The following is a 113,923-nucleotide window of genomic DNA, read 5'->3' as shown; positions in this document are numbered from 1 at the left end:
CGCAACTTAAGCTCAGTTTGCCCTCCCTCGGCGGCCTGACCAGCCGCTTCTCCCTGCCGTTCATGGCCCGGGGCGAGGCCCTGGCCCTGGGCCTGGACATCGGATCCCACGCCGTGAAGGCCTGCGAGTTGCAACGCAGCGGCTCCGGCTACCTGCTGAAAAGTTTGGGCAGCGCCCTGATGCCCCCCGACACCATCGAAGATGGCGCCCTGGTGGAGCCGGCGGCGGTGGCCAAGGTGATCGGCAACCTGCTGAGCAACCTGGGCAGCCGGAACAAAAAGGTGGCCATCTCCGTCTCCGGCTACTCGGTGATCGTTAAAAAGATCAACCTGCGGGTGATGAGCAGCCAAGAACTGGAGAAACATCTCCACGAAGAGGCGGAACAGTATATTCCCTTCGACATCGACGACGTTTACCTGGACTGCCAGGATCTCCACACCAACATCGGCGAAGAAGATCACACCGATATCATGCTGGTGGCGGCCAAGAAGGAGCTGGTGGACGGCTACCTGGGCATGCTGGAAGAGCTGGGGCTGGAGACGGTGGTGGTGGACGTGGACGCCTTTGCCCTGGAAAACGCCTTCGAGGCCGCCGGCGGCCCCAACGAAAGCGCGGCCCTGGTCGATATCGGCGCTTCCAAGATGAATATCAATATAATATCCGGCGGCACCTCGGCCCTGGCCCGTGACGTGATCCTGGGGGGCCGGCAGCTCACCGAACAGATCCAGCGGGCTTTGGATATCTCTTTTGAGGAGGCCGAGGAGATCAAGCTGGGCCTGACCCCGGCGCCGGAAAATGCCCGGCAGCGGGTGGAAAAGATAGTCCTGGAAGCCAGCCGCCAGTGGAGCGCCGAGATCAAGCGGGCCCTGGACTTTCACCAGACCACCAGCCCCGAGCAAACGGTGGAGCGGATCGTTCTTAGCGGCGGCGGAGCCAATATTGCCGGGCTGGCCGAGCTTTTCAGCCAGGAAAACAACATCCCCACCACCATTTTCAATCCCTTCGCCCGCGCCCTGGTGGACCAGAAGCGCATCGACCCGGCCTATCTCCAGGCCGTGGCTCCGTCAATGGCCCAGGCCGCCGGCCTGGCCACCAGACTGGTGGAGTTTTAGGGAGCCGCCATGATCAAAATCAACCTGCTACCCATCAAAGAGCTTAAGCAACGGCGGCGGCGGCGCCAGGAGCTTTTTTTCCTGGTCGGCTCCCTGGCGGTTTTGCTGCTGCTGCTGGCCATGGCCGCCCTGACGCTCAACGCCCAGATCAACGGGCTCAAGGCTGAGATCGTCGAGCTGGACCGCCAGAAGGCCTCCCTCCAGTCGATCCAACGCCAGATCACAGCCCTGCAGCGGCAACAGGAAGCCCTGGAGACCAAAATCAGCGCCATCAGAACCCTGCGCACCCACTCGCAACTTCCCGTGCGAGTGCTGGATGAGATCAGCAACCGCACCCCATCCCAGCGGATGTGGCTCAACTCCCTGCGCCTGGCCGGCAACACGCTCACCATCGCCGGAGTGGGGCTGGATAACCCCACCATCGCCCAGTATATGCAAACTCTGGAACGCTCTCCCTATTTCGCCGGGGTCGATCTGGCCAGCACCGCCCAAACCGATATCGGGGGCCAGAAGCTCAAAACCTTCTCCCTGACCATCAGGGTCACCCCGCCGGCCCAGGAAGCACCGGAGGGGGAGGGAGCGCAATGATGAAACTTAATCCCCAAATGTTGCTGAAAAAGCTGGACGGGCTGCTGGAAACCTGGACCGCCAGGCTGACCAAGGTCCATAAACTGCTGATCTTGGCGGCGGTCTGGGCGGTGCCGGCGGCCGCCTTCATCCTGCTGGTTTTCATGCCCAAAACCGAAGAGATGGGCCAACTGCGGGACCGGATCAGCCGCTTGAACAATGAGATAAGCGGGCTGCGGACCGTGGCCGCCCAGCTCGACCAGCACAAGGCGAAAATGGCCGAGGTGGAGGAGCATCTCCGGATCGCTTCCCTGCTGCTCCCCGAAGAGAGGGAGATTCCCCATCTGCTGACCAACATCTCCAACCTGGGCACCGATGCCGGCCTGGACTTCATTCTGTTCCGGCCGCAAGCCGAGGTGCGCAAGGAGTTCTACGCGGAAATCCCGGTTGATATTTCAGTTCGCGGCCCCTACCACCAGGTCGGGAATTTCCTGGACCAGATCAGCAAACTGCCGCGGGTAGTCACGGTCAGCAACCTCAACATGGGTTCCCCCAGCCCGGCCGGGGGAATCATGAACCTCAGCACCACCTTTACCCTGCTGACCTACCGCTTTATCGAGCCGGAACCGGAACCGCCGCCCCAGGCCCGGCAACCGACCAGAAGACGATGAGACGGCATATGGCGCTTAACAGAGAAAGAAGCGGCGGGATCACCGCCCTGATCGTAGCCCTGCTGCTCCTTTGGCCCGGGGCCGGCCTGACCCAAAGCCTGGAGGCGGCCCCGGGGGAAGAACCGTCCCGGCACCCCCCCCTCTCTTTGCTGGAGGAGTTGCAGCTTGGCCCCGACCCCTTTTTCTATCGCCAGACCGGCCGGCCCGACCCCTTCATGCCTTTTGTCACCATCCGTCCCCCCGCCTCCCCGGCCCCCGGCGACCCGGACAAACCCGAGGCGGAGGTTTTAACCGGCCTGCGCCGCTTCGAGCCCGAACAACTTACCCTCACCGCCATCGTCATGAGTGACAAAGCGCCCCTGGCCATGGTCGAGGACAGCACCGGTTACGGCCATATCATCCGGCGGGGCAGCGCCATCGGTCGCAGCGGCCGGGTGGAAAGGATCGCCGCCGATCGGGTTATCATTCGTCAGGAGCTCGTCACCCTGACGGGAGAGCAGGAATATCGCACCATCGAACTGGTGCTAACGAGAGAGGGAGAGGATAAATAATGAAGCGTTTCCCCTTTTGGCTGCCGGCGTTGCTCATCGCCGTCCTGGCCGGGGCTTTGCTGGGCGGCGTCTCCGCCCAAGCCACGACCAACGGCGAAACCTACACCATCAGCTCCTTGACCCTGGAAGGGGATCAGGACGAGCTGCGCCTTAAAATCTCCGGGGACGCCCCCCCCACCTACACGGCCTACCGCCTTTTCGATCCCCCCCGACTGGTGATCGACATTGCCGACGCCCGCCTGCCCGAGGAGACCATCTTCCCCGCCGGCCTGCCGCAGGGACCGGTGCGCCAGGTAGTGGGGCGGAGCTTTGGCGATCAGCAGCTCACCATCGTTCGGCTGGAGATCATGCTGGCTGAGGACCCGGAGTATAACACCACCCGCCGGGATCACGATATCGTGGTCACCTTTTCCGGTCACCAGCCCAGCGAAGCGGGGAAAAAGGCGGAAACCTCCGCCCCCAAAAAGATCCTGCCCGCCGCCGACGACGCGGCCGCCCAGGCGGAAGCGGAAATTGAAGCGGAAACCGAACCCGAGGCGGTGGCCGCCATCATCGCCGACCTGCGGGGGAAACGTCACGCGGGGGTGGTGGAGGCCGTCCGGCCCCGTATCCCCTCCCTGGAATTCCACGCCGGAGCCCGGTCCTTGCCCCCCGTAGCCAAGCCGGAGCCCAAGGCCGAAGCCCCGGTCAAGCGTATCCCCACCCCAGCGGCAGCGGTGGCACCGATTCTCGGTGAAAAGGTCGCCCACAAGGTGAACGTCGAATTTTTCAAAAGCGATCTCCACAACGTTTTCCGCTTTTTCGGCGAGATCAGCGGCCAGAACATCGTGGTGGACGAGGCGGTGAGCGGCCAACTCACCTTGACCCTGCGGGATGTCCCCTGGGACTTCGCCCTGGATATCGTGCTGAACCTGAAGGATCTGCGCAAGGAAGAGCGCCACAACACCATCGTCATCTCTCCCCGGGCCAAGGCCTTTGTCTGGCCGGAAAGGGCCGCCGATCAGCTGACCATCCGGGCCGACGGCACCCTGGCCGCCCCGGAAGCCCTGACCGTGCGCCAGCGCCTGGAAGTGCCCAAAGAGCGCCTGGAAGCCCGGGATCTGCTGCGGGAGGGCTCGGCCCTGGAGCAGCGGGGCGAACATGAACGGGCCCTGATCGCCTACGAACGGGCCCTGCAACTGTGGCCGGAAAACTCGGAACTGGCAACCAGGGCGGCCAAGATCAGTCTGCTGCACCTGAGCAATAATGCCCGGGCCCTCAATCTGGCCACCATCGCCCTGCGTCATGACGCGAAAAACGACCGGGCCGCCCTGCTGGCCGCCGTGGCCGCGGCCAATATGCAACGGGCGGTGGAAGCCAAAAAATACTTTGACCAGTCCATCAGCCAGCCGCAACCGGCCGCCGAAGCCCTGATCAGCTACGCCGCCTTTGCCGAGGAGTATGACAGCCCCCATGGCGCCCTGGCCCTGCTGGAGCGCCACCGCCAACTGTTCGGCGACAACCTGGACACCATGATCACCCGGGCCCGGCTGCACCAGAAGATCGGGGATGGGGACGCGGCCCGCCAGGAGTACCATGCCATCCTGTTTTCCGGTTACGAACTGCCAGATGATCTGCGCCGGTATATCCAGGCGACCATCGCCGCCGAAGGAGAGTAGAGGAGAATATTATGCAATTGAAAAGCACCTTCACCACGGGCATTCTGCTTATGAGTACCCTGGCGCTGGGCTTGAGCGCCTGCGCCTCCAAGGCTCCCGAGCAGCCGGTGGAGCGGGCCGCGCCGGCGGCGGTGGAAGCCCCGACCCCGGTGGACAGCAGCCAGCTGCCGGCCCGCTTCCAGCGGCCGACTTATCAGATCCAGGCCACCGGCCCGGCCACCGCCCTGACCGCCGAAGAAACCCCCAGCTTTCCGGTGGGGGCCGATATCTCCTCCACCACCGGCCCGGTGCCCCTGCGCGACATCCTGCGGCGTTTGGCGGCCATGAAAAAGATGAATGTCAGCTGGGCCAGCGATGTTGACCGGGAACGTATGGTCGATGTCGACATCCAGGCCGAAGATGATTTTTTTGAGGCCATCGACAACCTCCTGCGCCAGGTCGATTACTTCCACGAGCTGCAACGCAACACCATCGTGGTCAAGTACCGGGAGACCAAGCGATTCCAAATCCCCATGCCCGCCACCGCCTCCACCTACAGCTCGGCGGTGGGCGGCGATGTGCTGGGGGCCGGCGGCGGCTCCGGCTCCCTGGAAGGCAATATCAAGCTGACCAGCAACGACAACCGCTTCGATATCTGGGAAAATATCCGCCAGAGCCTGGACCAGCTCCTGGGGATCTGGGAAGAGACCGTGCCCCTGCCGGCGGCCGACGGTGAAGGCACTCCGGGATCCACCACCCGCCGCAACGTCCAGGGCGGCAAGGGCTACTACAACATCGACCGCCATATCGGCCAGATCACGGTCACCGCCCCCCGACCCCTGGTGCAGCAGATCGAGGCCTACCTTGACAGCCTGCAAACCCAGCTTTTCCGCCAGGTTACCATCGAGGCCAAGATTATCGAAGTCGCCCTGGGGGACGAGCATAAAACAGGGATCGACTGGAGCGGGGTGCTGAGTGGCAAATTTCTCAACTTCGAGATCTTCGGACCCAACGGAATCATCTACCCCTGGGATGCCGCCGGCAGCGGGGTGACCCAGACCACCATCGGCCCCAACCCCTTTCAACTGCTGATGGACGCCATCGAGGAGCAGGGGCAGAGCAACGTGCTGGCCAACCCCCGGATCAGCGTCTTGAACGGCCAGCCGGCCATGATCACGGTGGGGGAGACCTTCAGTTACATCGCCGAGGTAACCACCACCGTCACCGACGGGGTGGCCACCCAGTCGGTGACCACCGAGACGGTGATGTCCGGGCTGGGCCTGGCGGTGCTGCCGGTGTTGACCGGGGACAACGAGATCGTGCTCAACCTGACCCCCATCACCTCCAATATTTCCAATATCGATGAACGCTCCTTTGCCGGCCTCACCGTGCAACTGCCCACCATCAGCATCCGGGAACTCAACACCATCGTCCGGATCAAAAGCGGCGACACCCTGATGATCGGCGGCCTGATCGACAACCAGGACCGGGTGGACAGCACCAGAGTGCCGGTTTTGGGCAGCATTCCCTTCCTGGGACGGCTCTTCCGCCACGACGCCAAGGGGGTGCAGAAAAAGGAGCTGGTGATTCTTTTGCAACCCCGGATCATTTGATGACCGCCAATTCTGAGACCATAAGGCCCTTTCATCCCATGCCCAAATCGGAGCATAAAATATGACCCGTACAGCCACCCGTCTGCTGCTCTCGCTGCTGCTCGCCCTCACCTTCGCCTGCGCCAAGACCGACGACGATCTGCCGCCGCCCCCGCCAGAAGATACCCCCGAAGTCGCCGGGATCATCCTGCAAAGTTCCAGCCCCAACCTGCCGTCGGCCGACTCGGTCAACATCACCGCCTTCGTCTATGACCAGAACGGCCAGGTGATGGAGGGGGTCTCCGTCACCTTTGCCGCCAGCAACAGCGGAACCCTGACCGTCGGCAACTACACCACCGATGCCGGCGGGGTTGCCCGGGCGCAACTGTCAACGCCCTACAACAAGGCCAACCGGACCATTACTGTTTCCGCCACCGCCGGCCTGGTCGCCGAGACCATCGATATCCCGGTAATTGGAACCACCCTGGCGATCACCGGTCCCACTTCGGCAATGCTGGACAGTGACGCAACCCTGGAGATCACCGTCCGCGACTCCGCCGGGACCGGCATCTCCGGATTGAACCTGGTCGATATTCCCATCGACCTGACGGTAGTTTCGCTCGCCGGCAACCCGCTCAACTACTTATCCTCAAAAACCGGCGACAACGGCCGGGCGACCATCGAGGTTTCCGTTGACGGCTGGGCCACGGTGGGCGGGGTCGATCTCGATACCATCACGGTGAGCGGGATGGGGGCAACCCCCGTCAGCCACTCCTTCAATATCACCACCGAGTATTTTGTCTTTATCGAACCCAATCCCGCGTCCGAGTCCCGGCCCGAGCTCAATAAAGGCACCCCTTACGACGTTACCGTGATCTGGACCGATGGCGGCGCCCCGGTAGATGGTCAAACCGTAACCTTTTCCACCACCCGCGGCACCTTTGTCGCCAGCGCCACTTTTGTGGCTAGCGCCAACACCGACGCCAGCGGCGAGGCCACGGTGCAGATCACCTCCAACAGCGCCGGATCGGCCACCATCACCGCCAAAAGCTCCACCGGCCTGGTGGCCAAGATCGAGATCCTCTTTGTCGCCACCGTGGCCAATTCCTTGACCCTGCAAGCCAATCCGGCCACAATCGGGATCAATGAGTCCAGCGAGATCCTGGCCGTGGTCCGCGACCCCGACAACAACCTGGTAAAAAACATAGACGTTCATTTTGCAGCCCATGATGCAATTGGAGGTAAGGTAGAACCCTCCCCGGTCACCACCGATGAGTTCGGCCAGGCTAGCACCTACTACATCGCCGGCAATCAAACCAGCGGTCACGAGGAGGTCACCATTGAAGCCAGCGCAGGGAGCTTATTGGCAACGGTTCCCATTACGGTGGCCGGCAAACAGCTCTTTGTCACCCTGGGATTTTCCGACCTTATCGAAGAAGATGCGGGCCTGCGTTACAGGAAAAAGGCCAGCGTCATGGTGGTCGATTCCGCTGCCCACCCCGTGGCCGATACCAACGTGACCCTCTCCCTCTGGCCGACCTATTATCACAAGGGCTTTTTCTACTGGGGGGGCTCGGAGCAGAGCTGGGTGCAGTATGTAACCGCCAGCAACTGTCCCAACGAGGATACCAACCGCAACGGCATCCTTGATGTCGATCTCGGCGAGGATTTCAACAACAACGGCCGGCTCGACCCAGGCGGGGTGGCAACCATTAACGACACGAGCGCGCCTTTTACCGTAACCACCAACGACACCGGCTTTGCCGACTTTTATATCGTTTACTACAAGCAATTTGCCTGGTGGGCCGCCCTGGAGGTGACCGCCACTGTTTCGGTGGAGGGGACCGAGGCGACCGACAAGGCTCAATTCGTGCTGCCGATCGCCCTGCCCGACGTCAAGAGCGAGACATCCCTGGCCGGCCACTACAGCCCCTTTGGGACCTCTAACCAGTGCGACAACAACTATCAGATGACCGCCACGCCGGCCAATCTGGCCGGCAGCGGACCCGTCACCCTCACACTGACAGATATCGTGGCAGCCCACAAGGTGCCGGTCGCAGACGAACCTATTACCGCAACCGTTTATCTGACCCCCGTTGACCCCGCTGCTGTTCCCGCCTTTGATGTGACTCCGGGTACAGGCAACACCAACGAGGATGGCCAATTCACCTCTAATGTCGTTGTCGCAAACGGCCAATCCGGAGATTCCGCCCTGATCTACTACGAGGCCGGAGGCGCGGCAGCCATTGTGGTGGTCGAAATCCCATAGGGTACGGTGTAGCCACCGCCTGGATCGGCATATGCGCAGTGCTGATAACGAAAGAGGCCGAGCAGTTTACTGCCCGGCCTCTTTCGTTATTTATGGATCGGGATGCCGCCCTACTGGGTGGGGGCAGCGGCCTGTTGCTGCTGTTGCTGGCGGCGGGTGTTCTCGTAAAGGCCCAGGAAGTTGACCGGGTCCATCAGGAAGGGGACGAAGCCGCCGTCCACGGTGGCCTGGCTGATGATCTGGCGGGTGAAGGGGAAGAGCAGGGTCGGGCACTCCACGGCCAGCACCGCCGGCATATGCTCGGCCGGGATATGCTGCAGCAGGAAGATGCCGGCATGCTCCAGCTCGATGATGAACATGGTCTTGCCGTTCTGCTGGTTGATCACCTTGGCGGTGATCACCAATGAGACCTCGTAGTTGTCGGCGGCGGCCAACTGCCGGTGGTTAAGCTTCAACTGCACATCCACCTTGGGGTCGGTCCCCTTCTCCATGAAGACTTCGGGGGCCGCCGGATTCTCAAAGGAGAGATCCTTGATGTACATCTTCTGCAGCCGGAATACCGGGGCGTTTGCCTGGGCCTGGCCCTGGGCCGCCCCCTCCTTCTTCTCCTCACTCATCTTGCCGTTCTCCTTGCTGGTGAATTAATCTGCGTTGTCGTCCATCGCGGTGCGGGGATGAATATAACGAAAAACCGGCCAAAAGCCAAGGGCGGCCTTCAGGGGGCCAGCAGGGGGGCCAGATAGCGGCCGGTATGGGAGCCGGGAGTGGCCGCCACCTCTTCCGGGGTCCCGGCCGCCACCACCCGACCGCCGCCGTCCCCCCCCTCCGGACCCATATCGATCACATAATCGGCGGTCTTGATCACATCCAGGTTGTGCTCGATCACCACCACGGTGTTGCCTCCCTCCACCAGACGGTCGAGCACATGGAGCAGGTGTTTGATGTCGGCGGGATGGAGGCCGGTGGTGGGTTCATCGAGGATATAGAGGGTGCGGCCGGTCTGGCGACGGCTCAGCTCCCGGGAGAGCTTGATCCGTTGGGCCTCCCCCCCGGAAAGGGTCACCGAGGACTGGCCCAGGGAGAGATAGCTCAACCCCACCTCGAAAAGGGTAGCAAGCTTGTTGCGGATGGCCGGCACCGCCGCGAAGAAATCCAGCCCCTCCTCCACGGTCATGGCCAGCACCTCGGCGACGCTTTTGCCCTTGTAGCGGATATCCAGGGTCTCCTCGTTGTAGCGCCGGCCCCGGCAGGCATCACAGGTCACATAGATATCGGGGAGAAAATGCATGGCGATCCTGATCACCCCATCGCCCTCGCAGGTCTCGCAGCGGCCGCCCTTGAGGTTGAAGCTGAAACGCCCCGGCTTGTAGCCCCTAGCCCGGGCTTCCGGCAGCCGGGAGAACAGTTCCCGCACCGGGGTCAACACCCCGGTATAGGTGGCGGGGTTGGAGCGGGGGGTGCGGCCGATGGGGCTCTGGTCGATATCGATCACCTTGTCGATCCGCTCCAGGCCGCTGAACTGGTCATGCTCCCCCGGGGTTTCCCGGGCCCGGTTGAGGTGGCGGGCCGCCGCCTTGTAGAGGGTTTCGATCACCAGGGTACTCTTGCCGGAGCCGGAAACCCCGGTGACGCAGGTGAACAGCCCCAGGGGGATTCCCACCGTCAGTTTTTGCAGATTGTTGGCCCGGGCCCCTTTGATCCGCAACCACTCCTCCTTTTTGCCGGCCGACCGCCGCCGGGCCGGGACCTCGATGGCCAGCCGGCCGGAGAGATAGCCTCCGGTCTGCGATCTTTCCTCCCGCAACAGCCCGGGCAGATCGCCGTTATAGACCACCTCCCCGCCGTGGACCCCGGCCCCGGGCCCCATGTCCAGAATGTGGTCGGCGGCCCGGATCGTCTCCTCGTCATGTTCCACCACGATCACCGTGTTGCCCAGGTCCCGCAACTTATGGAGGGTGTTGATCAGCCGCCGATTGTCCCGCTGGTGGAGACCGATGCTGGGTTCATCGAGAATATAGAGAACCCCGGCCAGCCGGGCCCCGATCTGGGAGGCCAGGCGAATCCGCTGGGCCTCGCCGCCGGAGAGGGTGGCGGCCCGCCGCTCCAGGCTGATATAGCTGAGCCCCACATCATGAAGAAAGCTGAGCCGATCATTGATCTCCCGCAGAATCCGGGAGGCGATCTGCTCATCCCGGGCTGAAAAAGTGATCCGGGGTAGTTCGGCCAGCAGCCCCGCGATACTCAAGCTACAGAGCTGGGCTATGGACCAGGAGCCCACCCGCACCGCCAAGGCCTCGGGACGGAGCCGGGCCCCGCCGCAGGCCGGACAGGGCTGTTCATTCATATACTGCTCCAGCTCCTCCCGTACCGCCGCCGACTCGGTCTCCAGATAGCGCCGGGCCAGTTGCGGCAAAATTCCCTCAAAGGGCTTGCGGTGACTGCGTCGCCGCCGGAAACGGCTGTAGCTGAAGGAGATGGTTTCCGCGCCGCTGCCGTTAAAGATCACCGCCTTGACCCGTTCCGGCAGCTTGGCGAAGGGCTGGTCGAGATCAAAACCGTAGTGCTCGGCCAACGCGGTGATCAGGGAGTTGACATAGGTGGAGGAACCTTTGCCGCCCAAGGGGGCCAGGGCGCCCTGGCGCAGGCCCAGGGAGGGGTCGGGCACCACCCGCTGGGGATCGAAAACCTGTTTGATCCCCAGGCCGCCGCAGGCGGTACAGGCCCCCTTGGGGTTGTTGAAGGAGAAGAGCTGGGGGGAGAGTTCCGGCAGACTGCGGCCGCAGGTGATACAGGCCGCCCGTTCGCTGAAGAGCCGCTCCCCTTCCCCGCCGGTCTGGTCGGGGAAATTGACCAGCAGCCGCCCTTCGGCCAGATTGACCGCAGTGGCCACCGACTCGGCCAGACGCCGCTCGCTCCCCTCCTTGAGTACCAGCCGATCAACCACCGCCTCGATCCGGTGTTTTTTGGTCTTGGCCAGGCTGATCTCCTGGTCCAGGGTGATGATCTCGCCATCGATCCGGGCCCGGACAAAGCCGTCCCGGCGCAACCGATTGAGAACCGCCTGGTGCTCCCCCTTCTTGTCGTCGATCAGCGGCGCCAGCAGAATCATTTTGGTCCCGGTGGGATAGGCCAGCAGGGAGGCCACCATCTCCTGGATGGTCTGGGGCTGGATCGATTCGCCGCAGTGGGGGCAATGGGGACGGCCCACCCGGGCAAAGAGCAGGCGCAGGTGGTCGTAGATCTCGGTGATGGTCCCCACCGTCGAGCGAGGGTTGCGGCTGGTGGTGCGCTGCTCGATGGAAACCGCCGGCGACAATCCCTCCAGGAGGTCCACATCGGGCTTGTCCATCTGGCCGAGGAATTGGCGGGCGTAGGTGGAGAGCGATTCCACGTAACGCCGCTGCCCTTCGGCGTAGAGGGTGTCAAAGGCCAGCGACGACTTGCCGGAACCGGAAAGGCCGGCAAAGACCACCAGGCGGTTACGGGGCAGGTCGAGGTCGATATTTTTCAGATTGTGGGTGCGGGCACCCCGGATTCTCAGGAGTTGCGGTTCCATATTCTCCTTAATTCTTGCTCAGCCGGGCGGCAAAGAAGCCATCCAGCCCGGCGCTGGGCAGCGAGCGGAAAAAATGATCCTCCCCCACCAGGGAGCGGGCCGCCGCCGGCAGCCGGGGACGGGGATCATCCAAGGTGAGGTGGGGGCACGCCGCCAGCAGGCGGGCAATCACCCCCTCGTTCTCCTCGGGCTCGTGGCTGCAGACGGCGTAAACCAGCACCCCGCCGGGGATCAGCAGCTCGGCGGCAAGACCCAGCAAGGCCACCTGCCGCTCCTGTTGGCCGGCCAGGTCCGCCGCCTGCCGATTCCAGCGAATATCGGGATGGCGGCGGATCACCCCCAGGCCTGAACAAGGCGCGTCCACCAGGATCCCCTGAAATACGCCACCGCCATGGCCATCCCGCGACCGATCAGCGACAAACTCCTCCAGACTCTGCTGGCGGGTCAGGGCGGCCACCCCCAGCCGGGTCAGATTTTCCTGGAGCAGGGTAAACCGTTCCAGTTGGGGCTCCAGGGCCAGCAGTTGAGAGGCGGGCGGCAACAGTTGGGCCAGGTGGGCGGTTTTTCCTCCCAGCCCGGCACAGGCGTCCAGGTAGCGGCCGGTGGGGCCACCCGCCAGCAGCAGGCTCACCAGTTGGGCCGCCTGGTCCTGGACGGCAAACCAGCCCAGGCCATAGCCGGGCAGCTCTTCAATCCGCCCTTGGTAGGAGGGGAGCAGCAAGGCCTCGGGGACGAAAGCTCCCGGTTCGACTTCGATACCTGCCTGGCCCAGCTGGGTCGCCAATTGCGCCACCGTGGTCCGCAGCAGATTAACCCGCAAGACCAAGGGGGGCAACAGGTTGTTGATCCGGCAGAGCTCCCTGGTGCTCTCCTGCCCGTAACGGGCCAGCCAGCGTTGGCGTAGCCACTCCGGGTGGCTGTGCAGTTCATCGGGCATCTTGATCTGGCCACGATCACGAGCCACCGCCCGCAGCAGGGCGTTAACAAAGCCGGTGAGCCAGCGGGGCTGGCGGACCACCTGCAACGCCTTGATGGTTTCGTCGATGGCGGCCGCCGCCGGCACCCGATCGAAAAAGAGCAGTTGCAAAATCCCCAGGCGCAGGGCGGCCAGGGTCAGGGGCTTCATCTTGGCCAAAGGGTGACGGGAGTAACGGGCCGCCACCTCATCCAGCACCCCCCGCCAGCGCAGGACCCCATAGACCATGGCCATCAGCAGTTGCCGATCCCGGGGATCGGCCAGGGGGTGACGGACCAGGTGTTGGGCCAGCACCCGATCCAGCGGCTTCCCCTCCTCGGCCTGGGCCAGCAGCACCATGAGGGCCTGGTGGCGGATATTCTTGGGTCGGCTCATGGGCTGGAGGTCCGGGGGGCGATCACCGAACCGTTGCGGCCGCAACGGCCATCCCGGCGATGGGAAAAGTAGTTGGTATTACAGCGGGTGCAGATCCCCGCCGTTGCAATATGCTGGTCCGGAACTCCTTCCTGCCGCAACTGCTCCCGGCTGATGGCCCAGAAATCAAAGTGGTCTGCTCCCAGCCGGTAAGGATGGAACTCCGGCGGCAACTCCCGGCGGTAGTTGATGAATTCAGCGCAGCAGGGCCCCAGCGACGGGCTGATGGCGGCCACCAGCTCCCGGGGACGGCAGCCGAACTCCGCCACCATCAGGGCCAGGACCCGGGCGATGATCTTGGCCACGCTGCCCCGCCAGCCCACATGAATATTGGCCGCCACCCCCAGCCGGGGGTCGTGGAGCATCACCGCCTGGCAGTCGGCCTGCTGGATCAGCAGGCCGATCTGGGGCCAGGGGGAGATCAGGGCGTCATAACCCGCCACCTCCAGATCCGCCGTCAGCGGCTCCCGCAGCACGTAGATTCCGGTGCCGTGGATCTGGCGACAGGAGACCAGGGCCCGCAAGCCCAAAGCCTCCCTTATCCGGCGGCGGTTTTCCCCCACCCTATCGGGGTCGTCCCCCACCCCGTAACTGAGGTTCAGCGAGTCGTAGGGGCCGACACTAACCCCACCGCCCCGGGCGAAGGAGCCATGGGGTAACGGGGGGTCCATGGTGGCAAACTGCTGGTAGCTAAGAATTTCCAGACCCATAAATTTTCCAATCCCAGATGCAGTCGGCCTGATCTGAGACAAAAAAGGAAGCAGGCTCGCCATGGGCGAACCTGCTTCCTTGAACTAGGTAACGGCAATGTAACCCGCTAATCAGGGTCCCGCTTATGATGGTTGCTTCAACTCCTGCTCCAGCTTAACGCTGATCGCCACCTTGTAAAGGATGGTCAGGATCAGAAAACCGGTGGCCCATACGGCGGCGGTGATCCCCAACTCCTGGACGGTGGGGTAGTACTCGGTGACCCCGCCCAGCGGATTGGGGACAAAGCCGCCCAGCACCATCCCCAGACCCTTGTCGATCCAGAGGGAAAGGAAGATCAAGAGGCAGGAGAGGCCCAGCATGATATCGGATTTGCGGGAGCGGGCCATCAGGATCAGAATGATGCCGATGATCCCGATCAGTACCGACAGGCGCATGTAGATCGCCAGGTTGTTATAAACCGTGTCACCCTGCTGCAGGCCCCAGAAGAGGTAGGCCTTGGTGTAGATCTTACTGGGATACTGGCTGTAGAAGGCGGAGAAGAATTCACAACCCAGGAAGAAAAAGTTGATCACCGCCGCGTAAGTGATGATGGTTACCAGCTTGTCCTTGGCCACCCGGCCCACCCGGAACAGGGTGTTGCGCTCCAGGATCAGGGCCACCAGCAGCAGCAGGGCCGGGCCGGCGGCAAAGGCCGAGGCCAGGAAGCGGGGGGCCAGAATGGCGGTGAGCCAGTAGTCACGACCCGGCAAACCGGCATAGAGAAAAGCGGTTACGGTGTGGATACTGACAGCCCAGGGGATGGAAAGATAGATAAAGGGCTTGACCCAGTTGGCGTACTTGACCCCCTTGTACTCGGCGCTGAGAATCGCCCAGCCGCAGACCAGGTTCAAGGCCAGATAACCGTTAAGGACGATCATATCCCAGAAGAGCATGGACTGGGGGGTGGGATGGAGCAGCACGTTCAGGGCCCGCATCGGCTGGCCCAGGTCGGCGATGATAAACATCAGACACATGATGACGGCGGCAATGGCCATGAACTCGCCCAGGATGGTAATCCGGCCGAAATCCTTATAGTTATGCAGATAATAGGGCAAAACCAGCATCAAACCGCCGGCGGCGACCCCGACCAGGAAGGTAAACTGGGAGATATAAAGCCCCCAGCTCACATCCCGGCTCATCCCGGTGATCCCCAGGCCATAGTTCCACTGCTGGGCGTAGAAGGCACCACCCATGGCCATCACGGCCAGCAGAAAGGCGACCCAGGTCCAGTATCCCTTACTCCCCTGTAGTGCTTTTTCAATCATGACGGCTCACCTTAAATGATATAGAAAACGGATGGATAGGTTCCCAGGGACGGGCGTCGCTGGATCGTGAACTTCTCCCGCAGCACCCGGCTGATTTCCGAATTGGGATCGTTGAGATCACCAAAGAACATGGCGCCATGGGGGGCGGCCAGCTCCACACAGGCCGGCAGTTCCCCCACCGCCAGACGCTCGGTGCAGAAGTTGCACTTCTCCACCACTCCCCGGGTCCGGGCCGGATATTTCTGGTTCAACTCGCGGATAAAGGGGCGGTCCTTATCGTCGGTACCCCGGGGGTCGCGCCAGTTGAAGCTCCGGGCCCCGTAGGGACAGGCCGCCATGCAGAACCGGCAGCCGATGCAGCGATGGTAATCCATCCCGACAATCCCATCCTCCTTCTTGAAGGTGGCCTTGGTGGGGCAGGCCCGCACGCAGGGGGGCTTGTCGCAGTGGTTGCACAGGGTCAGAACCGGTAAGCCCTGCAGTGCGGGGCTCTGGCGGTGGTGGGTATCTTTAACGAAAACATTTTCAAATTTTTCGTTCCAGAGCCACTTGATCTCATCCTTGGCGTTGCGGAAATCGGGCACGTTATGAATGGAGTGGCAGGCCTCGATACAGCGTTGGGCCAACCCCCGGTTTTCGGCAAACTTGCGAATATCGATCGCCATCCCCAAACGGGTGCCGTCGGTACTCTTCTTGGCGGCACCGAAGCGGGCCAAGCCGGCGGCCTCGGCCTCTCCGCCGAGCAACGATTGAAAGGCGGAGGTGGAGCCGATCCCGGCGGCTGCCGCAACTCCGGCCAGTTTAAGAAAATCTCGCCTGTCCTTCTTCATCTTTATCTGGCCTCCTTGGTCGGTTCGAGATGGCATCCCCAGCAGTCCGGCGTAACCGCCGCGTAATTGTGGCACTCATCGCAGAATTTCTTCTTGTCGTCATGACAGTTCATGCAACCTTTCTGCAAGCTGCGATCATAGCGCAGGCCGCTGGCGGTAACCCCGGTGCGCTGGCCACTCTTACGCAGGATATCGTCGCGCCACTCGTGGAGCAGGACCATGTGGGATTCCCGCATAAACTGGGTATCGCGCACACACTCCTCATACTCGGCGGGTTTCTCAAGATCTGGTGGCTGCTGGGCCTTGCCGGCGTTGTACCAGATAGCAAAGGTCATCAGACCGACAAAAACTATCAGAGATGGGATGATTCGTCCGCTGCCGTACATGTTTTAACCCTCCATTCCTGCCAGGGGCTCGGCCCGCAGGTCAGTTTCCCGCTCTTTTTCCCCCTCCATAATGAGGGCGTTGCCGACCAGTTCCGATACCCCGCAAACCGCGACCTCGGGGTTCCAGTATGTATTAAGGGCCAGCAGGGTGGCCCGGTCGATGGCGCAGACGCAGGAGAGCATGTTGACCCCATGGCGCTCGGCCACATATTTGACCGCGTTGGCTCGGGGCAGGCCGGCCCGCATCCGCAGATCCATGATCTCGCCGGTATTGAGGCCGGTGCCGCTGCCGCAGCAGAAGGTTTTTTCCCGGATGGTGTTTTCCGGCATATCGTAGTAGTTGTTGCAAACGCTGTTCAGGATGTGGCGCGGTTCCTCCAGCAGCCCCATGCCCCGGGAGGTGTTGCAGGAGTCGTGGAAGGTCACCACCCGGTGATCGTTGCGGCTCTTGTCGATCTTGAGCCGGTTGTTCTTGATCAGGTCGGCGGTGAACTCGCTGATATGAACCATCTTGGTGGAGGCGGCGTTCTCGAACACGGTGCCGGTGATGGGCGAACGCGGGGTCTCCAGGAAGTCGGGCGGACCGTTCATGGTCCCCATGTACTGATGAATCACCCGCCACATGTGGCCGCATTCGCCGCCCAGAATCCACTTGACCCCCAGGCGCTTGGCCTCGGCGTACATCTTGCCGTTGAGCTTTTTCATCAACTGGTTGTTGGTGAACAACCCGAAGTTACCGCCCTCGGAGGAGTAGGTACTGATCGTGTAATCCAGGCCGATATGCTCGAAGAGCAGGATATAGCCCATGAAGGTGAAGATCCCGGGGTCGGCGAAGACGTCCGCCGAGGGGATGACGAAGAGGATTTCCGCCCCCTTGCGGTTGAAGTTGAGATTTTGCAACCGCACCCCGGTGGCCTCTTCGATATCATCGAGGAGGAACTCGGCGTTCTCCTTGAAGGTGTGGGGCTGGAGACCGAGATGGTTGCCGGTGCGGTTGGAGTTGGCGGCCGGCTCCAGGATCCAGTTGGTGTTGACCCCCACCAGATGGAGCAGTTCGCGCCCCATCATGGTCACCTCGGCGGTATCAATGCCGTAGGGGCAGAAGACCGAGCAGCGCCGGCACTCGGTGCACTGATAGAAGTACATGAACCACTCTTTCAGGACCTTGAAGGTCATGGGCCGGGCCCCGGCGATCTCGCCCAGGATCTTGCCGGCCAGGGTGAAGTCGTTGCGATAAACCGAGCGAAACAGCTCGGCCCGCAGCACCGGCATGTTTTTGGGGTCGCCGGTGCCGAGGAAGAAGTGGCATTTATCGGCGCAGGCGCCGCAACGCACGCAGCAATCCATGAAGATCTTCAGGGAACGGAATTTATCCAACCGCTCCTTGATCCCGTCGATGATGATCTCCTTCCAGTTTTCCGGAAGCTTCCAGTCGTCGCTCTCCACGTCCCATTCCCGAGGCTCGCCGAAGAGTCCGGGCAGGTTTTTGCCGTGGTATTCGGCGATGCTCTTCTTGGCCGGATAGCAGTAGTTACCGGGCTTGAAGACCGCCTCCACGTCCCACCAGTTGCGGGTGGGCACGGCGCCGGTCATCAGGGACGGCTCCTTGACCACCTTCACTTTCATTTCCGCTGCTTTGGTATCTGCCATTGTCGTCGTTCCTTATCTGAAGTTTTTAGCAAACAAGGCTTTCTCTCGGAGCAGCCGTCTGCCTGGCACCCCTACTTATCCGTGTTTTCCTCGGCGGCCGGAGCTTCTTCCTCCGGAGCGGCGGCCGGCAACTCCTTCTCCACGGGGAGTCCCGCGTCAACCATGAACTCGCGGAACTCGTCCTCGTAAGAGGCGTAGGAGTGGGGCTTGATCTTGGGGTCGTTCCAGGGGTTGACGTGATGCACCATCCGGCTGTTGTTGGCCATGTTGCGGGTGGGACTCATGAAGATCCCGCCCAGGTGCATCAGCTTGCTGAAGGGGAAGTAGGCCATCAGCACGGAGACCAGAAAGACGTGAACGAAAAAGATAACCCCGATCTCACCATTGATGCTGGGCGAAAAGGTGGCCAGGCCCACGGCCAGTTCCTTGACCGTGACCACGTCGGTCCGGAAAACATGGCGCATCAGGATGCCGCTCAGGCCGATGGCAAAGATCAGCAGCAGGGGGAAGTAGTCGGCGGGCAAGGAGATGTAGCGCAGGTAGGGCCGCACCAGCCGCCGCAGGAAGAGGAAGGAGACCGCCGCCAGCAGAATGAAGCTGCTCTGGTAGATGGTGGTGGCCCCCACCTCGAGGAAGCCGTCAATAAACTCCAGCGGCAGGATAAAGGAGGCAACGGGATCGGTGAAGAGCCGCATATGGCGCAGGACAATCACCAGGAAGCTGTAATGGAAGAGCAGGGCGAAGAGCCAGAGCCATTTATTGGAGCCGTAGGCCAGCTTGGGACCGTCATGGATCGAGGCCCTGGTGTTACGGAACAATGAGCGGAAGAGCAGGATCTCCAGGGCCATCCGGCCAACCACCCCGGCTTTGGTGGACGGGCAATCAAGCTTGTTCTGCTTGATCCAGGGCAGGGAGTTTGCCTGCCCGCAGGTGGTGGGGATGCGGAAGGGCACCGGCGACTTGGCCCACTCCACAATCTTGTAGATAAAGCCTCCCAGGAAGATGGCAAATGCCAGGTAGGGAAGCACTATCCCAAGCAGGCTTTGCCCACCGGGAACCTGAGCCACCACCAGGGCGACCAGGATCAATGCCACGACCGCGATCAGGGCTTTCAGGACTCTCATTGACCGTTACCTCGCTTCGTTGCTGTGAATATTAAGAGGATGAACATCCGCCATTAACTTCGTGGTATCATCGGCCAGACCAGCCGCGGGGCAGCCGTGCTGGGTCAGCATATGATTCATGCTTTTGTATTCATTGAGTTGGGTCTTGTAGAGCCGCTCCCGACAAGCCATATAGAGGTCGAAAACCTGAAGGGCCACGGTGTCCAGGGTGTCGTGGAGCTGCTCCCAGTCAACGGAGCCCGCTTCCACGGCGCGGTCGCGGCTGACCGCCTTGCGGATCACCCCCTTGAGGTCATAGACAAAAGCCACCGCCGAGGCGGGAGTGAAGGTCTGAACCGCCCGAATCTTGATAAAGTCTTCCAGGGCCGGGCGCAACTGATCGAACTGGGGGGTGTCGTGATCGAAAAGGAGAGAGTAGAGAGTGGTGAGGGTGTGGCGGGTGCTGTAACCCACCGGATTGGCGAAGCGATCCTGTTCTCGTTTGAAGATGGCGGCGGCATCCTCGGAATAACTGTCCAGCACCAGATTGACCCAGCGCTCCTGAATATCCCCCTTGTTGTCCCGCAGGAACTCAAACAACCGCATCCCCTTCTCCCTCCTCCCTTATGGCCGCCTCCCACCTCTATCCAGCGGCCATTCTGAATTGTCATTCAGAATTTAAGGGGCATTGGTAGCATGTTTGCCAGGGGATTTCAAGACAAAAAAAACGGATTTCAGGTAATGGTGTCAATCAGCAGTCCCGCCTCCTCTTCCAGGTTGCGAAGCAGGGCCGGCAGCTCTTCGAAGGTAACCTGGAGGTCGCTGGCCACCCGGCACTCCGTGTCACCGGTGCAGTCGTAAACATCCAGCTGATAGCCTTCATCGGTTCGCGTGAGGAGCAACCGCAACAAAATTCCATGGTTTTCAAAGTTGCGATTGGCCTGTTCCACCTGCCGCCGCACCTCATGTTCCTCTTCCGGCCGCAGGCGATGCCGCCGGGGAGGCGGCCGCTCCTCTTGCCGGTTGCGGTTCCAGCCCTGTTTGAAGGCCCCGATCCTGGCGATGGCCGGGATGGCAAAAACCGCTTCCACCTTGCGTTCCTTGCGGAACGGGTCCACCGGCACAACCCGGGGAAATTTGAATTCATCCGAGATAACCATGCAAGCAGCCTCAAAAAGGTTGGCGACCCAGATCCCGGCCGCGGGCAGCAAGCCTCCTCCTGCTTAATCTTTCGGCATAATCACCTGCCTGGTTAACTGTTTTCCCGCTGCAACGACTTCCTACAGGGTAAGCTCCATCCCCTCCCGGGCGCAGAACACCTCCAGTCCGTCGCGCTGCCCCCCGTAGCGCAGGGCCAGCTGGTCCAGCTGATCATCGCTGCGGTCGGGATCGTGGTGGAAAAGCGCCAGCCGTTTGACCCCGGCCCGGGAGGCCGCCGCCAAGGCGTACTCAAAGGAGGAGTGGCCCCACCCCACCTTGGCCGGAAAAAACTCCTCTTCGGTGTATTGGGTGTCGTGAATCAACAGATCGGCGCCGGTGAAAAAATCGGTCACCAGCCGGTTCTGCTCCGCCGCCACCTCCTCCCCTTCCCGAGCCATCTCCTCATCATAGGAAGGATCGGCGGGATCGGTGATAAACAGGTTGCGGTAGGGTTCGGTGTCGTAGGCGGTGCAGAATACCTTGCCGCCATACTCGATCCGGTAGCCCAGGCAGAGAACCGGATGGTTGAGGTAGCGGGTCACCAGGGTAATGCCATCACCCAGGTCCAGCCGCCCCTCCTTGAGCTCGACATAATCGACCTCGGCCGCCAGTTCTACCTCCCGAACCGGGAAATAGCGATAGGTCAACTGGCCGCCGACAATCCCCCGCAGGGTATCCTGCTCGTAGCTGACCGGGCCGTGGACGGTGAGGCGGTTGCCCGGCACATAGATGGGGACAAAGAAGGGGAAGCCCATGATATGGTCCCAATGGGTATGGGTCAGAAAGATGGCGAGATCCAGAGCCCCCCGTTTGAAATCGTGGGCCATTATGTGGTTGCCCAACCCCCTTAAGCCCGAGCCGGCATCGATGATCAGCAGGCGGTTGTCAAGTTCGGGAAAACGGACTTCGATACAGGCGGTATTACCCCCATAGCGGACCGTCTCCGGCCCCGGGCAGGGCACCGAACCCCGCACCCCCCAAAATTTCACCTTGATGCTCATTTCTGCCCCCTCCTTTTTTGCAACCTGGCTCCGCCTCAAACTAGGCGGCGGCGGCCACCGCCAGGAATATCTTAGCCTTTTCGATCTCCTGGCGCACCTCGGAATCCAATTCCGTCAGGGTTTGCCGGTTGACCCCCCAGGTACGGGCCAGAATCTTCAGGGCCTCCCGATCGGGATAGCGGTTGCCGGCCGACCCCAGGCCCAGCAGATTAACATAGGCGTCGGCCAGGGAGACCAGGCCGGTCAGGGCGGCCTTCTCCCCTTCGGGGCTCTCCCGCTCGGCCTCGACAATGCGATGATGACCGGCCAGCAGCTCCACCAGGCCGGGACTCAGTTGCCACTTTTCGCCGATCATCCGCCCCACCCGGCAGTGATCCAGGCCCAAAACCGCCACCTCGACCCGATCCAGGGGCACCCGCTTGGTGGCGGCCAGCTCCAGGATCCGGCCATACTCTTCCGGGAAGCAGGCGTTTAAAGGAATTTTGCCCAGATCGTGCAGCAGGCCGGCGACAAAAAACTCCTCCCGCTGCTGCCGGACGATGCCCCGCCGGGCCGCCAGGGACTTGGCGGTGACCCCCACTCCCAGGGAGTGGGTCCAGAACTGGTCCATATCCAGGGCGTGAAATGAATCGGTCCGGCCCAAACTGCCCAGAACGGCCGTACTCAGAGCCAGATTTTTAACGGTGTTGATGCCCAGCATGATGATGGCCCGGGTCAGGGAGCCGATCTGATTGGGCAGGGAGTAGTAGGCGGAATTGATCAGCCTGAGAACCTGGCCGGTGAGTACCGGATCCAGATAGATAACCCGATTGAGGTCATTGGGCGAAGTATCGGGCTGGTTGCAGATCTCCAACACCTTGGTGACGGTGGTGGGGAGACTCGGCATCCGATCGATAAATTCACGAATCAGCTTTTCCTGCCGCTCGCCGGCCACACACCCCCCTCGTCAGTGAACAGGGAGCAGGGCGGCAGAAACCGCAAAGCCCACCGCCGCGCCGCGGCTTATTCCACCGCCTGGCCCCCGTTAAAGGCAACCGCCTCCCGGTACTTTACCCCACTGCCGCCGAAAATGTCCAGGGCGCTGCCGATGGTGGCATCCAACCGGTCGCGTCCCAACTCACGGATACGATACATGTCGGCCATGGTTGCCACCCCGCCGGCATAGGTGGTGGGCAAGGGGGAATGCTGACCCAGCAGGTCCAGCAGATCCTCGGCCACCCCGGCGCACTTGCCCTCCACATCCACCGCGTGGATCAGGAACTCAGCGCAGTAGCGGGAGAAATAGTCCAGGGCGGCGGCATCCACCACCATCTCGGTAAACTTTTGCCAACGATCGGTGACCACCAGGTAGCGCCCGTCCCGCTTGCGGCAACTGAGATCAAGGACCAGCCGTTCCCGGCCCACGGAGCGCGCCAGGCGCTCCAGCCGTTCCTCCAGCACCCGGCCGTCACGAAAAACATAAGAGGTGACGATCACCGCCGCCGCCCCCCGCTCCAGCCATTCGGCAGCGTTGTCGGCGGTGATTCCGCCCCCGACCTGCAGCCCTCCGGGCCAGGCGGCCAGGGCCGAAGTCGCCGCCGCCCCATTACCCGGCCCCAGCATGATCACATGGCCACCCGTCAACCCGTCCCGCCGGTACATTTCGGCGTAATAGGCGGCGGGATGCTCGGAGGTAAAATTGGTGGTCAGGGCGTCCCGAGCGCTGTCGGACAGGGTGGAACCGACAATCTGCTTAACCCGACCGTCATGCAGATCGATACAGGGCCTAAACTTCATGGCCAGCCGGCTCAGCAGCCCTCTTTGACCATGAAGGTGATGGGGTCAAGCTGGAGGGCCCGACCGCCGCTCGCCCCACTGGTGGTGTCCTTGATGATATTGAGATCGATACATTCCGTGCCGGAGCCGGGCTGCAGCAGCACCACCGTGTCGAAAAGGTCATCCAGTTCGTGACAGGGGGCGGGCACCCCGGCGGGGCTGGTCCGCTCGTCGGTCCGATGACTCACCGCCGAAAACCAGAGTTGCAGGTCCATGGCCTGGGCCATCTCCTTGAGGTCGGCCAGCACCTGGTAGTCCACGGCGTTGAAGTCATAACCATCCACCACCACGCAGCCCGGCCGGATGATGTTCTGGTAGACCAGATCATTGAGCCGCTCTTCCAGCCGCGCCCGGTTGAAGGTGGACTCCTTGAAGGTCATGATCATCCGGTTGCGCATGATCTCGTCGTAGATTTCGTAAGGATTGTCCAGCTGGCAGCCGGCCACGATATCCTTGAAGATGTCATCATACCAGATCCGGGTCTTTTCCAGACTCTGGCCCACACTGACGTGCACCACCTGTTTACCGTGGAGCAGCGAATCAAGAGCGATCTGCACCAGCATGGCGGTTTTGCCCAACCCGGCCCGGGACATCACCAACCCCATACGCGAGTCAACTTTGCCCTCCACGGTGTTCAGATAGCGAATCGGATTTTTTTCTATCAAGTCCTGCTTAAGCATGGCGGCGGTCTCCTACTTTTTTTCCTTCTCTTTTTTGGCCTCGGCGATCAGCTGCTCGGAGACACCTTTGGGCACCGGACGATAGGCGGCAAACTCCATGGTAAACTCCGCCTTGCCCTGGGTCAAGGAGCGCAGGTCGGTGGAATAGCCAAACATCTCGGAAAGCGGCACCTCGGCCTCGATCACGGTGTAATCTTCCTCCTCGGTGGTGCCGATGATCATCCCCCGCCGCTGGTTGAGGCTACCCATGATCGAACCCTGGAACTCGGTGGGGCCTTCCGCCGCCACCTTCATGATCGGCTCCAGAATAACCGGCTTGGCCTTGAGGTAACCTTCGCGGAAGGCGCCGATGGAGGCCAGCTGGAAGGCGACATCGGAGGAATCCACCGAATGGGCCGCGCCGTCGTTGATCACGCAGCGCACCCCGGTGATCGGAGCGCCGATCAGCACCCCCTTCTCAATGGCCTTGTGGAAGCCCTTGTCGCAGGAGGAGATAAATTCCCGGGGAATTACCCCGCCGACCACCTTGTCGACGAACTCGTAATCGCCCTCCTCCAAGGGTTCCATGTAACCGCCAACCCTGGCGAACTGGCCGCTGCCGCCGGTCTGTTTCTTGTGGGTGTAGTTGAATTCGGCCCGCTGGGTGATCGCCTCCCGGTATGCCACCTGGGGCGCGCCGACCTCGACCAGGGCGCTGTACTCCCGCTTCATCCGCTCAATATAGACCTCCAGATGCAGCTCGCCCATGCCGGAGATGATGGTTTCGTTGGTTTCGGCATCGACAAAGGTCTTGAAGGTGGGATCTTCCTTGGTGAACCGGTTGAGGGCCTTGGACATGTTGACCTGGGCCTTGTTGTCGACGGGCTTGATCGCCAGCGAGATAACCGGATTGGGCACATGCATCGAACTCATCGAGTAGTTGACGGTCCCATCGGTGAAGGTGTCGCCAGAGGCGCAATCCACCCCGAAGAGGGCCACGATATCGCCGGCACCCGACTCCTCGATCTCCTCCATCTGGTCGGCGTGCATCCGGACCAGGCGGCCGATCTTGATCTTCTTGCCGGTGCGGACATTGACGATGGAATCACCCTTTTTCAGGGTGCCCTGGTAGGTCCGCAGATAGGTGAGCTGGCCGTAGCGGCCATCCTCCAGCTTGAAGGCCAGGGCCACGGTGGGATCCTTGGGGTCGTTACTCACCCGCATCTCGGCCTCGTCTTTGTCCAGATCGAGGGCGAAGTTATCGACTTCGGTGGGATTGGGCAGGTAGTAACCGACCCCGTCCAGCAAGGCCTGAACCCCCCGGTTTTTGTAGGCCGAACCCATCATTACCGGGGTCAACTCCAGGCGCAGAGTGCCCTTGCGAATGGCTTTGCGGATCATCTCCTCGGTGGGAGTGCCCTCCAGAACCGCTTCCATCAGCTCATCGGAGAACATCGAGGCGGCATCGAGCAGGGCCTCACGCTTCTCTTCCGCTTCATCTTTCAGGTTGTCGGGAATATCGGCCTCACGAATGATCTCACCGTTATCCCCCTCAAAGTAGAGGGCCTTCATGCTGACCAGGTCCACCACCCCGGCCAGATCGGCCTCCAGACCGATGGGCACCTGGATGGCCACGGCGTTGAGGTTGAGCTTGTCCCGCAACTGCTGGATAACCCGGTCGGGGTTGGCTCCGGTGCGATCACACTTGTTGATGAAGGCGATCCGGGGCACCCGGTAGCGGGTCATCTGGCGATTAACCGTAATACTCTGGGATTGGACCCCGCCCACCGAGCAAAGCACCAGGACGGCGCCATCCAGCACCCGGAGGGCCCGCTCCACCTCGATGGTGAAGTCGACGTGGCCGGGGGTGTCAATGATATTGATCGAGTATCCCTTCCAGTCGCAGTAAGTGGCGGCCGAAGCGATGGTGATCCCCCGTTCCCGCTCCAGCTCCATGGAGTCCATGGTGGCGCCGACGCCGTCCTTGCCTCGCACTTCATGGATGGCATGGATCCTCTGGGTGTAGAAGAGAATCCGTTCGGTCAGGGTGGTTTTGCCCGAGTCAATATGGGCGCTGATCCCGATATTCCGGGCTTTGGCCAGGTCTCTCATGGTGCTTTCCTCGTTTGATTCCGTTATCCGTTGTTCATGCGGTTTATGCTTGTCAGCCGGAAAAAAAGCGGCCCCGCAATTCGGAGCCGCCAGGCACAGCATTGTTGACGAAACAGGGACTTTTACCGTCGACCGGCGGAGTTGTCAAGAGTAAAAGGTAAAAAGGGAGGAAAGCCGACTCGTTAGCGGTCGCAGAGAAAAAAGGTCCGTCCCGCCGCAAGAGGGCGAAACGGACCTCGCATTACTGGTGCCGGGACCAGGATTCGAACCAGGGACACTCGGATTTTCAGTCCGATGCTCTACCGACTGAGCTATCCCGGCAAGTTGCTGAAAGTGAATGCGCTATTTATTGAAAAGAGGCCGCAATGTCAAGAAGTTTTACGAGTCCCCGCCAAACCCCTTCCGCGCCCCTGGCCCTAACCGGGGGGAGTGGGGACTATTTAAGCTCCTCGTCGTCCTCCAAACTAAGTCCCAAGTCGAGTTCCTCGTCATCGCTCTCCAGCCGGAGGCCCGAGTCGGAAATCTCCGGGGCCGGAGGAGGCTGCGGGGGCGCTGCCCCGGCAGCGGGCTGATCAAACAGTCCGGCAATATCCTCGATCTCACCGCCGCCGGACTGCTCCTGCCGCTCGCCATAAACCAGATCCATCAGGTCGGTGAGGCCATCGGCATCATCTTCCCGGCCCGACTCCTCGGCCGCCAGATCCGGTTCATCGCCCCCGGACTCCAGGCCCAGTTCCAGCTCGTCACCGCCGGGCTCCCAAGAGAGTTCCAGCTCATCGGCCCCAGGGGTTTCCAGGGTCAGCTCCAGTTCATCAGCCCCAGGGGGTTCGGCGGGGGCGGCGACCGCGTCCAGATCCAGTTCCTCAGCCGGGGGAGCCACAGACTCAGGGGAACGCTCGGCCCCCTCGGCGGCGGGAAGATTTCCCAAGTCAAACTCATCGCCGGATAGCTCTTCACCCAACTCCAGCTGGTCGCCAACGGCTGGCTCCTCCTCCAGGCCCAATTCAATGCCGGATGCCTCCAGGGAGAACTGATCTTCAGCGGCGGGCAGTTCCCCTAAGTCGAGCTCATCTCCGACGGACGCCTCCGTCTCCAAAGTCAATTCATCGGCGGCGGAGCCGGCGGCCGGAGCCGGCTCAAGTTCAGCGGGCTCGGCCCCCAACTCATCCAGGTCGAATTCATCGCTGGCCAGCTCCGCCGCCAGCCCCAAACCGCCGCCGGCATCTTCAGGGCTCAACTCAAGCCCCTCAGCACTGACCTCGCCTCCCAAATCAAACTCATCGGGTTCGCCAACTCCCAGAGGGGCAAATTGCCCCCCGGCATCATCCTCGATCACCGCGGCCGGCCGCAGAACCGCCACCAGAAAAGCCGGGGAGACCGCGCGGGAAACAGGACCTCCCAGGGCGGCGGCGACTTCAGCCAGGGAGCGGCCACATTTATCGCAGCTTTCTTCCCTGTCAAAGGAGATGTAACCACACTTGGGACAACGCATCGAATAACCCCCTCAATGCTTTTTTTATGCCACGCGGGGCGGGACCGACAAAAAAATGGAACCATGACAGCTTAGCCCAAAACCCGACGCTCGGTCAAGAAAATCGCTAACCGAAGGCTCCTCTTCGGCGGCGGGGTGACGGCCTCCTCTTTCCACGGTTGCAAAAGGTGGGCGCTCCGGCTATTTTGCCAGCGTTAGTCCCGGCCTGCACCAAAAACAAGGCCAGACCCAAGGAGCAACCATGCAAAAAATAATCTGTCGATCCCTGGCCGCGGCCCTGATTCTCCTGCTGCTGGGCCCGTTATCGGCCTGCGCGTCCCGGCAACACCAGGTCAGGCACCTGGCGTTCGACGTGGGCATCCTGAGCCCGGGGAACAGCGAACTGGAGGTCATGGCGATCATGGGTCCCCCGGATATTCGCCGTCCGGCCCCGGAAGGCGGGGAAGAATGGCTATACCTGGAAAGCCACCGGAGCCGGCTGGGCCGAGAAGAGTTTCACCTGGCCCGGGCCAACTTCCGCCAAGGCCGACTGGTCGAAGCCGTCTACCGGGCCCTGACCCGGGAAGAGTTCGGGGCCTACAACGAGCAACCGTGGCCAGGGCAATGAGAAACGGCTACGAAAAACTCCGGGCTCGCCTGGTTGAGGAGCAGCTTCTGCCCCGCGGGATCCATGACCCCGCCGTGCTGGCGGCCATGGCCGCCGTCCCTCGCCATCTCTTTGTGGAAGAGGCGCTGCGCCCCCAGGCCTATGGAGATTTCCCACTGCCCATCGGCGAGGGGCAGACCATCTCCCAGCCCTATATCGTGGCCCTGATGACCCAGTTGCTGGAGTTGACCAAGGAGGACCGGGTGCTGGAGATCGGCACCGGCTGCGGCTATCAGGCGGCGGTCCTGGCCGCCATCTGCCGTCAGGTTTATACGGTGGAGCGGATCAAACCCCTGCTGGCCCGGGCCCGGCGGACCTTCGACCGGCTGCAGCTTTTCAATATTCTCAGCAAGGCCGATGACGGCACGGAGGGTTGGGCGGAACACGCCCCCTTCGACAAGATCATCGTTACCGCCGGCGGACCCAGCATCCCCGCGCCCCTGACTGAGCAATTGGCCGACCCCGGGGTGCTGGTTATGCCGGTGGGCGACCGCGACCTCCAGGCCTTGACTGTCCTGCGTAAACAGGCTGGCGAGATCACCAGCCGGATCGAGGAGCGGGTCCGTTTCGTCAAGCTGCTGGGCGCCCACGGCTGGAAGACGGAATGAGCACTCCCGATAACGGCAAGGCTCCGGGCCTGCTGCGCCGGGCCTACGACCGCTGCCTGAGCTGGATGGCCCGGCCCGGCGGGGTTTGGGTGCTGTTCGGGGTGGCGGTGGCGGAATCCTCCTTTTTCCCGATCCCCCCCGATCTGTTTTTGATGGCCCTGGCCATGGCCATCCCGGCCAGGGCCTTCCGTTTTGCCCTGATCTGCACGGCGGGTTCGGTCCTGGGGGGGATCCTGGGCTACGGAATGGGCTACTTCTTCATGGACCTGATCGGCCACCAGATCCTGGCCTGGTACGGGCTGGTCGACCAATACACGGCGGTGCAGAGCCTCTACCGGCAGTACGACGGCTGGGCGGTGGGGGCCGCCGGCTTCACCCCCCTGCCCTACAAGCTCTTCACCCTGACCGCCGGGGCCTTCGAAATCAATTTCGCCACCTTCTGCCTGGCTTCCTTGCTCTCCCGCGGAGCGCGGTTCTTCCTGGTGGCGGCCTTTATCTACTACTTCGGCCCCCCCATTCGCACCTTCATCGAACGCTACTTCAACCTGCTGACCATCGTCTTCCTGCTGCTGCTGATCGGGGGCTTCATCGCCTTCAAGGCCCTGTAGCCCAGGGTCAACCCACCGCCGATTTACCCGGTACTCTGCATGGCGGCGGCGATGCCGTTGACGCTGAGGAAGAGGGCATCGCGCAGGGCCTCCCGCTCCTCGCCGCCCGAGGCGTGGAACCGGCCCAACAGTTCCACCTGTAACAGGTTGAGTACGTCGGCATAGGGGTTACGCAGTTCGATGGAGCGCTGCAGAACCGGATCGGCGTCCAAAAGTTCCCGTTCGCCGATCAACTGCAGCAGGGCGGTCCGGGCCGCCGCGAAATCATCACCGATCTGGCGGTGAAACTTGTCGCCGACCCCGGGGGCCAGCTCGGCATAGTGTTTAGCGATCTCCAGCCGGGCCCGGGCCAACTCCTGACGGGCGTTGTCCACCACCATCCGGAAAAAGGGCCACTCCTCGTACATCCGCCGCAGTCGCTCCCCGCCCCCCTCTTCCTGAAGCTGCAAAGCCAGGGCCGCCCCGGTACCGTACCAGCCCGGCACAATATAGCGGGTCTGGGTCCAGGCAAAGACCCAGGGAATGGCCCGCAGGCCATCCAGGTCCACCTCGCCGGCCGCTTTCCGGGAAACCGGCCGGGAAGCGATGGGCAGACGGCTGATCTGTTCAATGGGGGTGATTCTGGTGTACCAAGCCCAGAAGTCGGGAGCGCGGACCAGGTTGCGGTAGGCCTCCATCCCGGCGGTGGCCAGCCGCTCCATCACCACCGCGCCCCAGGCGGCCACCTCCCCCCCCTGGGTACCGCTTGCCGCTTTTCGATCAACGGCGACAGCACCGGCCCGCAGCATGGCGTTGACGATCTGCTCCAGATGGCGGCGGGCAATTTCGGGGAAGGCGTAACGGAAGGTGATCACCTCCCCCTGCTCGGTGAAGCGGATGCGCCCATTATGGACCACCGGCGGTAGAGCCATGATCGCCTGATTGGCCCGGCCGCCCCCCCGGCCCACCGAGCCGCCCCGACCATGGAACAGCCGCAATTCGATGCCGTACTCCCGACAGACCGAACCCAGCCGCTCCTGGGCCCGGTGCAGGGCCCAGTTGGCCATCCAGTAGCCGCCATCCTTGTTGCTGTCGGAATAACCCAGCATCACCTCCTGGAAATCCCCACGGGCCGCCAGGTGGGCGCGGTAAACCGGGTTGGCAAACATGCCGCGCAGTAACTGTTCGGCCAGCCCCAGATCCTCGATGGTTTCAAAGAGGGGCACCAGATCCAGGCTGCTGACCACCATCCCCGCCCGCCGCGACCAGATCCCCGCCTCCTTGGCCAGCAGCATCACCTCCAGCAGATCACTGACCGCGTGGGTCATGCTGATGATATAGCTGCCCATGGCCGCCGGATCATGGCCTTGCAACTCCCCGATCAGCAAAAAGCTCTCCAGCAGTTCCCGGATCTCGGCCGGCAGTTCGCAGCCCCGGGGCAACAGGGGGCGCGGATTGGCCAGCTCGGCCGCCAGCAATTCCAGGCGACTTTTTTCATCCAGGGCACTGTAGTCGCCGGTTACCCCAGCCAGCCGCAACAGGGTGGCCACCCCCTCCTCGTGTACCCTGCTGTGCTGACGAAAATCCAAGGCCACCAGATGAAATCCGAAGGTCCGCACCTGGATCAGCAAACGCCCCAGGCGACCATGGCTTACCAGTCGCCCGAAACCGCTCTCCTTAAGGCTCTCGGCCAGCAGATGCAGATCCGCCAACAGGGCCGGGCTGTCATAAGCGTCGGCCCCGGAAGCGGGCAAATGATGCTCCTCGGCCTGCCGCTGAAGTTGCTGCAGACGAACCATCATATAGCTGATTTTCAGGCGATAGGGCTCATAGCGGTAGTGGCGGCTGCGGTTTTCATCCAGGGACAAGCGGGCGGCATCCTCCTCGATTGAGCGCAGCAGAGCCACCGGCGGATGCTGGCGGCCGGAAAGACTCAACTCCCGGCGCAACTCCCGCAGCTCCTCCTGGTAGAGCCGCAACACCACCCGTCGCTGATAAAACCAGGTTCGGCGGGTAACCTGGGCGGTAACAAAGGGGTTGCCATCCCGATCGCTGCCGATCCAGGAGCGGAAACGCAGGATGGCGGGCAGGACTGCGGGGGCCTCTCCGTAGTGCCGCTGGAGGGCGGCGCGCAGGTCCTGGTAAATTCTGGGGATGGTGTTCCAGATGGCGTTGCGCACAAAATAGAGGCCGCTCTCCACCTCATCATCCACCGTGGGACGGACCATCCGGATATCATCGGTGGCAAGCAGCAGGCTGATCTGGTTGGCAATCTCGGTGAGAATCTCTTCCCGCTCCTCGGCCGGGGCCTCTTCCGCTCCCAAACGGTCCAGCAGAGCGGCGATCCTCTTCTGCTTATAGAGGATGCTGCGGCGGCGGGCCTCGGTGGGGTGGGCGGTGAGGGTGGGTTGGATATCGAGCCGGGAGACCAGCTCCAGCACCTGGGGCAGGGTCAAACCCTGTTCCTTGAGGACGGCCACCGCCTCCTCGATCGATTCACGGGGAGGGCCGCCCTGCTCGCCCAAAGCGCCGGCCCGGCGGCGCGATCGGGTGATCTCCATCTGCTCCACCTTGTTAACCAGGTGAAAGAAGACGGTATAGGCCTGCAGCACCTGCACAATCTCGCGGCAATCGAGATCGGCAAGCAGCCGGGCCACCCGCAGGCGCAGCTCCGGTCGATTTTCCCGGATGGCCCGGCGGCAGAGCAGACGCAACTCTTCCACCCGAGCCAGGATCTCCTCCCCCCGTAACTCCCGGATAATCCGGCCCAGGACACTACCCAGCAGCCTGACCTGGCTGGAAAGTGAACCCAAAGCGCCCGACTCCGGAACCCCAAGCTCGTCTAGAAGAAAACCGGTGGAGGGGGTCATGGCTCGGCAACTTCCGTTGCAAGGCACTGGCGGGCGCACATCTTGATCGCCTCGGCCAGGGCGGGGCTGAGGGGGGCCCGCAGCACCAGCAATTCGGCCTTTTCACCGGCCTCATCCATCCGAAAAAGCTCCGGGCACAACTCGACGCACCCCCCGCAACCATTACACCCGTGGGTATCAAGAACAATAGTAAACAGCGGATCAGTCATAAACAATCCTAACAAGATTTAGAAAGTTGCCGACGGAAGAACCCGCCGACTAATGGCAGCGAATACAGGTGGCGCCGCCGGAGGCCTTGCGCAACCTGTCGGCCTGGGTGGCACTCCAACTGGAACCATGGGGGTTGACCCCGGCCGGGCCGCTTTTGGCGCTGTGGCACTGGATGCAGGTGTCGCCGCTGGGGTGACAGGCCTGGCAGGTTTGCAGGTTGCGCCGGGCCTCCCGGGCATGCTCCCGTCCCCAGGCATGCATGCTGGGGGCCACGGTACCGGAACGGTGGCAATCATCGCAACGCTCCAGTGAACCCGACCCGCGATAATCCTGGTGGATGGCGGCAATATCGGCACTGTCGAGGCCAAGCCCGAAGACCCGGCGGTGGGAGGGGCTGGCGGCCCGGCCAAGATGGCTGGTACGACTTCTGAAATCACTGTGGCAGGCATTACAGGAGGCCGGCTCGTGGCAGCTGGCACAGAGCCGGGGATTGGTCCGGGCCGCCACCGGATGGGTAACCCGAAAATCTCCGCGATGGACATTGAGCAGACTGCCGCCGAACTTGCCCATCTCCTGGGCCGGCCCCTGCACGTGACACTCCAGGCAGTAGTTTTGCTGGTGGCAGCCGGCGCAATCAAGTTGACGATTTTTGGCGAAGGGCCCGTGATTGAAGCCCCAGAGGGGACCGTGGGTGTTGACCATTCCGGGAAATTTAACCTGCTCGGTAAACTCAGGATCGTGACACTGGTTGCAGGAGCGCGGCTCGGGGGTGACGGTGGGGCTGTCCGGCAGGTGACAGGTGGTACAGGGCGAACCGGCGAAAACCAGGTAACGATGTTGATCGTGGTCAAAGGTGAACTGGTAGTCCTCGGTCTGGGCAAAAGCGGTCAACGGCAGCAGCCACAGCAGGGCAAAGAAGAGACTCGGCATGGACAACTTTATCACGATCACAGCTGCGATCCTCTTAAAAAGTGGCGTTCAGGCGCAAGGTCGCGCGGTTTTGGTAACCCCAGTAGCCACTGCTTTCACTCCGTTCCAGCCGGGTCAGCAGATCCAGATTTTGCCGCAAGCGGGCGGTAAGGTCCACCCAGAAACGGGTACTGTAGGTATTGTCCTCGAACTCATCCAACCGCCGCTCCAGGACGTCGATCTCCGCGCCCATGCCCCCCTGCAGCCTGGGGTTAAAGAGCCAGGCGACCCGAACCCGGGTGCCCTGCAGATCCTGCCCTTCGCCGGCATGCCGCCAGACGCCGCTCAGATAGCCGGAAAAGCGGGCGGTGCGAATCTTTTCGATCCCGGCTTCAACGACATCGGCATCATCAAACTCCTCGTAGATCTCCCGGGCATAACGGACAAAGCCGCGCAGGCCGGAACCGAGATAGTAATTAAGTTCGGCCATCGCCTCCTGGTATTTGCTGACCGCAAACACCGAATAGATCGAACTGGCCGAAAAGACCGGCAGGGAATAAAGATATTCGGCCCGGAGCCCCCAGCGATCGCTGCGGTGGTAATTGCCCCCCAACAGGCCGTAGCTGACCCGATCGGAGAGGCGGTCGTACTGGAGATCACCATAGAGATTGAGCATCCGCCGGAAGCCGTAGTCGAAATCGGCCCCCAGCAGCTCGGTGGCAAGGTCGCCATCCTCCTGGCGCCGGGCGTAGGAGATGCCGGCCACCAGCGCCTCATCGTTGAAACGGCCCCGGATCTCGCCGCCCATGATGGTGTCCTTGGCGGAATAGCCGGTATAGAAGGCGACATCCCCACCCCCGAACAGGCTGAAGGTGAAAGGGCCACCCGGGGCATAATCCACGGTCAGGCCATCGAGCAGGGAGGCTCCGGCGGTGACGGCGATAAACTGGCGACCCAGGCGAAAATCGATCCGGTCGAACACCCCCTGCTGCTGATAATAGGCATAGTAGAGGCGGGAATCGACATAGTCATCCTCGTTTTTCAGATCGGTGCCCAGCCGGCCATAAGCGTGAAAGCTGTACTGCTCCTCCAGCTCCTGGTCAAAGTGGCGGAGATTGAGCAACAGGTACTGATAAACCGGGACCACATCTTCCCGCTGGCTCTCATGGCGCCACTGGATTTCACTGGAGGAGCGCCCGGAAAGATTCCACCCCGGCGTCGCTTCCTGGATATAGATCAGGGCATCATCAGCCTGGGCCGGCAGGGCAAAGAACAGGAGGAGACAGGCGGTTAAAAGCGGTCGGTTGCGCATGGAGATGGTCAAGGCCTTATGGAGATGGAATCAGCACCTGCCCGCGCAACTCCCCGGGCACATTACGGCGGGTATGGATATCGGCGAAGATCCGGCCGGCCCGGATGGCGGTCAGCAGATCGGTCAGCTCTTTGTGGGCCAGGGCCCCGGTAAGATTTTCCGCCCGGATCACCCCCTCTTGCAAAATTCCGGAAAAGCGGCCTTCCAACACCTCCCGCCGGCGGCCGTCATCGGGCCAGAGCCAGACCACCAGCGAACCGTAACGATCCTCCGCCGTACCCAGATGGAGATGGGACATGAAGGCGTCTTCCAGGTCGCTTACCTCGATTCTGTAGGCCAAGCCCCCCCCTCCTTCCACCAGCGTGAATTCCACCCGGCCCCGGGCCTCGGTTTCCACCGGCCGCACCCCAAGGGTGTCGGCAACCAGTTCGGCCACAAAATCCACTTGGGCGGCGGAGCCGGCAGCGGCGGGAGCGGTGGGCCTATCCTTGCCGGCCAGGGCCACCAGGCCACCTCCGGCCAGCAGCGCCGCCAAAAAAGCGACCAGGGACAAAAAACGGTAGAAACTCATCACTCACCTCCACATAGTTGGCGGGCAGCCAGGGCTTTCGCCTCCCGGGGATCGCCAGTCAGGGCTCGTTCGATATGGACCGCGGCCGCCTGACACTGCTGCCGATGGGCCAGAGCCAGCGCGGCCAGACCATGGGCGGCGGCCAGATCGGGCGCCAATTCCAGGCTGCGCCGGGCGGTGGCCAGGGCCTGCTCATAATCGCCGATCTGCAGGAAGCGCTGGCCCAACCGCAGGTTGCGCTGAGCCACTGCGGTCTCCGCCCGGGGGTCCACCGCCTGGGGATTCAGGCGCCGCTCCAGTTCAGCCGCGTCGATCTCCCCCAGGGTGTGCAAAATCCTGGCCTTGACCCGGGCGCAGAAGTTGATCTGGCGGAAAGGCTGGTAGGCGGTGAGCAGCCCGGCGCCATCGGTCACCCCCACCACCGGAAAAAGACGAACCCCAAACTTGCCGTAGAGGGCGTTGCCCTGATCGATCAGGACCGGCCCGGCGAAGGAGGTCTCCGCCACCATCGCCCGCACCTCGGCCAAGGGATAGCGATCGGAGACCAGGCCCACCCAGTGGACCGAATAGTCGGCCAACTCTTCGGCGCACCGACCCATATCATCAAGGCCCCGGTGGGAAGACCCATTGGCCGGACTGAAAAAGATGAAAACATTGGCCCCCTGTTTGTCGTCCAACAGAGGAGCCTCTCCGCCGGCGATGGTGGGCAGGACCACGTTTTCGATCACATCCACCCCCACCTCGAGATTGTAAAAGGCGGCACCCTCATCGGGCCAGGCCAACTGCGGCAGCAGCAAAAGCATCCCGATGACCAGCCCACCGATCGCCGACCGGCCCAAATCGTTGCACCGGGGCCGCACCGTGGGCATCTCCCCGCTACTTCTTGGTGTAGTCATAGCTCAGGGTCTGGTGGCAGGTGCGGGCGCAGGAACCGCCGGTGTCGGTCTTGGTGTAGTTGATGGGGAGCATCCAGTTGCGGGGGCCAAAGGGGACGGCGTCGCGGATCTGGTGCGGGTTTTCCGAGGCGTGCACTTCATGGCAGGCTCGGCAGGTCCGGCCACGATCGGGCTTATTGACGTGGAGATAGTGCAGGTTGCGGGAACCGTCCCGGAAGCGGGTGGTGGTGGTGGTTTCCGGATCGGTCATATTGGCGTCGTTGTGGCAGCGGAAGCAGAGGGCGTAATTATCCGGGTCGTAGGGGGCGTAAAAGCGGGCCGGGTAATCGGCCACCAGCAGGGCGTAGTGTTCTCCCCCATGGGTCAGGTGGCAGGCGCTGCAATCCTTGCCCTCAATCGGCCCATGATGATAGGGGTTCTGGGCCAACAGAGAGGAGAAGTTGGTCAGCAGGCGGCCATCAGAGGCAACCTTTTTGTCCTCGCTGTGACAGGAGACACAGAGATCGAAAGGGAGAGCGGTGAGCAGATGCTGGACATCGGAGGCATGGGGGGTGTGGCAGTTCAGACAGTTGGTCTCGTCGATCACCGCGTCATGCTGCACCCTGGCCCCGGCGATGACCTGCTGAATATTGTCATGGCAACTCAGGCAGAGGTTTTTGGGCTGATCGATCAACAGGCTAACGTTGGTTGAATTGTGGGGGTTATGGCAGCCGGAGCAACCCATCATCACCGGCGCGTGTACCACCTGACTATGCTGGACCGCTTCCTCCAGATCATAATGGCAGGAGGCGCAGAGGGCTCCCTCCTCTTCCGTGATTTTGCCGGGGCTGCCGGCAACAGGGACGCTGGGATCATGGCAGATCGCGCATTGCCCGCTGTTATAGGGAGCATGAAAAGAGACCGCCTGGGAATCGGCCACCGGCCCCAGGGCGCCATTGGCGGCACTGCCGTTAACCGTGGCCAGCAACACACAACCGCCAGTCAGAACCAGCACCAAAGAAAAAATGGCGGCAAAGGAGCGAATATTGGGCATGGGAATCCTCCAAATGGTATTAGGGGCCAGATTTGGTGGCGGGCTTGGCGGCCGGGGCCGAAAACCACTAACTATGGTTGCATGTTTTATCTGCTACTGACACCAAGTATCAGACGCAACTTATGGTGTCAACAGCAAAAAAACTTGCAACAACCATTTCGAACCGCGGAAATGTTCCAACCGGCGCCCTGTACAATCTGAACCTGGCCGGCCACCGCAACAAAGCTGCTTCCCCGCTATGCCAAAAATAGTTGTCAAGATAATGAAAATCTCCAGGTAAGGATAATACTACAACCCAGAAGGGGCAAGTCAACCCACTGATTTATCAAACTATTTTTTTATATTTCTCCTTGACACGTTAACGATGAGGTATTACTCTGTAGTCAAAGCTCGAGTGTTGGGATTGGAGCTTGACACCAGACTAAAAAACCGGGAGGAATGGCCATGACGACTGCAACTATGACAAAAAACCAGGTTGGTACCCAAGTTGGCACCGAGAGCACCTATGACGTGATCGGCAAAGCCACCCTTGCCACCATGCTCGGCGCCGGCGCCCTCGTTGGCGTGTGGGGGGTTGTAAGCTTTGTTGGCGCCTTGGTGGCTGCCGGCTCCCCTCTCTCCCTGATCCAGGGCTTCTTCACCGCCGTCATCGGCGGCTGATTCCAGAGAGTGGCTGACAACTACGGGCCCGGTGGCTATAGCCACCGGGCCCGTAGTTGTTCGAGCAGCGGGCCGCAGACTACCCACCCCAGCCGGTACCAAAGAGAAACAGCTCCTTTGTTATTTTACCGCTTCTTAGCTCTTTCTATCTGTGGTATTCTCGCTTCGTTAACGTCAGAGATACCGCGATCTGCCGCGGGCCAGTGGTCATCTAAACCAGTGTAGAGGTCTCGGCCTTGTCCGCATTCACCCGCACAGCCTACGTTATTTTCCTTTTAACCGTTTTTGGCGGTATCGGATACCTCTTCTGGAGCGTGGAGAACCGGCTTTCGACTTTGAGCTACAACGAATTCGTTCTCCTCCTGGAGAAGGACGAGATCCGCGAAGTTCATCTCGCCGGCAATAACGTCACCCTCCACGATATCTATGACCGCCAGTTCAAAACCTACACCCCCGACCCCGACGGGCTGGCTGATCGCTTGCTGGCCAAGAGTGTCAAAGTTTATGGCGCCAGCGACCATTCCGACCGAATCTGGAATTTGCTGACCATCGCCATCCCGGTCCTGCTCATTATGATCGTCTGGTTCATGATGAACCGAAGAAACACCCAAACCGAAAGTTCGGCGGATTTCGCCAAAAGCCGGGCGGTGATGAGCGGCCAGGCCGACCGGATCATCACCTTCCGGGATGTGGCCGGCATTCCGGAAGCCAGGGATGAACTCCTGGAGATCGTCGACTTTCTGCAAAAACCCAAAAAATACAGTCGCCTTGGAGCGATAATTCCCAAGGGGGTCCTTTTTCTCGGCCCCCCGGGAACCGGCAAAACTTTGCTGGCCAAAGCCATCGCCGGCGAGGCCGGGGTGCCTTTTTTCAGCATCAACGGTTCCGATTTTGTTGAAAAATTTGTGGGCGTCGGGGCCTCCCGGGTACGCGACCTCTTTCGGGAAGCGAAAAAAAATTCCCCCTGTATCGTCTTCATCGATGAGATCGACGCGGTAGGAGGACACCGGGCCGGGGCCGGCTCCGCCGGAGGCCAGGAGGAACGCGGCCAGACCCTCAACGCCTTGCTGGTGGAGATGGACGGTTTCGGTTCCCACGAAAAGGTAATTGTGATCGCGGCCACCAACCGCCCCGACATTCTGGATCCCGCCCTCCTCCGTCCCGGCCGTTTTGACCGCATTATCACCATCCTGCCTCCGGACGTCAAAGGTCGCCGGGCCATCCTCGATGTCCACACCCGCAACATCAAGCTGGCCCCCGATGTCAACCTGGACGATCTGGCCCGGGTCACCCCGGGCTTCACCGGCGCCGAACTGGCCAGCCTGGTCAACGAAGCAGCCCTGATTGCCGGCCGCACTGAAAAGGATGTCATCGACCAGGATGATCTGGATATGGCCAAAGACCGGATCCTGATGGGGATCGAGCGCAAGGGGCTGGTCATTGACGAGCAGGACAAAAGATCCATGGCCTGCCATGAAGCCGGCCACGCCATCGTGGCCTGGATATTGCCGGATACCGATCCCCTCCACAAAATATCCATTATCCCCCGGGGCAAGGCCATGGGCAGCACCCAACAACAGCCCATCCAGGATCGCTACGCCTACACCGACCACTATCTCCGCCATCGCCTGGCCATCATCATGGGCGGCAGAGCGGCCGAGGAGGTACTCCTGGGCCAGATCTCCACCGGGGCGGAAGGGGATCTGGCCCAGGCGGTGGAGCTGGCCACCAACATGGTCTGCAAGTGGGGAATGAGCGAGAAGGTCGGCCCCCTGGCCTACTTCAAGGCAAACCAAGGTTTTTTAGGCGGGCCCACGGCGCAAAACAATTTCAGTGAAGAGACCGCCCGGCTGATCGACAGCGAAGTCCGCTCTCTGGTCGAGGAGGGATACCGCTGCGCCCGGGCCATTCTGGATAAAGAGCGACGCTTTCTGGACCAGTTAACCGAATCACTGCTGGAGGCGGAAACCATCGACCGGCAAGAGATGCAGATCATCCACGATTGCACCCAAAGAGAGCAGCACGAGTCCCAAGGGGCCTGCGAAAACCGGCCCCACCACCAGCCGACAGGAGTAGAACCTTAACCATGAGCCGCGATACCCTGAGTATAGTTCTTAAGAGCGTAAGCAAAAGCCGAGTGGCGATCATCGGCTGCATTCTGGTGGCCATCCTTTTGCCAGTCCTGTCGGCCTCGCTGATCCTTGATCTGCTGGGGCTGGTGAAGAACCCCTATTTCGGCTTCCTCACCTACATGATCATCGGACCGCTCTTCGCGGTGGGTCTGATCATGATTATCCTGGGAATCTTTTTTCTGCCCAGCAATGACGAAGAGATCGGGCTGTACGCCTTTGAGTACATCAAGGAACAGCTTACCCTGCCCGGGCGGCTCTCCCGGGTCAGAAGACTGCTGGGTACGGTTTACTTTCTGAGTTTTTTTATCGTGCTGGTGGTGGTGGTGGTCTCCTACACCGGGTTCCGTTACACCGAAACGGTGAGCTTCTGCACCCAGTTCTGCCACCAGGCCATGGAACCCGAACTGGTCTCCTACCGCAACTCTCCCCACTCCCAGATCCCCTGCGTCCACTGCCATATCGGCGAGAGCGCCGGCCTGAAGGCCAAAAGCAAGATTTCCGGGATCAACCAGATATTTGCCGTGACCTTCGACACATACTCCCGCCCCATCAAAACTCCCACGGAAGGGCTGCGCCCCACCCAGGCAACCTGCGTCCAGTGTCACCGGCCCGAAACTTTTCACGGCGACAAGCTGCACATCAAGCATCGCTACCAGGCCGATGAGCAAAACAGCGACCTGCAGACCATCCTCCTGGTGCAGATCGGCTCGGGCGGCTACCGCGGCGAACAGGCCAACGGCATCCACTGGCACATCTCCCCCCAGCAGAAGATCTACTACACCCACACCGATCGGGAACGGAAAGATATCATCGAAGTTAAGGTGGTGAAAAACGATGGCAGCGAAAGGGTCTTCACCCGCCGGGAGAAAACCGCCGCCACCGAAGCCACCGCCATCACCAGACTCATGGACTGCATCGATTGCCACAATCGCCCGACCCATATCTTTCTTTCCCCCGACGAGGCCCTGGATCGCCGTATCGCCTCCGGCGAGATCTCGCAGCAGATCCCCTATATCAAGCGGCAGGCCAAGGCCGCCATCACCCAGCAGTACGCCAACTCCCAAGAGGCCCAGATCGCCATCACCCGCCAGCTGCACGGCTGGTACGGCCAGAACTATCCTGAATACGCCGGGGAAAAGAAGCCGCTGCTGGACCGGGCGATACAGGGGATCTACCAGGCCTACGCGGAAAATGTCTTTCCGGAGATGAATGTCACCTGGAACACCTACGAAAACTTCGCCGGCCACCAGGACAGCCCCGGTTGCTTCCGCTGCCACAACCCCCAGTTCGCCGACGAGACCGGCAACAGCATCTCCCACGATTGCCGGACTTGCCACGTTGTTCTCGCCCACGAGGAGTCGGATCCCGAGATCCTGCGAACCCTCAGGGGGAAATAGTCACGGGCAGTTCCGGGATTATCCCCGGCCGCTTCCCCAGAAAAAAGATCGATTGATAAAAATATTATTGAAACTCCGCCACGATTGAGCTACCCTTGCCGGTCTCACAGCGTGAGACTATTATTGGCATCATTTAATGTTTATTTTTGAAACAGCAGGAGAGAGAGATGGGCAACGACAAAGAAAACCAAACCGGGACCCCGACCCCGGCCCACGAGAGTACCTGGAAACAGCTGCTGGGGGCCATGTGGCGCTCACCCCTGGGCCTGCTGGGCTTTACCCTGGCGACCATCAGCGCCACCATGATGGTGATCGTGGTCATCATCGATCTGCTGGGGCTGGTCTTAAGCCCCTATACCACCGTGTTCGCGTTCCTGGTTCTGCCCGGGATCATGATCATCGGCCTGCTGCTCATGCCCCTGGCCGCCTATTTGCGCCGGCAGCAGATGCACCGGGACGGCACCTCCGGCGAGTATCTCCACATCAACCTCAGCGACCACCGGCACCGCAAGATTCTGGTCGCCTTCATCATCATCACGGTGGTCAACTTCGGGATCCTGGGAGTGGCCGGTTACGGCGGTTTCCATTTTACCGAATCACCCTACTTCTGCGGCATGGTCTGCCACCAGGTGATGGAACCGGAGTATGTCGCCTATCAGCGCTCGCCCCATGCCAGGGTCCGCTGCGTGGACTGCCACATCGGCCCGGGAGCGGACTGGTTCGTCAAGTCCAAGATCTCCGGGCTGCGCCAGGTGGTGGCCATGGGGACCGGCAACTTCAGCCGCCCCGTTCCGGTCCCGGTGGAGCATTTGCGACCGGCCACCGATACCTGTGAAAATTGCCACTGGCCGGAAAAATTCCACGGCAAACGAATCAAAGAGTTTGTTAGCTTCACCAACAATAACCAGAAGGAGCCCCGGCGGACGGAGGTCGCCCTGCATATCGGGGGGCGCAACCCCGAAACCGACGCCTTTGAGGGGATTCACTGGCATGTCAGCCACGCCGTTGAGGTCCGCTACCTGCCCGTGGACAAAGAGCGCCTGCAGATTGCCCGCATCCAGGTGACCCGGCCCGACGGCAGCTACGAGGAGTTTGTCAACGAAGCGATCGAGGTTCCGGCCGGGGCCGAAAACAACTGGCGCTTGATGGACTGTATCGATTGCCATAACCGGCCGACCCACGTTTTCCATGATCCGGTGGAACGGGTGGACTTCGGCCTGCTTTCCAAGGCCATTAATGGCGACATCCCCGGCATTCGCCAGGACAGCTTGAGCGCCATCAAGTACGACTACGCCTCCCGTCAGGAGGCCCAGGAACAACTGATTCCCCGGCTGCTGGAGCTGCAAAGGCAGCGGAACCCGGAACTGGCCCGCCAGTATGAATCAGATATCCGCAAGGCGGGCGAGTATTTGCTGGATAGCTATCTCGGCAACGTCTGGCCCGATATGAAGATCGAGTGGGGAACCTACCAGAGCCATCTGGGGCACAGCTTTGAAGAGAACGCCTATGGCTGCTTCCGCTGCCACGACTCCAAGCACGTATCGGAGAAGGGGCGGACCATCTCCCAGGATTGCAGCCTCTGCCACGATTTCCCCTATTGATTGATCCGTCGGGGTGCGGTACAAGGGATGGGTGCCGCACCCCCCTAAAAATTGCCCTTTTCAAAGGACAGCCAAACAGCAGAGTGCTAGCCATGGCCATTGGCAACCAAGAAGCGATTTACCCGATCAGCGTAGCCGCCAAGCTCCTGTCCGTCCACCCGCGAACCCTGCGGATCTACGAGGAAGAGGGCCTGGTAAAACCATCCCGCAAGGGCAACAAGCGCTACTACTCCAACGACGACATCGCCTGGATCACCTGTCTGCGTGACCTCATCCATCAAAAGGGGATCAGCATCCCGGGGATCAAGATGCTGCTGGAACTCACCCCCTGCTGGAAGATCAAAAAATGCCCGCCGGAAGTGAGGGATCAGTGTTCGGCCTTTATCGATCAGAGCACGCCCTGCTGGCAAGCGGCAAGCAGCTTATGCTCCCAGGAGTTTCGCCAGTGTCGGCAATGCCCGGTTTACATCAAGGCCATGGGCGAGGTCATGAAGGGTTAAGACTGATCTCCCCCTGGAGATTACCCCGCAGCACCAGCCCCCCCCCGAGTGATTCCACCGCCAGCCGTAACTCGAAGGGCGTCACCTCCCCCCCGGACAAAAAATAGACCCGGGGCAGCAAGCGCCCCTCCTCATCGTCATTGAGGTAGGGCAGCTGTACCAGCCCATCATCCTCCTCGGGAAAGCGCAGTTCCAATTTAAAATCGGAGTCCAGGTGCCGGGGACGCAGCGCCCCTTCGGTCAGCAGCAGCCACTGCTCTTCGTGGCGCCGGTAGAAATGGTAACCCTCGGCATGAAAGCCGACCGCGGTCTCGGCGGCGGTGAGCAGGGTCTCCTGGCGGGCCAGTTTCAGCAGGGCGGCAAGCCGTTCGGCCTCGGTTTCCAGTTGCCGCTCCCGGGTTCCCATGGAGAAACCGACGGCTCCCAGCATGATGCCGATAATCAGCAACACCACCAGCAGTTCCAGCAGGGTAAAGCCCCTGGCCGTCATTATTCGATATTCCAGTTGCCGATCTCGGCGTTGACCCCCTCGCCACCGGGTCGGCCATCGGCTCCGTAGGAGAAGATGTCGATCTCGCCATGCTGGCCGGGATTGAGATACTGGTATTCATTGCCCCAGGGGTCGCGGGGCAGGCGATCGACATAGCCCCCCTCTTTCCAGCGCCGGGGTTCCGGCGGGGTGGTGGGCCGCGCCACCAGGGCCTCCAAACCCTGCTCCGTCGAGGGATAGAAGAAGTTATCCAGGCGATAAAGCCGCAGGGCGTTTTCCAGGATGCGGATATCCTGGGCCGCCTTGGTTATCCGGGCCTGGTCGGGCCGATCCATGATCCGGGGCACCACCACCGCCGCCAGGATCCCCAGAATCACCACCACCACCATGATCTCAATCAGGGTAAATCCGGCCTCTCTGCCTCTCTTGCTCATCATAATTAGCACCTTACCTGTTATTGCCGTCGTTAAATTAAAGCTGTCCCGCCAGGTTGAGCTTGGTCACCCCATCACGATCGGGACGGCCGAGAAAGCCCAGAACCGTGACCAGCTCCCGGTTCTGGGGATCACGGGGAGACAGGTCGGCCGCCAGGGTGTAGCGCCTGGTCGAGTCCAGAGCCACCAGACCCTCGAGCAGCAGGGGCCCTCCCTGATCCCGCAACACCACCCGCAGGCCGTCGCCGTCGGAACCGATCTCGCCGCGAAAATCCCCCAGCCCCATGGCCATGGGCTGCAAAGCCCGAAAACCGCGCAACCAGATCTCCCCTTCGCCCCGCAGGGGGGTGGCGCCGGCCAGTTCCAGTCGCCCCAAACTGGCAGTCACCAGACCATCCACCGCCAATCCCTGCCGGGCCAGCTGGCCACTAAAAATGGAGAGGGGAATGGCGGCCTCGACGGCGGTCAGTTTAACCGGGCCGGCCGGCCCCCGCCAGCCGGTCTGGAGCCAGCCCTCAAACCGGCCCTCATTGCCAACCGCTCCTTGCAGCCACCCCCGCAGAGGGGCCCAAGGCAGCGGTCGCAGCCGCCAGGAGAGATCGCGCACCGGGGTGCCCCAGAGCTGGCCGGAAACAGCCGAGCCGGTGTGCCAGGGCCCGTTGATGCCGTGGAGATCAACCAGGCCGACGCCCTGCTTTTGCAAAAAATGCCAGGCCAGCTGGGCCGGCAGATAATAGACCAGAAAAAAGGCGAACAGAAGTCCGGCCGTCAGCCAATATCTCTTCATGCTCAATCTCTCATCAGGGTAAGCCGGGCGTTGACCAGGCCCGAGGCAGTCCGACCCGGCTCCACCACAATCTCCGCCACCTGGATACCATGGCCGGCCTCCAGTTGCACCAGCCAGCGCAGCAGGTCATCAAAGACGGCGTTTTCCAGCCAGACCCGGACCTCGCGGCCACCCACCGGCTCCACCCGCTGCATCGCCTGGCCCAGCCCCAGCTGGCGGGCGCTGGTATCGATAACCGCCAGGGGCGAGCCGCCGCCCCCCCCACCCACACCAGCGGTGGCCGACTGGAATTGCCGCACCTCGGCCGCCGCCGCCCGCATCCAGAGCAGCTCCTGCTCCTTGGCGGCAATTTCCCGGGCCAGAGTGGCCCGGGAGGCATTGAGGGGAGAAAGCAGCAGCAGCCAGATAAGCAGCAGGCCCAAGAGGCCCAGGCCGACCATGAGCAACGGCCGCTGGCGGGGGGGAATATCGGCCAGCAAGGCTTCCAGCTGACTGGCAAAACGCAGACGCAGATCACTGATCATGGGTTTTCCCTGAGTTGCAAGCGGGCCTGGACCTGTTCACCCCGGGTGGTGGCGGTACGAATTTCAACCGCCAGCCCCTGGGCGACCAACTGCTCTTTAAGGCGATCGAGAGCCTGGAGATCGCTGATCTCCAGCTCGAGATCAAGTTCGCCGGCCCGATAGCGCAGTCCCCGGAGCTGGGCGTTGTTGCCGGCCACCAGAGCCGGCGCCCCCAGATCCAGCAACCGCAAAAAGTTGCGCTCCGTCGTCGCTGGCCCCTCCCCCCGCAGAGCCCGGAGCTGCTGCTCCATCTGCACCCGGGGATTGACCACCCGCTGGGTGGCGGGGAAACTGCGGCGAAAGACCTCTTCGACGGCCACGCCCAACTCCCGCTCGTAATGGGCCAAGCGGCTGTTTTCCCGCAGACCGATCCCGGCCTGGATGACCAGCAACAGCAGCAGCAGGGCGGCGGGCAGCCGCCAGCGCCGCCATTGGCGCTCCCACAGGGCCTGGGGACTGTATTCCCCCTGCAGCAGATTGATCGCCTCTTTTTCCACCAATCCTTCGGCCAGCAGCAGGAGAGGGTCGACGGTCCGCTGTTCACCGACCAGCTCGGCAATCTCGGCCGGCACCACGCTCCCGTCATCAACCTGATAAAGCAGAAGCTCACCCGCCTTCGCGAAACCGGGCATGGCCGGCAGCAGATCAAGACTGTCGGCCTCCAAGGAAAAACCGGCTTGCAGCCCGGTGCGCACCAGGGCCAAGCCGTCGGCCAGCAGCAGACTCACTCCCCCATCGGTCCGGGGCAGAGCCAGGGTTTCGGGGTAGATCGCCGCCGGCTCCAGGCCGTGGTCGCGACAGAGCCGCAACCAATGTTCCAGACGTTCCCGAGAGATCACCCCCACCGCCAGGGCTCCTTCACCATCGGCCCCGCCGACGGCAAAATGTTGCTCCTCGATCTCGGCGGCCAACGACTCTTCCAGGGCGTAGGGGATGGCGGCAAGCAACTGTTTCCGGTTGCCCGGGGGCAAACTCACCCGGGTGAGCAGCACCTCGGGGCCGGGAACCAGAACCAGGAGCCGATAACCGTTGGGGCCGGCGGCGGCCAGCTCCGCCAGCGAGCCCCGCCCGGGGGTAGCGGTGCCGTCGACCTCGATCCGGACCCAGGCGCACTGTTCCGGGGCCGTCGCTCCCACTCTGATAACGATTCGCTTCATAAGCCTCCTACCTGTTCCGCCGCAGGATCCTGACCTCTTCTCCTTGCCGCCTGAGCAGGGAGAAGAGGACGATCCGGCTCTGGCCGATCACGACCTCGGATTGTACCATAAAGTAACGGCTTTGCACATCGAGGAACCCGGCGGCAACCTCGGCGCTCAGCCCACTGCCGGCCATGGCCGGCAGCTCGATAAATTCCGCCAGGGACTGGTAGCCCCGCGGGGGCCGTTCGGCCACCAGCCGTTCGGCGTCGACCGGATCAAGTTGGTCGGAGAGGGAGGCCAGCAGAGGGGCCGACGCGGTGCCCACATTAAGCGGGGTATGCTCGGGCAAGGCGCTGAGCAGGGGAAGCAGACACTGCTGAAAGTCCTGGTTATCCAGGCCGTAAACCAACGACAGTTCCCGGGGGTCGCCGACGGGCCGATCCGCCGTCCGGTAAGGGGGGTTGCGGCGCAGGTATTCGCCATCCTCGGCGCCGCCGGGAAAACGGGGCTCCTGGTCAGCATCCAGCCAGTCGGAAACCGCCTGCTCCAGCTCCGGGTCCAAACCGCAGCCCGTCAACAGGCGCCGGAATTGGAGCCGGACCTGCTCCCGGGGCTCCTCGGGGGCCAACACCAGGTTATTGACATTGAACCGCCCCTGGAGATCATCCATCCGCCCGCTGACCTGGCCACCCTCCACCATGATCGGGGGAATGCTCTGCCCCAGATACTCATGCTCCTCCCCGGGCTCGGCCCGACCCAGCAGCAGCGCCGTCCACTCCTCCACCCCCAGGGCGTAAAGGTAGGCCTGGTCGCCGTGGAGAATATTGCCGCTGCGGCGGATATCAAGCTGCTGGGAGAAGATCATCGCCGCCGCCAGGGTGGTGACCAGGGCCGCGGCCAGCAGGGCGGCGATCAGGGCCGCCCCGCGCTGATTACCGATCACCCATGGACAGATTGGCAGCCGGCTGCTCACAAGCCTCCTCCCGCCAGGGGCAGCAGGCGCCGCAAACGGCCCCAGTCTTCAAGTTCCAGCAGCAGCTCCACCGCCACCGGCAAACGATCATCAAAGCTGGGCCCACCCTCGGGGGGAACCGGCACGATGGGCGGCCAACTGCCGTGCCATATCCCCTGGCTGTCCAGGAAGCGGGCCTCAAAGAGTTCCACTCCCTCCAGCACCGGCTGGCGAAAGGTGGTCAGCCCCGGTCCCCGGTCAAGAACCGGCCAGCTCTCCCGAATCAGGCGGCCGTCATCCAGCAGATAACGAAGCCGCTGCATACCGCTGCCGCTCCGCTGGGGATCCAGCCCCCGATGCCCACCCCTGGTGAGCTCCAGGCCGGCCCCGGCCAGCAGGCCGTAAAGCATGGCCGGCTGATGGCGACCGTACTCATCACGAATCCCCCGGTCCCGGGCCTGCTGGATATCCAGGGCCAGGCGGGAGACGGCCATCTGCACCGCCGCCAGCCGCTCCCCTTCGACCCGGGTCTGCTCCCTACTGTCGATCATGGCCCGTAGGCTGCTGAAGGTGAGCAGTGACAGCACCGCGAACAGGGCCAGGGCCACCAGCAGCTCCAGCAGGGTGAAGCCGCGCCGGTTCATGGCCGCCTCCGGAAGAGGGTGATGGCCGCCACCGGCTCACCGCGCCCCCCTTCTGGCCGGACCTCTATCTCCACCCGCCGCATCCCCGCCTCCGGGGTATCATGCACGCTGAAACTCCAAACCCACTGGAGATCGGCCATCATGGCGGTGCCGCTGCGCTCCCAGCTCTCCCAGCCCGCCGGGCCTGAAGAGATCTCGGCGGCCTTGTTCATCGCCACCCAGTGGGCAAAACTCTGCTGCTTGAGGTAGTGGATGTTGCCGATGGCATTACCCGAAGCCTTGACCGCACTGATGGCCACCACGCTGAGGACCAGCAGGGCGATGATGATCTCCATCAGGGTGAAGCCGCGGCTGTTCATCTTACCAGTTGATTGAGTTCAAAAATCGGCAGCAGGATGGCCAGGACGATGGTCAGGATGATGCCGCCCATCACCACGATCATCACCGGTTCAAACAGTCCCATGGCGGCGGAGATCACCGTTTCGGTCTCCCGCTCCTGGGTCAGGGCGGCCCGGTCCAGCATCTGCTCCAGGTTGGAGCTGGCTTCGCCGCTGGCGATCAAATGGATGGTCAGGGGGGGAAAGTAGCCCTCGGCCGCCATCGCCTGGTGGATGGTGCCCCCCTCCCGCACCTTGGCTCGAACCCGCTCCAAGGCCTCACGCAGAGCCAGGTTACCCACCACCTGGGCGGAAACCTTCAAACCCTCCAGCACCGGCACCCCGCTGGCGATCAGAATACTGAAGGAACGGGCAAAACGGGCCGCTTCCAGGGTCCGGGTAAAACGGCCGATCAGGGGCAGGCGGAGCAGGCGGCGGTGGACCCGGCGCCGGACCCGCTCCCGCTTCATCAGATAATTGGCCAGGATGATCAAAGCCGCCGCCGCCAGCAGCAGCATGAAACCGTGCTGCTGGAGAAATTCGCTGGTGGCGATCAGTCCCCGGGTCAGGGGCGGCAAATTCTGGCCGATATGCTCAAAGACCTCCACCACCTGGGGCACGACATGGACCAGCAGGGCGGCGATCACCGCCACCGCCACCAGGGTGAGCAGCACCGGATAGAGCAGGGCCAGGAAAACCTTCTGTTGTAACTGTTGCCGCGCTTCGGTGTAGTCGGCCAACCGCTCCAGAACCACATCAAGATGGCCGGCCTGTTCACCGGCGGCCATGGTGGCCCGGTAAAGTTCGGGGAAGGCGCCGGGAAACTCGGCCAGGGCCCGATCCACGGCAAAACCCTCCAGAATCCGCGAACGCACCGCCATCAGCACGCTTTTAAGGCGGGGCTTTTCCGATTGCTCGGCCACCGCCCCCAGGGCCTCCTCCAGCACGATGCCCGAGCGAACCAGGGTGGCCAGCTGGCGGGTGATCACCGCCAGGTCCCCCGCCTGAACCCGGCCGCCGAAGAGCCGCCGGCGCACCGAAGCAGGCTTCCCCTGCCCCTCGGCCACCGCCGTAACCGCCAGGGGCATCAACCCCTTCTCCCGGAGCTGCTGCCGGACCTGGCGGGGGGTATCGCCCTCCATGACCCCCTTGCGGGTCTTGCCGGCGGGATCCACCGCCCTGTACTCGAAGGCGCCCATCAATCCTCCTGGGTGACCCGGAGAACCTCGGCAACGGTGGTATCACCGGCCCGGATTCGGCGCCAGCCATCCTGACGAATCCCGGGGGTTCTGGTCCGGACATAACTTTCAATCTCGTGCTGGCCGGCCTTGTTGTGGATCATCTCCTGGAGGTGGTCATCGGAAGCGATCAGCTCGTAAATCCCGGTCCGCCCGGCATAGCCCTGGTGGTGGCAACGCTCGCAGCCCACCGCCCGGTAGATGGTGGGGGGGCTGACCGTCTCGGGATCGGCGGGTTTAAAGCCCAGGTCCGTCAGTTCCGCCGCCGAGGGCCGGTAGGGCTCCCGGCAATGGGGGCAAAGCACCCGGACCAGGCGCTGGGCCAGCACCCCCACCAGGGTGCTGGAGAGCAGAAAGGGCTCGATCCCCATGTCCCGCAGGCGGGTAACCGCGCCCACCGCGGTGTTGGTGTGAAGGGTGGAGACCACCAGGTGACCGGTAAGGCTGGCCTGGACCGCGATCTCCGCCGTTTCCAGGTCACGGATCTCGCCCACCATCACCACGTCGGGGTCCTGGCGCAGGATGGCCCGCAGACCCCGGGCAAAGGTCATCTGGACCTTGGTGTTGACCTGGGTCTGGCCAATGCCGTCGAGATAGTATTCGATGGGGTCCTCGACGGTCATGATATTACGGATGTTTTCATTGAGGCGGGTCAGAACGGCGTACAGGGTGGTGGTTTTGCCGCTGCCGGTGGGGCCGGTGACCAGCAGGATGCCGTTGGGGCGGTGGATCAGCTTGTCCATCAAAGCCATGGTGGCCGGGTCCATTCCCAACTGCTCCAGGTCGAGCCGCCCGGCCTGCTTGTCCAGCAGCCGCAGCACCACCCGCTCGCCGTAACCCGACGGAATGGTGGAGACCCGGACATCCACCGGCCTCCCGGCGATCTTCAGCGAGATCCGCCCATCCTGGGGCAGCCGTTTCTCGGCGATATCCAGCCGGGCCATGACCTTGAGCCGGGAGATCACCAGGGGGGCCACCAAACGACTGGGCTGCATAACCTCCTTGAGGATCCCATCCACCCGGATCCTCACCCGCAGGCGATCTTCAAAGGGTTCAATGTGGATATCGGAGGCGTTCTCCTTGACCGCCTGGGTAAGCAGGCCGTTGATCAACCGGATGATCGGGGCGTCATCCTGGCTCTCCAACAGGTCCTCCGGCTCGGAGAGCTGCTGGGCGATGGAGTCGAGGTCAAACTCCTCGCCGAAATCCTGGGCCATCTGCAGATTCTGATCGGCGCCACCCTCGTAGGTCTGCTGGAGCAGGCTCTCGTAGCGCTCCTTGGCCACCACCTCCACCTTGAGGGGGAGGCCGAGGAAACGGCGCAACTCGGCCAGGGAGCCGGGGGTTACCCCGGGCCGGGCCACCACCCGGGCCGTGCCCTGGTCGTAGCCGGCCACCAGAACGCCGTGTCGCTTGGCGAACGAAAAGGAGGGGTGCTTGCTGGGGGCTGACTCGGTCAAAGTGCTGTTCATCCTGCAATTAGCCGGCGGCAAAGGCCAGGCGCCGCCGGTTGATTATTGGGGCTCGGTTTGCGGAGAGTGCTGTTTTTCAAAAAGATCGAACTCCGGCAGCACCGGCTGATTCTCCTCGGGCATCAGCTTGACCCCCTGCCGCTCACGTTCCAGTTGATAGCCCCGAATCAGATCGTATTTATCCAGGGAGATCCGGCTGCTCTGGGCCGGATCGCGCAGAATCACCGGCCGCAGAAAGACCATCAGATTGCGTTTGACCTTCACGCTGCTGGTGTAGCGGAAGAGGGCGCCGAGCAGGGGGATATCCCCCAGCAGCGGCACCTTGTAAACCGTTTCCGAGAGATCATCGCTGATCAACCCCCCCAGCACCAGCACCTTGCCGTCCTCAACCAGAACATTGGTGGTGATGCTCCTGGTGTTGGTGGTCGGCCCCGCCGGGTTGTCCTTGGCCACGCTGGAGACCTCCTGCACGATATCCAGGCGGATGATATCACCCTCGTTGACCTGGGGCTTGACCCGCAGCTTGATCCCCACATCACGGCGCTCGATGGTCTGGAAGGGGTTGACCGAGCCGTCACTGCCGCCGGCCTGGGTATAGCTGCCGGTGATGAAGGGCACGTTCTGGCCGACCATGATCTCCGCCTCGTGGTTGTCCAGGGTGACCAGACTGGGGGTGGAGAGAATATTGGTATCGCCGTCGGTGGCCAGGGCGTTGACCAGGGCTCCCAGATTGAAAAACTCGGTGCCGAGGATCTCGGTGGTGCCGCCGATCACCCCCAGGTTGAAGCCGGCCAGGCCGGCCAGGGCGGCCGGGTCCTGGGCGACGATGCTGCCAATCCCCAAACGGGATTCGGGGAACAGGGTACCGCCGACGATCCCGGTATTGCCGATCTCGCCACCGGCCAGCCACTGGATCCCCAGATCTCGCTCTTTCCGGGTGGAAACCTCGGCGATTACCGCCTCGATCATCAGCTGCACCCGGCGGATATCCAGCTGGCGAACCACCGCCTGCAGGGCCTGGAGGGCCACCGGGGGGCCGGTCATGATCAGGGCGTTGGTCCCCTCGTCGGCCTGGATGTTGACCTCGCTGCGCTGGGGGGTGGCCCGGCGCACGGCCTGACCATCGGGGCGGGACGCGGCTTCCGGCAGCTCAATCCCGCTCAACAGCGGGACCAGATCCTTGGCGCTGGCATAACGGAGGAAGATCACCTGGGTGTCGCCCTCCTTGGCCAGGGGGGTGTCCAGGTGAATGATCATCGCCTTGGCCCGCAGCAGATGCTGTTCATCCCCCTGCATCAGGACGCTGTTGGTGCGGCCATCGGCCGCCATCCGCAGCTGATCGGCGGAGAGCCGGCCGGAACCGATCTCCAGTCCGGTGATCACCGCCACCACCTCGCGGGCGTCGGCGTACTCCAGGCGAATCACCTCCATCCCGCCGCCGGACTCCTGATCCAGCCGGCGGACGATCCGCAGCAGCCGCTCCACGTTGCCGGCCCGTTCGGTGATAATCAGGGAGTTACCCTCCTTGACCGCCAGGGCGGACATCTGGCCGGCCCGGGTATTGAGCAGGGGGCGCAGGATCGGCACCAGCTTGTCGGCCTGGAGATTGTGCAGCTTGTGGACCCGGGTGACGATCCGGTCTTCGGGCAGGTCAAGAGCCCGATCGTCATCGGCGGTGATCACCAGGTCCTGGCCGGCCTTGGCCAGGGGGATGATCTTGGTCACCTTGCCGGTCTCGACCGCGGCAAAATCATGGACCTGGAGGATGGAGAGAAAAACCGCGTAAACTTCATCGGCCCGCAGGGGCTGGGGGGAGACGATGGTGACGTTGCCCCTGACCGCCGGGTCGACAATAAAAGTTCTGCCGGTGATCCGGGCCACCGAGTTGATGACCGACTCGATGTCGGCTTCCTTGAAGTTGAGGGTGATGGTTTCATCGGCCCGGACCGGGGCACCGGACCAGAGCAAACCCAGCACCATGAGCAAGGTAATTATTTTTCTGATGGCCATTATCTCAAACCTTTCAACTGTTGTGGGCATGGAGGATCGTTCACCTGATCGCGATATTGATCTGCCGTTGCGCTCCGTCACGTTCCAGTATCAGGCGCAGCTCCCGGGCATTGCGCAGCTGTTCAAAGGCAACCATCGCCGCCCCGGCGTCGGTAAGGGGGATTCCGTTGATCTCATACAAAATATCATTCGGCTGCAAGCCGAGATTGTTCAAAAACTCGCTGCCCTGCTGGGCCACCAGACGGAAGCCGTGCCGCCCCCCCTCCGGGTTGTGGATATGGACCTCGACCTGGCGGGCCAGATCCGGCAGATTGGCCAGGGTCTGCTCCACATAGCGACGGCTGATCTGCCGGCGGTCGCCGGCGGCGGTCGGCCGGGTGGCGGCGGGGGAGGGCCGGCCAGCCGGAGGACGGACCGCGGCCCCCTCTTCCGGGGTCTCCAGGTATAACGTTTCCAGCTTGCCGGCCCGGCGCAGGATCACCCGGTCGGCGAAGATCGCCTCAATGGCGGCATTGCCCGGCACCGTGTCCCCGATGCCGTAAACCCCTTCCCCGCCCCGGCGGCCCTTTTCGGCGATCACCGCCAGGCCGCGCTCACCATCGGAGGTGGCCACCAGCCCCTTCAGGATCAGGCTCAGGGTGGTTTCCGGCGCCTCGATCATGGCGGTGGCCTCGGCCACCGCCTGCTCCTGGGGCTGGGCCTGGCCAAAAAGATGGAGGGCGGCCAGTTTTTCAGCCAGAGCGGCGGCCTGGGTGCCGGCGGCATCGGGCCTGGGCCCGGAGGGCCTGGCCTGCTGGCCCACGGCTATTTCCGGGGCAACACCCGGCGGCGGAGTAAGCAGATCCCAGGTGAGACGAGCGGCGGCCTGGGTCAGGAGGAAGAGCAGCAACAGCAGGCAGAGAGCGCGGAGACGGGCGGGCTGCCGCTCATCGGCCAGCCAGTCCCGCCAGCGACCAGGGGCCGCCCGCCAGCCAGGATTTGCCATGCGCTCCGGTAACCCCCGCAACCACCCTGTGGATATGATGTTCACCTTGGCCGACAACTCCAACTGGCTGATATTTTCGCACAATTATTTGCAGAACAAAGCCCGTACACTAGCAGACCGCAAGTTGATCAGCAAGAAAAGTTTTTCTCATGGCGGCGCCTCCAGGCGGCGCAGCTCGGCCCGAACCTCATTCCAGCGCCCCCGCAGCAGCTCCAGCCTTTTTTCCGCCGCGGGCCGGGCCAGGGGGCCGGCCTGGCGCAGGGCCCGGGTTTCCCGGACCAGTTGATCGCTGAGTTGACGATAGTAGCTTTGCAGTTCCGCCTCGCTCTGCCCCCGATACTCCCGAGCCAGCAGCTGCTCGCTCTGCCGCCCCGGACCCTGGGCGCAAGCGACTAGCAAGGCCGCGACAAGCAGCAGCAGGCCAACCAGCCCCAAGGGTCTACTCGGCACGAAACTTCTCCGCCAGCTGAATCACCGCCATGGCGTAGCGGTAGGAGTTGTTCCAGTGGGTGATCGCCTGGAAATTGGGATAAGCGGCCAGATAGCGCCAACCACCATCCGCCAGCTCCAGGCCCACAACCCGCAAAGGCCGGTTATCAACAACCGGGGGCAGGGCAACCCCCTGGAGAGCCTCGATCTCCTCCCGGGGTAGCAGGCCGGCCCTGGCGGCCAGCCGGGCCTCCTCCAGGCGGGGATCGCCCAACCGATCGCCCAGTTCGGCGTAAAGGGGGGCGCCAAAACGCCAGCCGAAATGGCGCAGGTAGTTGGCAATGCTGGCCAGCACGTCGGGCACCGAGCCTTGGATATCCCGGCGGCCGCTGCCGTCAAAGTCCACCGCGTAGGCCCGGAAGCTGGAGGGGATAAACTGGGCCTGCCCGAACGCCCCGCCGTAGGAGCCCCGGATGGCGCGGGGATCGAGGCCGTTCTCCCGGCTCAAGAGCAACAGTTCGATCAACTGTTGCCGGTAAAAGTCGCTGCGCCGGGGGTAGGCGGCAAAAAGGGTGTTCATGGTCTGGAAAATGTTAAAGGCCCCCTCGGTGCTGCCGTAGTTGCTTTCAACCCCCCAGATGGCCACGACAATCTCCCGCTCCACCCCGAATTCGGCCTCGATTCGCGCCAGCAATTCCCGGTGCCGAGCCAGCAGCACCCGGCCGTTGCCGACATTCCACCAGGTGAGCAGACGGGGGGCGTAACGATGGTAGGGCTGGGCTTCCCACTGGGCATCCATCAGCTCCAGCACCCGCCGGTTGATGGTCAACCCGGTGAAGATCTCCTCAAGCTCCCGGCGGGCAAAGCCATGCTCCGCGACCAGCTCCGCGAACAGCTCTCGATAAAGGGGGGAGTCCAGGTCGATGGCCTGGCCCTCCCGCACCAGATCGGCGGGACGCGGGGATACGGCCTCACCCCACGCCCCCGGCGCCAGAAACAGCAGGCACAACGGCAGCAACAACAGCAGCGGACGCGGGTAACGAAAGAGTGGCTTCATGGTGACGGAGGGGCAAAGGTGGCGGCGAAGGCGGCGAGAAAGGCGGGCAGCAGTTCCAACGGCAGGGCGTTGATCCCCGCCGCGGCGGCCCGGCCCCCACCGCTGGGAAACCGCCGGCAGAGGTCATCGGCGCCGGCGGGCCGCTCCAGGGGGGCCCGCACACTGACCAGCAGGCCCTCGCCCCCCTGTTCCACCAGCAGGGCATGGGCCTGGGCCGGGCGAGCCCGGGCCAGTTCATTGGCGAAGACCCCGGCCACCCGGCGGGCCCAGGGCTGATCCGGCAGGCGAAAAACCCGACCGGCCGGGCCCTCCTCCAGGGGGGGCAGCCGGCGGGCCTGCTCCAGATCGCGGGCAAAACCTTCCCGCAGGGCGCGCAGCTGGGCCGAGTGGCGGTGGAACTCCAGGGGGTCGGCAAACTCGCCCACCGCCCGGTAAAGCTCGGCCGGATGAAAGTGGAGGTCGGCCAACCGGGCGCCATAACCGTTGTAGTTGAGCAACTCCCCCACCTCCCGCAACGCCTGCAGATCGGACTCGGCCAAGGCCAGGGGGGCGGCGGCCCGGCGGGCCGGACCATGGAGATTGTCGCCAAAGGCCCCCACCACCGCCCAGGGCCGGAACCGCCCTTCCAGCAGTCGATCGACAATCAGCGAGGTGCAAAGTTCCGGATTGGGCTCGATATGAAACTCGCGCCCTTCGGCGGTGGGAATCGCGCCGGCATAGTGATGGTCGACGTAAAAAACCCGGCAACCCGCCGGCAGAGCCAGGAGCGCCTCCCGGTTACGATCCAGCGAGATATCAAGCACGGTGAGTACACTGGCGGCCAGTTCCGACCGCCCGGCCAGCTGGGCCAATAAAGCGTTGTCGCGCTTGACCCCGGTAATCAGCTCCGCCTCCGGCCGGGGCCGGGCCAGGCGCAATTGGCGCAGGGCGCAGATGCCGTCGGCGTCACCGTTGAAGATATCAAAATAGTGCATCGGTTCAGATCCCCTTTTTGCTGCCCCGCAGGAATTGGCCAATGGCGTCCAGGGTGAAGATGATCATCACGCTCTTCTCCTCAAGATAGCGGCGCACCTCCAGATCAACCGCCCAGCAGTGGGGCTGATAACGGATGCCGACGGAGGCCTCGGCGATATGATCTTCGCTCAGGGACTGGTTGAGCATGCCGTAAAGGCCGATGGTGGAGGTCACCGGGGTGTTGAACCGGGCGACGATATCGTGCATCTCCTCCCCGCGGGTGGTGTAGAAATAGGGTTCGACCATCCGGTCATATTTCAGGTAGCGGTAGTTGACGGAAAAGGAGCCGCCCCGCCCGGGGCGATAACCGCCCCTCAATTCGTAACGGGTGACCCCAAGCCCGTAAACACTGAGGTTGGTCTGGTAGCGCAGGTTGAGGTTGGGCCAGGGATCGAGCTGCAGCTCGAAGCGGAGATCGGACAACTCCCGCCCCTCTTCATCGGGATCCAGGTTTTCCCGCCATTTTTCCCGCAGGTTGTAAGTCTGGGCCACCTGGAAAAAAGCAAGGGAGCGGGAAGTAAAATCCCCGGGCTGGCCGTCGGTGCCGGCCTTGAGCCCGGCCAGTTCGAAATAGTTGTTCAACTCGTAGGTTAACCACTCTTTCCGCTCCAGGCGATCGACGGCATCCAACCGAGGCAACTTCTCCTCATCGGTACGATTGAGGTAGGTGTAACTCAGGTTGGGCCGGACCATATGTTCCAGCCAGCGCCGACGGTAAGATTCCGCCGCCTCCGCCGACCCCTCACCACCCCGGGCCAGGGCGAAATCGCGCACCAGGGTGGTGGCCAGATTGGCCTCCAGATCGACGGCGCTGCGATCCTGATAGCGCTCATGCTCCCAGTGATGATCGTCGCCGTGCTCGGTCACCTGGTACATGGTCTGGCGTACCCCGCTGGTGATCCGGCCCTCCAGCCAGCCCCGGGCCCGGGGCATGGGGGTGATTAGTTGCGGATGCAGGTCAAGCCGATGGGCGGCGACCCCCCGGCTCCGCCAGTAATGGACATATTCACTGTTCCAGGCCAGGCTGGAGAGCCGTTGCCGCAAGGGGGCGCGGGCGGCGAAGTTGAGCCGGGGCAGGGATTGCAGGGGACTGACCGCCCGCTTTTCGTGGCGGGAATCCTGCTGCAGGCGCAACTCCCCGCTCACCACCAGATTGTCGCGGATCTTGCCCAGTTGCAGGGCCGACTGGCGGGTGGTCAGGGAGGGTTCCAGCAGGTCCCGGCCGAAGGTTTCGCTGAATTCCCGATCCAGGGTGGGATGGCCCAGAGAGCCGGAATCAAACTCCTGGATAAAATCCTGATCGGAGACCAGATCCAGATCCAGCCGGCCGATCAGATTGTCGCCGAAATCATGGTCGGCCTTGCCCCTTACCCAGTAGCGGTTGGTGGTAGTTCGCAGCAGACCGTCGTTTTTGAAATCGTAGGTCTCATCGTCCACCGTCCGGTCCTTGAGAAAACTGGCCACCAGCATCCCCCGGGAAGCGGGCCCGGCGGCGTAGCGAAACTCGGCCCCGGCCAGCAGGCCCCGGTGTTCCAGGTAACGGGGATGCAGGGTCAGATCGGCGCTGGGGGAGAGATTGATAAAATAGGGCAGGTTGACCCCCAGCCCGTCCCGGCGGGAACGGGACCATTCCGGGAAAAGAAAACCGCTCTGGCGCTTGATCTTGGCCGGCAGCAGCAGGTAGGGCAGATAGGCCGTCGGGGTTTCCCTGATCCGAAAAGCGGAGTGATAGAGGTGAGCCATCCCCTCCAGGGTGATCTTGGCCCGTTTGCTGGTAAAGGACCAGGCCGGGGGGCAGTCCTCGTCGGGATGGCAGGCGGAGAGCCAGGCATCCCGCAGCTCATAGGTAAGATCCCCGGTTTTCTCGATACTCTCCCCCCTGATATAGAGCCCGCTGGCGGGCAAAAAGATGGTGGCCCCGGTCAGGGCCCCGGTCTCGTCGACCAGGGAGAGGGAAACGGTCTCGGCCGCCACCTCTTCGTCGAGGGATTCGATGCTGACCCGGCCCCGGGCCTCCACCAGCCCCCGGTCGGGGTAATAGCTCATCCGGTCGGCCTTGATGGTCAGCGCCCCCCCCGCCGCCGAGGCCGGACGGGAGAGGACCACCTCTCCTTCGGCCAGCACCAGGCGTCCCTCCGGCTCCTCCCGGTGGATCAGGCGATCGGCACTGAGTTCCCACAGCAACTCCCCCTGGGCCCGGGCCCCGGGAACCAGAAACACCAAGGTCAGGAGCAGAAGCAGGGCCCGGCAAAAGTTAAGGCCCAACGGCTACTCCAGAACCGCACCGGTGCTGCCGGAGGTTACCATTCTGGCGTAACGGGCGGCATAACCGGTGGTGATCCTGGGTGCCGGCGCTTGCCAGCCGGCCCGCCGTTTCTCCAGCTCGGCGGCAGCCACCCGCAACTCCAGCTGATGCTTGGGAATATCGATCACGATTTCGTCCCCTTCGGCCACCAGGGCGATGGGACCACCCTCGGCCGCCTCCGGGGAGACATGGCCGATGCAGGCTCCCTGGGTGCCGCCGGAGAAGCGGCCGTCGGTGATCAGGGCCACGCTTTTGCCCAACCCCATGCCGATGATGGCGGCGGTGGGGGAGAGCATCTCGGGCATCCCCGGCCCCCCCTTGGGCCCGCAATAGCGGATCACCACCACGTCGCCGGACTTGATCCTGCCATCCAGGATCGCCGCCTGGGCCTCGGCCTCGCTGTCAAAGACCCGGGCCGGGCCGCGATGGGTCAGCATCTCGTCGGCCACCGCCGACTGCTTGACCACCGCTCCGTCGGGGGCCAGATTGCCGTAAAGCACGGCAATGCCGCCCACCTGGTGGTAGGGATTGCTCACCGGCCGGATCACCTCGGCATCGTAGCTCCTGACCCCTTCAAGGTTTTCCCGCAGGGTTTTACCGGTGGCGGTCATCACCTCCAGATTAAGCCCCGCTTCACTCTTGCACAGCTCATGCATCACCGCCGGCACCCCGCCGGCCTCGTCCAGCTGCTGCAGGCTGTGGGGGCCGCCGGGGATCAAGCTGCAGAGATGGGGGGCCTTGGCACTGACCTCGTTGAAGGAGGAGAGGGGCAGATCCACCCCGGCCTCACGGGCGATGGCCGGCACATGCAGGACGGTGTTGGTGGAACAGCCCAGGGCCATATCCACCGCCATGGCGTTTTCAAAGGCCGCCGTGGTGGCGATGTCGCGGGGCCGGATATTTTCGCTGAGCAGATTCATCACCGCCATCCCGGCATGTTTGGCCAGCCTGATCCGGGCGGCGGCCACCGCCGGGATGGTGCCGTTGCCGGGCAGGGCCAGACCGATGGCCTCGGCCAGGCAGTTCATCGAGTTGGCGGTGAACATGCCGGCACACGATCCGCAACCGGGACAGGCCTTCTCCTCCAGCTCGTGCAGCTCATCCATGCTCATGGTGTTGGCCCGTACCCGGCCCACCCCCTCAAAGACGCTGACCAGATGAACATCCTTGCCCCGGAAACGGCCGGTGAGCATGGGGCCGCCACTGACCATCAGGGCGGGAATATTGACCCGCAGCATCGCCATCAGCATCCCGGGAGTGACCTTGTCGCAGTTGGGCACCATCACCAGGGCGTCGAAGGGGTGGGCCATGGCCACGATCTCCACCGAGTCGGCGATCACCTCCCGGCTGGCCAGGGAATATTTCATGCCCTGGTGGTTCATGGCCAGGCCGTCGCAGACCCCGATGGTGGCAAAAGCGATGGGGGTGCCGCCGGCCATCCTCACTCCATCCTTGACCGCCGCCACGATCCGGTCCAGGTGGATATGGCCGGGAATGATTTCGTTGTGGGCGTGGGCGATCCCCACCAGGGGCCGGGCGATCTCCTCGTTGGTATATCCCATGGCCTTAAGCAGCGAGCGGTGGGGGGCGCGTTCCAGACCTTTTCGCAGGGCGTCACTTCGCATCTCAATCTTCCTCATCTGGGTTAATCTAGGGTGGTAGAGGGGAATCTACGCAACGGAGTGGGTGCTGTCAAGCGGTAACCCCGGCCCCCGGCTTCACTTGCCATGAGAATAGACTTGCCAATTCCGCCCGGGGACTGTAAGTTTCAGCATAGCAAATTCATACAAAAATAACAGGTTATCAAAACCCTATGGACCATATTTTCGGCCCGGTCAACTCCCGCCGACTCGGCATCTCGCTGGGCATCGACCTGCTGCCTCCCAAAATCTGCAACTTCAACTGTATCTACTGCGAAGTCGGCCCCACCACCACCTTCACCAACACCCGGGACGAATATACCTCCACCGCCGGGATCATTGCCGAAATCGACGCCTATTTCGCCAATACCGAAGCCGTGGCCCGGCTGGACATCCTGACCATCACCGCCTCCGGCGAACCCACCCTGCACAGTGGTCTGGGGGCAATCATCACCCACCTGAGGCGGATCTCCACCAAGCCGGTGGCGGTGCTGACCAACGGGTCCTTGCTCTACCTGCCCGAGGTGCGCCGGGAACTGGCCAAGGCCGACGTGGTGGTCCCCTCCCTGGATGCCGCCCGCCAGGAGAGCTACCGGCGGATCAACCGGCCGGCGGCGGAATGCGACCTGGAGCGGTTGATCGGGGGGCTGGTCGATTTCAGCCGGGAATTCACCGGTCGCTGCTGGCTGGAGATCCTGCTGGCCCGGGGGATCAACGATGCGCCCGATGATCTGGCCGCCTTAGCCGCGGCGGTGGAGCGGATCCAGCCGGAGCGGATTCAGCTCAACACCGTGGCCCGTCCCCCATTGGAAGCCTTCGCCCTGCCCCTCTCCCCGGAGGAATTAAGGGCGGCGGCGGCCTACTTCCAGCTGCCGGTGGATATCCTGACCGACCGTACCCCGCTGGAGCGCGGCAGTGATAAGTCCGGCGGTTCCGGCAAGCATACCGATGCAGAAAATATTCTGCACCTGCTGCAACGCCGACCCTGTCCCGCCGATGACCTGGCCACGGCCCTGGGGATCCCGACGGACCGAGCCACTGAAATTCTGACGCGGCTGACAGCCGCCGGCCAGGTTGAAATTTCCCGCCATCGCGGTCGGGATTACTATGTGATCGCCCCCCAGGAGCGGGGTCAGCAATCGGCAGGCCGCCCGCCGGCGTAAACGGCAGGCCGGCCCCTCCCGGAGATTTTCCGCAACCAGAAGAGAGCAAAAGACCATGAGCGATGACCAGTCCCGTTCAGTACTCGACCGGGTCAGCCAATGGCTGGGCCGCAAAAAAGAGCAACCCGAAAAAAACAACCAAGAGGAACGCGGCACCATGCCCGAGAAGGAAAAACTGAAATCAGAGATTACGCCCCAAGCGGCGGCTCCCAAGGCCCCGGAAAGAAAGCCCCCGGCAGCAGCGGCCCCGGATGGCGGCGAAGCCCGGAGCGAGGAGCAACCAGCCGAGCGAAGTGAAGCCGCCAAAGCAAGCCGGGCCCTTAGCGCTTCGGCTCGCCGCCGCAACCAGCGGGCCCGAGCCAAGGAGCGGGCGGCCCGGGAAGCCACGGCCGCCCAGGCCGCAGACCAGGGTACCGCCCCTGATCTCGAGACAGCTCCCACCGAACAACCGGAAACTGCAACCGCCGCCCCCAGCCAGCCCAAGGCCAAGGCAAGGGCCAAGGCCAAACCCAAAGCTACAGCCAAGGCTGCCGCGCCCAAGGCCGCAACCAAAGCCAAGCCCAAGGCCAAACCCAAAAGTGCCGCCAAGCCGGCCAGCGAGGAGGAGGCTCCCTCCCCGGCCAAACCGGGCAGCGGTTACAAGCTGCTGATCAACACCGACGAACCGGAAGAGTGCCGGCTGGCCCTGCTGGAAAACGGCAAGGTGGAGGGCTTTTTCATCGAATCGGTGAGCCGGGCCCAGATCAAGGGCAATATCTACAAGGGGCGGATCACCTCGGTGGAGGCCAATCTCCAGGCCGCCTTTGTCGACATCGGCCTGCCCAAGAACGGCTTCCTCTCCTTCAGCGAGATCCACCCCGAATATTACAGTCAGGAGGTGGGCCCGGAGACCCACTGGAAGAATCTCAAGATCCAGGACGTGGTCAAAAAGGGGCAGGAGGTGCTGGTGGAGGTGGTCAAGGAGGCCACCGGCAACAAGGGCCCCAGCCTGACCACCTATATTTCCCTGCCGGGCCGCTGCCTGGTGTTGATGCCGGGCAGCGATTCGTCCGGCATCTCCCGCAAGATCGACGATGAGGCCCAGCGCCGCAAGCTCCGCGAGATGGTGGAGGGCCTCAATATTCCCGAAGGGATCGGCTATATCATCCGCACCGCCAGCCAGGAGATCACCAAAACCTCCCTGGGCCAGGACCTGCGCTATCTCCTCAACCTCTGGGAAGAGATCAAGAAAAACGGCCAGACCATGGCCGCGCCGGCCCTGATCTACAAGGAACAGAACATCATCTCCCGTTTCCTGCGCGACCACTACACCACCGATATCCGGGAGATCCTGGTGGACGACGAGGAGGCCGCCGACCAGGTCCGCGACTTTCTCCAGCTGCTGCCGGCGGCCCAGCGCAAAAAGACCGCGGTCAAACTCCACCAGGGCAGCCAGCCGATCTTCCACCAGTATCACGTGGAAAAACAGATCGAACAGATGTTTCAGCCCACCGTGGCGTTGCCCTCCGGCGGCTCCATCGTCATCAACCCCACCGAGGCCCTGGTGGCCATCGATGTTAACTCGGGCCGCACCTCCTCCAAGGACCGCGATTTTGAAGAGAGCATCTTCATCGCCAACATGGAAGCGGCCGAGGAGTTGGCCCGCCAGTTGCGGATGCGGGATCTGGGCGGGCTGATCGTGGTTGATTTCATCGACATGCGTTCCGCCGCCCACACCCGTGAGGTGGAGAAGAAGGTGCGGGAGTGCATGAAGAAGGACAAGGCCAAGGTCGATTTCTCCAAGATCTCCAAGTTCGGCCTGATGCAGATCTCCCGCCAGAAGATGGCGGCGCCCCTCCAGACCACCAGCTACAAGACCTGCCCCCACTGCGAAGGCCGGGGCATGATCCGCTCGGTGGAGAATATGGCGTTGAGCCATCTGCGCCAGATCCAGACCGGCATGAGCCGCCGCCAGGCCAAAAAGGTCCTCTGCCGGCTGCCCATGGAGGTGGCCCAGTATATTCTCAACAAGAAACGGGGCGAGCTACTGGAACTGGAGAAGGAGTACGGGGCCGAGATCGCCGTCGAGATCGACCCCGCCATGATGCCCGCCGACCACAAGATCGACTTTATCCGCGAATAAAAAAGGGGCCGGGTTGGGGGAGCCGTCCCCTCCAACCCGCCTAAAGCCGGTCAACGCTGATAACGCTGCACCGCCCGGTTGTGGTCGCGCAGGTTGCGGGAGAAGTGGTGGGAGCCGTCATTGCGGGAAACAAAGTAGAGATAGTCGGTCTCCTGCGGACGCAGGACGGCGGCGATGGCCTCCCGGCCGGGATTGGCGATGGGGCCCGGCGGCAGGCCCGAGATGAGATAGGTGTTGTAGGGGGTCGGGGTGCGCAGATCCTGGCGGGTCAGGCGACGGTCGAAACTTTGCAGGCCGTAGATCACGGTGGGGTCGGTCTGGAGCCGCATCCGCCGCTCCAGCCGGTTGAAAAAGACCCCGGCGATCAACTCCCGTTCCGCCGCCAGGCCGGTCTCCTTCTCCACGATGGAGGCCAGGGTCATCAACTCCCGCTCGTTTAAGCCGGTTTCGTTGTCCAGCTCGGCCAGCAGTTCGGTCAGCATCCGCCGGGCCCGTTCCACCAGCACCCTGACGATCTCCTCCTGCCGCTGCCCCCGGGTGAAATAGTAGGTGTCGGGGAAAAGCCAACCCTCCAGGGTGGGGGAGTCCAGACCAAAACGGACCGGAGTGGCCGGGTCGGTGGCGAAGGCGACAAAATCGGGGGAATCCACCAGTTTTTGCTCGGCCAGCAGTTGGGCCACCTGAAAGAGGTTGGCTCCCTCGGGAATGGTGACCTGGCGGCGCACGGTGCGCCCGGAGGCCAGCAGGGCCAGCAGCTGCCGGGGAGAAGCGCCGGCGCCGACCGCGTACTCACCGGCCTTCAGCTGCTGGCGCTGGCCGGAAAACAGGGCCAGCCAACGGAAACGCCGATCCGGCCGCAAAACCCCAGCCTCGACCAGGTGCCGCTGGATGGCCGGCAGGGAGGAGCCGGGGGGAATGTAGACCAGGGTCTCTTCCCGGGCCGGGCCAGCCCCGAAGGCATAAAACCCCAGCCAGAGGGCCAGGAACACCGCCAGCAGCAGCGGCAACAAAAACGCCAGCCGCCGCGGGCCGCCGCCGCTCCCGCTTAGCTCCGCCCACCGACCGTCAAATTCCATGCCGAGCCCCTGCTCCCCAACGCCGGGTTAGCGAAAGATAATCTTCAGGATATCATCCATGCTGCGCACCGGGACAAAGGTAATCTTGCTCCGCAGATCCTTGGGAATCTCCTCCAGATCCTTCTTGTTGTGCTCGGGGATGATCACCGTGGTGATCCCGGCCCGCAGGGCGGCCAGGGCCTTCTCTTTCAGGCCGCCGATGGGCAGGACCCGGCCCCGCAGGGTGATCTCGCCGGTCATCGCCACATCGGAACGTACCACCTTCTTGTGCAGGGCCGAATAGAGGGCGGTGGCCATGGTCACCCCCGCCGAGGGGCCATCCTTGGGAATGGCGCCGGCGGGCACATGGACATGGATATCCACCCCGTCGAAATAGCTCTCCTTGAGCTTGAGGTCCTTGAGCCGGGAGCGACAGAAACTCAGGGCGGCCTGGGCCGACTCCTTCATCACCTCGCCCAGCTGACCGGTCAGGGTCAGGTTGCCCCGCCCCTTCATGATCGACACCTCTACGTAGAGGATCTCCCCCCCCACTTCGGTCCAGGCCAGGCCGGTGGCCATGCCGGGCTGATCGATCTGCTCGTTCTCCGCCTCGGGCAGGTGTTTCGGCGGCCCCAGATACTTCTCCATGGTGCGGCCAGTGATCTTGTAGGGGCCCTTGCCCCCCTCGGCCACCTTGCGGGCCACCTTGCGGCAGAGCGCCCCGATCTCCCGCTCCAGGTTCCGCAGCCCCGCCTCGCGGGTGTAATGGGTAATCAACCGGACAATGGCGCCGTCTTCAAAATGGATCTGGCCTGATTTAAGCCCGTTTTCCTTGATCTGACGCGGCACCAGGTAGCGTTTGGCGATCTCGACCTTCTCCTCCTGGGTGTAGCCGGCCAGGCGGATAACCTCCATCCGGTCCAGCAGGGGGGCCGGAATGGTGTCGGTGAGGTTGGCGGTGGTGATGAACATCACGTTGGAAAGATCACAGGGCAGATTGAGATAGTGATCGGAAAACGACGTATTCTGAGCCGGATCCAACACCTCCAGCAGGGCCGAAGAGGGGTCCCCCCGGTAATCACTGCCCACCTTGTCGATCTCATCCATCATGAAAACCGGGTTGTTGACCTCCACGGTCTTGAGCCCCTGGATGATCCGGCCGGGCATCGCCCCGATATAGGTCCGGCGGTGCCCCCGGATCTCCGCCTCATCCCGCATCCCCCCCAGGGAGATCCGGTGAAATTTGCGACCCAGGGCCCGGGCGATGGATTGCCCCAGCGAGGTCTTGCCCACCCCGGGAGGGCCGACAAAACAGAGAATCGGCCCCTTGCTGCTCTTGTTGAGTTTACGCACCGCCAGATATTCCAGGATCCGCTCCTTGACCTTCTCCAACCCGTAATGATCCTCGTCCAGCACCTGGCGGGCCACCTTGAGGTCCAGGCGATCCTTGCTGGCCTTGCGCCAGGGCACATCCAGCAGCCAGTCCAGGTAGGTGCGGATAATCGCGGCCTCCGAGGCATCGGGGTGCATCATCTCCAGCCGCTTGAGCTGCTTGAGCCCCTCCTTCTTGACCTCCGGCGGCATCCGGGTCTTGTTGAACTTATCCCGCAGCTCGTCCAGCTCCTGGGAGCGCTCGTCGATATCACCCAGCTCCTTCTTCAGGGCCTGCAGCTGTTCGCGGAGATAGTACTCCCGCTGACTGCGGCCCATCTCCTCCTTGGCCTCGGACTGGATCCGGGCCTGGACGGTGGAGACCTCCATCTCCTTCTGGAGGAAATCGGCCACCTTGCGCAGGCGGGCCAGGGGATCGAGAATCTCCAGCACCGACTGCGACTCCGCCACCTTGAGCTGGAGGTTGGAAACCACCAGGTCGGCCAACCGGCCCGGCTCCTCGACGTTGTTGAGGATCACCATCAGGTCCGAGGACATGATCCCCTTGAGGGCCAGGATCTTTTCAGTCTGCTCGCGCACATTGCGCATCAGGGCCTCGACTTCCACGTCGATCTCCGGGATCTCCTGGTCATGGAGGACCTCGACATCGGCCAGCAGAAACGGGGTTTCCTGGGCAAAGTCGACGATCCGGGCCTTGTTGACCGCCTGGACCAGCACCTTGAGCCGACCATCGGGCAGCTTCAGGGTCCGCATCACCATGCAGACCATCCCCACCCGGTAGATATCCTTGATCTCCGGCTCATCGACGGCGGCATCCTTCTGGGCCACCAGCATGATCAGCTTGTCCCGGTTCATCGCCTCGTTGACCGCCCCCACCGAGGAGGGACGCCCAACGAAGAGAGGCAGGATCATGTAGTTGAATACCACCACATCCCGAACCGCCATCACCGGCAACTGCGAGGGAATATCCCGCTCGTTGATCTCTTCGATCTCGTCGGTTTCTGGATTCAAATTATCGTCTATATTCACAAAGTTCCTCCTTGGGGATCAAAAACGGGGGCCCGTTTCCGCCCCCTGAGAGTGGGGAATCTAAGCACTGTCCAGCGGCAAGTCAAGCTCTCGGCTTGCCGTCGCCGTGGTCAGGGTCGCGAGCCAATCGGCCACCGCCTCCCGCAGCAGGGCTCGGAAAACCTCCCCGCCGCCGAGACCGCCGCGCCCGAAGGTATAATTTATTTCCAGAAAAAGGGGCTCGGCGGCGCCGGAGGGAAAGATCAGGTCGAAACCGGCCAGGTTGATCCCGCTCTGACGGCAGAAACGACGGACCAGCTCGCGACCGCGGGCCTGCAGGTCCGGATCGGCCTCCCGCTCCACCACCCCGTTCTGGGCCAGGTTATGGTGAAAGGAACCGGGGTTGACCCGCCAGTAACTGAATATTTTTTCACCGATCACCGTCACCCGCAGGTCGCGATCCGCCCCGGGAATATATTCCTGGACGACAAAACCCCGCCCCCCGCCCTGCCACTCCCACTCCTCCAGCCGGGTCATGGCGGCGCGCAGCTCCCCGGCGTCGCGAATCAACCAGGTCCAGCGCCCCTCCCCCCCATGGCGGGCCTTGACCACCAGGGGAAAAGGGGGCAGCTCCACCTTGAGCCCCATCTCGGGGTGCTCGCCCACCATGGTCTCCACCCGGGGAAAGATCCAGGTGGCGGGATGGGGGGCGCCCAACTCCCAGAAGAGAAGGGTGTCGCCGATCTTGCCCTCCCCCTTGAAGCGGCTGTCGTAATTGGGGAAAACCGCCGGGGCGCAACGGCGGCAGAGCAGATAGAGTTCCCGCTCCACGGTCTGGGGCAGAATCACCCCTTTGCTCCGTTTAAGCAGCTCGGGCAGCCGCCGGTCCCAAACCGCCCGGTCCCAGAGAAAAAGATCCCCGTCGAATTCGGGGTGAAAGGAGATAACCAGCTGCTCTTCTGTCATGAAAAACCCGCTATTTACTTGCAAAAAAAGGAGGGCCGCGCCATATATAGCCCTGAATTTTACGTTTACCGCACCAGGAGGAGATAATGCCACCTAAAAATCTGGGCCCTGCCACCTTCTTCACCCCGGCCGAAAACCCCTGGCCGGAGCTGTTCCCCCCCGAACTGCCGGTCTGGGAAGGGCTGCGGCGGCTCAAGGAGTACCTGGAGGGCCAGAGCTACACCACCCTGCCGGAGAGTTTCAGGGCCACCGCCGGGCCGTTGGCCGAAACCCTGGTCTACTTCCGGGAGGGGGAGAGCGGCGACTGCCGCCTACTGGCCGGCTCGGAGTGCGAAATCAACTACCTCTCCCCCACCAAGGGGCAGCTGGAGGTGCGCCACCGGGGGCAACGGCTGGAGGGGGCGGGGGTCCTGATGGCCGGCACGGTGCTGATGGGCCGGCAGATTCAACTGGGCCGGGGGGTGCTGGTTGAGGCCGGCGCCTTTCTCAAGGGGCCGCTGGTGATCGGCGATCAGAGTGAAATCCGCCAGGGGGCCTACCTCAGGGGCCATTGCCTGATCGGTAGCCGCTGCGTGGTGGGCCATGTCACCGAAGTGAAAAACTCCATCTTCATGAATGACGCCAAGGCCGGTCACTTCGCCTACATCGGCGACAGCATTTTAGGACCGGAGAGCAATCTGGGGGCGGGGACCAAGCTGGCCAACCTCCGTTTCCTGGGGGGCAGCGTCCAGATCCGTCACGAGAGCGGCAGCATCGACAGCGGCCTGAAAAAATTGGGCGCCATCCTGGGGAGCGGCTGCCAGACCGGCTGCAACTCGGTGACCAACCCCGGCACCCTGCTGGGCAAGGGCTGTTTCCTGCTGCCCAACACCACCGCCCCCACCGGCTACCACTCGGCCAACACCGTCATCCGCCCCTAAATTTTGGCCGGGAGCCCCGGTTCAGGTGATCAGCCGCCGCCGGCTCAAACCCGGTAGTAGTGGTGCAGGGCGTAGAGGAACTCGAAAGAGAGGGCGATAACCAGAAAAATTTTGGCCCGTCCGGGCCAGGCCGGGGTGGCGCCGGACACCTTACGCATCACCAGCACCACCAGATAGGCGGTGGCGATGGCCACCGGCAGCGACCGGGCCAGGTGGCTGCCGGTGGCCAGCAGGGTTTCCAGGGGCTGGCCCGGGTAGTAACGACAGGCGGCCAGCAGGTAGATCAGGGCCAGAATGGCCGGTCCAATGATTTGTCGCATTTGCCGAAGATGGAGTTTAAGATCAAGGTTTCCCGCAGCCAGAAGGCTGTTCACAACTAAGCAAGGTTAGCACATGCCCCCCGTTTCCGCTCTCTATTTTCCCGACCTGCTGCCGCCGCCGGCGACGGCCGCCATCCTGACGGAACTGTTTGCCCCCCTGGGCTGCTACCGGATTGCAGCCGCTGACCAGAAGCCGCCCGCGCCCTGGGCCGACCTGGAGGCGAGCGGCCGACTGAAGTTTATCCAGCCCCTGGCCGCCGACCAGCTCGATCTGGGCCGCCTTGATCAGTTACTCCGGGAACTGGAGGGGCGCTCCGGCCAGGATATCGCCCTTTTTGTCCAGGGAATCCTGGCCCAACTCAGCGCCGCTCGCCAGGAAATGGCCAGCGAGCTGGTGCCTCCCCTGCTGGGCTGGCACGAAGACCGAGCGGCCAGGGAGGAGGAGGAAACCCTCTGGCGGGCCCTGCTGCTGCTCAAGCTGGCGGAACTCCAGGAGCGCCGGGAGCGGGAGCTGACCATGGAACTGCGGGAGTTTGAAGCGCGCCGCACCGCCCTGTTCCGGCAACTGCGGGGTGATGAAGAGCACAGGACCGTCTCCGCCGCAGCGCCGGCCGGCCCGGAAGTTTCTCCCGGCCGCAATTCGGCCCGGCTGCTCCGGGCTTGGAGCCAGCTCTTTCTCCGGGATCAAGGGGAGACGGAACTGCTGGTCAGCGCCGATCCCGAAGCGGTGGCCCTGCTGCTGGATGGCTACAGTTCCGCGGTGGGCCGGGAGCCCCTGGGGCTGGGAGAGCTGCCCCTGCCGGCTGAGGGCGCGGCCCACCTTGCCCCTGCAAACCGCGACCAACTGACCCTGGCTCTGGAACGGGCCGCCGCCGAGGGCGAGGGCGAGGCCTTGGCCACCGCCCTCGCCGCCTGCCGCCAAAACCTGCCTCTGGAGGGGGGGGAGGGGAAAAACCAGACCGGCGCCGGGATCGAATTCTTCCTGTTGCCGGGGGGGTCGCTACGCAACCTGCTGGCCGGGCTCCATCGACACCCGCCCAGGGGCAGCCTCCGGGAGGAAACCGGCCCCGGAGCAAAGCGCCACGGCCTGATCGCCCTGCTGCGCCAGTAACCGCAGCCTCAACGGTAGGGATTGATGCTCAGCACCGGACAGCGGGCGGTTTTAATCACCTTTTCCGCCACACTGCCAAAAAGGACCCGCTCCAACCCCTTGTAACCGTGGGTGCCCATGACAATCAGATCGATCCCGGTGCGGGCCGCGTGTTCGACAATGGTTTCGGCCACATCACCAGCCAGCACCCGGGTCTGGACGGCGGTGTCGGCCGGCAGAGACTCCTTGATGAAGCTGCTCATCTTATCCTCGGCACTGCGCACCATCTCCTCTTCAAACTGGGCGATGGGCACATGGGGAACAAAAAAACCGGAATAATCGTCGAAGCTCTGGACCACGAACACCACCGACAGCTCGGCGCCGAACACCTGGGCCAGGTCGGCCGCCGAACTAAGAATCTTGCGGGAATTATCGGAAAAATCGACCGGTACCAATATTTTTTTAAACTCACTCATCACCAAACCTCCCCAAAATTTTAGGGTATCAAACCTGCCCATGACCAGGACCGCGCAGACAACCAACCCAGCCCAGCCTTCCGACCACAGGCTAGCAGCGGCCGCCGATCATTGTCAAGCGGTAAGCACGCTGGCGGCTCGCATGGAGGAGATCTTCGCCGGCGACGGCCTGCTGGCCCACCACCTCCCCCATTACGAGACCCGGAGCGGCCAACTCGCCATGGCCCAGGCGGTGGCCCGCACCCTGACGCCGACAGAGGAGCCAGCCGGCGACCCGCCGCAGGAAGAGGGGGAACATCTGCTGCTGGTGGAAGCGGGCACCGGCACCGGCAAGACCCTGGCCTATCTGGTCCCCGCCGTTCTCTCCGGCCGCCGGGTGGTGGTTTCCACCAACACCATCAACCTGCAGGAGCAGATCCTGGCCAAGGAGATTCCCTTTATCCGCCGCTACCTGGCCCCCTGGCTCAAGGCGCTCTGCGTTAAGGGGCGCCAGAACTACCTCTGCCTCCATCGCTGGCATCAGCTACTGGCCGGCCACCGGCAGGGACGGCTTTTTGCCGGCTCCGGCGCCAACTTGACCGTCGATGACCGGGAACTGACCCTGATCAACCAATGGTTGAAAGAAACCGAACAGGGTGACCGGGCCGAGTTGCGACTGCTGGCCGACGATTCCCAGCTCTGGCAGGCGATCAATGCCGCCACCGGCCACTGTCCCGGCTCCTCCTGCCCCCACGCCGCCGAATGCTTTATCACCCGCCTGCGCCAACGGGCGGCCCGGGCCCATCTGCTGATCGTCAATCACCACCTCTTCTTTTCCGACCTGGCGGTGCGCCGTTTCGGCCATGCCGAGGTCCTGCCCCGTTACGAGGCGGTGATCTTCGACGAGGCCCACCATCTGGAAAATATCGCCACCCGCCATTTCGGCCTGGGGATCAGCCACTACCAGATCATCGACCTGGTCCGCGACCTGGAGAGCATGGCCGAGGAGCGCTTACGGGAACAGGACCGGAGCCGCCTGCTCCAAAACGCCAGGGCCCTGGCGGTTGAGGCGGATCTGCTCAAGGACTTTTTCCCTCCGGAACGGGGCCGCTTTCCGCTGCTGCCCCTGTTGCAGAGCCACCCCCAGTGGCCCCAAACCCGCCAAGACCTGGAAAACGGCTTCCTGGCCTTAAGCCGCCAACTGGAAGAGCTGGCCCGGGCGGAAGAGGTCTGGGCGCCGCTGCTGCGCCGCGGCCAGGAGCTGGCCGACACCTTCAGGGCCATTGTCGAACCGGCCGCCGGCGGCGAAGGGGTTGCCGAAGCGATCCACTGGTATGAGCGCCGGGAAAAAACGGTGCAGTTGGCCGCCTCCCCCATCGAGATCGCCCCCCACCTGCGGCAGCACCTCTACCAGCAGATCAAGGCGGCGGTTTTCACCTCCGCCACCCTGCGCACCGGCAACGATTTCCGTTACGTCAAAAACCGGCTGGGCCTGCCGGAACCCTGCCCGGCCCTGGCCCTGGACACCCCCTTCAACTATCCCCAGCACACCCTGCTCTACGTGCCCGGCCCCGATTTCCCCCTCCCCGGCTCCCCGGACTACCCCTCCCACTCCCTGCGGGTGATCCGGGAGCTTATCCAGCACTCCCGGGGGCGGGCCCTGCTGCTTTTCACCAGTGTCGAAGCGATGCGCCGGACCGCCGCCGCCCTGACCGGCACCATCTCCTACCCCCTCCTGGTCCAGGGAGACGCCCCCCGCTCGGTCCTGTTGGAGCAGTTCCGCCGCCGGACCCGCTCCATTCTGCTGGCGGTGGCCAGCTTCTGGGAGGGAGTCGATGTCCCCGGCGAATCGTTGAGCTGTGTAATCATCGACAAACTTCCCTTTGAGGTTCCCAGTGATCCTGTTATCATGGCCCGGATCGACAAGATCCAGAGCGAGGGCGGCAATCCCTTCTTCGATTTCCAGGTGCCCCGGGCGGTGCTGATGCTCCGTCAGGGGGTGGGGCGTTTGATGCGCTCCGCCAGTGACCGGGGGGTGCTGGCCATCCTCGATGTCCGGCTGTTCAGCAAGGGTTATGGCAAGATCTTCCGCCGCAGCCTGCCGCCAAGCCCGATCAGCCGGGAACTGGCCCAGGTGGAGAAGTTTTTCAAGCAGGAGAATGACCGGTGAAACCCGCGGAACTGAAAAAACGACTGGCCGCCGAGGCAACCCGCTTGGACCGGGTGATGCGGGACGACCTCACCACCGCCATCAAGGCCGACTCCACCCTGGCGGCGGTGCTGGACCACGCCCTCTTTGCCGGAGGCAAAAGGATCAGGCCCCTGCTTACCATCCTGGCCGCCCAACTCACCGGCAGCGCCGATAACCCCGAGGCCCTCCCCCCGGCCCAACTGGATCGACTGGCCATCGCCTTCGAGTACCTCCATGCGGCCAGCCTGCTCCATGACGATGTGATCGATCATGCCCGGCTGCGCCGGGGCCGGGAAACGGTCAACACCCGCTGGGCCAACGAACATGCCATCCTGGCCGGAGATTTTCTCCATGCCCGGGCCATGCTGCTGGCCGGCACCGCCGGGGGCATCCATTCTCTGGAGCTGATCGGTATCGCCACCCAGGCCATGGTGGAGTCGGAATTTATCCAGATGGAGGCGGCGGCCAGGGCCGACGACCAGGAAGAGACCTACTTTAAGGTCCTGGCCGGTAAAACCGCCGCCCTGATCGCCGCGGCCTGCGAATGCGGAGTGGTGGCCGCCGGCGGCACCCCGGCCCAGCGCCAGGCCCTGCACACCTACGGGGCCAACCTGGGCCTGGCCTTCCAGATCATCGACGACCTCCTCGATTACCAGGGAGAACCCACCGCCACCGGCAAGGCGGTGGGCAACGATCTCCAGGAGGGCAAGATGAGCCTGCCGATGATTTACGCCCTGGAGCGGGCCGCCCCGGCCCAACGGGACTGGCTGCGGGAGATTCTGACCATCAGCCCGGCCGAGCGACTGGGCCATTTGGCGGCGGTCACCCTGAAAATGGCCGAGAGTGGGGTCTTTACCGCCTGCCGCAACCGGGCCGAAGAGCTGATCAAAACCGGGTTTGCCGGCCTGACCGGCTGCCTGCCGCCGGCCGCTCCCGCCCAAAAGGCCGCAGAGGCCCTGGCCCTGCTTGGCGCCCTGGGCCGATATGTTCTGACCCGGAAGAGATAGATGGCGGCCGGGACCAGAAAAAAAACGCCCCGCCCCCCCACCAAAAGCCGCGCCGCCGGGGGAGGAGGCCGCCCCGGCCCCAAGCGGATCAATCGTCGCAAACGGGCCGCGATCTCCCTGCCCTGGCGGGCCGGCCTGATTACCATCCTGCTGCTGCTCAGCCTGGGGACCCTGGCCTACCTGGTTTTTCTCCACCAGCCAGCGCCACCGACCGACGGCACCGGCCGGGAACTCTCGGTGGTCCCCCCGGCCCTCTCCCTGCCGGCTGCTCCCGACCTGGCCAGCGAACCAACCCCACCGCCCGCCCCGGCCAAGCCCCGGGAGGCGGCCCTCCCACCCGCCCCAACGCCGACGCCGGCCCTGCCGGGCAGCGACCAGCGCCCCCTGGTGGCGATCATTATCGACGACATGGGCTATCGGCCGGAGACCGAACGGTTGATGCTGGCCCTGGATCTGGAGTTAACCTTCTCCTTCCTGCCCTTTTCCCCCCACCTCAACCAGAGCCTGACCACCGCCCGCCAGCAGAATCGCGACATCCTCCTGCACCTGCCCCTGGAGGCGCTGGACGGCAAGTGGAGCAGCACCCCGGGCATGCTCCTGACCGCCATGGGAGCCGAGGAGATCGCCGACGGCTTTGCCACCGCCCTGGCCCAGGTGCCCATGGCCATCGGCCTGAACAACCACATGGGCTCCCGCTTCACCACCGACCCCGCCGCCATGGACCGCCTGCTGGCCCAGGCTGCCCACTACGACCTCTTTTTCCTCGACAGCCTGACCACTCCCGACAGTGTGGCCGCCGCCGCCGCGACCCGTCACCAGGTCCCCTTGCTCCGCCGGGACATCTTTCTGGACAATGACCAGGATGAACAAAAGATTCGCGACCAACTGGAGTCTCTGCTTAAGATAGCGGAAAAACGGGGCTATGCCATTGGGATCGGCCACTCTTATCCCGAAACCCTGCAGGCCCTGCGAAGTTTCCGACCGGAACTGGAGAGGCGGACCCGGCCGGTGGGCCTGAGCCGACTCTACCAATTGCAATAACTTACAGCCCAACCACTTTCCCCTTTACTTTTTGGCGGGCCCCAGCTATTAAATTAGCAGCTTAACTTTATCTCCCTCAGATCTCCCTCCAGGCCGGAAAACGTCGCGATGACCGATCAACATATTGAAGATATGGCCAAGTTGCTTAAAACCATGGCCCATCCCATTCGGCTGAAGATCCTCTGCCTGCTCCAGGAGAAGGAGATGACGGTGGGCGAGCTGCACGAGAAGGTGCGCACCACCAACGCCAACGTCTCCCAGCACCTCAACATCCTCCGTAACCAGGGGATCATCGCCTACCGCAAGGATGCCAACTTCATCCACAATCGGATCAGCGAAGGCCGGATTGTCGAACTGATGAAAACCCTGCGCGAGCTTTTCTGCACCGCCGCCGATTAACCACCCAGACCCGTCCAGCTACCACAGGAGTTTGACCATGATCGGACATAAGTGGACGCTACCCGCCCTCAAGCATCCCCGCCTGATCATCGCGGTGATGACCGCCCTGACCCTGGCCCTGGGCCTGATGATTCCCCGGATCACGGTGGACACCAACCCGGAGAACATGCTGGCCGCCGATGAGCCGGTGAGGGTTTTCCACAATCAGGTCAAGCGCGAGTTCTCGCTCCATGACGTGGTGGTACTGGGGGTGGTCAACGAGCAGCATCCCGACGGGGTGTTCAACCCGGAATCTTTGGCCAGGATACTGGCCCTTTCCCGTTTTGCCCAGGAGCTCAGCGATCCGGACAACCCCGATCGGCGGGTGGTACCCCGCTATGTGATCGCCCCGGACACCGTGGACTCCATCGAACAGGACGGCCCCGGCCAGATCCGCTTCGAATGGCTGATGCCCACCGCCCCCACCAGCCGGGAAGAAGCCCTGGCGGTCCGCGACCGGGCCCTGGGCAATCCCCTCCTCCGTGGAACCATGGTTTCCGAGGATGGCCAGGCCCTGGCCATCTACCTGCCCATCAGCAGCAAGGAGTACGCCTATCAGGTGCGGCGGGCCCTGTTGGACAAGATCGCCGAATTCGGGCCGGTGGATGACCAGTACCATATCACCGGGCTGCCGGTGGCCGAAGACACCTTCGGGGTGGAGATGTTCACCCAGATGGCGGTCTCGGCTCCCCTGGCCATGGTGGCCATCTTCCTGCTGATGCTTTACTTTTTTCGCCAGATCAAGATGATCATCGCCCCGATGATCGTGGCGATGCTCACCGTCATCGCCACCATGGGCATGCTGATCGGCACCGGCCATACCGTCCATATCATGAGTTCGATGATCCCGATCTTCCTGATGCCGATCACGGTGGTGGCCAGCATCCACATCCTGTCGGCCTTTTTTGACAAATACCAGGAGAGCCGGGATCGGGTCCAGACCTTGAAGGAGGTGATGGACAATCTTTTCACCCCCATCCTTTACACCTCGATCACCTCGGCGGCCGGTTTCGCCTCCCTGGCCCTGACCCCCATCCCCCCGGTCCGGGTTTTCGGCCTGTTCGTGGCCTTCGGCATCATGCTGGCCTGGGTGTTGACCGTCCTCTTCATCCCCGCCTACATCATGCTGCTCAAGGAGAGCACCCTGGCCAATTTTGGGGTCAAGGGGCCGGACCGGCGACAGAAGGAGAAAGGGTCGGCTTTGGACCGGCACCTCAACTGGCTGGGGGGCTTTACCTTCAAATATGCCCGACTGATCCTGATCCTGACCGTGGTCGCCCTAGGGGTGGCGGCCCTGGGGATCAGTCGGATTACGGTCAATGACAATCCGGTGAAATGGTTCACCGAGAAACATCCCATCCGGGAGGCCGATCGAGTCCTCAACCACCATTTTGCCGGAACCTACGAAGCCTTCCTAATCCTGGAAAGCACCGGCCAGCAGCTCTCGCCCGCCGCCGCCGCCCAACTGCTCGGCCAAACCCTGGGGGAGACCGAGCTGGGTCCGGAGGGGCAGGCGTTGACCGAGGGGGCGGCAGCGGAAGCGGTGGCGGTGGCCGCCGCCGGCGACGACCTTGAGCTCTTTTTCCATGAGCTGGAAACGCGCTGGGAGGATCAGCTCTTTGCCGCCGTTGACGATGCCGCCTATGACTTTTGGGCCGCCGCCATGAACCAGCTGGTGGCCCTGCAAGGGCGGGGGGAGGTTTTCAAGCAGCCGGAGATGCTGCAGTGGCTGATCGAACTGGAGGAGCATCTAATCCGGGGCGGCACCGTGGGCAAAAGCAATTCGGTAACCTCCCTGGTGCGTAAGGTCTACCAGGAGCTGCTGGGGGGAGCCCCCGGGGACTACCGCCTGCCGGAGAGCGCCGCCGGGGTGGCCCAAACCATGATGGCCTTTCAAAACAGCCACAAACCCGATGATCTCTGGCACCTGGTCACGCCCGATTTTCGCAAGGCCAATCTCTGGCTCCAGTTGCGGGAGGGTGACAACCAGGTGATGGAGCAGACCCTGGCCGATCTGGAGCAGTTTCTGGCCGTCAATCCGCCGCCCACTTCGCTGGAACACCACTGGGCGGGGCAGACCTACATCAACGTAGTCTGGCAGCAGAAGATGGTTTACGGAATGCTCTGGGCCTTCCTGGGCAGCTTCGTGGTGGTTTATCTGCTGATGACCCTGCTCTTCCGCTCCCCCCTCTGGGGGGCGCTGGCGATGATTCCCATGACGGTGACCATCGCCTTCATCTATGGCCTGATCGGCTTTGTCGGCAAGGACTACGACATGCCGGTGGCGGTCCTCTCCTCCCTGACCCTGGGGCTGGCGGTGGACTTCGCCATCCATTTTCTCCAGCGCTCGCGGATGGCCTACGACCGCCTGGGCTCCTGGCTGCTGGCCAAGGAGGAGATTTTCGCCGAACCCTCCCGGGCCATCACCCGCAATGTCATCGTGGTATCGGTGGGCTTCGTGCCGCTGCTGGCCGCGCCCCTGGTGCCCTACAAGACGGTGGGCTTCTTTATCGCCGCCATCCTGGCGGTCTCCGGCCTGGCCACCATGTTCATGCTGCCGGCGGCCTTGCGCCTGCTGGAACGACGGCTGTTTAAGCCCGGCCGCGCGAGCTGATATTTCCCCAATCTCCTGGGGCCTAAGGCTTGGCCACGGAATTGGGGATCAAACAAACGAAGAATAAAACCTGATCTGGAGGTGACCCATGAATATTTTGCCAACAACGTTAGTCGCGGCCCTGCTCCTCTTCTGGTCGACGGCAGCGGCGACGGCCATGGAGGTGGCGGAGATCGTGGAGCGGGCCAACCTGGCCTCCTACTACGCCGGGGATGACGGGCGCTCCGAGGTGCGGATGCTGATCACCGACGCCCAGGGACGGGAGCGGGAACGGCAGTTCGTAATCCTGCGCAAGAATATCGAGGCCGGAGGCCGCCAGCTCTTCTACGTCTATTTTGAGCGCCCCCTGGATGTCCGCCGCATGGTCTTCATGGTCCACAAATATCTGGACCGCGACGATGATCGCTGGCTCTTCCTGCCCGACCTTGACCTGGTCCGGCGGATCGCCGCCTCGGACAAACGGAGCAGCTTCGCCGGCTCCCATTTTCTCTACGAGGATGTCTCCGGCCGGGCGCCGGTGGAGGACAACCACCAACTGATCGAGGAGGACGCCGACTACTATCTGCTGGATATCACCCCCAAGGATCCGGCCACGGTGGAATTTTCCCGCTATACGGCCCGCATCGCCAAGAGCAGTTTCCTTCCTGTTTATATGGAATATTTTGATCGCCAGGGGCAAAAATACCGGACGGTGGAAGCCTTGGCGGTGGAGGAGATCCAGGGCTTTCCCACCGTGGTCAAATCCCGGGTCCGCGACCTGGCTGGAGGAGGGGAAACCCTGATGGAGTTCAGCAACATCAGCTACAATATCGGGCTGGACGAATCCCTGTTCACCGAACGTTTTCTCCGCCGCCCCCCCCGGGAAATCCGTCGCTAGCAGGAGGTTGCGACTTATGAATCAGAAACCGATCCGCCCCGCCGCCCTGCTCTCTTTGTTGCTGCTGCTGACCCCGCTGCCGGCGGCGGCCCTGGAGCGGATGCAGGATTATCTTTTTGAACGCCACGACACGGAGCTGCACGGCTTTGTTGAGGCGCGGGGGGGCGTCCGCCTCAACCGCCAGGAGGATCAGAAGGAGATCTCCATCGGCGAGGCCCGTTTGCAGCTCGATCTCTCCCGCTGGCTGGGCGACGGCGAGCTACGGCTCAAGGGCGACCTGCTGGCCGACGGGGTGGAGGAGCAGCTCGACGCCGAACTGCGGGAGTTCAACTACAGTTTTTCTCCCTACCAATCGGTGGATCTCCGCCTGGGCCGCCAGGTGCTGACCTGGGGCACCGGCGACCTGCTCTTCATCAACGATACCTTCGCCAAGGATTGGGAATCCTTTTTCATCGGCCGCGATGACGAATATCTCAAGCTGGCCGCCGACGCCGTCCGGGCCGGGATATTCGGCGGGCCGGTGAATATCGACCTGATCTACGTGCCCCTGGTCACCCACTCCCGCTATATCGACGGCTCCCGCCTCTCCTACTGGCACGGACCCGAGGGTCGGATCGCCGGCCGCGACCTGATCATGGCCGATCACGAGCGCAACCGGGTGTTCCGGGACAGCGAATACGCCCTGCGCTTGAGCCGCAACCTCGACGGGACCGAATACGCCCTCTACGGTTACTACGGCTTCTGGAGCACCCCGGAGGGGCTGGATCCGGCCACCATGAAGCTCTTCTACCCCCGGCTGGCGGTGTACGGCGCCAGCCTGCGCCGAGCCCTGGCGGGCGGAATCAGCCATCTGGAGGTGGGTTACTACGACTCCCGTGATGATCGCAACGGCGACAACCCCATGGTCCGCAACAGCGAGCTGCGTCTGCTGATCGGCCACGAACGGGAACTGGCCCGCGATCTCACCGGCGGCCTCCAGTATTACCTGGAACGCAAGCTGGATTACGACAACTACCGGGCCAGTCAGCCTGCCGGCGCTCCCCTGGCCGATGAAAACCGCCATCTGCTGACCCTGCGGCTCACCAAACTGTTGCTGCAACAGAACCTGCAGCTTTCACTTTTTATCTACTGGTCACCCTCGGACCAGGACGCCCACCTGCGCCCCAAGGCCCACTACAAGATCAATGACCGGCTGGCGGTGGAGGGCGGCGCCAACATCTTCACCGGCCGCCACGACCACACCTTCTGGGGCCAGTTCGAGGACAACAGCAATATCTACCTCGGCCTGCGCCAGAGTTTCTAAATTCTACCAGCAAGGAGCATTTGCCATGACCGTCAACGACTGGATTCACGTGATCGCCGGCTTCTTCATTCTGGCCAGCCTGGCCCTGGGCACCTGGGTCCACCCCTACTGGTACTTCTTCACCGCCTTTGTCGGGGCCAACCTCTTCCAGTTCGGCTTCAGCAAGTTCTGTCCCCTGGGGATTATCCTCAAGAAACTGGGGGTTCCGGAGCAGCGTTAATCTTGCCGGGGCCCTCCCTTGACTGATCGGGGGTTACCGGGTATTTTCCGGGGATGGATTCGGCGATTTTTACCCCCCAATACCTGCGCAAGACCAACCCCTATTTCTTCGCGGTGATCCGCGAAGCCCAGGATGTTGAAGAGGCCCGGAGCCGCCTGCTGCAACTGGCCGACCAGATGGAGCTGGGAGCTGATACCGCCGGCGGTGATCGAGACGCGGGGGTGCTGACCCGGATTCGTGATTGCGCGGCGGTGTTGCGCTCGCTGATCAAAAAAAGTTCGGAGACCGCCGCCGGCTTCAGTGTCACCGAGGCGCTGTGGGATCTTGCCCGCCAGCAACCCCGGCCGGAGCTTACCCCCGGGTTTTACGCGGAGATCTTCTACCTGTTCAAAGGTTTACAGGGCCAGGGCCCCCGGCGGGCCCTGGACTCGATCCATCTGGCGCCCATCGAGGAGAGCGGCCGGGCGGCGGCCCGGGAGCGCAGCCGGCAGCTTGACGATCTCTGGAGCGAGGTGGACCGCTATATGGAGTCCTATCCCAGCGGCCTCCATGAAGCGGCCATCGCTCGCCGCAAGCGGCGGCGGGACCATATTCTCAAAACCCTGGGGGCCGATCTCGACCAGTGGTACGACTGGCGCTGGCAGATCAAAAATGTCGTCAAGGAGCTGGAGCCCCTGGAGAAGCTGGTCAAGCTTTCCGCGCCCGAGAGGAAGGCCCTCAAAATCGCCCGCGAGCATAAGCTGCCCTTCGGGATCACCCCCTACTACCTGAGTCTGATGGATGATGAGAGCGCCAGCCAGGGCGGGGGGAGAGATGCCGCCATCCGGGCCCAGGTGCTGCCCCCGCTGAGCTATGTCAAGGGGGTGATCAGCATCGACGATCCCTCCTGCCTGGATTTCATGGGCGAGGAGGATACCTCCCCCACCGACCTGATCACCCGGCGCTATCCGGCAATCTGCATCCTCAAGCCCTACAACACCTGCCCCCAGATCTGCGTTTACTGCCAGCGCAACTGGGAGATCGACGAGGCCATGGCCCAGGGGGCCTTCGCCGGCATGGATCGGGTGGACGCGGCGATCCGCTGGATCCACGATCACCCTTCAATCCATGAGGTTTTAATCACCGGCGGCGATCCTTTGGCCATGGGCAACGAGGCCCTGGCCGGCATCCTCGATAAGGTGGCGGCCATTCCCACCGTGGAGCGGATTCGGCTCGGCACCCGCACCCTGGTCACCATGCCCATGCGCTTCACCGAAGGCCTGATCTCGCTGATCGCCCGCCACCGCAAACCCGGCCAACGGGAGATCGCGGTGATGACCCACGTCCAACACCCCTATGAGATCACCCCGGAGATGGTGGAGGCGGTCAACCGCCTGCGGCTGCGGGGAATTCCGGTCTATAACCAGTTGGTTTACACCTTCTACGTCTCCCGCCGCTTCGAGGCCGCCGCCCTGCGCCGCCACCTGCGGCTGATCGGTATCGACCCTTACTACACCTTCAACACCAAGGGCAAGGATGAGACCATCGGCTACCGGGTTCCCATCGCCCGGCTGATCCAGGAGCAGCAGGAGGAGGCCCGCCTGCTGCCTGGGCTGGCCCGAACCGACGAGGCGGTCTTCAACGTCCCCCGCCAGGGCAAGTGCTACCTCCGGGCTCGGGAGTACCGCAACCTGCTGGCCATCCTCCCCAACGGGGCCCGGGTTTATGAATTTCTCTCCTGGGAGAAGAAGGTCTCCCAGCACACCACCACCTACCTCACCGAGGATGTTCCCATCCTCGACTACCTGGCCCGGCTGCGCCGGATTGGGGAGTCCAGCTCGGACTACGAATCGATCTGGTACTACTACTGAGCCGCCACCGCCGGCAGTAGTTTTTCGCCGATGGGGACAAAGGCCCGCCGGGCCGCCGCCAGATCCCGGCAGCGGGGCAGCCGGCCCAGCACCGACACCCGGCCCAGCTCGGCGATGGTGCGCATATTGTCCTCAACAATCACCGCCGGCAAATCCTCGGCCTCATCACTGAACACCACCCCGGCCAGCGCCAGCTTACGGGAGCGCATGGCCTCCAGGCTGAGCAGGGTATGGTTGATGGTGCCCAGGCCACTGCGGGCCACCAGCAGCACCGGCAGAGCCAGCTCCGTCACCAGATCCGCCAGCAGCTTTTGCCGGTTCAGGGGCACCAGCAGCCCCCCCACCCCCTCCACCACCAACAGCTCGCAGCCGGCCCGGGCCTGGTGAAAGAGGGACCGCAGCCGTTCCGTCTCCACCCGGGCCCCCTCCTGTTCCGCCGCCAGATGGGGGGAAGCCGGCAGCCGGAAACGATAGGGTACCGCCAGCTCAAGCCCCCCGGCGGCACCGGCCAGAGCCGACGGCTGACCGGAGCAGGCCGCCACCGCCGCCAGATCCTCCGGTACCGGCCCGCCGCAACCGGTGGCCACCCATTTCTGATAAGCGGCCGCCACCCCCCGGCGGCGGAGAAAATCGACCAGCAGGGCGCTGATCATGGTTTTGCCCACCTCGGTATCGGTGGCGGCCACAAAAATCGCCCCTCCGGACTGCCTCTGTTCAACCGGCTTCATCTTGCCCTCCTTTAGCTCTCCCCTTGGCCAACAGGACCTGAAAACTGACCTCGCAACCCCGGGGACGATGGGCAAACCAGGCGGCCAGTTCCCGATAGCGGCCAGGGCTGAGCCTGGCCAGCCCGGCTCCACCGGTCCCGGTATGGCGAAAATGGCGGAGCAGCTCCGGCAGGGAGGAGAAGCGGCGAGTCAACCGATGTTCCCGCAGCTCCACCTCGCCAAATTGAGCCGTCAGCAGTCGCTGCAACTCCTCCCGGTCGGGAAATAAGCGGGCCGCGACCCGCACTTGGCCCCGGCTGACCCGGGCCAACCCCTGGTCCAGTTCAGCCAGACTCTCCCGGCCAAAGATGGTGGCCAGCAGCAGACCGCCGGGAAGCAGGCTTGCCCTGATCCGGGCAAAGGCTCCGGCCGGATCGCTGAACCACTGGATGGTGGCGTTGGCGGTGATACAGGCAAACCGGGTTCGGTTGGCGGCCAAAAAGGTTTCGGCATCCTGACAGATAAAATCGACCGGAGCCCCGACCTTTGGCCCGGGCGGGGCCAGGGTTTCGATCTTGCGCCGGGCCTCGCCGAGCATCGCTGGGGAAAAATCCAGGCTCACCAGCCTGGCCTCCGGAAAGCGCTGCCGCAACAGGCGGGTATAGTTGCCGGTCCCGCAACCCAGTTCCAGGAGGGGGCCGGGGGGCAGCGAGGGGGGCAGTTCGGCGGCCAGCAGCTCCAGGGCCTGGCGTTGGATATCGGCATGATCATCGTAGGTGGCGGCGGCCCGATTGAAGCGCTGCCGAATCAGATCTTTGGCGGGGCGGGCCGGGGGGGGGGCATCCGCCTTATAGAGCGACTCTTCCAGAAAGAGGGCGTGGCCGCCCTGTTCCAGCACCCGCTCGGCAACCCCCGGCAGCCTTAAGCGCTGGCCCACCGGGGCAATCAGATCCCGGCGACCGTGAAGACCTTGGATCGCCAGGGTCGAGGACACCGGCGCCGGGGTAAGGGCCAGAAAGTCCAGACCGCGCCGCAACAACTCCGGGGCGGCCTGGGCCTGGTTAAGATATGCCGCCTCCAGCCGGTGCTGGAAGGCAAGATACTCGGCCCGGTAACCCAAAAAGCATTTGCGGTAAAAAGACCGGAGAAAATCCTCCGCCTGTTCCCGAAGCTCCCGGCGGATGGCGGCCAGCTCCGCTGCCGGCCAGGCGGCTCGCACCCCCAGCAGCCGCAGGGAGGCCACCCGCTCCGGAAAGCGGCGGGCGAAATCCAGGGCGCAAAGCCCCCCCAGGGACCAACCCCACAGCTCACATTGCCCGCTCCCCCGTTGCTCCAGCCAAAGGGCCAACTCCTCGGCCAGGGTGAAGGGGTCGTAGAGACCGGCCGGGGCCAGCCAGGATCCGGAAGCGGGCCCCAGGGCCAGCACCCGGCCGTCAAAACCCCAGCCGGGTAAAAAGATCCGGGGCGACTCCCCCGGAGGACCGGGTATCTCCAGCATGGTGAGGGGCATGGCTTCCGGTTACCCAGGTTTCAATCGGCAAAAATCACCAGATGGCGAACATCGGCGCGGATTCCGATCCGTTCACCACCGGCATGGGAGCAGTGGCTGGGCACCAGGGCCTGGACGGGATCGCCGCTGGCCAGCCGCAGGGTATAAAGGATGTTGGCGCCCCGGAAATCGCGGCGCAGCACCTCGGCCTTGAGGGTGGAGGCGTCGTCATGGATCACATCCTCGGGTCGGACCAGGACGCTGACTCGACTGCCGGGGGGATGGGCGGCCCGCACGGTGCCATCCCCCACCCCCTGTAACCGGCCCAGGCCGGTCTCCACCCCGCCCTCGGCACTGACCACCCCCGGCAGCAGCACCCCCTCCCCGATGAAATCGGCCACAAAGCGGGTCCTGGGTCGGTGGTAGAGGTTATAGGCGGTATCCCACTGCTGGAGGCGGCCTTCAAACAGTACCCCGATCTCATCGGCCATGGCGAAGGCCTCGAACTGATCATGGGTGACCAGCAGGGCGGTGAGTTCCTCCTGTTTGAGGATCTGGCCCACCTCCCGGGCCAGCTTTTCCCGAATCTCCATATCCAGGCTGGAAAAGGGCTCGTCCAGCAACAGCAGCTCCGGCCGCGGCGCCATGGCCCGGGCCAGGGCCACCCGCTGCTGCTGGCCGCCGGAGAGCTGATGGGGATAAAGGGGGCCGCTCTCCTCCAGGCCGATCAAGCGCAGCAGCTCCGCCACCCGCCGCCACCGCTGGCCGGTGTCGATTTTGCCCAGGCCGAAAGCGATATTGTCACCGACACTGAGATGGGGAAAAAGGGCCAGATCCTGAAAGACCATCCCCACCCGCCGCTGTTCCGGGGGCAGCGAGCAGCAGGGACTGCCCACCACCCGCTCACCCAGCTTGATCTCCCCGGCCGCCACCGGCTCAAAGCCGGCAATGGCCCGCAGCAGGGTGGTTTTGCCGCAACCGCTGGGGCCCAGCAGACAGCCGATGGAGCCCTGGTCCAGATGGAGGGAAACCCCCTGGACCACGGGGGTTGCCCCGTAGGAGATATGGAGATCGTTGATTTCCAGCTGCATCGGCACACACTCCCCTAACTTTGTTTTCTGCCCCTGGCGATGGTCAGACTGAGCAGAATCACCGGCAGGATCCCGGCGGCCACAATGGCCAGGGCGGCCAGGCTGGATTGGGCCAGAAACTCGTCGGAGGCCAGCTCAAAGGCCCGCACCGCCAGGGTATTGAAATTGAAGGGGCGCAACACCAGAGTGGCGGGCAGCTCCTTCAGGACATCGACAAAAACCAGCAACAGGGCGGTGAGCAGGGTGCCACGCATCACCGGCAGATGCACCCGGCGCAACACCCCCAGGGGGCGTTGCCCCAGCACCCGGGCGGCATCATCCATGGAAGGCTTGATCTTGCCCAGCCCCGCCTCCACCGCGTGGAGAGCCACCGCCATAAACCGGGCCATATAGGCAAAGAGCAGGGCCGCCACCGTGCCGCTGAACAGCAGCCCGGTGGCAATATTGAAATTAGCCCGCATCCAGCCGTCAATGGTGTTATCCAGCCAGGCAAAGGGGATGATCACCCCGATGGCGATTACCAGGCCGGGGACCGCGTAGCCCATGGCGGCGATCCGCACGGCCCCGATCACCACCGGCGTGGGCCGCAGCCGCTGGCCGTAGGCCAGGACCAGGGCGCAGCCCAGGGTGAGGAGGGCGGCGGCCACGGCCAGCAGGATGCTGTTGCGCGTCAGGATCAGAAAGGATCGATCGAAACTCTCTGCCCAGGCGGCCACCGCCCAGGAGCCCAGTTGGGCGGCGGGCAACAGAAAGCCGAAAAAGAGCGGCAAAAAACAGACCGCGAAGGCGGCCCAGGCCCGGCCGCCCCGCAGGGCGTACCCCGGCAGGTCTCGGTGGCCGCCCCCGGTGTGATGGTAGCGGGAGCGACGGCGGGACCAGCGTTCCAACACGATCAGCAGCAGCACCAAGGACATCATCAGGGCCGCCAGTTGGGTGGCGGCGGCCATATCCCCCAGACCGTACCAGGTGCGAAAAATGCCGGTGGTGAAGGTATCGACTCCGAAATATTGCACGGTGCCGAAATCGGCCAGGGTTTCCATCAGGGCCAGGGTCAGCCCGGCGATGATGGCGGGGCGGGCCAAGGGCAGGGCAACGCTGAAAAAGGAGCGCCAGGGTCCGCAGCCCAGGGTCCGGCTGGCCTCCAGCACGCAGACCGACTGTTCGATAAAGGCGGCCCGGGCCAGCAGGTAAACGTAGGGGTAAAGCACCAGCGAGAGCATCACCACCGCCCCGCCCAGGGAGCGGATCTGGGGGAACCAGTAATCGCCGTAACCCCAGTCGAACCAGGCGCGGAGGACGCTTTGGACCGGGCCGGCAAAATCGAGCATCCCGGTATAGGTATAGGCGATGATATAGGCGGGCATGGCCATGGGCAGCAGCAGGGCCCATTGAAAAATTTTCCGGCCCGGGAAGCGGCAGAGGGTGCAGAGCCAGGCGCAGGAGACCCCGAGCAGCAAGGTGCCCACCCCCACCCCCAGCATCAGCAGGATGGTGTTGCCCACGTAAGCCGGCAGGACGGTGGCGGCCAGGTGACGCCAGACCTCCCCCGCCGGCCGCAGGACCGAGGATAGTACCACCAGCACCGGCAGGGCCATGATCAGGGCAAGCAGCGGGACTCCGACCCCCCAAAAATCAACCGGGCGGGGGTTGCCGCCCCCGCCCGTATAAAGACGCGCGAAATTGAAATGTTTCATCAAACTCCCGAAATTAGCGCCACCCGGCTCGATCCATCAACCTGACCCCTTCGGGATTCAACTCCCCCAGGATGGCCAGGTTGAGATCATCGGCCTTAAACGGCCCCCAGGAAGCCAGGGTCTCCCCCACATCCACCCCGGCCCGCACCGGAAATTCGTAGTTGGCGTTGGCGTACCAGCTTTGGGCCTCTTCACTGACCAGAAACTCCAGCAGCCGCACGGCGTTGGCCAGGTTACGGGCGTGGCGGGTTACCCCGGCTCCGCTGACATTGACATGGGTGCCTCGCCCCTCCTGGTCGGGCCAGATCAGCCCCACCTTGGCCGCCGCCGCCCGCTCCGCCGGCGAACCGTTGAGCATACCGCCCAAATAGTAGGTATTTACCACGGCCAAATCGCATTGTCCAGCCGCCACCGCGTTGATCTGGTCACGGTCCCCCCCCTGGGGCGGCCGGCCCAGGTTGGCCATCAGCCCCCGCACCCAGGCCTCGGTGGCCGCCACCCCCTGATGGGCGATCATCGCCGCCACCATGGACTGATTGTATACATTGCTGGAAGAGCGGATACAGACTTTTCGGCCCAGGGCCGGCTCGGCCAGATCGGCATAACTTTTGACGGCGGCGGGATCAAAACGCTCCTTGGCATAGACAATCACCCGGGCCCGGGCGGAGAGACCAAACCAGTGCCCTTCGGGATCGCGCAAGGCGGCGGGTACCGCCTCCTCCAGCAGGGCGGAGCGCACCGGCTGAAATAGCCCCGCCGCCATGGCCCCGTTAAGATTGCCGGCGTCAACGGTGAGCAAGAGATCGGCCGGGGTGTTGCGCCCCTCGCTCCGCAAGCGCTGGAGCAGAGCCTCGGGCCGTCCCGCCACCAGATTGACTTTGATTCCGGTCTGTTGGCTGAAAAGATCCAACAGCGGCTTGATCAGAACCTCCTGCCGGGCCGAATAGAGATTGACCTCGCCGGCCGCCCGCACTGAAACCGGAGCCACCACCAGCCCAACCAGCAGCACCATCAATAAAACCGTCGATAATAAGCGCATTTTTTCCTCCGTACTCACCATTGTCAACCAACTGCCCTACGCAACTGAGCATCAGTTTTAGCAGCATTTTTTAGTCGTGTCTAATATTATTTTAGGCGCCTTTAACTTTCCAGCCAGGCAAAATATGGCGCTCACCAACCACCACCGCCGCTCGGGACCTTTCCGCCCCGGGCCAAAACAGTTAACGGCGCTGAAAAACCAGAAGATGGCGGGCGGCCCCCGAAAAAGGCAGGGAGAGGGAGCGCACCTCCTCCAGCCGGAAGAGCTCCGCCTGGTCCTGCTGCTGCCAGAGGGCCAGTTCCTCCTCGGCCCGGGGACCCTTCATGCAGATCACCCGGCCGCCGGGGGTGGACAAACCGGCGCAGAGGGCCAGAAAATCGGCCATGGAGGCAAAGGCCCGACTGGTAATCAGGGGCCAGGAACCGCTCTCCCCGGGCTCCAGGCGCTGGGCCAGCACCCGGACTCCCGCCCCCAGCCCCACCGTCCGCACCACCTGGCGCAGAAAGGCCACCCGTTTCTGGCGGGGTTCCACCAGGGTTACGTCCAGCCGCTCGGGCAGGCAACACTTGAGGACCAAACCGGGAAACCCCGCCCCACTGCCGATATCCAGCAAGGCAAGGGGATCGGGGGTGGGAACCGGGGAGAGCAGGGGCAACAGGGTCAGGGAATCGAGGAAGTGGGTTTCCAGCAGCTCGGGCTCGGGGGCCTGGGCCACCAGGTTGATCTTGCGATTCCACTTGAGAAGTTCGGCGTAATAGAGCAGCAGGCGTTCCAGGGCGGTCGGCTCCAAAACCAGCCCCAGCTGGCGGGCCCCATCGGTGAGTATTTGCCGGCTTGGGCTGGACATCCTCGACCGTCCGGATCAGCGGGAGGGGGAACCAGCCAGATAGAGCCTTTTGAAACGGACGAAATACTCCACCCCGGACCAGACCGTGAGCACCATGGCCACCAGCAGGATCAGGCTCCCCAGTTCATGCAGATAGGGCAAGGGCAGCAGATCGGGGGGGAAAATCAGGACACAGAGGGCGATATATTGAAAAACACTCTTGATCTTGCCCAGCCGCCCGGCGGCGATCACGATTCCGGCATCCGCCGCCACCCCCCGGAAGCCGGTGATCACCAGCTCCCGGGCGATGATCAGAAAGGCCACCCAGGCATCCACCCGCTCCAGGGGAATCAGCATGATCAAGGCCGCCGTGACCAGCACCTTGTCGGCCAGGGGGTCCATCAGCTTGCCGAACACCGTTTCGCTTTGCAGCCGGCGAGCCAGATAGCCGTCGGCCAGGTCGGTCAACGCCCCGGTGAGAAAGAGCGCGAAGGCCACCAACCCCGCCACCGCCCCGGCCCCCGGCCAGAGACAGAGCATGATAAAGGGCACCACCGCAAAGCGGTAGGCGGTAAGCAGGTTGGGCAGGTTGACAATCTTGCGCTGGGGCATCTTCGCTCTTTACTTACGGGGACGTTTAGCCCAATCGGAGAGAAATTTTTCCATTCCGATATCGGTGAGGGGGTGGCTGGCCAACTGGGCGATCACCTTAAAGGGGATGGTGGCGATGTGGGCTCCCATCAGGGCCGACTCCACCACATGCATGGGGTGGCGGACACTGGCCACGATCACCTCGGTGCTGTAGGCGTAGTTATCGAAGATCTCCAACACATCCTGCACCAGATTCATCCCGTTTTCCGAGATATCGTCCAGCCGGCCGACAAAGGGGGAGACGTAATCGGCCCCGGCCTTGGCGGCCATCAGGGCCTGGCTGGCGGAAAAGATCAGGGTGACATTGGTCTTGATCCCATGGCCGTGCAACTGCTTAACCGCCTTGAGGCCGGCGGTGGTCATGGGGATCTTGACCACGATATTGGGATGCAGGGCCGCCAGTTTACGCCCCTCTTCCACCATGCCGCCGCTGTCGGAGCTGATCACTTCGGCACTGATCGGGCCATCGACCAGGGCGGCGATCTCCTTGAGCAGGGCCTCAAAGGGCTTGTTTTCGCGGGCAACCAGGGAGGGGTTGGTGGTAACGCCGTCCACCATCCCCATATCCACGGCCTGGGCGATCTCTTCCAGATTGGCGGTATCGATAAAAAATTTCATGCTGTTCCTCCGGAACTATTTTTGTTTTTGTTCAATGAATGCATGCCGACACTTGTCGCTGCAAAAATGGTGTTCACTGCCGTCCAGATCCCGCAGGACCAGGGCCTGACCCTTGGCCACATAGGCCCCACAGACCGGGTCCTGGACCAGCAGATCGCTGATGGCGGGGGCTTCCCGCTCCGCCCCCTTCTCCTCCAGCCGCTTTTTTCGACCGGAGATATAGAGTCGATATAGCAGATAAAAGAGGACCAGGAGTATAACAATTTTCAGGGGGTGCATAAAATGTCCTCTTGTTGCCAGCTTAGCGGCGCCAATTTTTGACCGCTGCCGGCGGCCAGCTCCGCCAGGCGACTAATGGTGGAGCCCGAACGGGGCTCCACCAGCTCCGGGGCCAGTTCCCTGAGCGGCTCCAGCACGAAGCGCCGCCGAGCCAGGGCCGGATGGGGCACCCGGCAGTGGGGCAGATCGAGAATCATCTCACCATGGAGCAGCAGATCGAGATCAATGGGCCGATCCTCGCCCTGGCTCACCCGGTCACGCCCCAGTTCGGCCTCGATTCTGAGCAGGATCGCCAGCAACTCCTCCGGGCCCAGTTCCACCAGCAGTTCTCCCGCCGCGTTGGTAAACCAGGCCGCGGTGGCAACCCCCACCGGTTCACTGCGCCAGGGGCGGGAAAGGCGGCCGGGAGTCACCCCCGGGGTAACGCCCAACCGCTGCCAGGCGGCCAGCAGATTGGCCCGCCCCGCGCCCAGATTGGCCCCCAGGCCGATGAATGCCCGAATCCTAGAAATCTTCCAACCCCAAAACGTCGAACATGGTGTAGAGGCCGTTCTGCTTGCCCGCCACCCAGGCGGCGGCCAGGGCGGCGCCCCGGGCGAAGTTGTCCCGGTTGTGGGCCCGGTGGGTCAGTTCCAGCCGTTCACCGGCCCCGGCGAAATAGACGGTGTGTTCCCCGACGATATCCCCGGCCCGGATGGTCTGGATACCGATCTCCTTTTCGCCCCGCTCACCGATGATCCCATGGCGGGCGTAAACCCCGACCTCGTCCAGATTGCGGTTGACCCCCTCGGCCACCATCTCCCCCAGTTTAAGAGCGGTACCGCTGGGGGCATCCTTCTTCATCCGGTGGTGGGCCTCGACAATCTCGATATCATAGGCATCCCCCAACACGGCGGCCATCTTGCGGGCCACCTTGAAGAGGACGTTGACCCCCACCGCCATGTTGGGGGCCTGGACACAGGGGAAAGCCCCGGCGGCCAACTGCCGCAACTCGGCTAGATTCTCCTGGCTCAGGCCGGTGGTGCCGATCACCATTGCCTTGTTATGCCGGGCGGCGATCCGGGCCAGCTTCATGGTGGCCTCATGGAAGGTGAAGTCGATGATCACCTCCCCCTGCTCCAGCACCGCCTCAGCTCCGCCGGCGACTTTGATGCCGTTGGCGCCCAGGCCGGCGGTTTCTCCCAGATCCCGCCCCACTTCGGGGCTGTCCGGCCGCTCAAAGCCGGCCACCAGTTCCAGTTGGGGATGCTGATCCACCATGGCGCAGATCCGGCGGCCCATGCGACCGGCGGCTCCGGCAATTATTACCTTGATCATCTTGTGCTCCTGGCTTTTGGTTTGCCCACCCTAGTTATAACAGTCCGCAATCCTTCATTACCTGCTCCATCCGGGCCTGGGCTCCGCCGTCCATGGCGCAGAGCGGCAGTCGCACCGCGGCGGTGCCGATCTTGTCCATTTGGGCCAGGGCGGTCTTGGCGGGTACCGGATTGGTGTCGAAAAACATGGCCTGCATCAGGGGAAAGAGTTGATAGTGCAGTTTATTGGCCGTGGCCAGGTCGCCATCCAGGGCGGCGGCGATCATCCCGGCCATCTCTTTGGGGGCCACGTTGGAGGTGACCGAGATCACCCCGGTGCCACCCACCAGCACGGTGGCCATGGAGGTGAAATCATCACCGCTCATCACCGCGAAGTCGGCGGGACACTGGCGGATCACCTCACTGACCTGCTGCAGGCTGCCGGAGGCCTCCTTGATGCCGACGATATTTTTGATGGCGGCGCAACGGGCCACCGTTTCCGGCAGCATGTTGATCGCGGTCCGGCTGGGCACGTTATAGAGAATGATGGGAATATCCACCGCCTCGGCCACCGCCTTGAAGTGCTGATACAGACCCTCCTGGGAGGGCTTGTTGTAGTAGGGGGTGATCAGGAGCGCCCCGTCGGCCCCGGCGCTCTTGGCATGGCGGGTCAACTCGATCGTTTCGCTGGTGCTGTTGGAACCGGTACCGGCCAGCACCGGTACCCGGCCGGCCACGGCCTTGACCGTCAATTCCACCACCCGGTGATGCTCCTCGTGACTCATGGTGGCGGCCTCGCCGGTGGTGCCGCAGGGCACGATACCGTGGGTCCCGTTCCGCACCTGAAATTCAATCAGCTCGGTGAGACCCTGCTCGTCAATGGTGCCGTCGGGATTGAACGGGGTGACGATCGCCACAAAGGCGCCGCGAAATTTGCTGCTCATACTCTCCTCCTCATATTTTAGTGATCTCGTTGCTTTCTAACGGTTATCGGGCCAATTCAGGCCCGGCGCAAGGCTTCCTGGTGCAGGGCCCCCTCATAGATAAAATCCGCCGGACCCTCCAGGCGCACCTGCCTGAACTCTTCACCCTCCAAACGGTAGTGGATCACCAGTTCCTCCCGGCCCGAAGTGGTGATTCGGGTGGGGGATGAAGCCAGGCCGAGGCGGGCGGCCACCAGGGCCGAGGCCACCGCGCCGGTACCGCAGGCCAGGGTTTCATCCTCCACTCCCCGTTCGTAAGTTCTTACCTTGAGCCGGTTCTTTTCCCCCAAGCCGACAAAATTGACGTTGGTCCCGGCGGGGGCAAAGTGGGGATGAAAGCGAAAGTGGCGGCCCCATTCCCGCACCGGCACCCCCTCGATCTCTTCGGAAAAAATCACCGCGTGGGGAACCCCGGTGTTGAGGGAGTGAACGGTCAGCTCCCGGCCATCGGGGCCGGCCAACCGCTGGTTGAGCCGGCCGGCCCCCGGCGGGGTCATGGTCAACAGCACCGCGCTCCCGGCAACCTCGGCTTCAATCATCCCCGCCAGGGTGAGAAAGGTCATCCGGGCCGGGGCGATCCCCCGCTCATGGGCGAACCGGGCCGCGCAGCGGGCGCCGTTGCCGCACATCTCGGCAAGGGAGCCGTCGGCGTTGAAAAATTGCCAGCGGAAATCGGCCTGCTCCGAGTCTTCTATCAGGATCAGGCCGTCGGCCCCCACCGCGAATTTACGTTCACAGACCGCCTTGGCAAAACGCTGGGCGGCGGCGGTATCGGTAAAGAGGGGCCGGCGGTGATCAAGCAGGATAAAATCGTTACCGGCCCCGCTCATCTTGGTGAAACTGACAGGGAATTGCATAACTCAAACCAGAAAGTCGGGAATGGTTTCGCCCCGCACCAGATCCTCGTAGGTTTCCCGACGGCGGATTTGATGGAACTGATCTCCGTTGACCAGCACTTCGGCCACCCGGGGACGGGAGTTGTAATTGGAGGACATGGTAAAACCATAGGCGCCGGCGCTCAACACCGCCAGCAGATCACCGGCGCCGGCGGCGGGCAACTCCCGGCCCCGGGCCAGAAAGTCACCGGTTTCGCAGATCGGCCCCACCAGATCGGCCACTTCGGCGGCAACCTCCCCCCGCACCACCGGCACAATCTCGTGGTGGGCGTCATAGAGGCTGGGACGGGCCAGGTCATTCATCCCGGCGTCGACCACGATAAATTTTTTCTGCCCGGTCTTGGTAAAGAGGACCTTGGTCACCAGAATGCCGGCGTTGCCCACTATAACCCGCCCCGGCTCCAGGATCAAGGTGCAGGCCATCTCCCCCAGGGCCTGGCGAATGGCGGCGCCATAGGCGGCGGGCTCCGGCGGGCTTTCCTGGGCGTAACGGATCCCCAGTCCCCCGCCGATATCGAGATAGCGAATCGCTATCCCCTCGGCCGCCAGCCGGGCCAGAAAATCTTTCAGTTTGGCCACGGTGTCGATAAAGGGCGACACCTGGGTCAGTTGCGAACCGATATGGCAGCTGACCCCGACGATCTCCACATGGCTCAGCTGCCGGGCTTGCCGGTAAACCGCCAGGGCCTCGGCAATGGGGATGCCGAACTTGTTTTTGGCCAGCCCGGTGGAGATATAGGCGTGGGTTTGGGGATCGACATCGGGGTTGACCCGAAAGGAGATCCGGGCCCTTTTCCCCAGGGCGGCGGCCCGTTCCTGGACCACCGCCAGCTCCTGGCTCGATTCCAGATTGAACATCAAAATTTCCGCCGCCAGGGCCTGGTCGATCTCGGCCTCGGTCTTGCCCACCCCGGAATAAACGATCTTCCCCGGCTCGATTCCGGCCTTAAGGGCCCGGTAGAGTTCGCCGCCGGAGACGATGTCCGCCCCGCCGCCCAACTGGGCGAAAAGCCGCAGGATGGCGATATTGGAGCAGGATTTGACGGCAAAGCAGGTCTGGTGAGCGATCCCGGCAAAGGCCTGGTCAAAGGCGGAAAAATGGCGGCGCAGGGTGGCGGCGCTGTAAAGATAGAAGGGGGTGCCCACCGCGGCCGCGATCTCCGGCACCGCCACCCCCTCGGCAAAAAGCACCTTATCCCGGTATTGAAAATGATTCATCTTGTAAGAAAACCTCCATTAATGTTGCCCGGAAACGCCTGCTCCTTGCCGGGTCCGCTCCGGCGGCCCCCGGAGCGGCCTAATCCCCTCCCGCCCCGGCGCCGGGGGTGCCAGGTGACGGCGGCGCGCCCTGCCAGACAAAAGAGATCGGGTTGGAGGGCCCGCTGCGCAGCAACCAGCCCGCCCGGCTTCTAACCTGGTAAACATAGCGCCGGCCGGAACGCAACTCCGAGTCGGCAAAAAGCATCCGGCCCCGGTCGGGGGCCAGATTGGCGATGACTCGGGGCGGACCAAAGTCCGGGCCCTCACCGGCCCGGTAATCATCAGGGGCCAACTCCGCCCGGTAAAGCTCAAATTTTTTGATTCGATAGTTGAGGCTGCCGCCGCTTTCGCTCCGGGTGGGGACCGACCAGGAGAGCTCCACCCCCTGCTCGGTCAGCCGGTGGGCCAAGTCCTGGATGGGGGCAGGCCGGGCCTCGCCCGGCGGCAGAGGATCGGTCTTCTTGCCGCACCCCGCCAGCAGCAGCAAACCAAGGAGGAGCAGCCACCACCAGGCGCCCGCCCCTCTCTGGTTGGCCCCGGGCATCAAATCTCCCTCTCGGCCCGGGCCAGCGCCTCCTCCACCCGGGCTCCCCCGGTACCACCCAGGGAGTTGCGGCTGTTGACCGAACCCTCGATGGAGAGTACCGCAAAAACATCCTCGTCGATGGCTGGGGCAAAACCTTGCAGTTCAGCCAGGGTCAGCTCGGCGATATCTCGCCCCTGCTCCAGGGCATAGGCCACCGCCCGACCGACGATGGCATGGGCCTGGCGAAAGGGGATCTGTTTCTTGACCAGGTAGTCGGCCAGATCGGTGGCGGTCATGCAGCCCCGGCCCAGACCGGCGGCCAGCCGCTCCTCGTTGAAACGCATGCCGGCCAGCAGTTCGGCCATCAGGGCCAGAGAGGCGCTCACCGTATCCACCGTATCGAAAACCGGCTCCTTATCCTCCTGGAGATCACGATTGTAGGTCATGGGCAGCCCCTTGAGCAGGGTGAGCAGGGCCATCAGGTGACCGATCACCCGGCCGCTCTTGCCCCGGACCAACTCGGGGATATCGGGATTTTTCTTTTGGGGCATGATCGAACTGCCGGTGCAGAAGGCATCGGGCAGGGTGACGAAGGAGAACTCCTCGCTGGTCCAGAGCACCAGCTCCTCGGCCAGCCGACTTAGGTGAACCTGGATCAGGGCGGCGGCGCCGACAAACTCCACCACGAAATCCCGGTCGGCCACCGTATCCATGCTGTTGGCGGAAACCTCGGGAAAATCCAGCTCCCGGGCCACAAACTCCCGGTCGATGGGCAGGCCGGTCCCGGCCAGGGCCGCCGCCCCCAGGGGCAGGACGTTGATCCGCTTGAGGCAATCGTGCAGGCGCTGCTTATCGCGGCCGAACATCTCGTAATAAGCCAGCATATGGTGCGCCACCAGCACCGGCTGGGCCCGCTGCAGATGGGTATAGCCGGGCATCACCGTATGACGGTAGCGGCGGGCCAGGGCGACAAAAGCCCCCCGCAACCCGCCCAGCAGCCCGAGCAAACGTCGGCACTCCTCCCGAAGATAGAGGCGCAGATCGAGAGCCACCTGGTCGTTGCGGCTGCGGGCGGTGTGCAGCTTTTCCCCGGCCGGGCCGATTCGCTGGGCCAGGGCTTTTTCAATATTCATGTGGATATCTTCCAGCTCGGGCCGGAAGATAAACTCGCCCCGCTCGATCTCCCCCTCGATCTCGTTGAGCCCGGCGATGATCTGATCGCGCTCCTGGTCACTGATCAACCCCTGGCGCGCCAGCATGGCGGCATGGGCCCGGCTGCCGGCGATATCGTGGCGATAGAGGCGGCAGTCGAAGTGAATCGAAGCGGTAAAAGCCTCCACCGAGGCGGCGGTTTTTTCGGCAAACCGCCCGCCCCACATTTTACTCTCCTGCCTTTCAGCCACGGGAGGCCTCCCGCAGGGCTTGCATCTTCAAGCGCAAACCGTTGAGCCGGATAAACCCTTCGGCATCGGCCTGACGGTAGACGCTGTCCTCCTCGAAGGTGGCGAAGCTCTCCTGGTAGAGGGAATCGCCGGACTTGCGGCCCACCGGGACGCAGTTACCCCTGTACAGTTTGAGCCGGACCACCCCGTTGACCGTGGCCTGGGCCTGATCCATGGTGGCCTGCAGCAGTTTCATCTCGGGGGAGAACCAGAAACCGTTGTAGATCAGTTCGGCGTAACGGGGGATCAGGGAGTCGCGGATCTTCATCACCTCCCGATCCAGGGTGATGGTTTCCAGGTCGCGATGGGCGGCCCGCAGGATGGTGCCGCCGGGGGTTTCATAGACCCCCCGGGACTTCATGCCGACAAAGCGGTTCTCCACCATGTCCAGCCGACCGATCCCGTTGGCCCCCCCCAGTTGATTGAGCCGGGCCAGCATGGCGGCCGGACTCAGTTTTTCCCCGTCGATGGCCACCGGATTACCCCCAGCGAACTCCAGCTCGACATAGGTGGGACGATCGGGGGCCTTTTCCGGGGCCACCGTAAGCTTGAACATCCCCTCCTCCGGCTCGTTCCAGGGATCCTCCAGGATGCCGCCCTCGAAGCTGATATGGAGCAGGTTTTCATCGGAGCTGTAAGGTTTCTCCTTGGTCACCGGTACCGGAATCCGGTGCTTTTCGGCATAGGCCATCAGTTTGGTGCGGGAGTTGAGATCCCAGATCCGCCAGGGGGCGATGATGGTCAGGCTGGGATCCAGGGCCATGTAGCCCAGCTCAAATCGCACCTGATCGTTGCCCTTGCCGGTGGCCCCGTGGCTGACCGCGTCGGCCCCTTGGGCTCGGGCGATCCGCACCTGCTCCTTGGCGATCACCGGCCGGGCCAGGGAGGTGCCCAGCAGATAGGAGCCTTCGTAGATGGCGTTGGCCCGAAAGGCGGGAAAAACATAATCGCGGACAAACTCCTCCTTAAGATCGGAGATGATCACCTGCTCGGCCCCGGTGGCCAACCCCTTGGCCCGCACCTGATCCCAGTCCTCCTCCTGGCCGATGTCGGCGGCATAGGCGATCACCGGGCACTGACAGGTCTCCTTCAGCCAGCGCAGGATAACCGAAGTATCCAGGCCGCCGGAATAGGCCAGCACGATCTTGCTAACTTTGGGCATCATCTTGAGTTTTCCTGTAATTTAAAGGTGTTATTGCGACCCGCCGGCCAGAAAGGCGGCCAAAATCGCTTTATGGATATGCATCTTGTTTTCGGCCTGGTCCCAGACCACCGAACGGGGACCCTCCAGCACCGTCTCGCTGATCTCCTCCTCCCGGTGGGCCGGCAGGCAGTGGAGCACGATGGCGTCGGGGGCGGCCTCGGCCAGCAACCGTTCGTTGACCTGGTAGGGGCGGAAGACCTGTAACCGGTGGAGCTGTTCAGCCTCCTGCCCCATGCTGGCCCAAACATCGGTGTTGATCACGTCGGCATCGGCCACCGCCTGGGCGGGATCACGAACCACGGTGATCGGCCGCTCGGCCTCGCTGCGGGCCGCCGCCAGAATTTGGGGGTCGGGCTCATACCCTTCCGGGCAGGCCAGGGTCAGGGTAAAACCCAACCGGGAAGCGGCCTGGATCCAGGAGTTGGCCATGTTGTTGCCATCCCCCACCCAGGCGATTTTCAGTTGCTCCAGCCGCCCCTTGCTCTCGATCACCGTCATCAGATCACTGAGGATCTGGCAGGGATGGTGGAGATCGGTCAGGGCGTTGATCACCGGCACCTGGGAGTAGCGAGCCAGCTCGTCAACAATCTCCTGGCCGAAGGTCCGGATCACCAGGCCATCCACGTAGCGGGCCATCACCCGGGCCATATCCTTGAGGGGTTCATTGCGGGCCAGTTGGGTATCCCGGGAGGAGAGGTAGATCACCTGTCCCCCCAGGCCGTACATCGCCGCCTCGAAGGAGACCCTGGTCCGGGTGGAGGGTTTCTCGAAAACCAGGGCGATGGTGCGGCCCGCCAGATCCCGATGCCGGACTCCGGCCCGACTTTCCCTTTTCATTTTTATGGCCCGGTCAATCAGCGCCGCCAACTCGGGGCCGCTGAAATCGCTCAAGGCCAGCAGATGTCGCGCCATGCCTTTCCCGTGTTCCGTGTTCTAAATGAATTAAATAAATTTCCCCGGCCTCCCCGTCGGAGCCAGAGCCGAATTTGAAGTCTTACAAAAGATCAACCCCTTTTGTAAAGGGGTTTTTTGGGGGACGGCCAGGATGGGAGCAGGCCGAAGCTACTCCCGTAAAACGGCGGCCACCATGGCCACCGCCCGGTCGATCTCCCCCTCGCTGACCACCAGGGGCGGAATGAAACGCAGGGCGGTGTTGCCGGCGAAATTAAGAAGCAGGCCCTGCTCAAAAAGCCGCCGGACCATGGCCAACCCCTGGTCCCGGGCGCTCTCGCTCAGGACCAGGCCCTGGATCAGGCCCATCCCCCTTACCTCCACCGCCCGCTGGGGATATTGCCGCGCCAGCTCCCCCAGCCTGGTCGCCAGGTACTCACCCTTGGCCGCCACTCCCGCCAGGAAACCGGGGGCCAGCAGCACCTGCAAGGTGGCCAGGGCCGCCGCGCAAACCACCGGGTTGCCGCCAAAAGTCGAGGCATGACTGCCGGGAGTAAAGGCCGCCGCCACCCGCTCTCCGGCCAGCATCGCCCCGATGGGCAGACCGTTGCCCAGGCCCTTGGCCAGGGTCATGATATCGGGGGTAACTCCCAACTGTTCATGGGCCAGCAGGGTGCCGGTCCGCCCCATCCCCACCTGGACCTCATCGAAGATCAGCAGCAGGCCGTGTTGATCACACAACTCCCGGATGGCCCGCAAATAGGCCGGGGCCAGGGGGCGCACCCCGCCCTCCCCCTGCAGTGGTTCGCAAAGCACCGCGCAGGTGGCCGGGCCGATCAGGTCGCGCAGGGCCTCGATCTCCCCGAAAGGGGCGTGGACAAAGCCGCTGGGCAACGGCTCGAAGCCCTGGTGAAACTTGGTCTGGCCGGTGGCCGCCACCGTGGCCAGGGTCCGGCCGTGGAAGGAACCAGTCAGGGAAATTATCTCATATTTGCCCTCGGGACTGGCCTTGCGGGCCAGCTTGATCGCCGCCTCGTTGGCCTCGGCCCCGGAGTTGCAGAAGAAAACCCGGTCGGCAAAGGAGTTGGCCACCAGCAGCTCGGCCAGCTCGATCTGGGGCTGGGTGTGGTAGAGGTTGGAAACGTGGACCAGTTTCTCCACCTGCTCGCGCACCGCCGCCGTTACCTGGGGGTGACAGTGACCCAGGTTACAGACCGCAATTCCGGCCACAAAATCGAGATATTCCCGCCCCTCGGCATCGTAGAGCTTGCAGCCTGCCCCCCGGACCATGGTGACGGGCAACCGCCCGTAGGTCTGCATCAAAACCCGCTCGCCCCGGGTCACCCACTGCTCATTCGCGCTGGTCATGGCTTTTTTCACTCCGGTTAACCGGTAATCTCGGTGCCCACCCCGCTCTGGGTGAACATCTCCAAGAGGATGGCATGCTCCTTGCGACCGTCGATGATGTGGGCCTTGCCCACCCCGCCGGCCACCGCCTCCCGGCAGCAGCGGACCTTGGGAATCATCCCGCCCTTGACCACCCCGCTTTTGATCCGCTCCTCGATCTCGGCGGCGGCCAGGGAGGAGATCAGCCGGCCATCCTGGTCCAAAACCCCCTCCACGTCGGTGAGGAGCATCAATTTGGCGGCCCGCAGGCGGGCGGCCACCGCCCCGGCCACCAGGTCGGCGTTGATGTTGTAGGCCCGGCCATCCTCCCCCACCCCCACCGGGGCGATCACCGGGATAAAGCCCCGGGCCTCCAGGGTCTCCAGCACCCCGGGGTTGACCTCGGTTACCCGGCCCACTCGGCCGAGATCGATCAGTTCCGGCGGCGCGTTTTCCACCTGCTCCTTCATGATCTGCATCTTTTCCGCCCGGACCAGGTCGCCGTCGCGGCCCGACAGCCCCACCGCCTTGCCGCCGTGATAGTTGATCAGGCTGACGATCTCCTTGTTGACCTTGCCCACCAGGACCATCTCCACCACATCCATGGTTTCACCGTCGGTGACCCGCATCCCCTGGACATAGCTGGGCTTGACCTGCATCTTCTCGAGAAAGCGGTTGATCTGGGGCCCGCCGCCATGCACCACCACCGGGTTGATCCCGATATATTTCATCAGGATGATATCGAGGGCGAAACTCCGTTTCAGCTCCTCGTCCACCATGGCGTGCCCCCCGTACTTGATCACCACCGTCTTGTTGTAGAAGGTGCGGATATAGGGCAGGGCCTCAATCAGGGTCTTGGCTTTATCGATGCTGTTTTTCATAACCGGTCTTTATGGTATAAAGCATTAGGCATAACAGCCCGTTGAAAAACGGGCTGTTAGCGGCCCATGGACGGGCCGCCGAATTCGTTGGCACTGAAAGTGGCAATGAATTCGTGAGGTTGGCCAAAGCCATCTTTGGCCAACCGTTAGTTGAAAAAGCCAGGGATGGCTTTTTCAACGGACTGATAAGATGCCGGTCGGCGGAAAAATCTCCTCTTCCCGGCAGAAGCGTAATGTTATAAAATACTAAATTTTATGGTCGAGACGCAAGGGTAAAGCTCGACTACGGAATCAATCTCCACGGAGCGACCACAACTTGACCCGTTTTGTTTTTCTTCTGATCCTGGGCCTGACCCTGCTGCCGGGCACCACCGCCCGGAGCGAGCAGGGAGTCGCCATCCAGATCGAATCGGACCGGATGGAATCGGTGGGGGGGGAGAACGCCGTGCTCTTTTCCGGCCAGGTGGTGGCCCGCAAAGGCGACCTGGTGGTCCATGCCGACGGCATGACGGTGCACTATCTCGGCTCGGAAGAGCGGGCGCAACTGCCGGCAGGCGACGAGCGGCGCCTGCAGAAGCTCTTTGCCGTGGGCAACGTCAAGGTCGAAACCCCGGAGTGGGTCGGCACCGGCCAGCGGCTTGATTACTTCGAAATAGAGCGTAAGGTGCATCTCACCGGAGATGCCCGGATCTGGCAGGGCAACAACCTGGTCACCGGCGAGGCGGTCACCATCTATCTGGAAGAGGGGAGAAGCGTTGTCGAGCGCAGCGAGCGGCCCGGCGAGCGGGTTCGGGCCTTTTTCTACGCCGACGACGGCCCTCCCGAAAACGGCTCCGAGCCAGGCTCGGACGCTCCCGTTCCACCCCCCGTTTCGCCGGCCCCCCCGACCGAAACCCCGGCCAACGAGCAAGAGCCATGACCCTTTCCTCCATGGAACTGGCCACCGACCAGATCGTCAAACAGTACCAAAAAAGGCGGGTGGTGGATGGCATCAGCCTGTCGGTGGAAACCGGGGCCGTGGTGGGCTTGCTCGGCCCCAACGGAGCCGGCAAAACCACCACCTTCTACAGCATCGCCGGCTTCATCCGTCCCGATCTGGGCCGGATTCTGCTCAACGGCGAAGATATCACCCGCCTGCCCATCCACCTCCGGGCCCGCAAGGGGCTGGCCTACCTGCCCCAGGAATCCTCGGTGTTCCGCAAGCTCAGTGTCGAGGAGAATATCCGCATCGTCCTGGAACCCCTGGGGCTGAGCCGCAAGGAGATTAGGCAGCGGATCGAGGCCCTGCTGGAGGAGCTGAAGCTGGGCTACCTGGCCGGCAACCCGGCCCACTCCCTCTCGGGGGGGGAGCGACGGCGGGTGGAGATCATGCGGGCCCTGGCCATGCAGCCCCGCTTCGTCCTGCTCGACGAACCCTTTGCCGGCATCGATCCCCTGTCGGTGGCCGACCTGCAACATATTATCCGCGAACTGAAAACCCGGGGCCTGGGGGTGCTGATCTCCGACCACAACGTCCGGGAGACTCTCCAGGTTTGTGACCGGGCCTATATCGTTAATCACGGTAAAATCTTGACCAGCGGCTCGGCGGACGATATTGTCCGGTGCCCGGCAGCGCGCTCTCTGTATCTGGGAGAAAATTTCACCCTTTAACCACTATGGCCCTAGAACTTCGCCAAAACCTGAAATTAAGCCAGCAACTGGTGATGACCCCCCAGCTGCAGCAGGCGATCAAACTGCTGCAGCTTTCCCGGCTGGAACTGGTGGATACCATCCAGCAGGAGCTGGAGGTCAACCCGGTACTGGAGGAGGGGTTGTCGCTGGAGGAGGGGGCCGGGGCCGAGGCCGGCACCGGGCAGCTGGAGAGCCCCGCGGGTACCGATCCCGGCGAAGAGTTTTCCCCGGCGGAGCCGGAGCGCACCGCCGAGGTGGAGATGGAGTCGACTTCCGCCCTGGGCGAGATCGACTGGGGTAACTATATCAACGAGTATGCCAGTGAACAGGGGGACGGCGGCTACGCCTCGGGCACCGGCCGGGACCACGAAGATCTACCCTCCCGGCTGGATATCCTCAGTACCCGGCCCAGCCTCCAGACCCACCTCACCTGGCAGCTCAATCTCTCCCGAATCAGCGAAGAGGAGCGGAAGGTCGGGGAATTCATCATCGGCAACCTGGATGGCAACGGCTTTCTCACCACCGACCAGGCCGAGATCGAGGCCCAGACCGACTGCGACCCGGCCACCGCCGCCCGGATGCTGGCCCTGATCCGGGAGATGGACCCGGCCGGGATCGGGGCCGTTGACCTGAGCCAGTGCCTGCTGCTGCAGCTGGAGCGGCTGGGGCTGGGCGACTCCCTGGCCGCCCGCATCGTCCGCAACCATCTCCATCTTCTGGAAACCCGCAACTACGCCGGAATCGCCAAGGCCACCGGCCGTACCCCCGAGGAGGCGGCGGCGGCGGTGGCGATCATCACCGACCTCAACCCCCGTCCCGGTCGGATCTATTCCGACGAGGATCCGGTCTATATCATTCCCGATGTCTATATCCACAAGCTGGGTGAAGAGTATGTGATCATGCTCAACGACGAAGGTTTGCCCCGGTTGCGGATCAGCAGCTACTACCGGGATATTCTGGACAAGGATTCGGCGGCGCCTGGCGAAACCAAGAACTACGTCCAGGATAAACTGCGCTCGGCCATGTGGCTGATCCGCTCCATCCAGCAGCGCCAGCGCACCATCTACCGGGTGGTGGAAAGCATTCTCAAGTTTCAGCGTGATTTTTTCGAGCACGGGGTGGAAAAGCTCCGGCCCATGGTCCTGCGGGACGTGGCCGAGGATATCGGGATGCACGAATCGACGATCAGCCGGGTAACCACCAACAAGTACCTGCACAGCCCCCAAGGGATCTTCGAGTTGAAATATTTTTTCAACTCCACCATCTCCACCCACGGCGGCGACGCCTTGGCCTCGGAGAGCATCAAGCAGCGCCTGAAGAGCATCGTCCAGCACGAGGACCCTAAAAGACCCTTGAGCGACAGCGCCATCGCCGATATCTTCAACCGCGACAACATTCGCCTGGCCCGGCGCACCGTGGCCAAGTACCGGGAACAGCTGGGAATACTACCCTCCAAACTGCGCAGAAGACCCTAAATGACCCCCATCAGCCAGGCGGCCCGGGCCCTGATCATCCCCGAGATGACCGCCACCTCCAAGAAAGAAGCCCTGAAGGAGTTGGCCGCCGCCGCCCGGACGGCCCATCCCCACCTGGACCTGGATTATCTGCACGGCATCCTGGAGGACCGGGAAGAGCTGGGCTCCACCGGCATCGGCGAAGGCGCGGCCATTCCCCACGGCAAGGTGGCGGGACTGACCGAGATGGTCCTGGTCTGCGGGCGCAGCGTCAAGGGGGTGGCCTTTGCCGCCCAGGACGGCCGCCCCGTCCACCTCTTTTTCCTGCTGCTGGCCCCGGCGGACACGGCCTCCCCCTACCTGGGCCGTCTGGCGGAGCTCGCCCTTTTCCTGCAGGATCATCAGGCCATGGCCCGCCTGCTCCAGGCGGAAACCCGGGAGGAGATGGCCGCGATCTTAAGCGGCGACGGCGGAGAAGAGGCCCGTGATCATTGAACTGCAAAGCTTCGGCCACAAGCATGGCCCACCGCCCGCCGCCGATCTGGTCTTCGACGCCCGGGTACTGCCCAATCCCCACTGGGTGGAGGAGTTGCGTCCCCACAGCGGTCGGGAGCCGCTGATCGCCGCCTATGTCCTTGAAAATACGATAGGAAGAGATTTTTTGGCCTTGCACCTGCAACTGCTCCGTTTTATCCTGGAGCGCGGCCAGGCCGTTGGCCGAGAGTGCCTGCGGGTGGCGGTGGGCTGCACCGGTGGCCGCCACCGCTCGGTGGCGGTGAGCGAAGCCCTGGCCGCCGCCCTGGTCCAGAGGGCCCAAGTAAGGCTAACCCATCGTGATATCGAAAAATGAAGCGTGAGCTTGTCCGGCAGCTGGCCGCTATCGTCGGCGATGGGCAGGTGGCCACCGCCCCCGAGGAACTGGCAGCCTACTCCTACGACGGTTCGGTCCGGGAGTTTCCGCCGGCGGCGGTGGTCTTTCCCCGCGATCGGGAGCAGATCGCGCCCATCCTCCGGCTGGCTTCGGCCACCGGCACCCCGGTGACTCCCAGAGGGGCCGGAACCGGCATGGCCGGGGGCGCCTGCGCGGTAAAGGGCGGCATCGTCCTGGCCTTGGCCGGGCTCAATAAAATTGTGGAGATCGACAGCGCCAACCAGTTGGTGGTGGTGCAACCGGGGGTGATCACCGCCGAATTGCAGGCGGAGGTGGCCCGCCACGGCCTCTACTACCCCCCCGACCCGGCCAGCCGGGCCTTTTGCACCATCGGCGGCAACGTGGCCTGCGGAGCGGGAGGGCCGGCGGCGGTCAAGTACGGGGTCACCCGCGATTATGTCCTGGCCCTGGAAGCGGTGCTGGCCGACGGTCGCGTCATCCGCAGCGGGGTTCGCACCGCCAAGGGAGTGGTGGGTTACGACCTGACCCGGCTGCTGGTGGGCTCCGAGGGCACCCTGGCGGTGATCAGCGAGATCACCCTGCGCCTCATCCCCCAGCCCCCCGCCAAAGCCACCTTCCTGGCGCTCTGCCGCGATATGCACCAGGCGGTGAACCTGGTCAATACCATCCTCCACCAATTGACGCCCTGCACCCTGGAATACCTGGACCATACCGCCCTGGGGCTGGTGGGGGATCGCCTGCCCGCCGCCCTCAAAAACCAGGGCCGCAATGCCTTGCTGCTGCTGGAACTGGATGGCGACCGGGAAACGGTGGCCGCCCAGGGTCAGCGCCTGCGGACCCTGCTGGCCGGCCAGGAGGGGGTGGCCCTGCGGGAGGCCGCTGATCCGGGGGAAACCGCCGAGCTCTGGGCGGCCCGCAAGGCCCTCTCCCCGGCCGCCTTTCAGTTGCGCCCCCACAAGATCAGTGAGGATGTGGTGGTCCCCCGCAGCCGGATTCCGGACCTGGTGGCCCATATCGAGGAGCTGAGTCGACTCCACCACCTGCCGGTCTTCACCTTCGGCCATGCCGGCGATGGCAATATCCATGTCAATATCATGCTGGATCGCAACGACCCGGACGAGCTGGCCCAAGGCGAGGCAGCCCGGGCCTCCCTTTACCGGAGGGTGCTGGCGCTGGGGGGGACTCTCTCGGGGGAACACGGGGTGGGAATCGGCAAGGCGGCGGCCATCGAGGCGGAACTGGGCCGGGAAACCCTGCAGCTGATGCGGGAGTTGAAGAAGGTGTTCGACCCCGGCAACATTCTCAATCCCGGCAAAATTTTTGTCTAAGGCTGAGGACGCTGCTCCAGGGCGGCGGCGATCTCTTGCTGGATGGCGTCGATCAAGGCCAGGGGCTCGGCGGCGGTGCTGATGGGCCGGCCGATCACCAGGTGATCGGCCCCGTTGGCAATCGCCGCCCCGGGGGTGGCGATCCGGCGCTGGTCATCACCGCCGGCACCATCGGCCGGACGAATCCCGGGGGTGACCGCCAGGAAATCATCGCCCAAATCGACCCGCAAATCGGCCACTTCCAGGGCCGAGCAGACCACCCCGTCGCAACCCAGCTCCACCGCCTTGCGGGCCCGCAGCCGCACCAAGTCGGCCACCGAACCCTTGAGGCCCAGCTGGCGCATGTCGCTCTCATCGAAACTGGTCAGGACGGTGACCGCCAGCAGGCTGATATCGCCCTTGGCCGCCACCGCCGCCCGCACAATGGGGTCGTTGCCGTGGATGGTGGCCAGGCTCACGCCGTGGTCGTGGAGCTGCTCCACGGCCCGCTGCACCGTTTCGGGGATGTCGAAGAATTTCAGATCCAGCATCACCTTGTTGCCGCGGGCGGTGATCGCATCCACCACCGGCCACCAGCCGGCGGTGAAAAGCTGGAGACCCACCTTGAAAAACCGGATTCGGTCATCCAGCCGTTCCACCCAGCCCAAGGCCTGGGCCGGCTCGGCAAAATCGAGGGCAAAGATGATCCGCTCATTAAGAGCAATATTTTTTGAAATTTTACCTGGGAGGCTGCCGTTTTCCATTCCGCCTTTATAGCCGCTCGCCACCCGATTCCGCAAGGTTTTTTGGCTAAGTCCCGATTCCTCCTGCTTGACTTACCCGCGACCGATTGCTATCATCCCCCCTGCAGAAAACTGGATTACAAACCTGTCACGTCAACCCAAGGAGACTTGATAAAATGAGCGCACCGGATAGCAAAATCGAGAGTTTGCAGCAGGAAAACCGCCTCTTCCCCCCCTCCGCCGCTCCGGCGGACACGGTGTCGGCTCGGTCGATGGCGGAATATCAGGCCATCTACCAGCGTTCCATGAATGACCCCGAAGGCTTCTGGGCCGAACGGGCCGAGGCGATGCTGACCTGGGATAAAAAGTGGGACAAGGTCCTGGATGCCGAGATGAACACCCCGGAGATCAAGTGGTTCCAGGGGGGCAAGCTCAATGTCTCGGTCAACTGCCTGGACCGCCACCTCCACAACGGTCGCCGCAACAAGGCCGCCCTGATCTGGCAGGGTGAGCCCGAAGAGGACAGCAAGGTTTACACCTACCAGATGCTGCACACCGAAGTTTGCCGGATGGCCAACGTCCTTAAAAAACTGGGGGTTAAGAAGGGCGACCGGGTTTCCGTTTATCTGCCGATGATCCCCGAGCTGGCCATCGCTCTTTTGGCCTGTACCCGGATCGGCGCCATCCACAGTGTGGTTTTCGCCGGCTTTTCCGCCCAGAGCCTCAAGAGCCGGGTCCAGGATTGCGAGGCCAAGGTCCTGATCACCGCCGACGCGGTGCTGCGTTCGGGCAAGACCATTCCCCTGAAACCCAACGCCGATCAGGCCCTGGCCGAATGCCCCAGCGTCAAGAACTGCATCGTGGTCAAAAGGGCCGGCAACGAGGTGCCGATGCAGGAAGGACGGGACTCCTGGTGGCACGAGGAGGTCAGCGCCCCCGGGATCAACGCGGAGTGCCCCCCCGAGAGCATGGACGCCGAAGATACCATGTTCATTCTTTACACCTCCGGCTCCACCGGCAAGCCCAAGGGGGTGGTTCACACCACCGGCGGCTACCTGACCTTCGCCGCCCAGACCTGTCAATGGGTTTTCGATCTCAAGGATGACGATGTTTACTGGTGTACCGCCGACATCGGCTGGATCACCGGCCACAGCTATATCCTCTATGGCCCCCTGGCCCTGGGGGCCACCTCGCTGATGTTCGAAGGGGTGCCCAGCTGGCCCAAGCCCGACCGCTTCTGGCAGATCTGCGACAAATACAAAGTCAACATCTTCTATACCGCCCCCACCGTCATCCGCGCCCTGATGCGGGAGGGGGTGGAGTGGCCGCAAAAGCACGATCTCTCCTCCCTGCGCCTGCTGGGTTCGGTGGGCGAGCCCATCAACCCCGAGGCCTGGATCTGGTACCACGAGAATATCGGCGGCGGCAAGCTGCCGGTGGTGGACACCTGGTGGCAGACTGAAACCGGCGGAATCATGATTTCGGCCATGCCTTTTGCCACTCCCCTCAAACCCGGTTCGGCCACCTTCCCCATGCCCGGGGTGGATGCCACCGTGCTGCGGGAGGATGGCAGCGAAGCCGGCCCCAACGAGGGTGGTCACCTGGTGATCCGCAAGCCCTGGCCCGGCATGCTGCGCGGGGTCTTCGGCGATCCGGCCCGCTACAAGAAAACCTATTTTTCCCGCTACCCGGGGATCTACGATCCGGAAGACGGCGCCCGCAAGGACGAGGATGGCTATTTCTGGATCATGGGCCGACTGGATGACGTGATCAACGTTTCCGGCCACCGCCTGGGCACCGCCGAGATCGAGTCGGCCCTGGTGGCCCATCCCGAGGTGGCGGAAGCGGCGGTGGTGGGGGCCCCCCACGAGATCAAGGGCCAGACCATCTACGCCTACGTTTCCCTGCGGGCCGGCGTCGAGCCCAGTGACGAGTTGCGGGCCGCTTTGCGCGCCCATGTCCGCAAGGAGATCGGCCCCATCGCCACCCCCGAATTTATTCAGTTTTCCGACGGTCTGCCCAAGACCAGAAGTGGCAAGATCATGCGCCGCATCCTGCGCAAGATCTCCTCCGGCCAGACCGAGGAGACCGATTTCGGCGATATCTCCACCCTGGCCGACCCCGGCGTGGTTGAAACCCTGGTGGCGGGCAGCAGGGAGTTGGTTAAATGATACGAACCGCCGCTCTGCTGGTTCTGGCTTCCCTGCTGTTACTGCTCTCCCCGCCGGTCGGCGCCGCCGCGGAACCGCCCCCCAAGGTAGCGGTTCTACCCCTGGAGCTGCAGGCTCCCCAGGATCTGGCTTACCTGGTGGACGGGGTACGCACCATGCTGGGCTCGCGCCTGGCGGCGGGAGGACGGGCCCAGCTGCTGGATCGGGCCGGGGTGGAACAGGCCCTGGCCGGGGGCAGACCCCAAGGGCCGGCCGAGTTCGATCTCCTGGGGGAAAAACTGGGGGTGAACTACATCCTCACCGGTTCCCTCACCGCCATGGGGGGCAGCGTCAGCCTGGATACCGTCCTCTATGAGGTGGGAAGCGCTGAACTGCCCCGCTATTTTTCCGCCATCGCCCCCACCGAGGGAGAGGTGATCGCGGCGGTGGACCGGCTGGCCGGCGAGATCCGGGCAACCCTGGTCGGTGAAGTGCCGCCCGCTGCCCCGGCGGCACTTCCGGCCCCCTTGCCCGACCAGGGCCAGCCCGCCTATATCTCGCCCCACCCCGCCCGCCAGTTGCCGGGCAGGGCCGCCGAGGGTTCCCCTTTTATCCGGGCCGGCGAAGTAGCCCGGCTGCAGGGGTTCAGCAAGAGCCACAATATCCCCTTGGGGCTGCAGGCCCTGGATGCCGGAGATCTGACCGGCGACGGCGCCACCGAGTTTGTCCTGGCCGGCAACAACCGGGTGGAGATCTACCGCCGCCTCCAGGGGCGGTTTGTCCGGATCGGCCAGATCTCAACCCTCAACCGCTATCCCATCCACTACCTCTCCCTGGCCGACCTCAACGGCAATGGCCGGGCCGAAATCGTGATCAGCGCCTCCGACGAACGCAGCCCCAGTTCGTTGATCGTGGAGTGGAATGGCAGCGAGTTTGTCCCGACCCATACCAATATTCCCTGGTATCTCCGGGCCATGTCGCTGCCCATGGAGGGCCCCGTGCTGGTGGGCCAGCGGGCGGCGGCGGGCGGCGATATTGTCCGGCCCGGCCTCTTCCGGCTGGAGGCGACCGCCGACGGCTCGGTGGAGCAGGGAGGCCAGCTGGCGACTCCCGGCCGGCTCAACCTGTTCGACTTTATCTATGTCGATCTCGATGACGACGGGATCGACGAGATTGTGGCCATCACCCAGACCAACCGGATGGAGGTCCTGAGCGCCGGCGGCGCCCGCTTGTGGATCAGCGAGGAGCAGTATGGCGGCACCACCCGTTTTCTCGGCGGTTTCGACAGCTCCGGCCACGACCCGGAAGTAGCCCACAAGCCGGTCCATCTTTTCGTGCCGGGGAGAATTGTCAGCCATGATGTCACCCGCAACGGATTGCCCGATATCGTGGTCAACCGCAACATATCAGCCATGCCCCTTTCCCTGGGGCGGCTTCGTTCCTACTCCGCCGGCGAGGTACACGCCCTGAGCTGGGACGGCCAGGGGATGAACGAAATCTGGCGGACCCGGCGGATCGAGGGCTACGTTGCCGACATCCAGCTCGGTCCGGGCGATGAGGGAACGGAACTCTTTGTCGGGGTGGTCCCCAAAAGTGACGGCCTGGGCATTCGCCCCTCCTCGGAAAGCGCCATCTACGTTTATCCCATGCTTTACAGCCAGGAGTAATCCCCCCCCGGCAAGCTTCACCGACAAAAAAGAGGACCCCTCATCAAGGTGAACCGGACCGCGCTCATGGTCCGGTTCACCTTTCTCTTTTTCAGCCCCACCAGGCCACCAACCTCGCCTAGCGCAAAAAAAACTTCACGATAACAGTAAATTAATCGCCAATCCCCGCACTTGCAAAAAAGCGATGTAGCCTCATGTTTTTTATTTGACAAAGCTATAACTTTCTGCTATCTGCTATGCTTACAGTTGTCAATGTTAATATATCGTTAAATATCGAGTACCCGTAATGTCCGCCATCGACACCAGGACGCTACCGGCGCAACACTTCTTTACCCGCACCACCCCCTAAACCCTTCTAAGGAGGAACTGCAGATGAAGAAGCACTACCTGGCGTACGCCACCACCGCCCTGGCAACCCTGACCCTGACGGCCCCGGCCTTGGCCGGAACCATCGCCGACTGGAACATGCACAACGTCACGGTTACCCCACCCCCCTACACCATGGAAGAGGTCTACGACAGCACCGTCTTCACCGATTCCGCCAAAACGCTCTCCCATGGCGCCGTCTACTGGAAAGAGAGCGACGCCCAGGCCCCGGGATTGCAGGTGGTCAACATTGACCCGCTATCGGGAGAAAACTGCCTGATGACCACCGGCTACAACCCTGCAACGGGGGGGCAAAAACTCTGTTCCGATGAATTTAAGTCCAGCAAGCGCTGGAAGATCAGGGCCTATGAGAACGAACCCATCGACATCTATTTCAACGTCTTGGACGATCGCGCCCGCCAGACCTATCGCTCCCTGCAGAAACTAAGCAACGCCACCAGCGGCCGCCTTAAGGGGTTCACCATGGAGCTGGGCTTCATGGTCAATGGCGAATTCGTTCCCTCACAAACGGGCGACGGCTTGGGTTTCTCCGCGCGAAGGGGCCAAATGCTCGCCGAGGGCACGGTGTACGATCCGGACAAACCCGATATCCTGTCCGCCTTTTTCCCGTTTGACATCGCCGGCGCGCCCGACCAGCATCGCGACGAACCGGGCTATTTCTTGCCCGACGAGCGGATGTACATCGATCTTGAAGCCTCTGAAAACAAAATAACCAGCACCGGGATTTCACAGAACCATCTCGACCTTCTGGGGGATTGGCACAATGCCGCTGGGGTGCCCGTGGCCATGTTCTTTGACGATGGCCACGGCCATCCGGAAATGATGGCCCATTGCGAGTGGGATTACGATCCCGACACCCTGGCCTGTCTGGGTGACTGGGTGACCTATCGCAGCTGCACTGAACTGGACGCCGCCAAAGAGCCTTGCGATTCCGATGGGGTGCGCAAACTGGTGCCCCAGGATGCTGTCAATCAGTGGCTGGCCGATCCCGACTACGTGATCGACTACTTCGACGATGTGGCCAACGTGACCCTGAACTACTTCATCACCGTGGACCGTAGACTCCAATGGCCCACCCCCGGTCAATTCGTCCTTCGCACCACCACCATCGCCTCCGACCAAGAGTGGAGCAGTCCCGGCCCCGCCCACAGCGACCCGCCGCCCGACGATGATCCGCCGGTCGTGGATGAGGACGCCGATGTGGCGGTTACCGCCCTCAATATCCCCCGTCTCAAGCGCAACGAAACCGGTGATATCACCGTCACCTTCAACAACACGCGGCCGGGCGCGGTGGACGGCCAGTTGAGCCTGACGGTGCGCGACGCCAATGGCGCCACCCTGGCCTCCTATTCCACCGGCTTTACCACCCCGGCCGATTCCTCGGCC

Annotated in this window: 104 protein-coding genes and 1 tRNA gene (1 of these 105 cut by a window edge); 37 read left to right on the top strand and 68 right to left on the bottom strand. The window is 63.2% G+C overall.

Annotated elements, in window-relative coordinates:
• The 7 genes from pilM to ACHHRT_RS05770 form a co-directional block, all read left to right on the top strand.
• Window positions 1–1,112, top strand: the 3' portion of a protein-coding gene (gene pilM / locus ACHHRT_RS05800; RefSeq protein WP_395498642.1) for a type IV pilus assembly protein PilM. 4 nt of this gene lie to the left of the window's left edge; only the last 1,112 of its 1,116 coding nucleotides appear in the window; its start codon lies beyond the left edge, outside the window; it ends in the stop codon at window positions 1,110–1,112.
• Between the two features lie 9 nt (window positions 1,113–1,121).
• Window positions 1,122–1,700, top strand: a complete 579-nt coding sequence (locus ACHHRT_RS05795) for a PilN domain-containing protein (protein ID WP_395498640.1) — start codon at window positions 1,122–1,124, stop codon at window positions 1,698–1,700.
• A complete protein-coding gene (locus ACHHRT_RS05790; protein WP_395498638.1) occupies window positions 1,697–2,350 on the top strand; it encodes a type IV pilus inner membrane component PilO in 654 nt (217 codons plus the stop codon). The genes ACHHRT_RS05795 and ACHHRT_RS05790 overlap by 4 nt, the downstream gene beginning before the upstream one ends.
• 8 nt (window positions 2,351–2,358) lie before the next feature.
• A complete protein-coding gene (locus tag ACHHRT_RS05785) occupies window positions 2,359–2,901 on the top strand; it encodes a pilus assembly protein PilP (RefSeq protein ID WP_395498636.1) in 543 nt (180 codons plus the stop codon).
• A complete protein-coding gene (locus ACHHRT_RS05780) occupies window positions 2,901–4,559 on the top strand; it encodes an AMIN domain-containing protein (protein ID WP_395498634.1) in 1,659 nt (552 codons plus the stop codon). The genes ACHHRT_RS05785 and ACHHRT_RS05780 overlap by 1 nt, the downstream gene beginning before the upstream one ends.
• Before the next feature lie 11 nt (window positions 4,560–4,570).
• The gene (locus ACHHRT_RS05775) at window positions 4,571–6,151 is read left to right on the top strand and encodes a type II secretion system protein GspD (RefSeq protein WP_395498632.1); all 1,581 of its coding nucleotides are present in this window, start codon (window positions 4,571–4,573) and stop codon (window positions 6,149–6,151) included.
• 61 nt (window positions 6,152–6,212) lie between these two features.
• Window positions 6,213–8,399 (top strand): Ig-like domain-containing protein, encoded by a 2,187-nt coding sequence (locus ACHHRT_RS05770; protein ID WP_395498630.1) that lies wholly within the window; start codon window positions 6,213–6,215, stop codon window positions 8,397–8,399.
• Between the two features lie 110 nt (window positions 8,400–8,509).
• Here ACHHRT_RS05770 and secB read toward each other — a convergent pair whose 3' ends face one another.
• The 18 genes from secB to ACHHRT_RS05680 form a co-directional block, all read right to left on the bottom strand.
• Window positions 8,510–9,016 (bottom strand): protein-export chaperone SecB, encoded by a 507-nt coding sequence (gene secB / locus ACHHRT_RS05765; protein ID WP_395498628.1) that lies wholly within the window; start codon window positions 9,014–9,016, stop codon window positions 8,510–8,512.
• 98 nt (window positions 9,017–9,114) lie between these two features.
• The gene (gene uvrA / locus ACHHRT_RS05760; protein ID WP_395498626.1) at window positions 9,115–11,955 is read right to left on the bottom strand and encodes an excinuclease ABC subunit UvrA; all 2,841 of its coding nucleotides are present in this window, start codon (window positions 11,953–11,955) and stop codon (window positions 9,115–9,117) included.
• Between the two features lie 7 nt (window positions 11,956–11,962).
• Window positions 11,963–13,306: a 16S rRNA (cytosine(967)-C(5))-methyltransferase RsmB gene (gene rsmB / locus ACHHRT_RS05755; protein WP_395498624.1), complete on the bottom strand. Its 1,344-nt coding sequence runs from the start codon at window positions 13,304–13,306 to the stop codon at window positions 11,963–11,965.
• Window positions 13,303–14,055 (bottom strand): purine nucleoside phosphorylase YfiH/LACC1 family protein, encoded by a 753-nt coding sequence (locus ACHHRT_RS05750; protein ID WP_395498622.1) that lies wholly within the window; start codon window positions 14,053–14,055, stop codon window positions 13,303–13,305. The genes rsmB and ACHHRT_RS05750 overlap by 4 nt, the downstream gene beginning before the upstream one ends.
• 123 nt (window positions 14,056–14,178) lie before the next feature.
• Complete coding sequence (dsrP, locus tag ACHHRT_RS05745) at window positions 14,179–15,360, bottom strand: sulfate reduction electron transfer complex DsrMKJOP subunit DsrP (protein WP_395498620.1); 1,182 nt, start codon at window positions 15,358–15,360, stop codon at window positions 14,179–14,181.
• An 11-nt stretch (window positions 15,361–15,371) separates the two neighbouring features.
• Complete coding sequence (dsrO, locus tag ACHHRT_RS05740) at window positions 15,372–16,190, bottom strand: sulfate reduction electron transfer complex DsrMKJOP subunit DsrO (RefSeq protein ID WP_395498617.1); 819 nt, start codon at window positions 16,188–16,190, stop codon at window positions 15,372–15,374.
• A gap of 2 nt (window positions 16,191–16,192) precedes the next feature.
• Window positions 16,193–16,576 carry a sulfate reduction electron transfer complex DsrMKJOP subunit DsrJ gene (dsrJ, locus tag ACHHRT_RS05735; RefSeq protein ID WP_395498615.1) on the bottom strand — a complete coding sequence of 128 codons (384 nt, stop codon included), beginning with the start codon at window positions 16,574–16,576 and terminating at the stop codon, window positions 16,193–16,195.
• A gap of 3 nt (window positions 16,577–16,579) precedes the next feature.
• Complete coding sequence (gene dsrK, locus ACHHRT_RS05730) at window positions 16,580–18,202, bottom strand: sulfate reduction electron transfer complex DsrMKJOP subunit DsrK (RefSeq protein WP_395498696.1); 1,623 nt, start codon at window positions 18,200–18,202, stop codon at window positions 16,580–16,582.
• Window positions 18,203–18,297: 95 nt separating this feature from the next.
• Window positions 18,298–19,350 carry a sulfate reduction electron transfer complex DsrMKJOP subunit DsrM gene (dsrM, locus tag ACHHRT_RS05725; RefSeq protein ID WP_395498613.1) on the bottom strand — a complete coding sequence of 351 codons (1,053 nt, stop codon included), beginning with the start codon at window positions 19,348–19,350 and terminating at the stop codon, window positions 18,298–18,300.
• Between the two features lie 6 nt (window positions 19,351–19,356).
• Entirely contained in the window at window positions 19,357–19,935 is a 579-nt protein-coding gene (locus ACHHRT_RS05720) for an RsbRD N-terminal domain-containing protein (protein WP_395498611.1), read from the bottom strand.
• 128 nt (window positions 19,936–20,063) lie between these two features.
• Window positions 20,064–20,489, bottom strand: coding sequence for a hypothetical protein (locus tag ACHHRT_RS05715; RefSeq protein ID WP_395498609.1), 426 nt, complete (start codon window positions 20,487–20,489; stop codon window positions 20,064–20,066).
• Window positions 20,490–20,609: 120 nt separating this feature from the next.
• Window positions 20,610–21,530 carry an MBL fold metallo-hydrolase gene (locus ACHHRT_RS05710; protein WP_395498607.1) on the bottom strand — a complete coding sequence of 307 codons (921 nt, stop codon included), beginning with the start codon at window positions 21,528–21,530 and terminating at the stop codon, window positions 20,610–20,612.
• A 40-nt stretch (window positions 21,531–21,570) separates the two neighbouring features.
• On the bottom strand, window positions 21,571–22,464 hold the full coding sequence (locus ACHHRT_RS05705) for an HDOD domain-containing protein (protein WP_395498605.1): 894 nt from the start codon (window positions 22,462–22,464) through the stop codon (window positions 21,571–21,573).
• A gap of 68 nt (window positions 22,465–22,532) precedes the next feature.
• Entirely contained in the window at window positions 22,533–23,306 is a 774-nt protein-coding gene (hisA, locus tag ACHHRT_RS05700; protein ID WP_395498603.1) for a phosphoribosylformimino-5-aminoimidazole carboxamide ribotide isomerase, read from the bottom strand.
• Window positions 23,307–23,317: 11 nt separating this feature from the next.
• Window positions 23,318–24,025, bottom strand: a complete 708-nt coding sequence (locus tag ACHHRT_RS05695; RefSeq protein WP_395498601.1) for a hypothetical protein — start codon at window positions 24,023–24,025, stop codon at window positions 23,318–23,320.
• 12 nt (window positions 24,026–24,037) lie between these two features.
• Window positions 24,038–26,116, bottom strand: a complete 2,079-nt coding sequence (gene fusA, locus ACHHRT_RS05690) for an elongation factor G (protein WP_395498599.1) — start codon at window positions 26,114–26,116, stop codon at window positions 24,038–24,040.
• A 245-nt stretch (window positions 26,117–26,361) separates the two neighbouring features.
• Window positions 26,362–26,437: transfer RNA gene (locus ACHHRT_RS05685), tRNA-Phe, on the bottom strand.
• A gap of 115 nt (window positions 26,438–26,552) precedes the next feature.
• Entirely contained in the window at window positions 26,553–27,608 is a 1,056-nt protein-coding gene (locus ACHHRT_RS05680) for a hypothetical protein (RefSeq protein WP_395498597.1), read from the bottom strand.
• Between the two features lie 241 nt (window positions 27,609–27,849).
• Between ACHHRT_RS05680 and ACHHRT_RS05675 the strand changes: the two genes are divergently transcribed.
• The 3 genes from ACHHRT_RS05675 to ACHHRT_RS05665 are packed head-to-tail and all read left to right on the top strand — an operon-like array spanning window position 27,850 to window position 29,470.
• Window positions 27,850–28,215, top strand: a complete 366-nt coding sequence (locus tag ACHHRT_RS05675) for a hypothetical protein (RefSeq protein WP_395498595.1) — start codon at window positions 27,850–27,852, stop codon at window positions 28,213–28,215.
• On the top strand, window positions 28,212–28,862 hold the full coding sequence (locus ACHHRT_RS05670; RefSeq protein WP_395498593.1) for a protein-L-isoaspartate(D-aspartate) O-methyltransferase: 651 nt from the start codon (window positions 28,212–28,214) through the stop codon (window positions 28,860–28,862). Before ACHHRT_RS05675 ends, ACHHRT_RS05670 begins: the two co-directional genes overlap by 4 nt.
• Window positions 28,859–29,470: a YqaA family protein gene (locus tag ACHHRT_RS05665; RefSeq protein ID WP_395498591.1), complete on the top strand. Its 612-nt coding sequence runs from the start codon at window positions 28,859–28,861 to the stop codon at window positions 29,468–29,470. Before ACHHRT_RS05670 ends, ACHHRT_RS05665 begins: the two co-directional genes overlap by 4 nt.
• Window positions 29,471–29,493: 23 nt before the next feature.
• Here the strand turns inward: ACHHRT_RS05665 and ppc are convergent, their stop codons facing one another.
• Genes ppc through ACHHRT_RS05630 form a run of 7 tightly spaced genes read right to left on the bottom strand, consistent with a single transcriptional unit; the run spans window position 29,494 to window position 37,250 of the window.
• Entirely contained in the window at window positions 29,494–32,319 is a 2,826-nt protein-coding gene (ppc, locus tag ACHHRT_RS05660; RefSeq protein WP_395498589.1) for a phosphoenolpyruvate carboxylase, read from the bottom strand.
• Window positions 32,316–32,528, bottom strand: coding sequence for a ferredoxin (locus ACHHRT_RS05655; protein ID WP_395498587.1), 213 nt, complete (start codon window positions 32,526–32,528; stop codon window positions 32,316–32,318). The genes ppc and ACHHRT_RS05655 overlap by 4 nt, the downstream gene beginning before the upstream one ends.
• A gap of 49 nt (window positions 32,529–32,577) precedes the next feature.
• Entirely contained in the window at window positions 32,578–33,459 is an 882-nt protein-coding gene (locus ACHHRT_RS05650; protein ID WP_395498585.1) for a cytochrome c3 family protein, read from the bottom strand.
• A gap of 34 nt (window positions 33,460–33,493) precedes the next feature.
• Complete coding sequence (locus ACHHRT_RS05645; RefSeq protein WP_395498583.1) at window positions 33,494–34,762, bottom strand: hypothetical protein; 1,269 nt, start codon at window positions 34,760–34,762, stop codon at window positions 33,494–33,496.
• Window positions 34,763–34,766: 4 nt separating this feature from the next.
• Window positions 34,767–35,321 (bottom strand): CHRD domain-containing protein, encoded by a 555-nt coding sequence (locus tag ACHHRT_RS05640; protein WP_395498581.1) that lies wholly within the window; start codon window positions 35,319–35,321, stop codon window positions 34,767–34,769.
• Window positions 35,321–36,217, bottom strand: a complete 897-nt coding sequence (locus ACHHRT_RS05635) for a hypothetical protein (RefSeq protein ID WP_395498579.1) — start codon at window positions 36,215–36,217, stop codon at window positions 35,321–35,323. Before ACHHRT_RS05635 ends, ACHHRT_RS05640 begins: the two co-directional genes overlap by 1 nt.
• Window positions 36,198–37,250, bottom strand: a complete 1,053-nt coding sequence (locus ACHHRT_RS05630) for a cytochrome c3 family protein (protein ID WP_395498577.1) — start codon at window positions 37,248–37,250, stop codon at window positions 36,198–36,200. The genes ACHHRT_RS05635 and ACHHRT_RS05630 overlap by 20 nt, the downstream gene beginning before the upstream one ends.
• 444 nt (window positions 37,251–37,694) lie before the next feature.
• Here ACHHRT_RS05630 and ACHHRT_RS05625 point away from each other — a divergent pair, with 444 nt between their 5' ends.
• From ACHHRT_RS05625 to ACHHRT_RS05605, 5 genes are all read left to right on the top strand, one after another.
• Window positions 37,695–37,910 (top strand): hypothetical protein, encoded by a 216-nt coding sequence (locus ACHHRT_RS05625; protein ID WP_395498575.1) that lies wholly within the window; start codon window positions 37,695–37,697, stop codon window positions 37,908–37,910.
• 314 nt (window positions 37,911–38,224) lie between these two features.
• Window positions 38,225–39,994: an ATP-dependent zinc metalloprotease FtsH gene (ftsH, locus tag ACHHRT_RS05620; RefSeq protein ID WP_395498573.1), complete on the top strand. Its 1,770-nt coding sequence runs from the start codon at window positions 38,225–38,227 to the stop codon at window positions 39,992–39,994.
• A 2-nt stretch (window positions 39,995–39,996) separates the two neighbouring features.
• On the top strand, window positions 39,997–41,439 hold the full coding sequence (locus ACHHRT_RS05615) for a NapC/NirT family cytochrome c (RefSeq protein WP_395498571.1): 1,443 nt from the start codon (window positions 39,997–39,999) through the stop codon (window positions 41,437–41,439).
• 167 nt (window positions 41,440–41,606) lie between these two features.
• Window positions 41,607–43,040 (top strand): NapC/NirT family cytochrome c, encoded by a 1,434-nt coding sequence (locus ACHHRT_RS05610; protein ID WP_395498569.1) that lies wholly within the window; start codon window positions 41,607–41,609, stop codon window positions 43,038–43,040.
• Window positions 43,041–43,132: 92 nt separating this feature from the next.
• Complete coding sequence (locus ACHHRT_RS05605) at window positions 43,133–43,540, top strand: MerR family transcriptional regulator (protein WP_395498566.1); 408 nt, start codon at window positions 43,133–43,135, stop codon at window positions 43,538–43,540.
• Here the strand turns inward: ACHHRT_RS05605 and gspH are convergent.
• The 17 genes from gspH to ilvD form a co-directional block, all read right to left on the bottom strand.
• Window positions 43,527–44,030 (bottom strand): type II secretion system minor pseudopilin GspH, encoded by a 504-nt coding sequence (gene gspH, locus ACHHRT_RS05600; RefSeq protein WP_395498564.1) that lies wholly within the window; start codon window positions 44,028–44,030, stop codon window positions 43,527–43,529. The two genes, ACHHRT_RS05605 and gspH, sit on opposite strands and share 14 nt — an antisense overlap.
• Window positions 44,030–44,467 (bottom strand): type II secretion system major pseudopilin GspG, encoded by a 438-nt coding sequence (gene gspG / locus ACHHRT_RS05595; RefSeq protein ID WP_395498562.1) that lies wholly within the window; start codon window positions 44,465–44,467, stop codon window positions 44,030–44,032. Before gspG ends, gspH begins: the two co-directional genes overlap by 1 nt.
• A 34-nt stretch (window positions 44,468–44,501) precedes the next feature.
• On the bottom strand, window positions 44,502–45,251 hold the full coding sequence (gspN, locus tag ACHHRT_RS05590) for a type II secretion system protein N (protein ID WP_395498560.1): 750 nt from the start codon (window positions 45,249–45,251) through the stop codon (window positions 44,502–44,504).
• Window positions 45,252–45,253: 2 nt separating this feature from the next.
• Entirely contained in the window at window positions 45,254–45,775 is a 522-nt protein-coding gene (gene gspM / locus ACHHRT_RS05585) for a type II secretion system protein GspM (protein ID WP_395498558.1), read from the bottom strand.
• Window positions 45,772–46,971 carry a type II secretion system protein GspL gene (gene gspL / locus ACHHRT_RS05580; RefSeq protein ID WP_395498556.1) on the bottom strand — a complete coding sequence of 400 codons (1,200 nt, stop codon included), beginning with the start codon at window positions 46,969–46,971 and terminating at the stop codon, window positions 45,772–45,774. The genes gspM and gspL overlap by 4 nt, the downstream gene beginning before the upstream one ends.
• A 7-nt stretch (window positions 46,972–46,978) precedes the next feature.
• A complete protein-coding gene (gene gspK / locus ACHHRT_RS05575; protein WP_395498554.1) occupies window positions 46,979–47,926 on the bottom strand; it encodes a type II secretion system minor pseudopilin GspK in 948 nt (315 codons plus the stop codon).
• A complete protein-coding gene (gene gspJ, locus ACHHRT_RS05570) occupies window positions 47,923–48,549 on the bottom strand; it encodes a type II secretion system minor pseudopilin GspJ (RefSeq protein ID WP_395498552.1) in 627 nt (208 codons plus the stop codon). The genes gspK and gspJ overlap by 4 nt, the downstream gene beginning before the upstream one ends.
• Window positions 48,546–48,908, bottom strand: coding sequence for a type II secretion system minor pseudopilin GspI (gene gspI, locus ACHHRT_RS05565; protein WP_395498550.1), 363 nt, complete (start codon window positions 48,906–48,908; stop codon window positions 48,546–48,548). Before gspI ends, gspJ begins: the two co-directional genes overlap by 4 nt.
• Window positions 48,905–50,125, bottom strand: a complete 1,221-nt coding sequence (gene gspF / locus ACHHRT_RS05560; RefSeq protein ID WP_395498548.1) for a type II secretion system inner membrane protein GspF — start codon at window positions 50,123–50,125, stop codon at window positions 48,905–48,907. The genes gspI and gspF overlap by 4 nt, the downstream gene beginning before the upstream one ends.
• Window positions 50,125–51,636: a type II secretion system ATPase GspE gene (gene gspE / locus ACHHRT_RS05555; RefSeq protein WP_395498546.1), complete on the bottom strand. Its 1,512-nt coding sequence runs from the start codon at window positions 51,634–51,636 to the stop codon at window positions 50,125–50,127. Before gspE ends, gspF begins: the two co-directional genes overlap by 1 nt.
• Window positions 51,637–51,678: 42 nt before the next feature.
• Complete coding sequence (gene gspD / locus ACHHRT_RS05550; protein ID WP_395498544.1) at window positions 51,679–53,646, bottom strand: type II secretion system secretin GspD; 1,968 nt, start codon at window positions 53,644–53,646, stop codon at window positions 51,679–51,681.
• A gap of 40 nt (window positions 53,647–53,686) precedes the next feature.
• A complete protein-coding gene (gene gspC / locus ACHHRT_RS05545; RefSeq protein WP_395498542.1) occupies window positions 53,687–54,631 on the bottom strand; it encodes a type II secretion system protein GspC in 945 nt (314 codons plus the stop codon).
• A gap of 147 nt (window positions 54,632–54,778) precedes the next feature.
• Window positions 54,779–55,081, bottom strand: a complete 303-nt coding sequence (locus tag ACHHRT_RS05540; protein WP_395498540.1) for a hypothetical protein — start codon at window positions 55,079–55,081, stop codon at window positions 54,779–54,781.
• Entirely contained in the window at window positions 55,071–56,117 is a 1,047-nt protein-coding gene (locus ACHHRT_RS05535; protein WP_395498538.1) for a lytic murein transglycosylase, read from the bottom strand. Before ACHHRT_RS05535 ends, ACHHRT_RS05540 begins: the two co-directional genes overlap by 11 nt.
• The gene (locus ACHHRT_RS05530) at window positions 56,114–57,091 is read right to left on the bottom strand and encodes an acetyltransferase (protein WP_395498536.1); all 978 of its coding nucleotides are present in this window, start codon (window positions 57,089–57,091) and stop codon (window positions 56,114–56,116) included. The genes ACHHRT_RS05535 and ACHHRT_RS05530 overlap by 4 nt, the downstream gene beginning before the upstream one ends.
• A 4-nt stretch (window positions 57,092–57,095) precedes the next feature.
• A complete protein-coding gene (locus tag ACHHRT_RS05525; protein WP_395498534.1) occupies window positions 57,096–59,396 on the bottom strand; it encodes an LPS-assembly protein LptD in 2,301 nt (766 codons plus the stop codon).
• Between the two features lie 3 nt (window positions 59,397–59,399).
• The gene (gene ilvD, locus ACHHRT_RS05520) at window positions 59,400–61,061 is read right to left on the bottom strand and encodes a dihydroxy-acid dehydratase (protein WP_395498532.1); all 1,662 of its coding nucleotides are present in this window, start codon (window positions 61,059–61,061) and stop codon (window positions 59,400–59,402) included.
• A 188-nt stretch (window positions 61,062–61,249) separates the two neighbouring features.
• Here ilvD and ACHHRT_RS05515 point away from each other — a divergent pair, with 188 nt between their 5' ends.
• Together ACHHRT_RS05515 and ACHHRT_RS05510 are read left to right on the top strand one after the other, a co-directional pair.
• The gene (locus tag ACHHRT_RS05515; RefSeq protein WP_395498530.1) at window positions 61,250–62,239 is read left to right on the top strand and encodes a radical SAM protein; all 990 of its coding nucleotides are present in this window, start codon (window positions 61,250–61,252) and stop codon (window positions 62,237–62,239) included.
• Between the two features lie 55 nt (window positions 62,240–62,294).
• Window positions 62,295–64,361 (top strand): Rne/Rng family ribonuclease, encoded by a 2,067-nt coding sequence (locus ACHHRT_RS05510; protein ID WP_395498528.1) that lies wholly within the window; start codon window positions 62,295–62,297, stop codon window positions 64,359–64,361.
• A gap of 50 nt (window positions 64,362–64,411) precedes the next feature.
• Here ACHHRT_RS05510 and mltG read toward each other — a convergent pair whose 3' ends face one another.
• The 3 genes from mltG to ACHHRT_RS05495 form a co-directional block, all read right to left on the bottom strand.
• Entirely contained in the window at window positions 64,412–65,437 is a 1,026-nt protein-coding gene (gene mltG, locus ACHHRT_RS05505) for an endolytic transglycosylase MltG (protein WP_395498526.1), read from the bottom strand.
• A 27-nt stretch (window positions 65,438–65,464) separates the two neighbouring features.
• Window positions 65,465–67,753, bottom strand: a complete 2,289-nt coding sequence (gene lon / locus ACHHRT_RS05500) for an endopeptidase La (RefSeq protein WP_395498694.1) — start codon at window positions 67,751–67,753, stop codon at window positions 65,465–65,467.
• Window positions 67,754–67,897: 144 nt separating this feature from the next.
• Complete coding sequence (locus ACHHRT_RS05495) at window positions 67,898–68,782, bottom strand: ATP-grasp domain-containing protein (RefSeq protein ID WP_395498524.1); 885 nt, start codon at window positions 68,780–68,782, stop codon at window positions 67,898–67,900.
• An 86-nt stretch (window positions 68,783–68,868) separates the two neighbouring features.
• Between ACHHRT_RS05495 and ACHHRT_RS05490 the strand changes: the two genes are divergently transcribed.
• Window positions 68,869–69,702: an LbetaH domain-containing protein gene (locus tag ACHHRT_RS05490; protein WP_395498522.1), complete on the top strand. Its 834-nt coding sequence runs from the start codon at window positions 68,869–68,871 to the stop codon at window positions 69,700–69,702.
• Between the two features lie 44 nt (window positions 69,703–69,746).
• On the opposite strand, the gene ACHHRT_RS05485 is transcribed toward ACHHRT_RS05490, so the two are convergent.
• Window positions 69,747–70,022: an inner-membrane translocator gene (locus ACHHRT_RS05485; protein ID WP_395498520.1), complete on the bottom strand. Its 276-nt coding sequence runs from the start codon at window positions 70,020–70,022 to the stop codon at window positions 69,747–69,749.
• A 73-nt stretch (window positions 70,023–70,095) separates the two neighbouring features.
• On the opposite strand from ACHHRT_RS05485, the gene ACHHRT_RS05480 reads away from it, so the two are divergent.
• The gene (locus tag ACHHRT_RS05480) at window positions 70,096–71,133 is read left to right on the top strand and encodes a hypothetical protein (RefSeq protein ID WP_395498518.1); all 1,038 of its coding nucleotides are present in this window, start codon (window positions 70,096–70,098) and stop codon (window positions 71,131–71,133) included.
• Window positions 71,134–71,141: 8 nt separating this feature from the next.
• Here the strand turns inward: ACHHRT_RS05480 and ACHHRT_RS05475 are convergent, their stop codons facing one another.
• Complete coding sequence (locus tag ACHHRT_RS05475; protein ID WP_395498516.1) at window positions 71,142–71,588, bottom strand: universal stress protein; 447 nt, start codon at window positions 71,586–71,588, stop codon at window positions 71,142–71,144.
• 142 nt (window positions 71,589–71,730) lie between these two features.
• On the opposite strand from ACHHRT_RS05475, the gene ACHHRT_RS05470 reads away from it, so the two are divergent.
• From ACHHRT_RS05470 to ACHHRT_RS05430, 9 genes are all read left to right on the top strand, one after another.
• Entirely contained in the window at window positions 71,731–73,737 is a 2,007-nt protein-coding gene (locus ACHHRT_RS05470) for an ATP-dependent DNA helicase (protein ID WP_395498514.1), read from the top strand.
• Window positions 73,734–74,765: a polyprenyl synthetase family protein gene (locus tag ACHHRT_RS05465; RefSeq protein WP_395498512.1), complete on the top strand. Its 1,032-nt coding sequence runs from the start codon at window positions 73,734–73,736 to the stop codon at window positions 74,763–74,765. Before ACHHRT_RS05470 ends, ACHHRT_RS05465 begins: the two co-directional genes overlap by 4 nt.
• Window positions 74,766–75,806, top strand: coding sequence for a divergent polysaccharide deacetylase family protein (locus tag ACHHRT_RS05460; protein ID WP_395498510.1), 1,041 nt, complete (start codon window positions 74,766–74,768; stop codon window positions 75,804–75,806).
• A gap of 108 nt (window positions 75,807–75,914) precedes the next feature.
• Entirely contained in the window at window positions 75,915–76,205 is a 291-nt protein-coding gene (locus tag ACHHRT_RS05455) for an ArsR/SmtB family transcription factor (RefSeq protein WP_395498508.1), read from the top strand.
• A 37-nt stretch (window positions 76,206–76,242) separates the two neighbouring features.
• The gene (locus tag ACHHRT_RS05450) at window positions 76,243–78,858 is read left to right on the top strand and encodes an efflux RND transporter permease subunit (RefSeq protein WP_395498506.1); all 2,616 of its coding nucleotides are present in this window, start codon (window positions 76,243–76,245) and stop codon (window positions 78,856–78,858) included.
• 88 nt (window positions 78,859–78,946) lie between these two features.
• The gene (locus ACHHRT_RS05445) at window positions 78,947–79,735 is read left to right on the top strand and encodes an outer membrane lipoprotein-sorting protein (RefSeq protein ID WP_395498504.1); all 789 of its coding nucleotides are present in this window, start codon (window positions 78,947–78,949) and stop codon (window positions 79,733–79,735) included.
• A gap of 16 nt (window positions 79,736–79,751) precedes the next feature.
• Entirely contained in the window at window positions 79,752–81,038 is a 1,287-nt protein-coding gene (locus ACHHRT_RS05440) for a hypothetical protein (RefSeq protein WP_395498502.1), read from the top strand.
• Between the two features lie 25 nt (window positions 81,039–81,063).
• Window positions 81,064–81,258, top strand: coding sequence for a YgaP family membrane protein (locus tag ACHHRT_RS05435; protein WP_395498500.1), 195 nt, complete (start codon window positions 81,064–81,066; stop codon window positions 81,256–81,258).
• 53 nt (window positions 81,259–81,311) lie between these two features.
• Complete coding sequence (locus tag ACHHRT_RS05430) at window positions 81,312–83,108, top strand: KamA family radical SAM protein (protein ID WP_395498498.1); 1,797 nt, start codon at window positions 81,312–81,314, stop codon at window positions 83,106–83,108.
• Here ACHHRT_RS05430 and bioD read toward each other — a convergent pair.
• From bioD to argB, 20 genes are all read right to left on the bottom strand, one after another.
• On the bottom strand, window positions 83,102–83,836 hold the full coding sequence (gene bioD, locus ACHHRT_RS05425) for a dethiobiotin synthase (RefSeq protein WP_395498496.1): 735 nt from the start codon (window positions 83,834–83,836) through the stop codon (window positions 83,102–83,104). The genes ACHHRT_RS05430 and bioD overlap by 7 nt on opposite strands.
• On the bottom strand, window positions 83,823–85,313 hold the full coding sequence (locus ACHHRT_RS05420; RefSeq protein ID WP_395498494.1) for an alpha/beta fold hydrolase: 1,491 nt from the start codon (window positions 85,311–85,313) through the stop codon (window positions 83,823–83,825). Before ACHHRT_RS05420 ends, bioD begins: the two co-directional genes overlap by 14 nt.
• Before the next feature lie 32 nt (window positions 85,314–85,345).
• The gene (locus ACHHRT_RS05415; protein WP_395498492.1) at window positions 85,346–86,395 is read right to left on the bottom strand and encodes an ABC transporter ATP-binding protein; all 1,050 of its coding nucleotides are present in this window, start codon (window positions 86,393–86,395) and stop codon (window positions 85,346–85,348) included.
• A 14-nt stretch (window positions 86,396–86,409) separates the two neighbouring features.
• Window positions 86,410–88,089: an ABC transporter permease gene (locus ACHHRT_RS05410; protein ID WP_395498490.1), complete on the bottom strand. Its 1,680-nt coding sequence runs from the start codon at window positions 88,087–88,089 to the stop codon at window positions 86,410–86,412.
• Between the two features lie 13 nt (window positions 88,090–88,102).
• The gene (locus ACHHRT_RS05405) at window positions 88,103–89,101 is read right to left on the bottom strand and encodes a Fe(3+) ABC transporter substrate-binding protein (protein ID WP_395498488.1); all 999 of its coding nucleotides are present in this window, start codon (window positions 89,099–89,101) and stop codon (window positions 88,103–88,105) included.
• Window positions 89,102–89,309: 208 nt separating this feature from the next.
• Complete coding sequence (gene rsmG / locus ACHHRT_RS05400; protein WP_395498486.1) at window positions 89,310–89,975, bottom strand: 16S rRNA (guanine(527)-N(7))-methyltransferase RsmG; 666 nt, start codon at window positions 89,973–89,975, stop codon at window positions 89,310–89,312.
• 15 nt (window positions 89,976–89,990) lie between these two features.
• Complete coding sequence (pgsA, locus tag ACHHRT_RS05395; protein WP_395498484.1) at window positions 89,991–90,566, bottom strand: CDP-diacylglycerol--glycerol-3-phosphate 3-phosphatidyltransferase; 576 nt, start codon at window positions 90,564–90,566, stop codon at window positions 89,991–89,993.
• Window positions 90,567–90,575: 9 nt separating this feature from the next.
• Window positions 90,576–91,223 (bottom strand): fructose-6-phosphate aldolase, encoded by a 648-nt coding sequence (gene fsa, locus ACHHRT_RS05390; RefSeq protein ID WP_395498482.1) that lies wholly within the window; start codon window positions 91,221–91,223, stop codon window positions 90,576–90,578.
• A 15-nt stretch (window positions 91,224–91,238) separates the two neighbouring features.
• A complete protein-coding gene (locus ACHHRT_RS05385; RefSeq protein WP_395498480.1) occupies window positions 91,239–91,502 on the bottom strand; it encodes a YHS domain-containing protein in 264 nt (87 codons plus the stop codon).
• The gene (gene folK / locus ACHHRT_RS05380; protein ID WP_395498692.1) at window positions 91,490–91,987 is read right to left on the bottom strand and encodes a 2-amino-4-hydroxy-6-hydroxymethyldihydropteridine diphosphokinase; all 498 of its coding nucleotides are present in this window, start codon (window positions 91,985–91,987) and stop codon (window positions 91,490–91,492) included. The genes ACHHRT_RS05385 and folK overlap by 13 nt, the downstream gene beginning before the upstream one ends.
• 19 nt (window positions 91,988–92,006) lie before the next feature.
• Window positions 92,007–92,819 carry a 4-hydroxy-tetrahydrodipicolinate reductase gene (gene dapB, locus ACHHRT_RS05375; protein ID WP_395498478.1) on the bottom strand — a complete coding sequence of 271 codons (813 nt, stop codon included), beginning with the start codon at window positions 92,817–92,819 and terminating at the stop codon, window positions 92,007–92,009.
• 34 nt (window positions 92,820–92,853) lie between these two features.
• Window positions 92,854–93,741, bottom strand: a complete 888-nt coding sequence (dapA, locus tag ACHHRT_RS05370; RefSeq protein ID WP_395498476.1) for a 4-hydroxy-tetrahydrodipicolinate synthase — start codon at window positions 93,739–93,741, stop codon at window positions 92,854–92,856.
• Window positions 93,742–93,797: 56 nt separating this feature from the next.
• Window positions 93,798–94,637 carry a diaminopimelate epimerase gene (dapF, locus tag ACHHRT_RS05365; protein ID WP_395498474.1) on the bottom strand — a complete coding sequence of 280 codons (840 nt, stop codon included), beginning with the start codon at window positions 94,635–94,637 and terminating at the stop codon, window positions 93,798–93,800.
• A gap of 3 nt (window positions 94,638–94,640) precedes the next feature.
• A complete protein-coding gene (gene lysA / locus ACHHRT_RS05360) occupies window positions 94,641–95,894 on the bottom strand; it encodes a diaminopimelate decarboxylase (RefSeq protein ID WP_395498472.1) in 1,254 nt (417 codons plus the stop codon).
• 79 nt (window positions 95,895–95,973) lie between these two features.
• Window positions 95,974–96,480, bottom strand: a complete 507-nt coding sequence (locus tag ACHHRT_RS05355) for a hypothetical protein (protein ID WP_395498470.1) — start codon at window positions 96,478–96,480, stop codon at window positions 95,974–95,976.
• Window positions 96,480–97,841: an argininosuccinate lyase gene (gene argH / locus ACHHRT_RS05350; RefSeq protein WP_395498690.1), complete on the bottom strand. Its 1,362-nt coding sequence runs from the start codon at window positions 97,839–97,841 to the stop codon at window positions 96,480–96,482. Before argH ends, ACHHRT_RS05355 begins: the two co-directional genes overlap by 1 nt.
• A gap of 16 nt (window positions 97,842–97,857) precedes the next feature.
• The gene (locus ACHHRT_RS05345) at window positions 97,858–99,069 is read right to left on the bottom strand and encodes an argininosuccinate synthase (protein WP_395498468.1); all 1,212 of its coding nucleotides are present in this window, start codon (window positions 99,067–99,069) and stop codon (window positions 97,858–97,860) included.
• A 27-nt stretch (window positions 99,070–99,096) separates the two neighbouring features.
• Window positions 99,097–100,020 (bottom strand): ornithine carbamoyltransferase, encoded by a 924-nt coding sequence (argF, locus tag ACHHRT_RS05340; protein WP_395498466.1) that lies wholly within the window; start codon window positions 100,018–100,020, stop codon window positions 99,097–99,099.
• Between the two features lie 150 nt (window positions 100,021–100,170).
• The gene (locus ACHHRT_RS05335; protein WP_395498461.1) at window positions 100,171–101,367 is read right to left on the bottom strand and encodes an acetylornithine transaminase; all 1,197 of its coding nucleotides are present in this window, start codon (window positions 101,365–101,367) and stop codon (window positions 100,171–100,173) included.
• A 17-nt stretch (window positions 101,368–101,384) separates the two neighbouring features.
• The gene (argB, locus tag ACHHRT_RS05330; protein WP_395498459.1) at window positions 101,385–102,266 is read right to left on the bottom strand and encodes an acetylglutamate kinase; all 882 of its coding nucleotides are present in this window, start codon (window positions 102,264–102,266) and stop codon (window positions 101,385–101,387) included.
• Between the two features lie 316 nt (window positions 102,267–102,582).
• On the opposite strand from argB, the gene lptA reads away from it, so the two are divergent.
• The 6 genes from lptA to ACHHRT_RS05300 are packed head-to-tail and all read left to right on the top strand — an operon-like array spanning window position 102,583 to window position 107,611.
• A complete protein-coding gene (gene lptA, locus ACHHRT_RS05325; RefSeq protein ID WP_395498457.1) occupies window positions 102,583–103,185 on the top strand; it encodes a lipopolysaccharide transport periplasmic protein LptA in 603 nt (200 codons plus the stop codon).
• Window positions 103,182–103,916, top strand: a complete 735-nt coding sequence (gene lptB / locus ACHHRT_RS05320) for an LPS export ABC transporter ATP-binding protein (RefSeq protein ID WP_395498455.1) — start codon at window positions 103,182–103,184, stop codon at window positions 103,914–103,916. Before lptA ends, lptB begins: the two co-directional genes overlap by 4 nt.
• Before the next feature lie 5 nt (window positions 103,917–103,921).
• Window positions 103,922–105,412 (top strand): RNA polymerase factor sigma-54, encoded by a 1,491-nt coding sequence (gene rpoN, locus ACHHRT_RS05315; protein WP_395498453.1) that lies wholly within the window; start codon window positions 103,922–103,924, stop codon window positions 105,410–105,412.
• Window positions 105,413–105,886 carry a PTS sugar transporter subunit IIA gene (locus tag ACHHRT_RS05310; RefSeq protein ID WP_395498451.1) on the top strand — a complete coding sequence of 158 codons (474 nt, stop codon included), beginning with the start codon at window positions 105,413–105,415 and terminating at the stop codon, window positions 105,884–105,886.
• Complete coding sequence (locus ACHHRT_RS05305; RefSeq protein WP_395498449.1) at window positions 105,876–106,241, top strand: RapZ C-terminal domain-containing protein; 366 nt, start codon at window positions 105,876–105,878, stop codon at window positions 106,239–106,241. The genes ACHHRT_RS05310 and ACHHRT_RS05305 overlap by 11 nt, the downstream gene beginning before the upstream one ends.
• Entirely contained in the window at window positions 106,238–107,611 is a 1,374-nt protein-coding gene (locus ACHHRT_RS05300; RefSeq protein ID WP_395498447.1) for an FAD-binding oxidoreductase, read from the top strand. Before ACHHRT_RS05305 ends, ACHHRT_RS05300 begins: the two co-directional genes overlap by 4 nt.
• On the opposite strand, the gene pyrF is transcribed toward ACHHRT_RS05300, so the two are convergent.
• A complete protein-coding gene (gene pyrF / locus ACHHRT_RS05295; RefSeq protein WP_395498445.1) occupies window positions 107,608–108,354 on the bottom strand; it encodes an orotidine-5'-phosphate decarboxylase in 747 nt (248 codons plus the stop codon). The two genes, ACHHRT_RS05300 and pyrF, sit on opposite strands and share 4 nt — an antisense overlap.
• 155 nt (window positions 108,355–108,509) lie before the next feature.
• Here pyrF and acs point away from each other — a divergent pair, with 155 nt between their 5' ends.
• The 3 genes from acs to ACHHRT_RS05280 form a co-directional block, all read left to right on the top strand.
• The gene (gene acs / locus ACHHRT_RS05290) at window positions 108,510–110,504 is read left to right on the top strand and encodes an acetate--CoA ligase (protein ID WP_395498443.1); all 1,995 of its coding nucleotides are present in this window, start codon (window positions 108,510–108,512) and stop codon (window positions 110,502–110,504) included.
• The gene (locus tag ACHHRT_RS05285; RefSeq protein WP_395498441.1) at window positions 110,501–112,150 is read left to right on the top strand and encodes an FG-GAP-like repeat-containing protein; all 1,650 of its coding nucleotides are present in this window, start codon (window positions 110,501–110,503) and stop codon (window positions 112,148–112,150) included. Before acs ends, ACHHRT_RS05285 begins: the two co-directional genes overlap by 4 nt.
• A 372-nt stretch (window positions 112,151–112,522) precedes the next feature.
• Window positions 112,523–113,923: choice-of-anchor F family protein (locus tag ACHHRT_RS05280; RefSeq protein WP_395498439.1), on the top strand; the 1,401-nt coding region annotated here is incomplete at its 3' end.

Origin of the sequence: Desulfurivibrio modestus, from assembly GCF_044068625.1 — a bacterium.
Lineage (GTDB): Bacteria > Desulfobacterota > Desulfobulbia > Desulfobulbales > Desulfurivibrionaceae > Desulfurivibrio.
The sequence above is the reverse complement of the archived record's forward strand: the minus strand, read 5'-3'. Positions and strand labels throughout refer to the sequence as shown.

Coding starts and splice junctions, on each gene's coding strand:
- dsrK (WP_395498696.1), bottom strand. CDS start 18,202: ATGAAAGTGAAGGTGGTCAAGGAGCCGTCCCTGATGACCGGCGCCGTG.
- ACHHRT_RS05470 (WP_395498514.1), top strand. CDS start 71,731: ATGGAGGAGATCTTCGCCGGCGACGGCCTGCTGGCCCACCACCTCCCC.
- ACHHRT_RS05615 (WP_395498571.1), top strand. CDS start 39,997: ATGAGCCGCGATACCCTGAGTATAGTTCTTAAGAGCGTAAGCAAAAGC.
- uvrA (WP_395498626.1), bottom strand. CDS start 11,955: ATGGAACCGCAACTCCTGAGAATCCGGGGTGCCCGCACCCACAATCTG.
- pyrF (WP_395498445.1), bottom strand. CDS start 108,354: ATGGAAAACGGCAGCCTCCCAGGTAAAATTTCAAAAAATATTGCTCTT.
- dapB (WP_395498478.1), bottom strand. CDS start 92,819: ATGATCAAGGTAATAATTGCCGGAGCCGCCGGTCGCATGGGCCGCCGG.
- ACHHRT_RS05665 (WP_395498591.1), top strand. CDS start 28,859: ATGAGCACTCCCGATAACGGCAAGGCTCCGGGCCTGCTGCGCCGGGCC.
- ilvD (WP_395498532.1), bottom strand. CDS start 61,061: ATGCGAAGTGACGCCCTGCGAAAAGGTCTGGAACGCGCCCCCCACCGC.
- ACHHRT_RS05710 (WP_395498607.1), bottom strand. CDS start 21,530: ATGAGCATCAAGGTGAAATTTTGGGGGGTGCGGGGTTCGGTGCCCTGC.
- rsmG (WP_395498486.1), bottom strand. CDS start 89,975: ATGTCCAGCCCAAGCCGGCAAATACTCACCGATGGGGCCCGCCAGCTG.
- gspC (WP_395498542.1), bottom strand. CDS start 54,631: ATGGCAAATCCTGGCTGGCGGGCGGCCCCTGGTCGCTGGCGGGACTGG.
- hisA (WP_395498603.1), bottom strand. CDS start 23,306: ATGAAGTTTAGGCCCTGTATCGATCTGCATGACGGTCGGGTTAAGCAG.
- ACHHRT_RS05530 (WP_395498536.1), bottom strand. CDS start 57,091: ATGCACTATTTTGATATCTTCAACGGTGACGCCGACGGCATCTGCGCC.
- gspD (WP_395498544.1), bottom strand. CDS start 53,646: ATGGCCATCAGAAAAATAATTACCTTGCTCATGGTGCTGGGTTTGCTC.
- gspM (WP_395498558.1), bottom strand. CDS start 45,775: ATGATCAGTGATCTGCGTCTGCGTTTTGCCAGTCAGCTGGAAGCCTTG.
- ACHHRT_RS05625 (WP_395498575.1), top strand. CDS start 37,695: ATGACGACTGCAACTATGACAAAAAACCAGGTTGGTACCCAAGTTGGC.
- gspF (WP_395498548.1), bottom strand. CDS start 50,125: ATGGGCGCCTTCGAGTACAGGGCGGTGGATCCCGCCGGCAAGACCCGC.
- acs (WP_395498443.1), top strand. CDS start 108,510: ATGAGCGCACCGGATAGCAAAATCGAGAGTTTGCAGCAGGAAAACCGC.
- ACHHRT_RS05335 (WP_395498461.1), bottom strand. CDS start 101,367: ATGACCAGCGCGAATGAGCAGTGGGTGACCCGGGGCGAGCGGGTTTTG.
- ACHHRT_RS05490 (WP_395498522.1), top strand. CDS start 68,869: ATGCCACCTAAAAATCTGGGCCCTGCCACCTTCTTCACCCCGGCCGAA.
- dsrM (WP_395498613.1), bottom strand. CDS start 19,350: ATGAGAGTCCTGAAAGCCCTGATCGCGGTCGTGGCATTGATCCTGGTC.
- dsrJ (WP_395498615.1), bottom strand. CDS start 16,576: ATGTACGGCAGCGGACGAATCATCCCATCTCTGATAGTTTTTGTCGGT.
- ACHHRT_RS05535 (WP_395498538.1), bottom strand. CDS start 56,117: ATGAAGCCACTCTTTCGTTACCCGCGTCCGCTGCTGTTGTTGCTGCCG.
- ACHHRT_RS05420 (WP_395498494.1), bottom strand. CDS start 85,313: ATGCTGGAGATACCCGGTCCTCCGGGGGAGTCGCCCCGGATCTTTTTA.
- ACHHRT_RS05605 (WP_395498566.1), top strand. CDS start 43,133: ATGGCCATTGGCAACCAAGAAGCGATTTACCCGATCAGCGTAGCCGCC.
- ACHHRT_RS05635 (WP_395498579.1), bottom strand. CDS start 36,217: ATGACTACACCAAGAAGTAGCGGGGAGATGCCCACGGTGCGGCCCCGG.
- ACHHRT_RS05300 (WP_395498447.1), top strand. CDS start 106,238: ATGAAGCGTGAGCTTGTCCGGCAGCTGGCCGCTATCGTCGGCGATGGG.
- dsrO (WP_395498617.1), bottom strand. CDS start 16,190: ATGAAGAAGGACAGGCGAGATTTTCTTAAACTGGCCGGAGTTGCGGCA.
- ACHHRT_RS05720 (WP_395498611.1), bottom strand. CDS start 19,935: ATGCGGTTGTTTGAGTTCCTGCGGGACAACAAGGGGGATATTCAGGAG.
- ACHHRT_RS05610 (WP_395498569.1), top strand. CDS start 41,607: ATGGGCAACGACAAAGAAAACCAAACCGGGACCCCGACCCCGGCCCAC.
- dapF (WP_395498474.1), bottom strand. CDS start 94,637: ATGCAATTCCCTGTCAGTTTCACCAAGATGAGCGGGGCCGGTAACGAT.
- ACHHRT_RS05495 (WP_395498524.1), bottom strand. CDS start 68,782: ATGACAGAAGAGCAGCTGGTTATCTCCTTTCACCCCGAATTCGACGGG.
- ACHHRT_RS05715 (WP_395498609.1), bottom strand. CDS start 20,489: ATGGTTATCTCGGATGAATTCAAATTTCCCCGGGTTGTGCCGGTGGAC.
- ACHHRT_RS05475 (WP_395498516.1), bottom strand. CDS start 71,588: ATGAGTGAGTTTAAAAAAATATTGGTACCGGTCGATTTTTCCGATAAT.
- ACHHRT_RS05790 (WP_395498638.1), top strand. CDS start 1,697: ATGATGAAACTTAATCCCCAAATGTTGCTGAAAAAGCTGGACGGGCTG.
- lptB (WP_395498455.1), top strand. CDS start 103,182: ATGACCCTTTCCTCCATGGAACTGGCCACCGACCAGATCGTCAAACAG.
- argH (WP_395498690.1), bottom strand. CDS start 97,841: ATGTGGGGCGGGCGGTTTGCCGAAAAAACCGCCGCCTCGGTGGAGGCT.
- ACHHRT_RS05385 (WP_395498480.1), bottom strand. CDS start 91,502: ATGCACCCCCTGAAAATTGTTATACTCCTGGTCCTCTTTTATCTGCTA.
- gspN (WP_395498560.1), bottom strand. CDS start 45,251: ATGAAGAGATATTGGCTGACGGCCGGACTTCTGTTCGCCTTTTTTCTG.
- ACHHRT_RS05675 (WP_395498595.1), top strand. CDS start 27,850: ATGCAAAAAATAATCTGTCGATCCCTGGCCGCGGCCCTGATTCTCCTG.
- ACHHRT_RS05785 (WP_395498636.1), top strand. CDS start 2,359: ATGGCGCTTAACAGAGAAAGAAGCGGCGGGATCACCGCCCTGATCGTA.
- rpoN (WP_395498453.1), top strand. CDS start 103,922: ATGGCCCTAGAACTTCGCCAAAACCTGAAATTAAGCCAGCAACTGGTG.
- ACHHRT_RS05450 (WP_395498506.1), top strand. CDS start 76,243: ATGATCGGACATAAGTGGACGCTACCCGCCCTCAAGCATCCCCGCCTG.
- ACHHRT_RS05680 (WP_395498597.1), bottom strand. CDS start 27,608: ATGCGTTGTCCCAAGTGTGGTTACATCTCCTTTGACAGGGAAGAAAGC.
- ACHHRT_RS05485 (WP_395498520.1), bottom strand. CDS start 70,022: ATGCGACAAATCATTGGACCGGCCATTCTGGCCCTGATCTACCTGCTG.
- ACHHRT_RS05780 (WP_395498634.1), top strand. CDS start 2,901: ATGAAGCGTTTCCCCTTTTGGCTGCCGGCGTTGCTCATCGCCGTCCTG.
- ACHHRT_RS05650 (WP_395498585.1), bottom strand. CDS start 33,459: ATGCCGAGTCTCTTCTTTGCCCTGCTGTGGCTGCTGCCGTTGACCGCT.
- ACHHRT_RS05345 (WP_395498468.1), bottom strand. CDS start 99,069: ATGATGCCCAAAGTTAGCAAGATCGTGCTGGCCTATTCCGGCGGCCTG.
- gspL (WP_395498556.1), bottom strand. CDS start 46,971: ATGAAGCGAATCGTTATCAGAGTGGGAGCGACGGCCCCGGAACAGTGC.
- ACHHRT_RS05460 (WP_395498510.1), top strand. CDS start 74,766: ATGGCGGCCGGGACCAGAAAAAAAACGCCCCGCCCCCCCACCAAAAGC.
- pgsA (WP_395498484.1), bottom strand. CDS start 90,566: ATGCCCCAGCGCAAGATTGTCAACCTGCCCAACCTGCTTACCGCCTAC.
- ACHHRT_RS05480 (WP_395498518.1), top strand. CDS start 70,096: ATGCCCCCCGTTTCCGCTCTCTATTTTCCCGACCTGCTGCCGCCGCCG.
- ACHHRT_RS05310 (WP_395498451.1), top strand. CDS start 105,413: ATGACCCCCATCAGCCAGGCGGCCCGGGCCCTGATCATCCCCGAGATG.
- ACHHRT_RS05445 (WP_395498504.1), top strand. CDS start 78,947: ATGAATATTTTGCCAACAACGTTAGTCGCGGCCCTGCTCCTCTTCTGG.
- argB (WP_395498459.1), bottom strand. CDS start 102,266: ATGAAAAACAGCATCGATAAAGCCAAGACCCTGATTGAGGCCCTGCCC.
- ACHHRT_RS05455 (WP_395498508.1), top strand. CDS start 75,915: ATGACCGATCAACATATTGAAGATATGGCCAAGTTGCTTAAAACCATG.
- gspJ (WP_395498552.1), bottom strand. CDS start 48,549: ATGAACCGGCGCGGCTTCACCCTGCTGGAGCTGCTGGTGGCCCTGGCC.
- ACHHRT_RS05355 (WP_395498470.1), bottom strand. CDS start 96,480: ATGCCCGGGGCCAACCAGAGAGGGGCGGGCGCCTGGTGGTGGCTGCTC.
- ACHHRT_RS05695 (WP_395498601.1), bottom strand. CDS start 24,025: ATGCTTAAGCAGGACTTGATAGAAAAAAATCCGATTCGCTATCTGAAC.
- ACHHRT_RS05795 (WP_395498640.1), top strand. CDS start 1,122: ATGATCAAAATCAACCTGCTACCCATCAAAGAGCTTAAGCAACGGCGG.
- gspG (WP_395498562.1), bottom strand. CDS start 44,467: ATGATGAGCAAGAGAGGCAGAGAGGCCGGATTTACCCTGATTGAGATC.
- fusA (WP_395498599.1), bottom strand. CDS start 26,116: ATGAGAGACCTGGCCAAAGCCCGGAATATCGGGATCAGCGCCCATATT.
- ACHHRT_RS05670 (WP_395498593.1), top strand. CDS start 28,212: ATGAGAAACGGCTACGAAAAACTCCGGGCTCGCCTGGTTGAGGAGCAG.
- lysA (WP_395498472.1), bottom strand. CDS start 95,894: ATGAATCATTTTCAATACCGGGATAAGGTGCTTTTTGCCGAGGGGGTG.
- argF (WP_395498466.1), bottom strand. CDS start 100,020: ATGGCGCGACATCTGCTGGCCTTGAGCGATTTCAGCGGCCCCGAGTTG.
- ACHHRT_RS05285 (WP_395498441.1), top strand. CDS start 110,501: ATGATACGAACCGCCGCTCTGCTGGTTCTGGCTTCCCTGCTGTTACTG.
- ACHHRT_RS05510 (WP_395498528.1), top strand. CDS start 62,295: ATGAGCGATGACCAGTCCCGTTCAGTACTCGACCGGGTCAGCCAATGG.
- ACHHRT_RS05630 (WP_395498577.1), bottom strand. CDS start 37,250: ATGCCCAATATTCGCTCCTTTGCCGCCATTTTTTCTTTGGTGCTGGTT.
- ACHHRT_RS05435 (WP_395498500.1), top strand. CDS start 81,064: ATGACCGTCAACGACTGGATTCACGTGATCGCCGGCTTCTTCATTCTG.
- ACHHRT_RS05405 (WP_395498488.1), bottom strand. CDS start 89,101: ATGGTGCTGCTGGTTGGGCTGGTGGTGGCTCCGGTTTCAGTGCGGGCG.
- gspE (WP_395498546.1), bottom strand. CDS start 51,636: ATGAACAGCACTTTGACCGAGTCAGCCCCCAGCAAGCACCCCTCCTTT.
- bioD (WP_395498496.1), bottom strand. CDS start 83,836: ATGAAGCCGGTTGAACAGAGGCAGTCCGGAGGGGCGATTTTTGTGGCC.
- ACHHRT_RS05410 (WP_395498490.1), bottom strand. CDS start 88,089: ATGAAACATTTCAATTTCGCGCGTCTTTATACGGGCGGGGGCGGCAAC.
- secB (WP_395498628.1), bottom strand. CDS start 9,016: ATGAGTGAGGAGAAGAAGGAGGGGGCGGCCCAGGGCCAGGCCCAGGCA.
- mltG (WP_395498526.1), bottom strand. CDS start 65,437: ATGGAATTTGACGGTCGGTGGGCGGAGCTAAGCGGGAGCGGCGGCGGC.
- ppc (WP_395498589.1), bottom strand. CDS start 32,319: ATGACCCCCTCCACCGGTTTTCTTCTAGACGAGCTTGGGGTTCCGGAG.
- ACHHRT_RS05430 (WP_395498498.1), top strand. CDS start 81,312: ATGGATTCGGCGATTTTTACCCCCCAATACCTGCGCAAGACCAACCCC.
- rsmB (WP_395498624.1), bottom strand. CDS start 13,306: ATGAGCCGACCCAAGAATATCCGCCACCAGGCCCTCATGGTGCTGCTG.
- ACHHRT_RS05775 (WP_395498632.1), top strand. CDS start 4,571: ATGCAATTGAAAAGCACCTTCACCACGGGCATTCTGCTTATGAGTACC.
- ACHHRT_RS05655 (WP_395498587.1), bottom strand. CDS start 32,528: ATGACTGATCCGCTGTTTACTATTGTTCTTGATACCCACGGGTGTAAT.
- fsa (WP_395498482.1), bottom strand. CDS start 91,223: ATGAAATTTTTTATCGATACCGCCAATCTGGAAGAGATCGCCCAGGCC.
- ACHHRT_RS05415 (WP_395498492.1), bottom strand. CDS start 86,395: ATGCAGCTGGAAATCAACGATCTCCATATCTCCTACGGGGCAACCCCC.
- ACHHRT_RS05640 (WP_395498581.1), bottom strand. CDS start 35,321: ATGAGTTTCTACCGTTTTTTGTCCCTGGTCGCTTTTTTGGCGGCGCTG.
- lon (WP_395498694.1), bottom strand. CDS start 67,753: ATGGCGGTTCGGGATGTGGTGGTATTCAACTACATGATCCTGCCTCTC.
- dsrP (WP_395498620.1), bottom strand. CDS start 15,360: ATGATTGAAAAAGCACTACAGGGGAGTAAGGGATACTGGACCTGGGTC.
- ACHHRT_RS05440 (WP_395498502.1), top strand. CDS start 79,752: ATGAATCAGAAACCGATCCGCCCCGCCGCCCTGCTCTCTTTGTTGCTG.
- ACHHRT_RS05750 (WP_395498622.1), bottom strand. CDS start 14,055: ATGGGTCTGGAAATTCTTAGCTACCAGCAGTTTGCCACCATGGACCCC.
- ACHHRT_RS05770 (WP_395498630.1), top strand. CDS start 6,213: ATGACCCGTACAGCCACCCGTCTGCTGCTCTCGCTGCTGCTCGCCCTC.
- gspI (WP_395498550.1), bottom strand. CDS start 48,908: ATGAACAGCCGCGGCTTCACCCTGATGGAGATCATCATCGCCCTGCTG.
- gspH (WP_395498564.1), bottom strand. CDS start 44,030: ATGACGGCCAGGGGCTTTACCCTGCTGGAACTGCTGGTGGTGTTGCTG.
- ACHHRT_RS05515 (WP_395498530.1), top strand. CDS start 61,250: ATGGACCATATTTTCGGCCCGGTCAACTCCCGCCGACTCGGCATCTCG.
- dapA (WP_395498476.1), bottom strand. CDS start 93,741: ATGAGCAGCAAATTTCGCGGCGCCTTTGTGGCGATCGTCACCCCGTTC.